The following is a 115,343-nucleotide window of genomic DNA, read 5'->3' as shown; positions in this document are numbered from 1 at the left end:
TATTTACTCAGCTTAGAGCAGAGTTTATCGGCCTGTGCCGCCACGGGTTGGCGGCCACATCATTTATGTGTGTTCGACGCAACTGGCAGTGAATTAGTACAAGAATCAGCGCCAGATGCCGTGATTGTGAGCCAAAAGGATGCCGCAGATTTTATCGATTTACCCCTGCTGGCATTGATGCCGCTCTATCAAAAATCCCACTCCTACGGCGAGTATGTGTTTGATTGGGCGTGGGCGCAGGCGTATGAGCGTCATAGTCTTGAATATTATCCTAAATTGTTAAATGCCATTCCGTTTACGCCGGTGCAGGGGCGGCGGTTGGGGCTGTCGCCAACGCTTTCGGCAGAGGAGGTCAAGCTGCTAAGTCGCGCCGTATTTACGTGTTTAAATGAGCAATTCGTAGATGTGGCTGCGCCAATGTCCTCGTGGCATAGCTTATTTGTTTCGTCTTCGCAGCAAGCGCTATTTGCAGAGGCATCTAATCACACCGTGCTTCGGCGTCTAAGCACTCAGTTCCATTGGCATAACCGTGGCTATGCGGATTTTGACGCCTTCTTAGCGGCGCTCACCTCCCGTAAGCGCAAGAATATTCTTAAGGAGCGCGCCCAACTCCAGCCCTATGGTTTGCAATATGAATTTGTCGCGGGAGCGGATATTAGCCGTCAGCAATGGCAGCATTTTATTGAATGTTATCAATTAACTTACCTTAAACGTTCTGGTCATAGAGGTTACTTAACACCGACGTTTTTTAGCATGATCGCCGAGCGGTTGGCCGAGCAAATTGTCTTGCTCGTGGTGAGTGATGCGAAAGGGCAGATGTTAGCGGGCGCGCTGTATTTTACTGGGCGCAACGAGCAGGGGCAGACATGCCTGTTTGGTCGTTACTGGGGCAGTATTGTTGAGCTTGAGGGATTGCACTTTGAGGCCTGTTATTATCAGGGCATTGAATACTGTATCGCCCATGGCATTGATATCTTTGATGCTGGCGCGCAGGGGGAGCATAAAGTGCTGCGCGGCTTCGAGCCTGTGGCACTCTACTCCTACCACAATATCGCCCACCCCGACTTTAAGCGAGCCATAGCACATTTTACCGAGGAGGAAGCTGCGCAAATGGAAGTGTATATGCAGCAGATGCGTGAGGTGTTGCCCTATAAAAAAGGCTAATAACCACCATAAACGTAAAGCGTCGCGTCAACAGATACGTTGGCGCGACGCGAATGGGTCTACATAAAAGAGCTATGTGCTAAGTACATATCACTCAAGAGTGAATATTTGATTAGCTCACAGCTAACCAGATCCCAACGCCAATCATAAGGCTGCCGGCAATTCGATTTAACCAACGAATATTATCGCCGCGACTTAAAAATATCCTCAGACTCTTACCGCCACTGGCGTAGGCGAGCATAGAGGTAAACTCTGTCACCATGATAATGCTAAGCAGGGCAAGGAGCTGCGGCGCGACCTCGCGCTCGGCATTAATAAACGGCGGTAATAGCGATACCATAAACGCCCAACCCTTAGGGTTGGCAATCGCGGTAATAAAACCCTGTGAAATCAACGTGAAGTTACTGGCTCTTGGGTTAGTGTCATCATCGCTAAGCATGGCCATCTTGCCACGAGCGCGCCACATCTGCACACCGATATACCCTAAGTAGATGCCGCCAACCCATTTAAATACCTGAAAAACCTCAGGATAGTTAAGCATGATGCTGGCCACACCCATGACCGCAGCGGTGGCGACCAAGGCGACCCCAACAAGCTCGCCGAGCATCATCCATAGGGTGCGGCGCACGCCTATACTCATTCCAAGCGTCATGGCGAGTGTCATACACATACCGGGGGTGATAGAAACAAAGAAGAAAGTCGGGATAAACACAGCGAGTAAGGCAAAATCTGGCATGGTCTAAAACGGTCTAATAGAAGAGTGAAGGAACGCTAGTGTAATGAAAATGACAGAGTTAGCCAATCGGCTAAATCGCACTCTGGTAAAATCGCTGACTCGATCCAGAGTCCTGTGAAATCTACCTGAATTATCAGGGCTATTTCAATCGTGTTTGAAGACGTTGTTCACTAACGTTAGCTTAGTTGGAGTTAAAACCGTGCAGTAAAATATGCAGAAAAACATCGGATTTGTTATGTCACTTGTGTTTTTGCCAGTCGATTGTTAGGGTTGCGTCATTATAACAAGTAGCAAATGTTGAAGTTAGATGACAGAAAAGCAAAAAATGTTGGCGGGTCAACCCTATAAAGCTTCGGATGAAACCTTATTAGCCGAAAGAATGCAGGCTAAACTAATGTGTCATCGGTTTAATCATGCGGATCCAACTCAGCTTGAGGCGCGCATGGCGTATTTGCGAGATTTGCTGGTCATCCCGAATTGCGGCCATATCGAACCTAACTTCTTTTGTGATTACGGTTATAACATTCACATCGGTAAGCAATTTTACGCTAACCATAACTTAACCATACTCGATGTTTGCCAAGTGACCATTGGCGACCATGTGATGTTTGGTCCCAATGTGTTGCTCTCTACCGCGACCCATCCCATCGAACCTAGCGCGCGCCTCACAACAGAATATGGTAAGCCTATTCATATTGGTCACCATGTGTGGCTCGGCGGTAATGTCTGCGTATTGCCCGGCGTGACTATTGGCGATAACTGCGTGATTGGCGCGGGGAGTGTGGTCAATAAAGATATTCCCGCTAACAGTGTGGCCGTTGGTAATCCCTGTAAAGTTATAAAACAAATTCACGAAACGGTTTAACTGCGACTTTGCGGTAAATCGAGTGTGGTAAATCATGCGCGATAAAACCTCTAGTCAGTTTTATATTACACTTGGCTTACGTTATTGCGCGTTGTCTCGTCTTTGGGTATCGAATCCTTGATGGTTAATTGATGCCAAGATAACGACAATTTTTTGAACAGAACTTTTTACTTGAATAGTCGTTTTATCTAAGTAATTCAGCGGTTAATAGCTTTAGCACTTTGCAGGGTTGATGACGGATTGAAGACATTGTTTACGCCATTTTTTCCACTACGACAGAGCAATACCGCGCTGTTATTGGCGGGTATCCTCTACTGGATTACGGGCGCTTTGGGGCAAACATTATTTAGTTTGCAGCCCGCGAATATCACCTTGATTTGGCTGCCATCGGGCGTGGCATTAGTCATGCTGTTGATGTGGGGACGTAAGGCATTAGCGCTAATCTTCCTTGGTAGTTTTATGCTGAATATCCAAGGGATGGTGCAGGAGGCATCGCTGATGCTCTCGATAGCCCATACGGCGATATCAGCCCTGATTGATATGCTCGCACCTGCTATGTCTATGTATTTGCTGCGACGTTTTTTACCTCTGGGCACCCGCAGTGCGAACGACTTGATGAAATTTGTGGTCGTGGCGGGCATAGTGCCTATTTTAGGTTCGAGTGCCTTACTATCGGGCAACTTAGTGCTGGGTGGCTATATTCAACCAAGTGAGTTTTGGAGTATGGGGCAAATGTTCTTTTTTGCCGATATTCTTGGGATAGTGTTGGTGTATCAGCTTTATGCGGGCTGGGTGGAACCTAATGCCCTGAAAATTGACCATAAACGGCACATTTTATTGCCACTGATTGGTTTACCGTTTTTTTGTTTGATAGGCGTAAGATTCGATTTAGGCTGGTTGTTTTATGTGATCCCGCCGCTGTTGGTTGTGCTCTCCTTTGAAGTGACACGCTTTTACCTCGCACTATTTAGCAGTGCCTCCATGCTGTTCATGATTTTAGCGACGGCGCAGGGTTATGGTCCGTTTATTAATCCCACGCCGTTTCAAACCAATGCGGAGATGATGGCCTTTGTGTTGTCATCGGCATTGACGATATTTGGCGTGTCATTACAGCGGGCACAGCTGCGTCGAACCGAGAGAGATAAGCAGACCGCGGTGCAAGAGGCGCTTTACGATCCGCTCTCTGGTTTGTTAAACCGCCGCGGCTTTATGCCACAGCTGGCGAATCTGGATACATCAACGACGTCTTATTCGGTCGCTATGTTGGATCTCGATAATTTTAAGATAATTAATGACACCTATGGTCACAGCGTGGGCGATAGGGTCATCCAGCTGTTGGCGCAGTTGATACACAATCACAGCCGCAGCCACGATATTGCTGCGCGCCTAGGCGGTGAAGAGTTTGCCCTTGTGCTTAGGGATATTGATGCAGCGCAGGTGCAGCCTGTACTTGAGCGTATTAGAAGATCCTTTGCAGAGATGTCGATAGCGGCCGAGGAGCACACGATTTACTGCACAGTGAGCATTGGCTGGGTGGAGTATCTGCAAGGGAGCGCTGGCGAGTCGTTGCTGCATTTGGCGGACAAGGCTTTGTATCAAGCCAAGGCAAAGGGCAAAAACACGATTGTAAAGTATCAAGCTTAAGCGCAATGCCAAGAGGTGTTGTTCGAATTGGTGATGCTCAAGCGGTTTATAGTCAAGGGGCAAGGGGCGATGCTCAAAATGCCGTGAGCGAAAGACAATAATCAAAAGGCCATCCGACAAGAGTGACAAACAAGGAGTGACAATAGGACATAAAAAACGGTACGCAGTGCGTACCGTTTTTGTTTCTTATGTATTAAAGGCTGCGATTACAGCACGCCGCGGCGCATTTGATCGCGTTCAATCGATTGGAACAGGGCGGTAAAGTTACCTTCACCAAAACCTAAGTTGTTCTTACGTTGAATGATTTCGATAAAGATCGGGCCGAACAGGTTCTTAGTGAAGATTTGCAGTAAATAGCCTGATTCGTCGCCATCCACCAGAATTTGGTGATGTTTAATACGCTCACGGTTTTCGGTCACTTGCGGGACTTTATCGAAAATGGTGTCGTAATATTCGGGAATAATATCCAAGCATTGGATCGAGCTACCTTCCATCGCATCCAAGGATTTTACGATATCACGGCTTCTAAAGGCTAAGTGTTGTACGCCAGGACCATTATATTCCTTCAGGTATTCATCGATTTGGTTCTTATCGTTGCCTTTACCTTCGTTAATTGGGATACAGAAACTGCCATCGGGTGAGCGCAGGGCGTAAGACACTAGTGCGGTTTGTACACCGCTGATGTCGAAGTAGCGCACTTCGGTAAAACCAAAGATGTTTTTGTAGAAGTTCGCCCAATGCTCCATGGTGCCTTTGTAGACGTTATTGGTTAAGTGATCGACTTCGACAAAGCCTTTCTCTTGGGTGATCACTGGCTCGCTTAAGTCTTCAAAGTCAGTTGCATAGATATTGTTGTCGGCACCGAAGGTGTCGATAAAATAAATTAAGCTGTCGCCAATACCATAAATCGCCGGATAGGGTAGATCCTTGGCAGAATCGGCGACGGCTTTGGCACCGCGCTCCACCGCCACACGGTGAGCAAAGCTGGCATCTTCTACACGCCAACCCATAGAGCTAATGGCAGGGCCGTGGGATTTAGCAAATTCTGCCGAAAACCCTTCGCGCTCATTGTTGAGCAGGAAGTTAATATCATTTTGTTTGTAGTACAAAATGTCTTTATTTTTGGCTTTTTTCAGCAGTGAAAAACCAAAGTCGATAAACACTTTGTGCATAAAATCGCTGTCGGGGCTGGCAAATTCGGTAAATTCGATACCGAGTAAGCCCAGTGGATTGAGTTCGCTTGCCATGATCTGTTCCTCTTGATTAATTCAACACGCAGTCACTCTTGTTGCCTTGTTCGCTGTGGTGACTTACGGCTAGTCGGCTTAATTAAGCCATTCACTCAAGCTGCGGTGCAGCGTTAGTTTTCTAGCCAGGAGCGGTTGTAGTCTTTACTCATGCAATTTTGCACATGTTCGGTTAATTTCAGTGGGGCGAAGGTGTCCACCATCACTGCATATTCATAGGTTTCTTTTTTGCCAATCGAGGCTTCGGTGCGGCCGGGTTGTGGGCCGTGTGCCACCCCTTTTTGATGTAGGGTGATGTAACCGGCTTCAATCCCTGTTCGACTCATAAAGTCGCCGTCGACGTAGTACAGCACTTCATCGCTATCAATATTATTGTGATAGTAAGGCGCAGGAATGGCACGCTCGTGGAAGTCGTAAGGACGCGGTACAAAGTTACACACCACAAAGTTGTGGGCGGTAAACACTAAGTGATCCGAAGGCGGTAAGTGAATTTTGCCGACTTTCGGCGCGTATTCTGTGATGTTAAATGCCCAAGGGTAAACACAGCCGTCCCAACCAACGAGATCAAAGGGATGCCACTCTAAGGTGGTCAGTTGGTACTTATCACCAAATTTACATACCAGCGGGAAGGCGCCACGTTCAACCATGGCATCTTGCAATACGGGCGCACGTAAGTCGCGCTCACAATAGGGGGCAGACTCGAGTAATTGACCGTATTCATTACGGAAATGTTTTGGCACTTCCACCATTGAAAAGGCTTCAATCACGAATAAGCGCACATTGCTGTAATCGTTAAATTTGAGCTGATGTGTGGTGCCGCGTGGGATCACTAAGTAGTCCCATTTTTTAATCTCTAGGGTGCCATATTCACTGTAGAGCGTACCTTCACCTTCGTGCACAAACACCACTTCATCGGCGTAGGCATTGCGGTAAAACTCCGGCGTGTCTTGAGTCACTTTTGCGGTATAGATGGCCACATCATTGTTATAAAAGATTTTGTTGCGGGCGCTAAAGAAGTTGCCTTCGCGATCGGCTGTGCGAGAGTCTAATTTGTAGTTTTGAACTAATGAATCTTCCCACTGTGCACCGTGACCGAGGCGGTAGGGTGCGACTTCCAATGCCTTAGTCGGCATATTGTGGTGATATTTATTCGAGTAAATATTGGAAAAACCATGGGTTGAAAACAGCTCCTCACGGTATAACTCGCCGTTTTCTTTCTCAAATGCGATATGGCGCTTATGGGGGACTTGGCCTTGTTTCACATAAAATGGCATGGTGATTCCTTCAAAGTTGCGCTGCAGGCTTGCCTACACCGCGAGTCGTTATGCTGCAAGTTGCATTAGTGTGATCTTCTTATCAATTTAGTTGCTTGAATGAACAAAAAAAAGAATAATAAATCTGTTGTCTCCATCTAAAAATTAGATGGTATTAACTGCTTTACGCTTCGTTGCGTTTACGTGACATGTTAATGAGAGCCTAGGAGTCCCCATGCGCATCGATATTGATGCTTTTAATGTGCTGCAAGTGCTGGTGGAAGAGGGCAGTTTTGCAAAGGCCGCCGAGCGTTTACATAAGGCGCAGTCTGCGGTCAGCTATCAGGTCAAAAAGCTGGAAGAGCACTTAGGTGTGCAACTTTTTAGTCGGGATCAATACCGCGCCGAACTGACGAGTGAAGGCCGGGTGATCTTGGCCGAGGGGCAAAGACTGTTACAACACCTTGCCAATATTGAACATCTTGCCAGTCGTTTCAGTGAAGGTTGGGAGCCGAAGCTTGAGTTAGTGATCGATGGCGCCTTGCCTATGGAGCCGATTATGACGGCACTTAAACGGATGGCAGAGCATCAAATTCCGACAAAAATCCAGCTCAATATGGAGTTTCTCGGTGGTGTGCAGCATAGATTCGAGCGTGATAATGCGGATCTGATGTTGGTTAAAGACTACCGCACCGGCCCCTATTATCACCCACAGCCACTTCCTGCGATAACCAGTGTGCTGGTGACGAGCGCTTCACATCCGCTGGCTCAGCAAAAACACATCAGTTTGCCCGAGTTACAGCAGCATGTTGAGCTGACCATCGAAGATTCCTCCCCCAATAAGACCTACCGGGATGAGCTGCAATTTGGCGGCGATAAAGTGTTCTATCTTTCTGGTTTTATTATGAAAAAAAACGCGTTATTAAAAGGACTCGGTTTTGGTTGGTTGCCAGATTTTCTGGTGCAGGAGGAGTTATTGAGTGGTGAGCTTGTGGAGGTCGACTTTGTCGGTGGCAGTCGCTATACCTTTACTCCCCAATTAGTCTCGACCCTTGAGCGCCCCTTGGGCCGTGCTGGCAAACTCTTTACCGAATTAATCCTAGAGGAATTTGCTAAAGCAGGGCAGTTTAACGGGGTGGGCTTAGGTTAATCATCTGCGACTTGTCATGTTTTGAAACAACTTACTGACGCAACCTTGGGATAAAAACGATCGCCTTTTGACATTTTATGTCATAAAGTGAATCCAATATCGTGGCACTGATGATTTCGACTCGCCACATTAATTGGACTAACAGAGTAAGGGGAATGGTATGTCTAGACGTTGCCATGAAGTGGACTATGAAATTATCGGTCACAGCATGCAGTTGGTTGAGGTGGAACTCGACCCGCAAGAGACTGTGATCGCCGAAGCCGGCGCGATGAATTATTTGGAGCAGGACATTAGCTTCGAGGCCAAAATGGGTGACGGCTCTGAGCCTGAATCTGGCTTTTTTGGCAAGTTGATGGGGGCGGGTAAACGTGTGCTGACGGGTGAAAGCATCTTTATGACGCACTTTACGAACCTCGGACATCAGAAACGGAAAGTGGCGTTTGCCGCGCCCTATCCAGGAACGATTTTGGCTATCGATCTTGCTCAATATGGCGGAGAGCTGATCTGCCAGAAAGATAGTTTTCTCGCCGCCGCCCTAGGGACTCGAGTGAGCATGAAGTTTAATCGCCGCCTAGGCACGGGCTTTTTCGGGGGGGAAGGCTTTATCCTGCAAAGCTTACAGGGTGATGGCATGGCGTTTATCCATGCGGGTGGCACTTTAATAAAGAAAGAACTCAAAGGCGAAACTTTACGTGTTGACACAGGTTGTTTGGTCGGTTTTACCCCAGGAATTGATTACGATATCGAGCGCGCTGGCTCGTTAAAATCGATGGTGTTTGGCGGAGAAGGGCTGTTTTTAGCGACGTTAAAAGGCCATGGCACTGTGTGGCTGCAGAGTCTACCGTTCTCGCGGATGGCGGATCGCATTATTGCTCACGCTCCTTCTGCTGGTGGTAGTGATAGAGGCGAAGGTTCTGTCCTCGGCGGGCTTGGTCGCATGCTCGATGGGCGTTAACCCTAAACGAAAATGCGCACACTTAACTGTTTAAGTGTGCGCAGTAAGCCGTTTGCACATTCAGATCAATAGGTGACCACATTGATGATATCGAGGATCTTACGGCTCTTTTCATCGAGCTTGATAATGGAACCTTCGACTTCAATGCTGATTCTGCCGTCTCTGTCGATGGGGACTACGACGCGGCCGCGGTCATAAATATCGTAATCTAGGATATCGCCACGACGCAGTTTTTTCTGCCATCCGGGAGGGAGAGGCTGACCTTTATCGGCTTTCTTTTGTAAGCCGGGTGGTAAGTCTTTGTCTCGCTTGTCGTGCTCATGCTCATTCTTTGCAAAAGCGGCCATTGGGGCGACCAAACTGAGTACGACTCCGCCAATCAGTGTTGCAGTTAATTTATTCATACTAGCTCCCTTAGGAATTACGTGGTTGTGGTCAATCTAGCTTAGCTTAGATGAACTTTAGCTGAATATGTGCCCTTAGCGGGCGAGCATAAGCACGGCTTGCCATTGTTCTTCGGTAACAGGTTGAATACTCAGCCTAGAACCTTTAGAGACTAAGTACATATCGGCCAGTTGCGGCAAACTTTTGATCAAACTTAAGGGGATGATTTCCTTGAATTGTTTGACGAAACGAATATCCACCCTTAACCAGCGTGGCTGCTGTGGATCGGATTTAGGATCAAAATATTTTGATTCAGGGTCAAAGGCCGAGCTGTCAGGATAGGCCTCCGTCACGACTTCGGCAATGCCGGCGATGCCGGGGACTTTGCAACTTGAGTGGTAAAAGAAGACTTGATCGCCAATTTGCATCGCATCTCGCATAAAGTTACGCGCTTGGTAGTTACGGATCCCAAACCAAGCTTCAGTTTGATTGGGGCAAGCCTTAAGATCGTCGATACTAAATTCGTCGGGTTCCGATTTCATCAGCCAGTAGTTCATCTTTTATCCTTCACAAAAACAGCCTGTCTCTTCGAGTTAATGCATTGAGTTTATCTTACTTTTTGTTTGCCTCACAGTTAACCGTACTCTGAGCAGATTATTGAGAGCGTTAAGTCAGCGTTCAGTTAACCCAGCTTACCCTGTTGTCACTATCGAGTCTGGTATGCCTTATGCACTGGTGCTATGACGCCGCGAATTGATGCAAAGTTGGCAACTTTAGATCCTAATCCAAGCTTTTTTCAATACCCGACTTTTATATGAGTGATGTTGAGACAGTGAGGTGTGCTATGGAAACTTCAGCAATGACCACAGACAGTGGCCTATACACTAAATACCTTAAAGATTTTACCGCAGGAGATGTGAGCCTGCACCGCGAACGCATGTTGGAATTTGTCAGCGATTTAACTACTCAGGGCTGGTTACTGGCAAATTTCACTTGGGATTATTGGTATAACAACAGTTACTTAGTCGATAAACCCGCTTATATCCGTGATGCCAGTGTCGCGCAATGCCGCCTGTTATTAACGGCTATGACTCGCCTCGAAGTGTTCAGCCCAGGGGTGTTAGAGAATATGCGCCGCCAAGGAGTGTTACTGGCGATTATGGAGCGTTTGCAGCGTTTAGAGGTGGTAACTTCCGATAAACAGGTAGCGTTTATTACCCGCTAATCAAGACGTTCGAGTAATAGAACATCCTTACTCTTTAGTCTAATACCGTGCTTTTTTACTTGTGACATGTTCCGAGGATTGGTTAGTTTGAATCCCGCTAACCATAATAAAAAAGCACGGAGGCCTTAATGTCTGTTTCAACGACTCAAGCAACAAATCAAGCCACTCATCCTCTCAAATACAGTGAGTTCCGGGGGCCTAATTCCCCAGAGCTCGTTGAGAAAACCATAGGACAGTACCTTAACTATATCGCTAACGTTTATCCCGAACAGTTAGCAGTTGTCGTGAATCATCAAGATATCCGCTGGAATTACCGCCAATACCTTGCACAAATTGATGCCTTGGCCACAGGTTTACTCAAACTGGGCATAGGTCCTGGGGATCGCGTGGGCATTTGGTCGCCCAATAATATTGAGTGGTGTCTAACTCAATTCGCTACCGCCAAAATTGGTGCCATCATGGTGTGTATCAACCCTGCTTATCGCCCCGAAGAATTACAATATGCCCTGACTAACGTGGGCTGTAGGGCGGTGATCTGCGCCGATAAATTCAAGTCCAGTAACTATTTACAGATGCTCTACGAGTTAGCGCCAGAGCTTAAGGTGTGCGCCGCAGGGCAATTACAGGCCAAGGCGTTGCCCGAGTTACAATTTGTGATCCGCATGGGGGCAGAGCAGTCTCCCGGCATGTTGAATTTTGATGATTTATTGGTTGAGGTGACGGCCGATGACAAGGCTGCGCTAGAGCTAATCGCCGAATCACTTAGCCCTTATGATGCCATTAATATTCAATTTACCTCTGGCACTACGGGTAGCCCAAAGGGTGCGACCTTATCGCACCATAACATATTGAATAATGGGTACTTAGTGGCCGAGGCGATGAAGTTTACCTGTGAAGATAAGCTCTGCATTCCTGTGCCTTTATATCATTGCTTTGGCATGGTGCTGGGGAGCTTAGTGTGCCTTGCTAAGGGCGCGGCGGCGGTTTTTCCTGGGGATTCCTTTGATCCGCTGACCACCCTAGAGGTGGTAGAGCGTGAGCGCTGCACCGCACTGCACGGCGTACCGACTATGTTTATTGCCGAGTTAGAGCACCCCGAATTTAAACGCTTTGACTTAAGCTCACTGCGTACCGGTGTTATGGCGGGAGCGACTTGCCCAGAAGAAGTGATGCGCCGGGTACAAAACCTGATGTATATGCAGGAAGTGTTAATTGGGTATGGGCAAACCGAGTGCAGCCCGCTGAACCACATTACTGAAATCGACTCACCGGTAGAGAAGCGTGTGCTTACCGTTGGCCGGGCTTTACCCCATACCGAAGTGAAAATCGTCGATGAATTTGGTGAAGTGCTGCCGATAAATACACCCGGTGAAGTCTGTAGCCGTGGGTATTGCATAATGCAGTGTTACTGGAATGATCCTGAAAAAACGGCGGCAACCATCGATAGTGAAGGCTGGTTGCATTCTGGCGATATTGGCCAAATGGATGAGCAAGGTTATGTGCAAATCGTTGGTCGTATTAAAGATATGATTATTCGCGGCGGCGAGAATATCTATCCCCGTGAAATTGAAGAGAAACTCTACACCCATAAAGATGTGCAAGATGCAGCAGTGTTTGGGGTACACAGTGATAAATACGGCGAGGAAGTGTGCGCGTGGATCAAGGTTCGCAGTGGTGCCACGATTTCAGAGGAGGATATTCGCCATTTCCTTACCGAAAAATTTGCCTACTTTAAAGTGCCTCGCTACATCAAGTTTGTGGAGCAATACCCCATGACTGTCACGGGCAAAATCCAGAAATTTAAAATGCGTGAGCTGATGTACCAAGAGTTATATGAAGATATTAATGCATAGGTCATGTTGACGTTTTGAGATGAAATCCTTTGGGCAGCGTTTAGCTGGCGTTTCTGCTGCGTTATCGTCCGCTTATGTAGAATAACTACACAGCACGGACTCTGCCTTGCATAAACGTTAGCCATATCGCTGTAAAAATCCCCCTAAAACGTCATCACGCCCAAGGGCACATAAGATAAATCAACCCAAGTTCGATGGCTTGGGTTGATGTTTAGGTCGAGATTCAAAATTATCGACGGTGGCGGCGAATTTGATTATCGAGCCAAGCCGCACTCTTAGTTAATTGTCGTTGACTTAGGCGCAGCCAACGTTTTGCCCAAGGATACTGGGTGCTCAAGAGGGTTAGTCCTATCAGGATAAACAGCAGTCCCGGTCCGGGTAAGAGTAAAAATATCCCTCCGACTAAGGTAAAACATGCACCAATCACGGTAATGACGGTTCGAGTCATCGCGGGATGCATAAAAGTCAACTTACTGTCTTTGAAATAAATTGGCATATCGCGTCCCCTCAGATTGACTTTATCAGCTGGACCTCATCTTCTACTTTTCGCCGCATGCATGACGACGGTGAGTATCGATGCTCGTTTCAGTCTACTCTTATCATTTCTGCTTAAGCTAGGTTCTCGTCGGCTTAATATGTAACAAATATTCACTGTACCTTGAAGCATCGCTGATTATACTGAAAAGAGTTTAACCGATGAGCATGTGATGAATTGTTTGTTTTTCAATCCATTAAAACAGATGATCCTTTGATGGAGGTGTTATGTTCCGCTGGTGCCTACTGATGCTCTGTTGCCTTTTCGCCACGGCCAATAGCGCATTTGCCGATACGCTTAAGCTCACCTCATTACTCTGGCCGCCTTATTCCGGTCAGCAACTGGCACAACAAGGGGCCAGTGTCGCGGTCGCTCAAGCCGCCTTCGAACGTATGGAACAGCAACTGGTCGTGGATTTTTACCCTTGGAGCCGGGCGATAAAATTGGCGGCTATGCCAAGCTCCGATTACATTGGCTATTTTCCAGAATATTATTTTGAAACGGACAAGTTTGTTTTTTCAAAACCGATAGGGATCAGTCCATTAGGCATTGTTGAGCAAAAATCACATCCCATCAGCTGGCACTACTTAGCCGATCTGAACCGCTATACCTTAGGGGTGGTGAAGGACTATGTGAATACCGACTCCCTAGATCTGATGATTGCTTCTGGTACACAGCCCGTCGAGGCCGTGATCTCCGATGAACAAAACATCAAGAAGGTGGCAGCCGGTCGCATCGATGGTGCAGTGATTGATGTCAACGTACTCTATTACTTGTTAAAGCAGCCTCATCTGCAGCCATTGGCGGATAAATTACAGGTGAATAAACAACTGCTTGCGAATAAACAGCTCTACGTCGCGTTTCGTAATACCGAGGAGGGGCGCCATTGGCGAGATGTTTTCGACCAAGGCTTAGCTCAGCTGGATATTGAGAGTATTATGGGGGAGTTGTTGTTTCAGGAGGAAGTGACACGCCACTAAAGTGAACTTGGCTTTGGCTTAATCTGTTGTCATAAATGTGTCGTGGTTCGCCATTAATATCGTCCTAAGGCTATGAGTCGATGCTCATTTCACTTTCTAGGATGATATGAATAACATTCCATTCGAGTTAGATACACTTTCACAACTCATTGATACTCATCATCTTAAACTCAAATATCAGATTCTTGCGGACATTCCATTTCGGCACCAACATTTTCCGCTCTACAGTGTCGAGTTAGGCCTTACCGAACGCCCTTGTCCGACGGTGTTATTCGTCGGCGGCGTGCATGGGGTGGAGCGGATTGGCTCTCAGGTGATTTTAGCTTTGCTTAACAGCCTGCTACAGCGCCTTGCTTGGGACAAACACTTACAAGCGTTATTAACGGACATCCGCTTAGCCTTTGTCCCTGTGGTGAATCCCGTCGGGTTACTGCTGGGGAGTCGCGGTAATGGAAATCAGGTCGACTTGATGCGCAATGCGCCAATCGAGTCCCGTGAAAAAGTATCTTTTATGGTTGGAGGGCAGCGGCTCTCCTCTAAGTTACCTTGGTTTCGTGGCCTTGGCGGCATGGAGCTTGAAACCGCAGGGCTGGTGGCCTATGTGCAACAATTGCTTAGACAAAGTACCAGTCTCATTTCCCTCGATGCGCATTCTGGCTTTGGTTTGACGGATCATATCTGGTTTCCCTATGCCCATACTCGCGCGTCCTTTGAAAATGCCCACTTCATTTATCACTTAAAGCAATTATTTGAGGCCAGCTATCCCCATCATGGCCATTATCGGCTTGCGCCCCAGAGCCAGTTTTATCGCACCCACGGTGATATTTGGGATTACTTGTACCGCCAGCATCATGCCCAAGATCCTCAAGCAAATATTCCGTTCTTACCTTTGACCTTAGAGATGGGCTCTTGGGCATGGATTAAGAAAAATCCAAGGCAAATATTTAATTTTGCGGGATTTTTTAATCCGCAAAAAACACACAGGCACCACAGGATTTTACGTCGGCACACAGTTCTGATGCAGTTCTTGATGGAGGCGGCGTACGCACGGGAGTTAGAAGGACTGACGCCCGAACATCTCACACGACTGGCACAGAGCGCGCAGCAGTTTTGGTATCGGGAGCATTTTTGATGACAACTTGGGTATTACTCAGGGGCTTAATGCGGGATCAACGCCATTGGAATGGCTTCGATCAAAGGTTGAGGCAACGGGGTTGCAGAGTTTTCACCCCAGACTTGCCCGGCAATGGGATCCTCACTCACCAAGCCAGCCCTTTAACTATCGCTGAATATGCCAGTTCGGTGTGGCAACAATTGGATGAGCAACTAGCGGGACAAGCCTTTTATCTGCTGGGCTTATCGATGGGCGGCATGCTCGCCATGGAAATGGCTAAGCAGCGCCCGGAGCAGATAAAGCACCTATTTGTATTAAATAGCAGCGCGGCTAACTTATCGCCATGGTATCAACGATTTAATGGATTGAATGCCCTGAGTGCTTGGCTCAATCGTTGCCGTGGTCGACAGCTTAATCCCATCGAATCGACGATTGTACGCTTAACCAGCTATCGCCATCGGCGCGATATTGCCTTGATTGAGCGTTGGAGCCGATATCGCCACGAGTCGACGCCATTTTTCAGCAATGCATGTCGTCAGTTGTGGGCGGCGTTTCGTTATCGCTGCCCAGCGTCTTTAACTGTGCCCGTCAGTATTTTATCGGGTGATCGTGATGCCTTAGTGAATATTCAAACCAGTAGGGCATTAGCACAACAGTTTAAGGTCGAGTTGGTTGTCTTGGCCTATTGTGGTCATGACATCACCATAGATGCGCCAGCTAAACTGGCGCATTATCTATTCGAAATCATAAGCCTAGAACAAGGGGAAGTGAGTGAGCGGTTTGTAGATTGTGGCGACTTGCTCGATGAGGAAACCGCCTTTCATGAGGCAAGGTTAGTGCAGTCACTGCCAAACTATTTATCAGCACTACCTACTGACGTAGAGTAGTGCTGAGTGATTTGCCTTACGCTTTAGCGACTATGATTACTACGCCTTCGCTACTGTGGTTATTACGCTTTCGCTACTATGGTTTGCCCGATCGGCGTCAGGCTTAATAGCGCCAGCTTGATATGTTGGATCCCAAAGGGGATACCAATAATCGTCACAAAGCAGGCAAGGGCATGGGCTAAATGACCTATGGCCAACCAAATCCCAAACAGCAAGAACCAAATAATATTGCCTACCATGCCAAAGGCGCCAGTGCCTAAATCTTCACGTCCGGTTAAATGGCGACGATTCATTTGTTCCTGCCCAAAGGGCCAGAAGGTCAATTCGCCAATCACAAAGCAGGCTCGGCCGAAGGGAATACCAATAATACTGATAAAACACAAAATCCCCGCGAGCCACCAGGCGAGTCCCATCACAAATCCACCAAGGACAAACCAAGCGATATTGAAAATTAACCGTAAAAGCGACATTGAATACTCCTTAACTCATTTTAAATCAGTGTTGGAATGATGTTGGCCAACACACAGGATCATTAATTGATACTTAAATGGTATAAGCGAGAATTGTGCCAAAATATTTTTCATTATTTATCAATAAGATGTTTATGTTGATGACTGTGTGACGTTGTAAAAAATGCTAGATTTTCGCGAAAATGCTTAATAATTACGGACGATGTAGACAAGCTCGCGGTACACTAACGGCCTTGTTTCCTTCGAGTGTATTCATGTTAGCCAATAGCCAGTTGAGTCAAAGCTTGCTCTCTAAGAGTCCAGTAGAGTCTTTTTCCTTTGCCGGGCGCGAGATATTTCTCAAGCGAGACGATTTATTGCATCCTGCGTTTAGTGGCAATAAAGCGCGTAAGTTTGCCTATTTTCTAGATCATGAGTTTACTGGTGTGACTAAGCTGATTGGTCATGGCTCCGCGCAGGCTAACTCGTTGTATTCTCTGTCGGCGCTCGCCAAGCTAAAGGGTTGGCAGTGCGATTTTTATGTGGATCATATTGCTAGCCATGTCCGCACGTTGCCGACTGGTAACTATGCCGCCGCTATTGCTAATGGTACGCGTGTCATTAATTTATCAAGCCTGATTGCAGCCAATCCTTCTCTTCATCGTGAGCCTAATAGGACTTGCCAAGATTATATTGAGCAGCAAGTCATGCCAGCTGAGCCTAAGGCTTTGTTTATTCCCGAGGGCGGGCGCTGCCAGTATGCGCAATATGGTGTCAGTCAGTTAGCCGCCGAAATAGCTGCTTGGGCCGAGTCTCAGCATATTTCCGATCTCAAGGTGTTTTTACCCGCAGGTACAGGTACGACGGCGCTTTTTTTAAATCAGTATTTTGTGCGTCAGCAATTGAATATTCGAGTGCTTACCTGCGCCGTTGTCGGCGGCGATGAATATTTAACGCAGCAGTTTTATGAGTTAAATCCCAACTCTGCTGAACATCCACAGATTTTGAATGTGGGGAAGAAATACCATTTTGGGAAACTCTATCCTGAGTTTTATGCCATGTGGCAACGACTCTGTGCCAGCGGTGTGCAATTTGAATTACTCTACGATCCCTTAGGCTTTATGGTGTTAGAGGATTATTTACGGCGCGAGCAACATGCCTCCATTCTCTATATTCATCAGGGTGGGCTATTAGGGAATCAAACCATGTTGCCAAGATACAGACGAAAATATGGTGAGGGCGATGCAGGATAGCGTTTAGCCAACTAACTTATTGCGCTTTAATATTTTGTGGGTGCGTGTGGCTATCTTTTCCAGATGTTTAAGATCTTTCAATCCCGGCGTATCGGTTGAATATTGCCAATAGCTTATTTCAGCATCCAACATTTCCAGCATTTTTTTAGAACAGCCTAAACACTCACCTTGGCACATTTGTGCTTCATCTAAGTTGAGCGGAATAACCTGTTTAATCTGGGTTATTAAGGTCAGCATAGCCGTTTTAGTATCGGGTTTTGACATAGAAAATACATTCACAAACTGAGTGAGTGATTATATTAGCAGTGACAAATACAGATTAATTTGATCTAGGTTCGCGGAATACACATTTGGTTCGGCACGTATCTGTGTGAGCTAGATACCGCCTGAACCAAACGAGTTCGTCATTCGACGTAAGGGGATAGCAAATCGTGATATTGGGCTATCTATTTAGGTCATTTAGGCTTCGGTATGGCGAGGAAAATGGGAACCGAATAAACCTAAACACCGTCTTGGGTACTCTCAGGAGTACACCATGAGACTTATTTATTTGCCGACAATAGCCATTTCATAAAGTTTAAGGCTTCGGTGCGCTTTGAAAAAGTCTGCTTGTTTTTACCTTGTCTATCGGTAAAAGCAATGGATGTTTTGTTAACTGAAATAGAGTCTACAGGAAAGTTCACTGTGATTTCATGTCCGTTAATTTTGTATGACATAGGCCACACTCCTTTTAATTCAATTCACCCTTGGGTGAGTAAGTTATAACAATAAAATATCCTTAGCATAATTGCGAAAGATGATACTAATGAGTCTTGAGGTTACCCATTCCATGATCATTAATCAAGAGATGCCTTATTGATAACTAATGCATATCAGCGATTATGTCAATGGAATATCTCAATTAGCCCAGTTGACCATAGTAAAGTGACAGTACTATGACATGGGTTTAATTAAATAGTTCACTGTTTTTGAGTCGATGCAGAAAATCACTAACTCATTATTTTTGTGGGACTTACTTGTAGTAGGCTTTCTTCGTGAGGATCGTTTTTGTCATTGCTTACGCGAATGGACAAATCGATATAAAAAGGATAACGACAAGATACTTCTCAAAACGGCGGGCAGTATAACAGCAAAATTCCAGCTGGCAAGTTTATTTTTTACTCAGCGGGAAATAAGTTTGTTGGTATTTTGTTGTAATTTTGCGTTTATCGGTTATTCACTCTGCCAGCTTATTTTAAATGTCAGCGAGATTAATAAATCAGCTCACCAATGGGATTCAATAATTTACTGAGCCCTTTGGTAAAATATAACGGCGCATCTAACACTGTGTAACAGAGGCAGCCTGACTGGGTTTTGGGTGAATGATGCGTGTTGCCATCTAAGATGATGAAATCGCCGGGAACATACTGCCCGTTGAGATCCGAAAATTCTCCTGCCAATAACAGGGTTAGTTCGTATCCCTTATGGGTATGCTGCGGGATCTCACCTAAGGCGTCGATATGCAATAGGCTGGCGCGGGTGTGGCTTTCATTCACATCGAAACGCATTCGGCTGACTTTACCAATCTGCTGCCACGGATGAGCGATATGTTGACGAAAGACTGTAGGGATCTCATAGCGCACATGCTTATGATTTAGGGAAACCGTCGCTTTGGCGAGATAGTCGTTTTCAGTTGGCGTTGCTTCTGGCAAGTCCATAATATGCGACAACATTTGCTGCCAGGCGTCATCTTGTGCGGTATCGGTTTCGCTGATAAAAGCAGGTTCAGTGGTTTGGCTCGGCGTTAAAAAGGCGAGTTCTGCCGCTTGTTCCGTAAAGCGGCTGACTTGCGATTGACACTCATGGCAAAGGGCACAATGGGCCGCAATGGCAATCGACATAGACAACGGCAGCTCGCCTTGTGCATGGGCTAATAGCAAATCGGTATGGGGATGATGTTTAATCATGTTGCGTCTCCAAAAAGCTTTTCAGCTTTTCTAACCCCAATCTGAGTCGCGATTTTATCGTACCAATCGGGACTTTTAAGGCATCGGCTAATTCTTGTTGCGTGAGTTCTTGCATATAGATCCCTTGAACCACTTGGCGTTGAGGTAGGGGCAGGGCATCTAAATGCGCGAGTAGCTTGGCGGTGAGTTTATGATCTGGGCCGCTTTCTTGACTGACGGCGACATCGTAAATAGGCCAAATATCATCCCCGAAGGCATCTTCACGATTATGTTGGATGCGCCTGAGCATGTCGAAACACTGGTTGCGCATAATGGTAAATACCCAGGTCGCCACCGAGCCTTTGTCGGCATTGTACAAATGGGCCTTGGTCCACACTAAGGTCATGGTTTCTTGCACTAGATCCATGGCCAGCCCTTGCTGATTTAAGCGTTGCAGACCAAATGCACGAATTTTGGGCATAAAATGGCTGAACAATTCCGCAAAGGCGGCTTTATCCCGTTGATTCGCGACTCTTAGAATGGCGCGCGCTAAAGGATCCGCATCTGTGACTGGCTCATCGGCTGTTGAAATAGTGCTATCGTTTTCCATAGCCATATCGATATGGGATGATAACTGTCTATCATAGCGATTTTGCGCTAAATGTGATTGAAAATTTTCCATTATTAGCTCTTTACTTAAGGTTCAATCCAGTCTGAACATCACAAAAGATGTTACGTCAGGGCCGACATTCGATAAGCATACAGAGCAATACGTGGTGCGCGGGAAGTTGGATCACTCAAGCTGATTGAATGACAGTATGTAATAAATCCTGTGTTAGTTGATGATCTAATGCATTGATACAAGCGTATTTCTCGGCAGCTTGAACCGGCAGAATTTCTAACCAGCGTTGGCACACCCAGGCGATATCTTCAAATTGTTCCACCTGATAATGTTGCAGGTGCTGCGGGAACTCCTTAAGAATGTTTTGCAGCATCTCACTCAAGTAACGCTCATCGTCTTCAATCGGTGCACTCGGCCAATTATCGATAAGTTTCACCTCGGCGCACTTTAATCCGTCCGACTCTATGCTGATATCGCCGAGTGTGAAGCGTTGTTTTCCTTGAATGCTTATTCCGAGCATACCATCAGGTAAGGTTTCAAAATCGATGATATGCACCAGCGTGCCGATGGGATAAATGGTTTTGCCATCCTCCGATGTCATACACAGGCCAAAGCCATCCGCCGATTTAAGGGATTCAGCGACTAAGCGTTTATACCTGGGTTCAAAAATGCGCAACTGAGTATATCCCTCTGGTAATAAACAGATTGGCAAAGGAAAAAGAGGTAATTTCATAGTGGCCTCAAGTGAACTTATGTCTATATCATTACGTACCATATACAGAATTTGATCAGTGTACCAAGCAATAACCGATTCATTTAAGGGGATGAGATGAAGTTAAATCCATTCGAGAAAAAGTTAGTCCAGCATCCGCTACGTTTTTGGTTGCAAAACCATATTGAAGCGCCATTACTGACTTCTATGATGCCCAAACCCCTTCCTTATATACGTCACGCACTCGAAATTGGTTGTGGTTTTGGTAACGGAATTCAGTTGATCCGCGACCATTTTGGGGCCGAGCAAGTCACGGCTGTCGATCTTGACCCTGAGATGGTCGCACCCGCTAAAGCGCGCTGGCATGATTCACCCAATGGGTTAAGCCAATTGGCATTCAGTGTTGCCGATGCTACTGCGTTGCCTTTTGCAAATGCCCAGTTTGATGTGGTGTTCAATTTTGCCGTGTTTCACCATATTCCCGATTGGCAAGCGGCGGTTGCCGAGGTGGCAAGGGTGCTAAAACCCAACGGTTACTTTGTGGTAGAGGATTTATACCGCGCTGCTATTTGCAATCCCTTGAGTCGACGGTTGTTTGAGCATCCGCAACAGAATCGATTTAACCATCAAGAATGGTTAGCAGGACTGCGCCAAGGGGGATTTGAGATCCTCTGCGAGAGAAATCTTCTCAATCTTTCGGGCATGGTGCTAGCTCAAAAACGCATGGCATAAAGGGAGGAATTGCAACGATAGATGCGCGATAGCCGTAAGCGAATCACGTATTTATCGGGACGCCTGCCGAACGATAAAGGATTGCCGAGTGATTGTAATTTTTAGATAAAATCGACTTATCGCATGGTTCTCATGGTGAGTTTACCGCTATAATTTAGCTTAATCCGTCACTGGTGAGGAAAGCTGTTCCTCCAAAGTAGAGAAGTCGCATTATGGCAAACGTGCTTGCAACCGTAGATCAACGAACCAAACTCGTCGGTGAAAATCGGCTCGAACTGCTGCTGTTTCGAATTAACTCTACCCAGTTATTTGCGATTAACGTCTTTAAAGTCAAAGAAGTCGTCAAGTTACCACCATTAAATTCTATGCCCGGCAGTCATCCCCATATTTTTGGGGTGGCGAATATTCGTGGCATGTCGATTCCCGTCATTGACCTGCGTTCGGCTATCGGTTTTAAACCTGTGCCTCCGGGAGATGATGCCAATATGATCATCACCGAATATAACCGCAGTGTGCAGGGCTTCTTAGTCGGTAAGGTCGAGCACATTATCAACATGACCTGGAGCGATATTATGCCGCCGCCTAAAACGGCTGGGCGAAATAATTACCTCACGGCCATCACCCGCATCGAATATCAAGGTCAGTCGCAACTGGTGTCGATCATCGATGTCGAGAAGGTACTTGCGGAAATCGTCCATTACGATATTCGTCTCTCCGAAGGGGTATTGGATGAGAGCCTGTTAGACAAGATGCCCGGTAAGAAGGTCTTGATTGTCGATGACTCGTCAACCGCAAGGCGCCAAGTGCGTGAGACCTTAGGCCAACTCGGGATTGAAATCATCGAAGCCTCCGATGGCTTGCAGGCATTGCATTTACTGCAAAAATGGCGCGATGAAGGCAAGAATGTCGCCCAAGAGCTGTTGATGATGATAACCGATGCCGAAATGCCGGAGATGGACGGCTACAAGCTGACCTACGAAGTGCGTAACGATAAGGCGATGGCGGATTTATTTATCACCTTAAACACTTCGCTCAGCGGTAGCTTTAACAATGCGATGGTTGAGAAGGTTGGCTGCGACAGGTTTATTTCTAAATTCCAGCCTGACTTGCTGGTGGAAGTGGTGCAAGACAGGTTAAAACAAGTTATTGGCAAATAACGCCACTGATTTAACCGATTGCTCAATTACAGGTTTGAAACCCATTGGCCGCCCTAGCAACCTGCGATTTGCGGCCTCGTTATTTTCAGCACTCGCTTTTAGTATTTCACTTGTGGCTCGTACTATTGGCTGTAACTTGGACTATTTGCTGTGATGTAGACGATTTACCGCGATACGGTTTATTGGCTGAGTTCGGCTTTAACATCGGCAAGGACTTGGCGCTTCATCTCTTTGGCTGCCGCGATATGGATCCGCGCAAGCCTAAGGGCATAGTTAAATCTCTGCCTACCGACTAATCGAATAAGCTCGGCAAAAAATACGGGATCTAAGCAAAATTGCTGGCTGTAGTAGTGAATCGCCGCGGGTAAAGAGGTGTAAGTCACCCCATCAAACTCAAAGCGAGTACTGTCTAACTGGCATTCGAGTTCAACCCCTTCAAGCTGTATCGGCCAGCCCGGAAAATTAATCCTGTCGCGGGAAATTTGATACATCATCCAAGCGCTTTTTTTAAAGCCTTCAAACACTTTGCAGGAAAACTCAGACTCGGCTAACTCTTCCTCCGTCCAATTAATCCCAATGGCTAAGTGCTTGGCATAAATGCTCATTAGGGCATCTTTAACCGCCACACGGCAGTCCCAGATAGAGGTTAAGGTGTGCTTTTTAGCAAGTTTTAAGCATTCGGCGCAGCAAGGAACGGCTAAAGCCGGGTGGGGCGCATGTGACTCTGCTTGATATTCCAATCGGTCTTTGCAGGGCTCGCCGCAAAACCAACAGAGGTGACGTTTATCGAAGGGTATGTCGATACAAGGGAAAGCGGACATCAAGAGCTAAATACCTCAGCCCTTGATGCCTTAAACATGCTGTTTTGGTTGATGGATTTAAACCTCTTCAACATCAACTAAATCTTTCGCCAGAACGATAGGATCTAACTCTAAGCAGTCTTCATCGCTCTGCCAATCAACACCAATCAACACGCCATCGTCGTTGAGATCCGATACCCAGTACTCGAGGAATTCTTCGAGGCTAATGGCCACCGCTTGGTAGTCTTTCCACTCTTCGGTGCAGTGAGATTTTGCCTGCGCTTCACTCGACCATAAAGGCATAACATCAGTATCTTCGAACTCGCCCGAGTCACAAACGACCCAGCCTTCGCCAGTTTCATCCATCAAACCCCAGAGTGTTTGATGTTCTTTTACGTTTTCGATAAAGCCAGCCAACGCCGCGTTGATTTCAGTCATGATAGGTCTCTTTGAAGTATGCTGTTAACTTGTCCATTATACGGCAACGGATAGATAGTCCAAGGGATTCTTTGCTAAGATTTTTTCGCTGTTGGTTAACTGAGCAATAAGTGAATTTATCTGGCGATTTCTGGTGATAAGCATTGTGTTAGCGGGCGCTATGGGTCAGGATGTGCCGAGCAGAGGCACCGATAATGATTACTGATTGTTGGTGAGTATCTGGCTCGATTTTCTGGGGGAGAAAATAGTTTCGTGGATGTTTGGCCGTTGCCCTGTTTGTTGGCCTATCAACACAGCGGCAACCTGTTTATGGCTTAATATCGTATCTCTCTTGGCTTGGGGTGATCCACCTCTTGCCTCGCTCAGCTAAGATACATTCTTAGCGCTGACTGTAGGAGTAATTGATTTGATCAAATTGAAAGGAATGCCCTATCTTGCCGCCAGCATCGCCGCGTGTGTGAGCTTAAGTGCGTGTTCGAGCGCGCCAACCTCCGGCGGTACGACTCAAACCGCGATCGCTGAGACGCAGGCCGCCGTGCAAGAAATGCCGCTCAGTGACACCATCGCCGCCCATGCTGCAGCGTTTCCGACCTGTGTGGCTAACCTACAGGAGCGCGCACGTACCGAAGGCTTATCCGAAGCCACTATCCAAGACACAGTCGCCAGTTTACAGTTTGTGCCTAAAGTGATTGAGCTTGACCAAGCTCAGCCCGAGTTTAGTCAAACCTTCAACAACTATTTTACTAAGCGGGCGACCGATTGGCGGGTGAATGAAGGCCGCCGTTTACTGCAAAAACACCGCGCGCTGCTCGATAAATTGGCGCAGGAATACGGTGTACCGCCACAATATATTCTGTCTTTCTGGGGACTAGAGACTAACTACGGTTCCTACAAAGGCAAAATGTCTGTGTTAGATTCCCTTGCGACCTTGGCCTGTGAGCCGCGTCGCAGTGGCTATTTTACGACTGAGCTGATGCAAGCGCTTAAGTTAAAAGAAAAATACGGCTTTGATAAGAGCACTATGGTGGGCTCTTGGGCCGGCGCCATGGGGCACACCCAGTTTATGCCCTCGGCCTATGCTAAATATGCCATCGATGGTGATGGTGACGGTAAGGCCGATTTGTGGAATAGCACCGAAGATGCACTCACCTCGGCGGCGAACTTTTTGCAGCACTTAGGCTGGCAACGCAATGAGCGTTGGGGGCGTGAAGTGGTATTGCCGCGCAATTTCAACTATGAAAACCTTGGCGCCAAACAGGCGCAGCCGCTATCCCAATGGGCGGCGCAATCTGTCGTGCAAAGTAATGGACTGCCTTTACCCGCTATCGATATGAAGGCGGCGCTGTATTTGCCCTCGGGTCATACTGGCCCCGCGTTTTTAGGCTATGAGAACTTCAATGTGATCATGCGTTGGAACCGCTCCGAATTTTACGCCATTACCGTTGGTCATTTGGCCGATAGAATTAATGGTGGCGAACCATTAAAAGTGGCGCCGCCCGAGCAACCACGTTTGAGTCGCGAGCAAATCAAACAGTTGCAAACCAAGCTGAATGAATCAGGCTTCGATGTCGGAAAGCCCGACGGCGTACTTGGGCGTAACTCTTCGGCGGGGATCCAAGCATTCCAGCGCAGTAAGAATATGATTGCCGACGGTTTCCCAAGCCCTGAAGTCTTCAGTGCTCTGGGGATTTCACTCTAAAGTCTTTAGGTTGTGTCGTACTGCCTGCGAATATTGCCGCAAGTGGCTTATGGTTCACTCAACCCTATGCCACTTTAGGCATGGGGCTTGCTGATCCGCAGCCGTTTAAGCTTTGGTGAGGTATCGCAGGGATAAAACAGTGGAGTGCAAAGGCCAGTTTTGTTAAGCTCGGCCGACATTTGAAATCGAAGCAAATCAAAGGATATTCGATGAGCATTAAAGACGATATGGTTGTGCAGTTTAACTACACTCTGCGCGACGAAAAAGGCGAAGTGATCGAGACAAACGAAGGTCGCGAGCCGATTGCTTACTTACACGGCCATGACAACATGATGCCAGGTGTTGAGAATGCGATTAATGGTAAAGCGATTGGTGAAAAGTTCACTGTTACTCTGCCATGCACTGAAACCTATGGTCAGCGTATCGAAGGTGAAGCGGCGCAGCAACGTGTGTCTGTGAAGCACCTGTTAGGCGCTAGCGTGTGGAAGCCAGGCATGACGGCTGTGGTTCATACTGATCAGGGTCAACGCCAAGTGACTATCGTCAAAGTGGGTAAGTTTATGGCGACTGTGGATGTTAACCATCCATTAGCGGGCCGTGACTTAACCTTCGATATCGAAGTGGTTGGCGCCCGTGATGCGACCGATGAAGAAATTGCCCACGGTCATGCCCACGGTGTCGGCGGTCACCACCACTAATCTGTGTGGTTTCTCCCATTAATACTCTGCAACAGCAGGTGTGCCCAGGAATAACGACCAGATAAGTAAACAAAAGCCCAAACCTAGGTTTGGGCTTTTTTGTGCGTAAATGCTTTGGTTTCAAACAAACTCTAGCAATGAAAGTCTCGCAATCAACATCGTGGTTTTTGTGCAAAGGATTCACCGCTAAACTTATGGCCACTTTTCGTGGCGATGCTTGAGCACAGGCTTTCCTGCGTTCAAGCCCAACAAGTGCACAGTTTAATGGGTATGCTTCATCGGTTTATCACTAAACATCATATCAAGACTCGCTTGGGTCTGTGGGTGGTAACCACTGCGGGCCGCTAAGTAAACGGTTTTTGCCCAGTCATAGTGCTCGCTGCTCGCCAGTTTTTGATACAAAGGCACAATCAGCCTGCGCCGGCCAATCTCGGTTAAATGTTGTTTCAATGCAGGTAGGACACTGTAATAACCGTTATCGAGGGCGAGGGCATACCAGGCAAAAGCGATTTCATTATTGTGGGTGCCTGTAAAATGAAAGGCCTTATCTAACTCGGCTAATTGCTGCTCTGTGAGATTTAGCCTTGGCATTTCATTAATAAAGCGTAGCCATTGATGCACAGTCCAGCCCTGAGTGTTTAGCGCGCGGGCCTCACGCTTGCCTTCTAACCACGCTTGGCGCTGGGCATCGATATCATCGAAGGCGTGTGAGTTGGGTGGCACTAAAAAGCTGGGTAAACCTTGTCCCTCTACCCAAGTATCCACTTCGGACTCGCTGACGATATTGGGATATTTTTGCAATAACTGCTGCGTGAGGTAATTGCGGAACTGCTCCGTGGTAATGCTTTGAAACGCAAAGTGATCGAAGTAGCTTTTCACAAAGGTGTCGAACCGTTCGCGGCCAAATTTTTGCTCGAGGAAGCGCAAAAATAATTGCCCTTTCACATAGGGGACGCCGCTAAAGGCATCGTCGGGATCGCGATCGCCTAAGTCAATATGCAGCACTGAATCGCCAGCGGGCAACTCAGCTAATTCGGCCAATAGTTCAGAGTAACCAATGGTTTGCTCCATCAGGGCGCGGTCGCGGCCATAGAGATCTTCCATAATTCGGTTTTCCACATAGGTGGTAAAACCTTCGTTAAGCCAGAGATCGCGCCAGGTGGCGTTAGTGACTAAATTCCCCGACCAAGAATGGGCCAGCTCGTGGGCGATTAAACTCACTAGGCTTTTATCTCCCGCGATGACTGTGGGGGTAATAAAGGATAATCGCGGATTTTCCATCCCGCCGAAGGGGAAACTCGGCGGAAGGATCAGCAAATCGTATCGGCCCCAACGGTAATCGCCGTAACGTTTGGCGGCGATGGCGATCATCTCCGGCGTATCGGCAAATTCTTTGCTGGCCTTGGCAAGCATTTCGGGCTCGGCCCAAATGCCTGAGGTGTCGTCTAAGGCGGCAAATTGCAGATGTCCCGCGGCAATGGCAATCAAATAGGCCGGAATCGCCTGCGGCATAGTGAATTGGGTTTGCGTCGAAGACACGTTCTTTCGGTCGGCGCTCATCACGACACTAATGCATTGCTTAGCGGTGACAGTGGCGCTATAGGTTTGGCGCACTGCGGGCGTATCTTGCAGCGGGATCCAGCTTCTGGCATGAATGGCTTGGCTCTGGCTAAACATAAATGGCCATTGCTTACCTTGGGTTTGCTCTGGAGTCAGCCATTGAATACCGGATGGATTCTTGGAGGTATGGTAATTAACTTTGACCTTAGCGACTCGCTCTTGAGGCAGATTGATGGTGAGCGCTGCGCCTTTGACCTTATCGGCTGTGCCTAAACTAAAGGGCACGGATTGCCATTGGCCGTTTGCATTTAACATGCTGACACTGTTAATCGTAAGGTCACGGGTATCGAGCACTAGTACTTTTCCGGCCTGATGCCAATCCAGTTCGAGAATCGCGTCCCCCGAGAGTTGCTGCTGCGCAAAATCTACGTTTAATGCCAATGCGATGTGATGAATGCTCACTTGCTGGTAGTTGGCAAAGGTCAGCTCATCGGTGACAGAGTGCATTTGGCTGGCGGTGACGCTGGCTAGGTTCGTATTCGGTAAGGTATTGGCCGCATTGGCATAATGTACTAATGGCAGCATCAAGAGTGCGCTGCTAATAAGGGTACGACGGGATAAAAACATATAACCACCCAGTGTTGTGATTCTTGTTATGGTGTAAATCGCACTAGCCGCGAGCGGGCTGGCATCGCTGATGCGGGATTTTACTCGAACTGCTCTGCTTTGGGGCAATTTAGCTGACACTAAAATGTAATTAAACTTTATCTAGACTGTGGGATTACCTTGCTAAAAAGCTGGGTTAAGCGTCTATGCCGAGCGGATAAGGACTTGACGTAAGCGGACTCTAATACTGCAGCTGTGTGGATTTGATGGTGATGGATAAACCTAAGCTTGCTCAACCTATGGCTGGTCTGTCATCAACCCTAATGCGAGTTTAAAAGTTCATCCTTGGCGAAATAACTTTGCTATCATGGCGCGTTTTAACAGTGACTATCACGAGAGCGGAATTGCGATGCTAGTGGAATTTTCTCAGGGTAAGTTAATTGCCACTGAATTTGAAGTGCAGATCCGGCTGAACATGGCCAATGTGGTGCTTCAAGCTGCGGCCGAAGACATCAGCCTTAGACAGGATCCGCCGATGATCATCGCCAATGGCGGCGGCGTGCGTTGGAGCATTAAATTAGATAACACAAATCAGCTCGACGCATTGCAAGCCCTCATTGGCATTGATTATCTGTAAAGCGCTCGCGGGGCGAGCATAATAACTTTTGATTTATAAGGGATTTGTCAGTATGACACTTGAACGTATTGTGATTGAGCCTCAAGTTGAGGCGACGGCGGCGGTGATTTGGTTACACGGTTTAGGGGACTCGGGCGCCGGGTTTGCACCTGTGGTTCCGGCGTTAGGATTGCCTGCGGGGCATAGCATTCGCTTTATCTTCCCCCATGCGCCAGAGCAAGCGGTGACCATTAACGGCGGCTACATTATGCGCGCTTGGTATGACATCAAGAGCATGGATTTGCACGATAGAGCCGATATGCAGGGCGTGATGGCCTCGGAGCAGAGTGTGCAATCCTTGATTGACGAACAAATCGCGGCTGGTATTCCGAGTGAACGCATCGTCTTGGCAGGTTTTAGCCAAGGCGGGGTGATGAGCCTATTTACGGGGTTACGTTATCCTCAAAAACTCGCTGGCATTATGGCGCTTTCCTGTTATTTACCGACGGGTGATGTATTACCCAGCCAATTAAGTGTTGCCAATGCGAAAACGCTTATTTTACATCAGCACGGTGAACAGGATGATGTGGTGCCATTATCCGCAGGTTTATTAGCGAAGAATGCGCTAGAGGCGGGTGGATATTCAGTGCAATGGCAAACCTATCCTATGCCACATTCGGTCATCCCTGTGCAATTAAAAGCAATAAGCACTTGGTTACAACAGTGTTTTGAAATGTAGAAAAATCTAAATGCTGATAAAAACATCATGCGGTAAAAAGTGTTTTTACTGTTTGATGTTTTTTATTCAGAACAATAAGATGTTTTGTCATTAATTGCTAACTTGCTTAAATTTAACGAGTTAAATTTAATATTCTGGTATTTTTCAGTCATTGAAACAAAAAGTAAAAATCAGCCGTTTAGCTTATTTTTTATTTGAAACAAATTTGTCTTAAATCCTCCTTGTGATTCCACATTAAAGTCACGTTTATTAATAAAAATGACACAATTCGTCTTTATTCTTTGCTATTATGCGTGACGCGAATTGGATGGACTTCGCGACAATCTATCTATGATAAAATAATTAAAATCAAGGGGTTGATGTAATGACAAATAAGCTTATTAAAGGACTAATTGCGACTGCAGTGCTGGCTGCGCTAGCAGGTTGTAATAGTGATGATGATAATACTAAAGTACCAACAACCTGTGCCGAAGCGGGCAGTGCTTGTAAAACTTTTACCGTATTGCACACCAATGATAACCATGGCCGTTTCTGGGAAAACAGTGATGGCGAATATGGTATGGCAGCGCGTAAAGCGTTAATTGATCAAATTCGTGCTGAAGTCAGCAAGAATGGCGGCCAAACATTATTATTGTCTGGCGGTGATATAAACACTGGCGTACCAGAATCTGATTTACAGGATGCGATTCCTGACTTTACTGGTATGAACAAAATTGGTTACGACGCAATGGCAGTCGGTAACCATGAATTCGATAACCCATTATCTGTTTTAGATATGCAGCGTCGTTTAGCCGAATTCCCAATGCTGGCGGCGAACATTTACCGTAAAAATGCTGAGGGTGGTCAAGGTGAACGTTATTTCGAGCCTTACAAAGTGTTCGTTATTAACGGTCTTAAAGTGGCTGTGATTGGTTTAACCACCGAAGACACTGCAAAAATCGGTAACCCAGAATTTATCAGCGATTTAATTTTCACCGATCCTAAAGTGGAAGTGGCGAAAGTTATCAAAGAAATTAAAGACGCCAAAGCGGCTGATATTATCTTCGCAACGACCCACATGGGTCACTATGCCGATGGCCAAAACGGTAGCAACGCCCCAGGCGACGTAGCTATGGCTCGTGCGTTGAATAAAGGCGACTTACAAGTTGTGATTGGTGGTCACTCACAAAATCCAGTGTGTATGGAACCGGGTACTGACAATAAGTCTTATGCCGACTTCAAACCTGGTGATGACTGCGCGCCAGATCAACAAAACGGCACTTGGATCATGCAAGCCCACGAATGGGGTAAGTATGTTGGCCGTGCAGATTTCCAATACTTCAACGGTGAACTGCATTTAGCGAGCTACAAGCTGATCCCAGTTAACATGCGTAAACTGGACGAAGCAGGTAAGAAAACCACAGAACTGGCTGGCACTAAGATTGAGCCAGATGCTGAGTTAAAAGAGCTGCTGTCTTACTACCAAGAAAAAGGCCAAGCTAAGTTAGACGAAGTGATTGCGACTACCGATGCGCTGCTCGATGGTGAACGTGCAAACGTACGTAACAAGCAAACCAACTTAGGCCGCATGTTAGCCATGGCACAAAGCGGTAAAGTGTCTGCTGACTTTGGTGTAATGAACTCAGGTGGTGTGCGCGCTTCTATCCAAGCGGGTGACATTACTTACCGTGACGTACTGACGGTTCAACCTTTCGGCAACATGGTCACCCTGAACGAAATGACGGGTACTGAAGTTGCGGCTTACTTAGGCGCTGTGGGCAGTATCCAAATCGGTTCAGGTGGTTATGCGCAGATCACTGGCGTGAAAATGACCATCGACTGTGCGGCTAAGACGGCTAATATCAGCGAAATCAACGGCAAAGAGTTCAGTGCGACAGCAAGCTATAAGTTCACTGTACCTAGCTTTAACGCTGCAGGTGGTGACGGTTATCCAAAACTGGCTAGCCCAATCCAAACCGGTTATGTAGATGCGGACTTACTCTATTCATTCCTGAAAGAGAAACAAGCTATCGTAGCTGCTGACTACAACCCAGTGGGTGACATTGTTTACGAAAACTCAAACAGTGTTGAAGGCTGTCAGCTGTAATCGCATGCGATAAATTATCGTAAAAAAATGCCACTCATTTGAGTGGCATTTTTATTGGTATTCTAAAATCACCTCCTCTGGAGGTGGTGATCGTTCATGTGGGGATTTGCCCGTAGAATACCCATGCTAAATGCTGCCTTTGTTTGTTACCAGCAAATGAAGGAGTAAATAGCATGAGCAGATACGAGTCTTCATCACACGAATTTTACCGTTGTTAGTATCACTTAGTGTGGGCACCTAAGTACAGATACAAGATTCTGAAAGAAAACTTGGGTAAGGAGCTTTACTGAAGTATTTATGTATATTGCAATATGAAGAGATTTACGGTGGTAGAACTAAATGTGCAAATGGACCATGTGGACTTGGTTGTAAGGACTCCACCAAGTCTAAGCGTATCGGAATTGATGGTTTTTGTTAAAGGTCGAACAGTGATCAGGCTGTTTGCAAAATTTCCTTATTTAAGAAAGCAAAGGCTTTGGGGGAATCACTATTGGCAGAGGGGCTATTTTGTTGACTCAGTAGGAGCCAATGAGGATATCATCAGAAGATATGTAAGGTATCAGGATAAAGTCGCTAAAGAGAAAGCCAAGAGGCAAATTCAGTTAGATTGGAATATTAGTTTGTTAGCCCCATTCTAGGGGGCTGTATCAAAGGCACCTGCTATGCAGGTGGATTTATACTGTCTTTAAAGCAATTTAGTGATGTTTCTGAACGCTAGAATGCCGTCTTGCTATAACGTGCTCTGTTGCGCCAAATTCCGTTCGCACTCCATACCGCGCCAAGACTAAAGAGCATCACGCCGCCCATGATGATTGTCAGCCTTATCCAAGGCGCATCGTGGGCGATACGCATTTGTACCGCATCGATCGCGGTTGTGCCCCAAACGACTACCACACTGATGAATAATATCGCTTGCAGTAGTCGAATGACGACAGGGTGTTTGATAAGTAAACCCATAGGCGCGAATGCAAATAGGCCAGTTAATACAAGCTGGTCATAGCGTAGAAAATGCGCGCTTAACAGCCAAAAGGCGACAATAATCCAGCTCACTCTCCACCACATAGTTTTCCTCTCTATCTTTCTATATTGACGAGGTCTAATGTAATGGGTTTTAAAGGACTATTCTATTTGCTTGTTCACAAAATTAGGATAAGACAAATAAAAAAGCCCAACTGAGTTGGGCTTTTTAGTAGATATAGATGCATTCGAAAGTGAGGATTACTCTACTTTATGCACTTGTTCATCGAAGTTACTGGCGACTTTACCGGCTTGAGTATTGTTGAATACGGTTTCGTTAAATTCGCCTTCAGATTTGGCAATCACCACAGTCGCGACGCAATCGCCTGTTACGTTAACCGCGGTGCGCACCATATCCAGCAGTCGGTCAACCCCGATAATGAGGGCAATACCTTCAACGGGCAGACCAACTTGGTTAAGCACCATAGCTAACATGATCAAGCCTACGCCCGGAACCCCAGCAGTACCGATTGACGCTAAGGTCGCGGTGACAACAACGGCAGCATAATCGGTAATGGTTAACTCAATACCAAAGACTTGGGCGATAAATACAGTAGCGACACCTTGCATAATCGCCGTGCCATCCATGTTAATGGTGGCACCTAATGGCAGGGTGAAAGAGGCAATTTTATTATCAACACCGAGTCTGTGCTCAGACGCCTCAATCGTAATCGGTAAGGTGGCGTTTGAGCTTGCGGTTGAAAAGGCAAACAACTGCACATCACGCATCTTACGAATAAAGATCAGCGGATTTAAGCCTGAGAATAACTTAAGCAGGGTCGGGTAGACGATAAAGGCGTGGATGAGTAACACCACCAACACGACAAAGAAATACTTGACCACACTTTCGAATGTTCCCAAACCTAGCGTTAAAGCCAGTTTTGCCATCAGTGCAAACACCCCGTAAGGCGCAAGCTGCATGATCAGCGTAACGACCCGCATGATCACTTCATTTAAATCTTCAAATAACGCGGCAACACGTTTCCCACGTTCGCCAATATGCGCAATCGCAAAGCCAAAAATCACCGCAAAGATAATAATCTGCAGCATATTGCCTTCGCTCATGGCTTGCATCGGATTCGTTGGCACTATATTGATTAGGACGCTCGAAAGACTAGGCGCTTCTTTGGCTGTGTACTCCATTTTTTCGGAAGCGAGCGAAGCATTACCTGGATGAACTAATACCGCGCTGACAATGGCGAGAATTAAAGCAATCGCTGTTGTGAATAAATAAAAGGCTAATGTTTTGCCGCCTAAACGACCTAATTTTGAAGGTTCACTCAGTGAGCAAGTGCCACAAACTAATGAAATAAATACCAGTGGAACCACTAGCATTTTCAAACTTGAGATAAAGATAGTGCCGATAACATGTAAGAAACCTTCAGTAATATAGTCTTTTACGATATCGCTTTCTGGAAAGACATTGCGGAGTATGAGACCTAAAGCAATACCTGTTGCCATACCGAACAGAATTTTGCTTGTAAGGCCGAATTTCTTTTGTAATAAGGTTGCCATGGGGGTTCCTGTGTGTTTTTTATACATTCTAATATTGGCGACGACAAGCCTAGCAAGAAAATGCAGAAGTTTAAATGAGTTCCGATGTTAAACTGGCTGCAAAATATGAGAAATAAAATAAGAGAGTATTGGAAAAGTTAGGTGAAAATTGTGTAATGTTAGCCTATAAGTTAAAAGCGTCAATCTTAGTATTATCATCAGAGTAACAGGGAGCCTGACAATGAAGTCAGCGTATAAGGTTTTTCTCGCAGGATTATGTTCACTTTTCTTGGTCGCATGTGGCGGCGGAGGCAGTATCTCCGACGATGGCACTGGCACCACACCATCAGATAAATATGTCATTAAATTGGGGCTGACTAATTCAAGTGGGCAATCAATAACGGAAGTTTCGAATGCTGCTCCAGGAAAGCTGACTGCAACCTTGACGAAAAATTCATCAGCTTTAAGTGGCGCAAGAGTTGTTTTTAGTCTAGAGGGTCAAGGAGTGTTAACCCCTGATAGTGGGGTAACTAATACTGAGGGTAAGGTTTCCATTGATGTCTTGCCTGGTAATATACTTGGTTCTGGCAAAATTACAGCAACTTATACTCCAACAGGGGGGAGTGCTGTTACATCAGATGTTTCCTTTAATACTAAAGGTGATGGTGGAGCATCAACAGGCGGTGCGCAGGTATCCTTGATAATGGTGAGTGACCTTGAGTCAAAAACTCCCATATCAACAATAACGTCACTTTCACCTGGTTATCTTATTGCTAATGTGACGGGTATTTCCAAGCAAACCATAGTTCAATTTTCCAGTACTCGCGGTGAATTACCTATAGATACAGCCATTACTGAACAAGGCGTTGCATATGTTCAAATTTTGGCCAGCTCTCAGCCTGGTGCAGGTAGTGCAACAGCAACATTGCTTTCGGGAGAAAAATCTGAACCTTTAGTATTTAGTATTGGTGCGACGAATGTATTTATGGGAAGTGGTTCTCCGTTCCAGAACGGTGTAGCTTCTGTTGAACCTTCAATTGTTTCAGCTGGTGGAACTTCAAGTGTTTCTGTATCTATTCAGGATGATTCTGGTAATCCATTTACTGATCCTGTAGAAGTTCAATTCACCTCTGTTTGTGCTTTAAAGGCAAATGCTGAAGCAGAATTAAGTACACCTGTTGTTGCCGTTAATGGCGTTGCAACGAGTACTTACCTAGCAAAAGGTTGTGTGGGGGATGACACTATAAATATTAGTGCCAATGTCGGTGGAAAATCTCTAACGGCCAAGGCAATTGTGAATGTTTTACCGGCCAGCGTAGGGAGTATTTTTTTCTTAGAAGCATTGCCTGAGGTCATTAAACTCAAAGGAACTGGTGGTGCAGAAGCTTCTACTGTAAAGTTCAAGGTAATGGATAAAAATGGCATTGCAGTTAGTAACCAACGGGTCAATTTTTCATTAAACACTAAAGTTGGTAATATCATCCTTGATCCAGAGTTTGCGACAACCAACAGTCAAGGTATCGTTCAAACAGTCGTTAATTCGGGTTCTGTGTCTACAAGCGTTAGGGTCACTGCAACAGTTGACGGCAGTTCTCCTGCAATATCTAGCCAATCAAACCAATTAGTTATTTCTACTGGGTTACCTGATCAAGATAGCTTCTCTTTGTCTGCATCGAATCTCAGTCCAGAAGGTTGGGATTATGACGGTGTTGAAGTTGATGTCACTGCTCGCTTAGCGGATGCTTTTAACAACCCTGTCCCCGATGGTACAGCTGTTACTTTTACTACCGAAGGTGGCGTAATAGAATCGTCATGTTTGACGGTAAATGGTGCTTGTTCAGTTAAATGGACAAGCCAGAATCCTCGTCCTACAGGTGACACCTTGGCTATGCAAGGTAAGGAACCTTCTTTAGATGCAGGGTTAGGCCAACCTTATGGTGGTCGTGTGACAATTTTAGCGACAGCTATAGGTGAAGAGTCATTCCCTGATACCAATAGTAATGGTCGTTTTGATGCATCTGAAGTTGATAGCTTTTTAAATAAAAAGGATGTATCAGGTAATCCGTATGATTTAAGCGAAGCTTTTGTTGACCATAATGAAGACCACATTTTTAACCCAAGTGTTGCCGGTGGTGAAGCTGGGGGAGATGCAGAGGTCTTTACTGATTTCAATAGCAATGGTGTATATGACCAAGCGGATGGATTATATAATGGGAGCTTGTGTCAGTTAGATGTAAATGGAACACCTCATTCCGGTTGTTCAGCATCGAGTAAGTCAGTAAACGTAAGAGCTTCGCTTATTTTGGTTATGTCTGGTAGTGAAGCGATGTCATCCAGCCCTGTTATTGTTGATAGCTGCATCGATGATAAATCCAAGGCCGATGTGTGCGATGGTCTAAATGATAATAATACAATTGATATCATTGGAAAGAGTATCGGTGGGGTTTCACTCATTATTGGTGATCTGCATAATCAGCCACTACCTGCTGGAACTATCATTACGTTTACAGCAACAGCAGGAAGTTTAGCTAGCAAAGGTAGCATAACAGTGGTTTCCTCCAATGATAATGCATCGGCATCATACTCAGTCACAATAAAAGGAGCTGAGCAGCCCGATGCAGGAACGTTGAGAATTGAAGCTGTGACACCTAAGGGACTTATTACTCCTATAGCGACTATTCCTGTTGTTATTCATTAAAAGCTTGATGGTATTTGCATGTAAAAAATAAGGTGCCAATGGCACCTTATTTTTTACCTTCAGATTTTACGCTCCAATCACATTAGCGTTGGAATGGATACACACTTCCCAATTTCATGATTTGGGTGAGCTCATCTAATGCGGTGCGTGATTCAATCACTAATTGCGGATCGGCTAAATCTTGAGTCGATAAACGGTCGCGGTAGTGCTTATCCACCCAGGTATTTAAACGCGTGAATAAAGCATCGTTAAGTAAAGTGTGTTGATTCACAGCAGCCACTTCTCGCTCATTCATGGCAACCCGTAAACGCAAGCAGGCGGGGCCGCCACCGTTTTGCATACTTTGTTTCACATCGAAATACAGCACTTGCTTGATTGGCGTATTTAACGTGAGTAGTTCATTTAAATACGCATAAACAGCAGGGTTCTCTTGGCAGTCTGTTGGGGCAATGATGGCCATTTCGCCCGAGGGGAGGGTGATTATCTGGGTATTGAATAGATAACTCTTTACCGCATTGTTAATTGCCACTTTGGCGGTTGGAACCTCGATAAAGAATAATTCGGTATCGAGTTTTCGTCTTATTTCATCCAATTTAGCCTGTGTATTTAAGAATGCCTGCTCATGGTAAAACAGCACATTTTGGTTACCCACGGCGATCACATCATTGTGGAATACCCCTTGGTCAATGACATTGGGATTTTGTTGAATAAAGACGCAGTTATCTTCCTCAAGTTGATGCAATCTTGCTATCGCCATCGACGCTTCGAGGGTTTGTCTTGCGGGATATTTTTGCGGTCTTGGCGCATTGGGATTAGTGGCTTCTTGGCCGTAAACAAACAGCTCGACCCCAGCATGACCATATTCTTGACACAGGCGAGTATGATTCGCGGCGCCCTCATCACCGAAGCTATTATGCTCAGGTAAATGATTATGGTGATGAAAATAGTGGGGATCGTTGAAAGTTGCTGTTAAGATGCGCCCCGTTGTGATGGGCTCGATACTGCGATGCAACTTATCGACTAAGTTGGCAGGGGTAAAATGCAGTTTACCGTCACGGGTGTCGGCACTGGGCGACACGGTTGCGGCATTTGCCGTCCACATACTCGAAGCACTGCAACAGGCATTAAGCAGCGCAGGCGCGGTTTTAGCGGCTTGTTGTAAAACTTGGGCATCACTGCCAGAAAAACCAATTCGGCGCAGTGTATTAAGATCTGGGCGCTCTTGTGGCGCTAACATGCCTTGGATCATCCCTAAATCAGCGAGTGCTTTGGCTTTTTGCAAACCTTGTTTAGCGGCGGCTTTAGGATTTGAGACTAAAGCGGCGTTGTTGAGTGAGGCCACATTGCCAAAAGACAAACCGGCATAATTGTGGGTTGGCCCAACGAGTCCGTCGAAATTCGCTTCAAAGTGCTTCATTGCTTATCCTTGTGATAGGGAAGGTTATTATTTATTCAAATGGTCCCTGAAGCGACCCAGTATACTGAAGGTTTTTGTGGGCACAAGCGCACGGTTTTGTGCTCAAAGCGACTTTTTCACGATAAATGCATAACTATTTCTTGCTTGCTGGCAAATAATGAAATATTAGTTTTTAATTACGCAATATTATTTTTTTACATTTTTTCAACTTTGATTAAAAAGTGACTCGCTGGTACATATAAAAGAGGGATTAGCTTGAAACTCTCAATGCAACCCTCTATATATGGAGCCAATTTCCACCTTCTTGAGATTTTTTGGCGCAAATCAAACTATGGGTAAATCGCTAGTTATTGTCGAATCACCGGCCAAAGCTAAGACTATTAATAAATATCTTGGCAAAGAATTCATCGTTAAATCGAGCGTGGGGCATATCCGTGACCTACCAACCTCTTCTTCATCTGACGGCAATGAAAAGGTGAAATCCGCCGCCGAAGTGAAGAAGATGTCGCCAGAAGAAAAGGCGCGATATAAAAAGGTGAAAGACCACCAGGCGCTGGTGTCGCGTATGGGCGTTAACCCTGAAAAGGGCTGGGCGGCTAAATATCAAATCCTACCGGGTAAAGAGAAAGTCGTTAAAGAGCTGCAAGCCTTAGCCGATTCTGCTGACCAAATCTATCTCGCAACGGACTTAGACCGTGAAGGGGAAGCCATCGCCTGGCACTTGCAAGAGGTGATTGGTGGCGATCCTTCGCGGTATCAACGTGTTGTTTTTAACGAGATCACCAAAACTGCGATTCAAGAAGCCTTTAGTAAACCTTCTGCTCTTGATACCAATATGGTCAATGCCCAACAGGCACGACGCTTTTTAGACCGTGTCGTCGGCTTTATGGTGTCACCACTGTTGTGGAAGAAGGTTGCCCGCGGATTATCTGCAGGACGAGTACAATCCGTGGCAGTGCGTCTTGTGGTGGAGCGTGAAAGCGAAATCAAAGCCTTTGTACCCGAAGAGTTTTGGGATGTGCATGCACAGCTCAATACGCCTGCGAGCGAAGCGCTGCGCATGGAAGTGGTTAAGTACCTAGACTCAGCCTTTGAGCCAACAAACGAGCAACAAGCGTTAGCCGCCGTTCAAGCCTTATCTTCAGCCAGCTTTAAAGTTATTGCTCGTGAAGATAAAGCGACCCAGAGTAAACCTTCGGCTCCTTTTATTACCTCGACTCTGCAACAAGCGGCCAGTACTCGCTTAGGCTTTGGGGTGAAGAAAACCATGATGATGGCACAGCGCTTGTACGAAGCGGGTCACATCACTTATATGCGTACCGATTCGACAAACTTAAGCCAAGAAGCGTTAGACAGCGTGCGTGAGATGATCGGCAAGGAATACGGCGCCAAGTATTTACCTGCCGAACCGATTCGCTACGGCTCTAAGGAAGGCGCGCAAGAGGCACACGAAGCGATTCGTCCATCAAACGTGAAGGTCGAAGCGGCTGCATTAACTGATATGGAACGTGATGCACAGCGTCTTTACGAGCTTATTTGGCGTCAGTTTGTCTCTTGTCAGATGACACCTGCCCAATACGATGCGACCAAACTCACGGTCAAGGCGGGTGACTATGAACTGAAAGCTACGGGACGTATCCTGCGCTTTGACGGTTGGACTCGTGTGCAAACCGCATTGAAAAAGAAAAATGAAGAAGACAATACCTTGCCCTCGGTGAACGAAGGTGATCTGTTGTCTCTGGTCGAATTAGAGCCTAAGCAACACTTTACTAAGCCGCCCGCCAGATACAGCGAAGCGTCATTGGTAAAAGAATTAGAGAAGCGTGGTATCGGTCGTCCTTCAACCTACGCCACGATTATTTCGACGATTCAAGAGCGGGGTTATGTCAAAGTTGAAAACCGCCGTTTCTACGCTGAGAAAATGGGCGAGATTGTCAGTGAACGTTTAGTCGGTAGTTTTGCCGAGCTGATGAGCTACGACTTTACCGCCAGCATGGAACAGACCCTCGACGATGTTGCCAGTGGTGAGCTGGATTGGAAAAAAGTCCTCGATGGTTTCTATGCCGACTTCACTAAACAACTAGAGAAGGCGGAATTGGCGCCAGAAGAAGGCGGTATGCGCCTTAATCAAATGGTGATGACCAATATTAAGTGTCCGACTTGCGGTCGCCCAATGGGGATCCGTACCGGCACAACTGGGGTGTTCCTGGGTTGTTCGGGTTACGAGTTGCCACCGAAAGAACGCTGCAAAACCACCATGAACCTAACGCCAGGTATAGAAGCGATTAGCGACAGTGAAGATGCCGAAACCGATGCGCTACGCGCCAAGCATCGTTGTGGCATTTGCGGTACGGCGATGGACAGCTACCTTATCGACGAAAAGCGTAAGCTGCACGTTTGCGGTAATAACCCCATCTGTGAGGGTTATGAAGTCGAAGAAGGCCAATTTAAGATCAAAGGTTACGAAGGTCCATTAATCGAATGTGACCGCTGTGGCCATGATATGGAGCTGAAAAACGGCCGTTTTGGTAAGTATTTTGGTTGTACTAACGAGGAATGTAAGAATACTCGTAAGTTACTGAAAAACGGTGAGGCAGCGCCACCAAAAGAAGATCCTATTTATCTGCCAGAGCTGAAATGCAGCAAGTCTGATGCGCATTTTGTGCTGCGTGACGGTGCGGCGGGGATTTTCTTGGCTGCCAGTACTTTCCCTAAATCTCGGGAAACCCGTGCGCCACTGGTTGAAGAGTTAGTGAAATATCGCGAGCTTTTATGGCCTAAATACCAGTATCTTGCCGATGCCCCTATCGCCGATGATGAAGGGAATAAAGCGGCGGTGAAGTTTAGCCGTAAGACCAAAGAGCAATATGTGGCGACCGAAGTTGACGGTAAAGCGACGGGATGGTCGGCTCATTATGTGAATGGTAAATGGGTAACTGAATCGACAGCGAAGAAAGCTAAGAAGTAACCTAATTGAATAGGATTTAAGTTCCTTTTCTTCGCGGTATAAGCAAATGGGCTCACCTAAGAGCCCATTTTGTTATCTAGAGTTAAATAGCCGATGACAACAATGGCGGTGGTTTACCGATAACCGATAAAAATTATCACGCATAAAAAAGCCAAGTCACAGACTTGGCTTTTTTATCGAAACGTCCCTAATTGAGCAATGCGATATCACCATTTCTTCTTGGGTTGAAACAGCATATCGATATCATCTTCTTCATTTTTGGGTCTAGGCGCACTCGGGGCAGAAAGCTTTTGTGCGCCCATAATCTCATCTAACAGCATTTTGGCTTCATCGACCTTGCGGGCAATAAAAGGATCATTAGGCGTTTGCGCTTTAATGGCATGTAAGGTCGCTAAGGCTTTGGTGACCATTTGTTTAGATGAGCCATATTGCTTCATAAAGCTCGCGGCACGGGCACGAGACAGCATGGAATCGACGTTAATTCGCAGTTGTAAACTATCAATACGATTCTCTTCTTGGGCAAACACATTGGGATCGACACGACCCTTATTATGCTCTGCACGTAAAATGGCTTTCAGTTTTTTGAGTGTCTGTACTAATACTAAGATCTGCTTGTCATTATCCGGCAATCTAAAGTTTTCGATGGGGGGCATCTGTGGCGTGTTAGATTGCAATGTCTCGATTTGTGATTTGAGATCGGTAAGACGACGTTGAAAATCCGATTGCTGTTGACTCGTACTTAATGTGGTGGCGATTTCTAACGCTTCTTGCACGCGGCGGTAGAGCACTAAGATGATGTGTGTGCTACAAGGTATCATCCCAGTGTTGGATAATACGGTTTCAGTTTCATCAATAATTGCGCGTTGACGGGCAAATTCTATGCGACGTTCAGCCTCAGCACGTTCTTTTTGTTGTTGTATAACGTTAATTCCGATAACAAGCAGTAAAAGTGCACCGATGAGGATCAGAACCAAGGTGAATGTCATAGCTGTTCCATTATTTATCTAATTAGGGTAATGCTACAATAAATCAATAAACTAGCATAGATATCTTAGCCTAGGTTATCATTTCTGTCGTATGAAACTTAAGACTTGTGCTCTATATTCCTATTTGCTTTAATTTTTACTATATACTATAACGATTGATTATAGCTGATACTGAGTTGCGCCATTTTCGCCAATCCAATTCAGCCTGTTTGAGACAAGGACATAAGATGAAACTGCAACAGCTCAGGTATATTGCTGAGGTCGTCAAACACAACCTTAACGTATCGGCCACAGCGGAAAATTTATATACCTCACAACCTGGGATCAGTAAGCAAGTTCGCATGTTGGAAGATGAGTTGGGTATCCAGATTTTTGGACGCAGTGGTAAGCATCTGACCCATGTGACACCCGCAGGACAACAGGTGATTAATATCGCCAACGATATCTTAGGCAAAGTCGAAAGCATTAAAAAAGTTTCCGAAGAATACACTAAACCCGATCAAGGCGAGTTGAATATAGCCACCACGGATACGCAGGCGCGTTACGCCTTACCCCATATTATTCGCCAATTCATCGACCGCTATCCTAAAGTCAACCTGCATATGCACCAAGGCACGCCATCGCAGATCAGCGAACAAGCGGCACGTGGTGATGCTGACTTTGCGATTGCCACCGAAGCGATGCACTTGTATTCCGACTTAATCATGTTGCCTTGTTACCACTGGAATCGCTCGGTTGTGGTCCCCAAAGATCACCCATTGGCAACCCGTACCCATATCAGCATCGAAGATTTAGCCCGTTTCCCATTAGTCACTTATGTGTTTGGTTTTGACCGCGCATCGGAGATTGAAAAAGCCTTTAACCGCGCCAACCTCGAGCCGCGGGTGGTCTTTAGTGCAACCAGCGCCGATGTGCTCAAAACCTATGTACGTTTAGGCTTAGGGGTTGGGGTGATTGCGTCTATGGCGATAGATCCTAATATCGATAAAGACTTAGTTGCCATTGATGCGGGCCATTTATTTGCCCACAGTACGACTAAGATCGGTTTTAGAAAGGGCAGCTTCTTACGAAGTTATATGTATGATTTTATTCAACACTTTGCGCCGCATTTAACCCGTGATGTGGTTGAAAAGGCGGTGGCATTACGCGATCAGCAACTCATTGATGAAATGTTTGCCGATAAAAATCTGCCAATGCGTTGATTCAATAGTGAGAGATAATAAAAAATGCCGCAATAAATGCGGCATTTTTTATGCGAAATTGACAGCGGTCATACTCGAATTAGGTTAAATCCACTTTATCCATTTCAAGCTGGCCTAAGGCAATGACGGCTTGTGTACGATTACGGACACCCAGCTTTCTAAAAATCGCGGTGGCGTGGGCTTTGATGGTGGCTTCAGACACACCTAAGTCATAGGCGATTTGCTTATTGAGCAAGCCCTCGGCGAACATCTGCAGTACTTTATATTGCTGCGGCGTCAGATCGGAAAGTTTATTCGCCATTTTATCCGTATCATCATCTTCAATCGGGATGATTTCAGCGCCCGCAGGTAACCAGATATCCCCAAATAATACGGCGGTGAGCGCTTCTTTTAAGGTTTCCATCGAGGCCGATTTAGGAATAAAACCACTGCCGCCATAATGGATAGCACGGCTAATAGTATTGATATCCTCATGGGCCGAAATCACCACCACTGGCAGTTCAGGGTAGTGGGAGCGCAGGTGGATAAGCGTCGAATAGCCATGGGAGCCAGGCATTTGCAGATCCAGCAAAACCAAATCGTAATTCACAGTTTGTGAATCTAACACTGACTGCAACGCATCGGCACTGTCGGCCTCATACCATTGGGTGTGCTCAAAAGCGCTACTGAGGGCTTGACGTAGTGCATTTCGAAACAATGGATGGTCATCGGCAATAATTATATTTAAGTTTTCTAGCTTCATGGCTTTGTTGGTTATGTTCGTGGCACGTGAAGATTAAACCCAATGTAACAGAAAAGTAATCGAGGATCCTATTGCTTTATGCAGTAAGATTGACAAAATTTTTATATGTTTCTGGTTGTTATACTTTTGTCTATCAAAAGTGTGCGGGATATTCACATAAAAACAAGCCCTAAAACCAAGGGGTTTAAGGGCGAGAGTGCGTTATCTTGGCTGGCTAAATCTTATTCAGCGGTCCACACCTGGGTTGGGTGGCGTTGTTCGTCAACCGCAACAAAGGTGAATACGCCGCGGATCGCATGCTCGCGATGATCTTGATACATGTCTTCGACGAAAATATTCACTTCCACCTTTAACGAGGTATTACCCACATGGATCACGCGGGCGATGAGTTCGGCTAAGGTGCCGGCTGGAATAGGTTTTTTAAAGTCGATTCTATCGGAGCTGACGGTCACTAAGGTTTTACGGCAAAAGCGAGTCGCGGCAATAAAGGCGGTTTCATCCATCCAAGCTAACGCTTCGCCACCGAATAAGGTGTTGTGGTGATTGGTGATAGACGGGAATACCGCCTTGATCACCCGCGCTTCGGATTGATTGATCCGCTGTTCGATGGCGTCAGAAAAGGCAGGGCGGCTAGAGTCGAGCGAGTTTGGCATACGGCAACCTGAGGTTATGCATTTTTAAAGAGGCGCAATTATAGTGAGTTTTCAATTTGAATGGTAGAAAACGCCTATATCGTTAGGTTTTAAGACTGCACGAAAAGTAAAAAGGCTTCCAGTGGAAGCCTTTTGCTGTGGGTCATCGACTTATTTGCCGAGAAACTCACGTCTATCGCGAGAAGCTTTAGCCAGATCGCGCAGTAATTTCTCCGAGTCATCCCAATGCAGGCAAGCATCTGTGATGCTTTGGCCGTAACACAGAGGTTGACCTTCAACCACTTTTTGATTGCCTTCCTGTAAGAAACTTTCGGCCATCACCCCGGCAATTGCCGTGCTGCCCGCGCGCATTTGCGCCATGATATTGTCGGCAACAACTAACTGCTTCAGGTGATTCTTTTCACTATTGCCGTGGCTAAAATCAACCACCATACGCGGCGTTACATTGACGGACTCAAGTTTTAATCTTGCTTCTTCAATGTCTTGCTCAAAGTAATTCGGTTTTTTACCTCCACGTAAAATGATGTGGCCGTAAGGATTACCATGGGTACGATAGACAGACATGGCACCGTCTTTATCCGGTGAATAGAAGATATGCGGCACTTTTGCTGCGCGCACCGCATCGACGGCGATATTAATATTGCCATCGGTACCGTTTTTAAATCCCACGGGGCAGGAGAGCGCCGAGGCCATTTCGCGGTGGACTTGGCTTTCGGTAGTGCGGGCACCGATAGCGCCCCAAGTGATTAGGTCGGCAATATATTGACCATTCACCATGTCTAAAAATTCGGTGGCAATCGGTAACTTCAGCTCAGTAATTTGCTGCAATAACTCGCGTGCAATACGTAACCCTTTATTTGGCTCGAAGCTGCCGTCTAAATCAGGATCGGAGATTAACCCTTTCCAACCAACAATAGTGCGTGGCTTTTCAAAATACACGCGCATTAAAATGCAGAGATCGTCCTTCAACTCTTGGTGCAATACGGCTAAACGGCGAGCGTAGTCGAGGGCGGCTTGAGTATCATGGATGGAGCAGGGACCAATGATCACTAATAGGCGTTGATCTTCGCCCATAATAATGGCTTCGACTTCACGACGTTGCTGAACGAGATAATCGGCTGCATCTTGGGTTAACGGGTACTCAGATGCCAGTTGTGCAGGTGAGATGACTTTAGCTAATAAGGAAGTGCGTAATTCGTCTGTTTTAATGGTCATTCAAAATACCGAGCTTGCGTGCGGCGCTTTTCGCCAGATTGCCTCGGATTATAACGAATCGAACAGCATTGCACAGTGCCAATTGTGTTAATTGTCGGCAACTGTGCAATGAATTTGATTTAAGTTAGACCTATTTAGCCTAAATCGAGGGACTCGATTGCCTCGTTCGAAATCATCAAGATTAGAACATATGGCGTTCTAAGCCTGTCACATCCAAAATCTTAGTGGCGATTTCTTCGACCGAGTGGTTGGTGGTGTCGATATAAGGAATACGTTCACGTTTAAACATCATCTCGACTTCTTTTACCTCTAAACGACACTGCTTTAAGGACGAGTAGCGGCTGTTTTCCATGCGGCTTTGGCGGATTTCATGTAAACGCACCGGATCGATGGTTAAGCCGAACAACTTCTTCTTATTGCGTTTTAACGCTTCGGGCAGTTTCAGGTTATCCATATCATCTTCGGTGAACGGATAGTTGGCCGCCTTAATGCCAAACTGCATCGATAAATAGAGGCTGGACGGGGTTTTACCGCAGCGAGACACGCCCAGCAGGATTAAATCGGCCTGATCCATGTGTTTCATGGTTTGGCCATCGTCATTGTCCATCGCAAAATTGATGGCATCGATACGGGCTTCGTAGCCGTGATTGGCTTTCCCGTGGGTGCGATGTAGCACCGGAGAGGCGCTAACGCCTAAATGTTGTTCAAGTGGTGCAACGAAGGTATTTAAAAAATCGTAATCGAGACCTTCACTCGAATAAATAATGTCCCGAATTTCAGGTTTTACGATCGAATGGAACACTAACGGCCTTTCACCTGTTGTAATAAAACAATCATTAATTTGTCGTTTAACGTTTTCGGCTTTTGCCAATGTTTCAACAAATGGAATTGTAAGTGACTCAAATTCTAATGGAAATTGCGAGAGTACTGCATGCCCAAAAACCTCAGCTGTGATCGCTGTCCCGTCGGAGATGTAAAATACCTTTGGTGCCATACTGACCTCTTGTAGTAATAAAATTACAAATAAAATTATAGATTTACGCTGCTTCGGCGGGAGTGTAAAATGCCGCTGCCCTCGTGTGAAGGGGCCACTGAAATAAACTTGCGGAGATAGAACTGTGCAGCAATACGTACTCTGGTATCAGGAATTAGGCATGGGTGACGTCAACTTGGTTGGCGGTAAAAATGCTTCTCTTGGCGAGATGATCAGCAATCTAGCTAATGCCGGTGTTCAAGTACCTGGCGGATTTGCGACTACTTCTTATGCGTTCAATGAGTTCCTTGAACAAAGTGGAGTAAACCAGAAGATTTATGACATCCTAGCAACATTGGATGTAGATGATGTCAATGCACTGGCACAAGTAGGTGCACAGATCAGACAATGGGTTATCGATACCCCGTTCCAACCAGCTCTAGAGCAAGCTATTCGTGAAGCTTACGACAAACTTGCCGCTGAAACGAGCGATGCATCATTCGCGGTGCGTTCTTCTGCTACCGCAGAAGACATGCCAGATGCTTCTTTTGCTGGTCAGCAAGAAACCTTCTTAAACGTGAAAGGATTTGACTCAGTACTCGTGGCGATTAAGCACGTGTTCGCGTCACTCTTTAACGACCGTGCAATTTCATACCGTGTTCACCAAGGTTATGAGCACCACGGTGTTGCCCTGTCTGCCGGCGTACAACGCATGGTTCGTTCAGACAAAGCGGCATCAGGTGTGATGTTCACCATGGACACTGAATCAGGCAACAACGATGTAGTGTTTATCACTTCATCTTTCGGTCTGGGTGAAATGGTTGTTCAAGGTGCGGTAAACCCTGACGAATTCTATGTTCACAAACCTATCCTCACTCAAGGCCATAAAGCCGTTGTTCGCCGTAATATCGGTAGCAAGCTCATCCAGATGGTGTATTCCGATGATGCTTCTCACGGCAAACAAGTGAAAATTGAAGACGTTGCTGCTGAAAAACGTCGTCAATTCTCCATCAACGACGCCGAAGTGATGGAACTGGCTAAACAAGCTATGGTTATCGAAAAACACTACGGTCGTCCAATGGATATCGAGTGGGCAAAAGACGGTAACGATGGCAAACTCTATATCGTTCAAGCGCGTCCAGAAACGGTTCGCAGCCGTGAAGACGTACAATTAATTGAACGTTACCACTTAAAGAGCCGTGGCGCGGTGATCTCTGAAGGTCGCGCTATCGGTCATAAAGTCGGTTCAGGTGTGGCTAAGGTATTAACCTCTATCGCTGACATGGATCAAATCCAACCTGGCGATGTGTTAGTGACGGACATGACTGACCCAGATTGGGAACCTATCATGAAGCGCGCCAGCGCCATCGTGACTAACCGTGGCGGCCGTACCTGTCACGCGGCGATTATTGCCCGTGAATTAGGCGTACCCGCGGTAGTCGGTTGTGGTGACGTGACCGACCGTATCAAGAATGGTCAGTTAGTGACTGTTTCTTGCGCCGAAGGTGACACAGGTTACATCTACGAAGGTAAGCAAGAGTTCGAAGTGGTGTCTAACCGCGTTGACGCTCTGCCTGCATTGCCGATGAAAATCATGATGAACGTGGGTAACCCAGATCGCGCCTTCGACTTCGCTCGTTTACCAAACGAAGGTGTGGGTCTAGCGCGTTTAGAATTCATCATCAACCGCATGATCGGTATTCACCCGAAAGCGCTGCTTGAATTCAACCAACAAGACGCTGCGCTGCAGGAAGAAATCAACGAGATGATCGCAGGTTACGACTCTCCAGTTGAGTTCTACATTGCCCGCTTAGTCGAAGGTATCGCCTCAATCGGTTCTGCTTTCTATCCGAAGAAAGTGATCGTGCGTATGTCAGACTTTAAGTCTAACGAATACGCGAACTTAGTAGGTGGTGACCGTTACGAGCCAGAGGAAGAAAACCCAATGTTGGGCTTCCGTGGTGCAAGCCGTTATATCTCTGAATCATTCCGCGATTGTTTCGCGTTAGAATGTGAAGCGATTAAGCGCGTGCGTAACGAAATGGGTCTGAAAAACGTTGAAGTGATGATCCCATTCGTCCGTACCGTGAAAGAAGCCGAGCAAGTGATTGAACTGCTGAAAGAGCAGGGCTTAGAGCGTGGTAAAGATGGTCTACGCGTCATCATGATGTGTGAAGTACCGTCAAACGCGCTGTTAGCGGACCAATTCCTTGAGCACTTCGATGGTTTCTCTATCGGCTCAAACGACTTAACTCAGCTATCACTCGGTCTTGACCGTGACTCAGGCATCATCAGCCACCTGTTCGATGAGCGTAACGAAGCCGTTAAGATCCTGCTGTCTATGGCCATTAAAGCGGCTAAGGCGAAGGGCGCTTACATCGGTATCTGTGGTCAAGGACCTTCAGATCACGCCGATTTCGCGGCTTGGTTAGTTGAGCAAGGCATCGATACCGTATCGTTAAACCCTGATACAGTGATTGATACTTGGTTATATTTAGCCGAAGCGCACGGTTGATCTCGGTTGTAATTTTATAAAGGTGTTAAAAAAGCCGCTTTTTAGCGGCTTTTTTTTGTTTATAATGGGCCGCATAACAATAATTGACTGAAGCCGCTCATGTTACCTCTGTTATCACACCAACAAACGTTAGAACCTGTCTATCTGGCCTATCTTGATGCCTTAGCGCAAAGTGGCTACGCCGGTGATATCGATAAGCGCTACAGCGCGCGCCTCGTGCAGGCTACGGATAACTCCGTATACCAATTTTTGCCGCAGGCAGTGCTTTATCCTAAGCATCAAAAAGATATTCAAATTGCCTTGTCGCTGGCGGCAAAAGCAGAATTTGCGGGTGTGACTTTTAGTGCCAGAGGCGGTGGTACGGGCACCAATGGCCAATCGCTGACCCACGGCTTGATCCTCGATGTGTCACGCTACATGAATCGCGTATTGGAAGTGAACCCTGAGCAGGGCTGGGTGCGCGTCGAAGCGGGTGTAGTCAAAGATGCGCTAAACGATGCGCTGCGTCCCCACGGTTATTTCTTCAGTCCCGATCTTTCAACCTCAAACCGTGCCACCATTGGCGGCATGATTAATACCGATGCCTCGGGCGCGGGATCCTTAGTTTACGGTAAAACCTCTGATCATGTGCTAGCGCTACGCAGCATATTGATTGATGGCAGTGTGTTTGACACGCGTCCCCTTGACGCGGGTCTGTTATGTAACCCCGATAACGTGAGCGATAATCCGCTCGGGCAAAAACTGATTTCGGCAATTGCCGAGGTGTGCCGCGAGAAGCGTGCGCTGATCGAACAACAATTCCCTAAGCTCAATCGTTTCTTAACCGGATATGACTTAAAGAATGTCTGGAACAACGGCTTAACCCAGTTCGATCTCTCGCGTATTTTAACGGGGTCTGAAGGCACGCTGGCGGTGATCACCGAGGCGAAACTCAACATTACGCCACTGCCGAGTGAACGGGCGATGGTGAACATTAAGTACGATTCCTTCCAGTCTGCACTGCGCCATGCCCCTTCCTTAGTGGCGGCGCGGGCCACTGTGGTCGAAACCGTGGACTCAAAAGTGCTTAACCTTGCCCGTGAGGACATTGTTTGGCATTCGGTTTCAGACCTTATTCAAGAAGTGCCGGGCAAAGTGATCGATGGCCTCAATATGGTCGAGTTTGCAGGCGATGCCGTTGAGGTGAGTGAGAAGCTTGCGGCACTCGAAGCCGTGCTGACCGAACAAATCAGCCGTGGTGAGTGTGGTGTGGTCGGTTATCAAGTAACTCAAGATAAGGCCAGCATTGAGAAAATCTACGGCATGCGTAAAAAAGCCGTGGGCCTACTCGGTGCCACCAAGGGACGTCGCAAACCCATTGCGTTTGCCGAAGATACAGCGGTGCCGCCCGAAATGCTCGCCGATTATATTATGGAGTTCCGTGCGCTACTCGATAGTCACAATTTGCAATACGGCATGTTTGGCCATGTGGATGCGGGCGTTTTGCACGTGCGGCCCGCGCTGGATATGTGCGATGTCGAAGATGAAAAGCTGCTGAGGGTGATTTCTGATCAAGTCGCGGCGCTGACACTCAAATATGGCGGCCTGATGTGGGGCGAGCACGGTAAGGGCGTGCGCGGCGAATATGGTCCATCGGTATTTGGTGACGAGCTTTATGGCGTGCTGCAAGACATTAAAGGCCTGTTTGACCCTGATAATCGGCTCAACCCAGGTAAGTTAGTGGCGCCCAAGCAAGCGGGTGGCCTGTGTTTTGATGTGGACAGTACTAAGCGCGGCAAGTTTGACCGGCAAATTCCGGTCGAAGTGCGCGATGCCTATCCCGATGTGATGAACTGTAACGGTAACGGCCTGTGCTTTAACTACAGCAGTTTCTCACCTATGTGTCCGTCATTTAAAGTGACGGGGGACAGAGTTCAGTCGCCTAAAGGTCGCGCGGGCTTAATGCGTGAGTGGCTGCGTTTGCTCGAATCTGAAGGCGTCGATGTCAATGCGCTAGCCAGAGCCAAACCCTTAGGCATTTTGCAGCGCATGCAAAATACCATCAATGCGAAGCGCGATTATGATTATTCCCACGAAGTGATGGAATCACTGAAGGGTTGTTTAGCCTGTAAGGCCTGCTCGAGCCAATGTCCTGTGAAAGTGGATGTGCCTAAATTTAGGGCGCAGTTCTTTAATATTTACTATCAACGTTACCTGCGTCCGGCTAAGGATTATCTGGTGGCGGGCATCGAGGACAGTTTGCCTCTTATGGCGGCGGCGCCAAGGCTGACCAATTTTGCCTCGCAGAATCCGCTCAGCCAATGGGTGATCAAAAAAGCCATCGGTTATGTCGATGCGCCTGCGCTGTCGGTGCCGACATTGAAACAACGGCTCGATGGTCATGCGAGTCGCGGTTATGATCTGGCGGCATTACAGGCTATCCTCGCCGATGATCGGGCAAAATTTGTGTTAGTGGTGCAAGATCCCTTTAACAGTTTCTATGATGCTGGCTTGGTGTATCGTTTTATCCAACTGATTGAAACATTAGGATTAAAGCCCGTTTTATTACCCTTTAAACCCAATGGTAAACCTACTCATATCAAGGGCTTCTTGGATAAATTTGCTAAAACGGCGCAGTCGAGTGCAGATTTCTTAAACCAAGTGCATAAGTTAGGCATGCCTATGGTGGGCATCGATCCCGCTTTAGTGCTCTGTTATCGCGATGAATATAAAGAAATCTTAGGGGCGAATCGCGGCGCGTTTGAGGTTAAACTGGCTAACGAATGGCTCCTTAGCATACTGCAGGATATTCCAGCTAAAGCCATGCAAGATAAACAATTTACTTGGTTTAGCCATTGTACTGAGTCTACGGCTAAACCCAATACCGCCAATGAGTGGAGCAAAATCTTCACTCACTTTGGCGCTAAATTAACGGCGGTGAATCTGGGTTGTTGCGGCATGGCGGGTACTTACGGCCATGAGGCTGAGAATCTTGAGCGTTCTAAGACCTTGTTTGATATGTCGTGGAAAGACACTTTGAGCAAGATAGACGCGTCGCAGGTGCTAGTCTCTGGCTACTCTTGTCGCAGCCAAGTGAAACGTTTCGCTGGTTATAAGCCAAAACATCCATTAGAGGCTTTATTGGATCTCGTTAAGGCTTAACGCAATTTTGCCTTAGGGATTGGATAATCCCTAAGGCAATGCCACACTAAACCAGTCGTCAGGCTGGTTTTTTTATTGAGGGACGCTATGGAAAAGCACACGGACAATGTTATCGACACGCTACAGGAATTCATCAACAGGCCAACGCCGGAGGACATCGTCATACCGCCAACGGCGCTGTGTAGTGAAGTTGCGCTATTTCGTATCCAGCTTTCCGGTGACTGGTTATATCAAAACAGCCCATTACCGACCAAGTTTGCAAAGTTATTTGCCAGTATTTTACATGGCATCGATGGCGAGCATTTTCTGATCACACCTGTCGAGAAGGTGCGAGTTGAGGTGGAAGATGCGCCATTGGTGATTGTCGATTATGTTAAGAATGACATAGCACCTAGTTTGATGCTCAAAAGCAGTATCGGGACTGAACATCAGATTGCCGATCTCAAACGACTAAAGCTTACCGACTTTGGGATTTATCTGCCCCTAGAGCGCGGTCTATGGGGAAAATTAAGCCGCGCCTGTTACTATAATTTTGTGAATGAATTCAATTTATCCGACGACCAAGGGGCGGATGCATAAAGATTTTGATTGCAATTACTTGGGCAAGCTGACTAGTTTATTAGAGGTTAAGTGGTAGTATTAAAACTGACTTCGGCGAATATCCTTTTGCTTGTTGTCTGTGTTGATGGGTCTAAATGGTGTTTTCGGAGGTGCTGTTTGAACCGCTATGAAAGCTTAGGCTATCTTGTTTCCCACTTGAATATTGAGCTGCAAAATGAGCTCGATATACAGCTGAAACGCTATCAGCTCGACATTAAGTTGTGGCCGGTGTTGTTTGCGCTTTGGCAGGAGGAGGGGATTACTCAGACCGAGCTGTCTAAGCGTTGCGATGTAGCCAACTATACCATGACCCGTCTGCTCGATCAGTTGCAGGTTCAGGGATTGATCACCCGTCACCAAGAGCTCGATAACCGCCGAGCTTTCCAGATTTTCCTCACCGATGAGGCTAAGGCGCTGGAGCAGGATTTGATCCGTGAGGCCGAGCGCGTCAATGAGAAATACCTGTCCAATCTCAGTGAGGATGAGCGCCAGCAGTTTATGCGCTTACTCAATAAGATAAACCGCTTACCTTCACTCACAGAGCTGTAAGCTCTGCCCTTAGACAATGCTGTTTAACCGTCCCCACGCATTCGCTAACGGCGATTAAACTGCTATCACAATGTTTGTTTTCTCAGCGTATTGGTTTGTTACTAATACTCCGGCCTATTACTCATTCTTGTTTTAACCAGCAGTACAAATTGCTACCCGAGTATTGTTGCAAAAATGTTTCACTGGACGCCATCTTGTTGCACTGGAAGCTTGCATTCCAACACAAAAACCATTGCTCAGATTGGTTTGTCGACTGAGCAATTACAAGGTGATTTTTCAGGGAACATGAAATGAAACAACTCTTTAAGCGCAGCCGTATTGCTGCGACCTGTCTTATGGCAATGGGGCTCGCGACCAGTTACGCCACACTGGCGGATGATAGCGCGTTCGTGGATGCACAGTCTGGTGCGGTGCAATTTACCTTAATTACCGGTGAGGTGGTCACAGCAGTCGTGCGTGCTGATGGCTCACTCGGCGGGATCCGTTTGCTCGGTGAACATGGGGCCGAGGTGATCACCAGTATTTTTCAAAATGCGAATGGCCAATATCTTATTACACCCAAAGCCCAACCTCTGGTGACATCCCAAGCCGTCGATTTAGAGCTCTTTAACATCACTAAATTACATGCAGCGGGCTATGACGATGCTTCCACCGATAAGCTGCCCGTGATTATCGAATACCAAGATGGCACGCTGGCGGGCTCTGCGGTACCGAATCCGATTGAAGGGGCGACATTAACCGATGAAATTGAGCTTATCGACAGCGCCGCCTTTGGTGTGAGTAAGTCGAAAGCGGCCAAGGTATGGGAAACCCTCAGCACGGATGCTTCGGTGAAATCTGTATGGTTAGATGCCGTGGTGCATGCCGATAAAGAGGTGCCAAATGGCGTGAATGCCTTGGCAAACTTAACCCCAACCGTGCCGTTAACCGGCGCCTATGGCAATTTAGCCAAGCACTTCAATGGTCAAGGTGTCACTGTTGCAGTACTTGATACTGGTTATGATCTTGATCATCACGATTTAGCGGAGCAAGTGCTTGTCAGCAAAGATTTTACCTATTCCAGTAATGGGATAGACGATCTCAATGGCCACGGCACTCATACTGCGGCCACCATTGCAGGCACAGGTGTCGAATCTAATGGTCGCTGGGCGGGCATGGCGCCAGGAGCTAAGTTGCTGGTGGGCAAGGTACTGACAAATGCGGGCTCAGGCTCTACTACTGGGATCTTGAGTGGTATGCAGTGGGCCGTGGCCCAAGGCGCCGATGTGGTCAGCATGTCTTTAGGTGGCAGTGGTACTAGCTGTACTGGGCCGCTTGTCGATATGGTCGAAGCCTTGAGTGACAAAGCCTTGTTTGTGGTGTCGGCGGGCAATAGTTTTACCCGCGAGACGGTGGGGATCCCAGGATGTGCCCCGAGTGCGTTAACTGTGGGAGCCGTTGACCGCGATAATCACACTGCATCTTTCTCATCCCGTGGACCCTCTCCTGATGGTCATTCTGCAAAACCCGATATCGCCTCCCAAGGTGTGGATGTCGTGTCGGCAGCTTCTGGGGGATTTGGCTCGACGGCCTATCGCGCTCTGTCGGGTACCTCCATGTCGGCGCCCCATGTGTCAGGCGGCGCGGCGATTGTGATGCAAGCCAGACCCGAATTGAGTCCGCGGCAAGTGAAAGAAGTGTTGACCTCTTCGGTATTACCGAACGATTCACACGTGCTTGAGCAGGGAGCTGGGCCTATGGATGTGAATCGCGCAATCGCTCAAAGCATTATCGCGCCGCCCAATATGGAGCTTGGCTCCTTTGCCTATGATCAGGATATTGGCGTTACAGAAAAAACCATTAGTTTGCGCAACTTATCCGACAAGGACATCAATCTTAAGCTGAAAATGAGCTTGATAGGTGAAGATGGTAAAACCCGTATGCCAGCCACACTAGCGGGATTAAGCCTTAACAGTATTACCGTCCCTGCTAAGGGGAGTGCTGAGATCCCAGTGTGGATAGACTCGAGTGTGGCACTGCGTAGTGGCGCCTATGGCACTATCACTGGGCGCATCGAAGGTACAACAACGGGTAAATCCGATGAACGGGTCACTGTACCTGTGTCGTTTTGGATTGAGCCGCCGCAGGTAAACTTGAGCTTAAGTGTGACCGATATGCGTGGTCATCCTGCCACCTCGCCATCAAAAGTGTATTTGATGAATGAGGAAGATGATTGGGGACAAGCCGTAAGCTTAACCAATGGCCAAGCGAGTGTGAAAGTACCTGAGGGTAACTATTCAATCGTCGCTAATGTTATGACCTATGACAATAATTTTACTTCAAATGGTTTAGTGGAATCGGCGACACAAATGGCGGTGCTTAATCGCAAGTTAAGCCAAGATACCCACCTTGAGTTTGATGCCCGTAATGCTGAAAAACTGCAGTTTAAAGCCAGCAAGCCGTTAGCGACGCAAGGTTTCTCCTTTGGATTTACCTACGCATTGGATGATAACAAGCTAGCAAAATTGGCGGCGATGGACTTTGCACCTGACTATGTGAAGGATATGTACACTTGGTCACAGGGGCACGATGACAGATTCCGCTCCTTCGTGACGACTCGTGCTATTGCCCCCGAAGCTGTGCTGACGATGCAAAATGGGGAAGTGCTGGAGTATAACAAGCAAGGTTTGGCAATGTCCTTCAATGGCCAAGGCAGTGCAGAAGTAGTATTTGTGGGCGATGGCGGTTACAGCACGGATTGGACTCAGTTCGATCTTAAGGGACGCATTGCACTCATAGGTAATCCCTATTATTTGACCTCCACCATGGTGAACAATGCCCTGAAAAATGGTGCGATAGGGGTGATTTTCTATCGTCCGGGTCTTAAGGGCCGTTACAAGGGAACGATTGGTGGCACGCCGCGCATTCCTGCTGTAGGGATCAGTTCAGAGCAAGGTGAAGCTCTATTGGCGCAGGTCGAAGCGGGCAACAATCTGGTGAGTTGGTCAGGGATTGCCGCAGAGCGTACACCCTATGCTTATTCCATTAACCATATCACCGACGGGCGTATCGATGGTGGGCAAGTGGTGCTGCAAGAGCACAAGATGCAGAAAATCAGTGCAGCCTATCATTCACAAAATGATGAGCGCCCTGTGTTTGTGGATGTGATGGGGATGACCAATAGTACGGGCGAGTTCTATTCCACGGGCAGCACCCAAATGGTGATGACACCGATTGTCCGTGACGAATACTACACGGCAACCAGTAAAAATATGTGGACCAACATCGTTATGCCCGGCTCTGCGATGACGGCCGAAGGCGCTTACTTCGATGGTCCACGTATGATGACCGAGGGTACAGTTGAGAGCACCTCTTGGCTTAAAGGACCCAAGGCGGGTAGTTTGCTCACTAATGGTGGCGCGATTGCCTATCGCGACACTAATACTATCGATTTAAGTATTGTGCGATTCGGTGATGCGGCAGGGCATGATGGCACAGGTGGCTACAATTCACAGTCTCTCTATGGACTGAAAGTGAATGGCCAGAACACTTATCTCGACAGTGGGCTGCTGACGCTTCCTGACTCGAATGCTCAAGTAGAGCTCGAAATTCGCTCCTATGCTCGTGGTGTCGGTAGCAGCTCGCCGATTAAAGATAACTTAGGCTCTTTCTACCAGGGGATTTACCACTTCAGCACGGACTCGAGTAAGCAAGGTGTTCAGGCGGTATTGGTACCTAAAATCGATATCCCAGTCGCGATTGATAACACTGTGGCTGCGGGTGAAGCGGTTACCGTCAAGCTTGCGGGTGTGATGGATGGCATGGGGCAAGTTGACTTGGCTGATGTCAGCTTAGAGTACGGTTATGGCCAAGAGTGTTCGTTGGCAGCAGTCTCTGTATCGATTTACTGCCCCGTAGCGAGTAAATTTGCAGAAAGTGCATGGAAAACGGCAGAAGTCAAAATGGTCGATGGTCAGTGGGTTGCGACCATTCCTAATGATACTGCCGCGGGTAATTTTGTGCATTTACGTGTACAAATGAACGATGGCAGTAGCACTGCGCAGCAGACTATGATGCGGGTTTATATGCTGAAGTAATATGCCAGAGTAGTTTGGATAACACCGCTATTGTTTAGGCAATAGCGGTTTTTTATTACTGAATGTTTAACACGGCTTAGAAAGGGAAGAGCACGGCGAGCAGCACTAAACTGGAACCCAGCAGTAACCCCTGTTGCAGCAGACGTTGGCCTTGAACAAGGCTGTTTTTACCTTGTTTTAAGCTGGTAATAAGTTGATTGTGTTTATAAATCCGGCAAGTCAGCTCATCGGTTTGGGGATCGATAAACAGCTTGAAACTGCATTGATGGCCATCATTGAGCTGAATTTTATGCACGCTGTTCGGGCCAAAGTTAAACTTGCGCGATACCATCTGCCCATTCACGAACACACGTTCAATTCCAAACCAATCACTGGCCTGTAGCTCAACCGAGTCCTGATTTAACTCGTACTTAAAACTGACCATATGCAATCCCTTCACTGACAGACGAGTGATTAATTCAAGCAGAGGCACATAGGCTTTTCCACTACAGAAAAGTGAATTTTACGTGGCATTTTGGTATCTGATTGGTATTAAGAGGAATTTATTTTTAGATGAATATGCAGGGGGAGGGAAGAGATAGGCGGACAACCGTCGTTGTCCGCCGAAAGCAGTGTTAAGCTTTTGCTGCTTGATAAATGGCACGGGCCATTTCGTCTGCAACCGCCGCAGTGGTGCGGTTTTCAGCGTCGGCTTTAGTGAAAATCTTCAGCAATGTATTGTAGATTTCTCTGACCTTAGCTTCTGATTTCGCTGCGTCATAGTCTTTTTCAAATGACACGTTGATGATACCGCCAGCGTTAATCACATAGTCTGGTGCATACAGAATGCCCATTTCTTTTAACTGCTCGCCATGGCGAACTTCGGCTAATTGGTTGTTGGCGCAACCGGCAACAATCTTAGCTTTAAGCTGTGGCAAGGTCACATCGTTTAAGGTGGCACCTAATGCACATGGCGCATAGACATCAACGTCTTGGGCATAGATATCCTGTGGGGCAACGACGATGGCGCCAAAGTCGGTAGCCACTTTATCGAGTGAAGCTTGGTGAATGTCGGTGACGATAAGTTCTGCACCTTCTTCATGCAGATGTTTACACAGGTAATAACCCACATGGCCCACACCTTGAACGGCAATCTTAAGGCCTTTTAAGCTGTCTAAACCGAGTTTGTGTTTAACGGCAGCTTTGATCCCTAAATAGGTGCCTAATGCGGTAAAGGGGGATGGATCGCCGCTCTTGCCTTCAAGACCCGCCATGTATGGGGTTTCTTGATGGGCGATCATGATATCCGCTGTAGTGGTACCCACGTCTTCTGCTGAATAGTAACGTCCACCCAGGCTATTGATAAAACGGCCAAATGCACGGAAGAGGGCTTCGCGATCAGGGCGCTTAGGATCGGCAATAATCACTGACTTACCACCACCCATGGTTAAACCTGCGAGGGCGTTTTTGTACGTCATACCGCGGGAGAGGCGTAATACGTCTGTCAGGGCTTCATCGTCGGATTGGTAGTTCCACATCCGGCAGCCACCCACAGCAGGACCTAAGTTGGTGTTATGGATGGCAACGATGGCTTTTAAGCCACTCTCTTTATCATGACAGAATACGACCTGTTCATGTTCATCAAAGGATACATGATTAAATACAGCCACGTGAAGTTCTCCGCTATACACAATAAAACGTCGATGGAATCACTTCCCATCGACAGCTCTTTATATTTATTGCAGAACCATAGCATTTAGCGATACTCTCAACCATGCATAATGACCGAATAAATAGATTATTTGTGGCAATCTAGCTTTCCACTTTACGTAAACGTAAGGTTTTTAGTGTGAAACCAGTTTTTACTGGGATAATCTCAGACATTAGAACGATTCGCGTGCTGTCCCAAGAATGAGAGCCGCGTAATAACAATAAGATAGGACGGAAGTATGACTGAACAAGCTGTCGACCAGGCTCAACCAACAATCTCTCCAGAAGAAATGGAGAAACTGCGCCAAGAGTGGGTCAGAACTCAATTCCAAAAAGCGAACCGTTTTTTAGCAGAAAAAGGGGTGATCCCAAGTAAAGTGTTAGCCGACGAAAGCCGTTATCTGGCGCCTTATTTAGCGATTTGGAAAATGGAATCTAAGCGTCCTTCGGCCAAAACCTATTGGGTGATGTCTGGCGATTTACCGTCGGATTTTGTCGATGTTAAAGTCGCGAAAACGGCGCGTGATGCGCTTCGTCATTTCTCTATGATGTGGCAGATGCAGGCCGAAAACCTGATCCGCTCAGGCGCAGTTCAACGTGATGCGACGCAGGCAAAATTTGCGCAGTTATTAGTATCACGTGCTGAGAGCTTGTATCGTATGCACAATGACGAAAAGCTTTGGAATACCAACGCTTAATCTTGTGTTAGCGCAAAAACTAAAGGCACTCAGTTGAGTGCCTTTATTGTTTTGGCTGACGCTAATCAGTCGACCTAACGCAATAGTGCGCTAAGGCTTAAGCTTCATCGTCACTTAAATAATACAAGCCTTGATTGATTAGCTTAAGCAGTAGTTCTTGCACTTCGGCATGCTCACACAGCGCCATGGCGCTGTCGCTATCAAAGCTGACACGATCGCTTAACTGGGTTAACACGGCTTCTGGCGTATTGGGCAGCTCATAAATTTCGCCATTGATGAATAAGCGAGATTGAGTGTCGTTTTCTAAACGCAGCACTTTTAAGCCACCGATACGATTAACGCCGGCGCCTTGCTCGAAGGCATCCTGCAGATCGTCGGCGTTATAGGCTTCTTCACCCTCACAGATATCCAGTTCAAAGCGGTTTTGACTCAACAGTTTACCCAGCACCACTTGGTAGCTTGTTGGATCTTGGGCGAGCTGACTTAGCAGCGACATGATCCCGAGCTGATGATCTTGACTGATCACGCCAGGATTTGCAGGCTCAGTCGCCGAGGTAAAACGCTGCTGACCTAAGTTATTGTCGAGCAAGTAATCGGCAACTTCACTGGCGAGCTCCTGTTGGCTCGGCGCACGGTAACCAATTGAATAGCTTAAGGCTAAGGTTAAGGTTTCACCGCAGTGTGGGTAGCCAGGCGGAATATATAGCACGTCGCCTTTTTCTAATACCACGTCGATGATTGGCTCGAAGTCTTCCACCAGTGGCGAGTTCGGGTTGCCGCCACGGCGTTGTTGCGGCGTATTAGCTCCCACAGTCCAGCGACGCTCGCCTTCACCTTGGATGATAAACACATCGTAGTTATCAACGTGTGGACCGACACCGCCACTCGGGGTCGCGAAGGACACCATCAAATCATCGAATCGCCAGTCGGGCAGAAAACGAAACGCTTCCACTAACGGCTGAGAGTCCGGATACCAGTGGTTTACGGCTTGCACCAGTAATTGCCAGTGGGTTTCACCGTAATTGTCGTAATCCTCGAACGGACCTTGGATCACTTCCCAGTTGTCTTTTTGAGTGACCACAATGCGCGAGGTGATTTCTTCTTCACAGGCAAGGCCTGCAAGCTCATCGGCGCTGATCGGATCTTCAAAGTCAGGGAAAGCACCCTTGATGACTACAGGTTTTTGTTGCCAGTGTTCCTTGAGGAATTGGGCGATATCGAGATTGAGTGTATACATAGTGTCAAAAAAGGCGACTACAACGAATGTAACCGCCTTAATCCTTATTTGTGGCTGATAAACAATATCAGCTCGCGAATGTTTGCTCTTGCTACTTTGTGAGCAAACCCCGCAGAGCTAAAAATATTAGTTAAGCTCGTCGACGAAGGCTTCAGCACGGCCAATGTAGTTGGCTGGCGTCATCTTCTTCAGCTCTGCTTTCACTTCTTCAGGCAGGGCTAAACCGTCGATGAATACCGCTAATTGCTGGGCATCAATACGCTTACCGCGAGTCAGTTCTTTTAACTTCTCGTATGGCTTTTCAATACCATAGCGACGCATAACGGTTTGTACTGGCTCGGCTAAGACTTCCCAGTTTTGGTCGAGTTCGGCACGTAAATGATCTTCGTTCACTTGTAACTTGCTGATGCCTTTTAAGGTGGCTTGGTAGGCGATCAGCGAGTGGGCAATACCTACACCTAAGTTACGCAGTACGGTTGAGTCAGTTAAGTCACGTTGCCATCTTGAAACCGGCAGCTTAGACGCTAAGTGTTGCATCAGTGCGTTAGCAATCCCGAGGTTACCCTCTGAGTTTTCAAAGTCGATTGGGTTGACTTTGTGTGGCATGGTTGATGAACCAATTTCACCGGCAACGGTACGTTGCTTGAAGTGACCAAGGGCAATATAACCCCAAACGTCACGGTCGAAGTCAATCAGGATAGTGTTGAAACGCGCGATGGCATCAAACAGTTCGGCGATGTAATCGTGTGGCTCGATTTGCGTGGTGTAAGCGTTCCAGTGCAGGCCTAAGCTGGTGACAAAACGCTCAGACAGTGCATGCCAGTTCACTTCTGGGTAAGCAGATAAGTGGGCGTTGTAGTTACCCACGGCGCCGTTAATTTTACCCATGACTTCAACAGCTGCGATCTGCTTGATTTGACGCTCTAAACGCACCGCAACGTTCGCCATTTCTTTACCTAAAGTCGAAGGTGAAGCGGGTTGACCGTGAGTGCGTGACATCAATGGCACTGAGCGGTATTCAACGGCCAGTTTTTTGATGGCGCTGAGCAGTTCATTGCAGTATGGCAGAACCACTTGCTCACGGGCTTCGGTCAACATTAAGCCGTGGCTTAGGTTGTTGATGTCTTCAGAGGTACAGGCGAAGTGAACAAATTCACCCACAGCGGCGAGTTCAGCGTTGTCTGCGATTTTTTCTTTGATGAAGTATTCAACCGCTTTTACGTCGTGGTTGGTGGTGCTTTCAATGGCTTTCACGCGTAGCGCATCTTGCTCGCTGAAATTGTCTTTAATTGCATCTAAAACCGCGATAGCAGATTCGCTCAGCGGCGGCACTTCAGTGATTTCTGGGCAATCGGCGAGTAATTTTAACCAGTTGATTTCAACTTGAACACGGTACTTAGTAAGACCGAACTCGCTGAAAATCCCTCGCAATGACGCTGTTTTACTACCGTAACGGCCGTCTACCGGAGAGATAGCAGTTAGTGCGGAAAGATCCATGTGAAGCTCCTTGATGAAAACTTATTTTATTATAGGGTAAGACTTTTCTTGGCTGTGTCTATGATGGCTTTACGGGCGAAGACTAAGTGTCGACGTTTACCGCCCAGTTGTCGCCATAACACGGCGCTGCGCATGGCTGCGAGCAGCAGGGCGCGAATTTTGTGTTGTACCAGTGGACGTTGCAGGCACAGTGGGTTGCCTGAGATCTGAATCTTAGGTCCAAGATTACTGATAATGTCGCTATAAATACTGGCCAGATTGGCAATGACTTGCTCGTCGGTGATCGCAAAATGATGTAGCTGACGATTCACTTGATTGATGCGCTCGGCGAGCATGGCTAACCCGCTGTTCGAGCGAGTTAATTTACGTTCAAGTGCCAAAATGCCGACCAGATAGCGGGTGATTTCCACATCCTTTTGACTGCTGTCACCCAGTTGGTTTAACACCAACTGATAACCTTTGTGCAGGGCTGCCTTGTCTTGATAGACATCGGCGACGCTTTCAGGGTTGGTCACTAAAATGGTGTTTAAACTGGCCGCCAGCTCATCAGTGTCACTCTCACCATGACGGGCTAAATGCTGAACTTGCGCAATGGCCTGCAGTATTCCTGCAAAGGCCATGGTGCGATTATGGAGCTGCTCGTTCACGGCTTATCCTCGGATCAGTTGATCGATAATCCCGCCACCTAGGCACACTTCGCCATCGTAGAATACCGCTGATTGGCCAGGCGTCACGGCGGCAACAGGCTCGTCAAACACCACCTTGAGGGTATTGTCATCAAGATAGGTGAGGGTGCAGGGGATATCCTGCTGGCGGTAACGGGTTTTCACCACAATCTGGCTGCCTTCGGCGGGGCCTTTGCGGTCGACCCAATGCAATTGATTGACGAACATGCCATTTGACATTAAACGTGGGTGATGCCCTCCTTGGCCAACCACTAAGACATTACGTTTTAAATCTTTATCCACCACGTACCAAGGATCGTCATTGCTGTTTTTCATGCCGCCAATACCCAGACCCTTACGTTGGCCTAAGGTGTGGTACATCAAGCCTTGGTGCTTACCAATCACTTCGCCTTCAGCGGTTTCGATATTGCCAGGTTGCGCCGGTAAGTAATTGCCTAAGAATTCAGTGAATTTACGTTCACCGATAAAGCAAATGCCGGTGCTGTCCTTCTTATCATGGGTAATTAAGCCCATTTTTTTAGCGATTTCACGCACTTCGTGCTTTTCGAGTTCACCGACGGGGAACAAGCTGCGCGCAACTTGTTCATGGCTTAAGGTATACAGGAAGTAGCTCTGATCCTTATTGTTATCGACTCCGCGCAGCATTTGCGTGGTGCCATCGGCATTATCACGACGGCGCACATAGTGGCCCATGGCGATGTAGTCGGCATCGAGGATATCGTCGGCAAAGTCTAAAAAGGCTTTAAATTTGATTTCTTTGTTGCACATGATGTCGGGGTTAGGGGTACGACCCGCCTTGTATTCGGCAAGGAAGTACTCAAACACATTGTCCCAATATTCGGCGGCAAAGTTGACTGTGTGCAGTTTGATCCCAAGCTTGTCGCAAACGGCTTGAGCATCCTTTAAATCTTCGGCGGCCGCGCAATACTCGTCGTTGTCATCTTCTTCCCAGTTCTTCATGAAAAGGCCTTCAACCTGATAGCCTTGCTGCATAAGCAAATAGGCTGAAACAGATGAATCAACACCGCCGGACATGCCGACAATGACTTTTTTTCCTGTATGAGTGGGTTCGATTGATGTCATAGATCCTAAAAACCATTGAGTATATGTATTGGTTAGCCGCGAGAATGACTCAGCTTAGTGGTCACTCTCACGTTAAAATCTGCGTCTTCGCTTAGACTGTGTTTGATGGCAGACAAGCGGGCGATTCATCGAGCGAGTGTTTGCTAAAACAGCGCTTAAATGCCGTGTTGAATCGCGAATTTACGCGGGGGCGTATTCTATCACGCCTTGTCGCTTGGGGCTATCTTTGACATCCCGTCAGACGCTGACTATTGAGTAATTCGAGGGAATAGGTTTGCCCCTGTTGCTGCTGATGGCGGTAATCCTTTAGACAATCGAGCACTAATGGGCTGCGAAGCTGTTGCGTTTTGGCCTCGATCTGCTCAAAGCTCAGCCAATGGGCGGCATCAATATCCGCATCCTGTGGTTGAGGGGGGAGCAGTGCATCGACTTGTACGAAAAAGGTAAAGCGCACAAAAGCGAGCGCGTCACTGGCACTAAACTGATAAATCCCCACTAAACCTTGGGGCTCAAGATTTAGCCCCGTTTCTTCAAGCACTTCACGTTTACAGGCCTGGGTCAGACTCTCGTTAGCCTCTAAATGACCGGCGGGTTGGTTAAAGCGCTGCTCGCCATCAATCCACTCTTCCACTAACAGATACTTATCTTCGGTAGGAGCGTGGATAATACAGGCCACAGTCACATTGGGTTTGTATCTGAGTTTTTCTGCCACGCTAATCACCTTTTTATCTGTTGGCTGGGCACAATGACATCCTGTTTATTGCATTCGCAGTGTTGTTAAATCATCCAGCCTTTTGAGTCACTTGGATGCATTTATGTTCACCCGTGGCTAAATCATCTAGACTCCATTGGCCTATTTTATAACGAATGAGTCTTAAGGTTGGAAAACCAATATGGGCCGTCATCCGCCGAACTTGGCGATTACGCCCTTCATGGATTTGAACTTCCAGCCAAGTGGTAGGGATGTTTTTTCGCTCACGGATCGGCGGATTACGCGGCCAAACATTCGGCGTCGCCATGATGCTGACCTTAGCGGGGAGTGTCATACCATCTTTTAATTCAACCCCTTGGCGCAATTTTGCTAAATCTGCTTCCGTGGGTTCTCCCTCGACTTGCACCCAATAGGTTTTAAAGGTTTTCTTTTTTGGCTCAGTGAGTTTGGCCTGAAATTGACCATCGTTGGTGAGAAGTAACAAGCCTTCACTGTCACGATCCAATCGCCCTGCGGCGTACACTTCCGGAATAGGGATGTAATCCTTTAAGGTTTTACGGCCTTGCTCATCGGTAAATTGGCATAGGACATCGAACGGCTTATTAAATAAGACGATCATCGGCTCGCCTTGGGGTTTTGTGCGTGCAGCCAAAGAACGCTGTTGCGGGCGAGACTTGGCGCCGCTGCGATCACCACTGTTTCGCTTGGCACTGTGTCTCTCAGAATTTGCCCCTTGCTGTAAACTTGGCTTGGCATTCTTGGCGAAGGTATGGGGTTTCTTGGCGCTATTGCGGTTATCCGCCGGATTGGCGCGCCCTGTAGCGGGGCGTTTGCCGCTGGCGCGTGGGCTGGATGCGGTTGCTGGCGTGCTGTTTTTGTTCATGCTGTGGCTAATAGTCGCTGTAAGCTGACGACCGAACTTAAAAGTTTGAGGACGTGTATCAATAATCTGTACACAGTGTACTTGGCATTCGCCGTTAGTGGAATTTGAATATTACTGCGAATGCTCTATGATGTCGGCCTGAAAATGTGATCTACGCCTAAATGTTTGTTAGGTATTAATGAGTCGATTTACCCACGTTGGCGAACGCAAAGAGGATGTTGCCGCGGGTTTTGAGGTAACAGAGGCGTTCACGATTGCCTCGATAGAGAATTCCGCCGTGCCAATGTTTGTTCGTCATGATATAAAATTATTATAAAAATATTAAATTTTACAATAATGTAGGATGTAACATGAAAGATAACTCACCAACAATTATTTATACCGAAACCGATGAAGCACCAGCTCTGGCAACGCTTTCTCTGTTACCTATCATCAAAACCTTTACCGATGCGGCGGGTGTTGCGGTTGAAACCCGTGATATTTCTTTATCGGGCCGTGTGATTGCTAATTTCCCTGAAAAACTGACTGACGCGCAAAAGATTGGCGATCACTTAGCTGAGCTGGGTGAATTAGCGAACCAACCTGAAGCTAACATCATCAAACTGCCAAACATCAGTGCCTCAATTCCGCAGTTAAAAGCTTGTATTTTAGAGCTGCAACAGAAAGGTTACAACATTCCCAATTATCCTGACGAGCCAAAGACTGACGAAGAAAAGTCTATCAAAGCCCGTTACGACAAGATCAAAGGCAGTGCGGTAAACCCAGTACTGCGTGAAGGTAACTCTGATCGCCGCGCGCCGCTGTCAGTGAAAAACTTCGCTAAGAAAAACCCACACTCAATGGGTAAGTGGACCAAAGAGTCTCAATCACACGTTGCTCACATGAGTGGAGGTGACTTCTACGGTAGCGAGCAGTCAGTGACGCTGGCTAACGCAGACACAGTTAACATCGTACTGTCGCAAAAAGACGGTCAAGAAGTGGTATTGAAATCTGGCCTGAAACTGCTAGCTGGTGAGATCATCGACGCGTCAGTGATGAGCAAAAAAGCCCTAGTTAGCTTCTTTGAGCGTGAAATCGCCAATGCCAAGGCCGAAAACGTGTTGTTATCACTGCACCTTAAAGCCACCATGATGAAAGTGTCCGATCCCATTATGTTCGGTCACGCAGTCAAAGTATTCTTCAAACCTGTGTTTGATAAACATGCGTCATTATTTGCTGAGTTAGGCGTTGATGTGAACAACGGCTTTGGCGATGTATATGCCAAAATCGCTAGTTTACCTGCCGATGTCCGTGCACAAATTGAAGCGGATATCGCCGCCGTTTATGCTGAGCGCCCAGCGCTGGCGATGGTGGATTCTGACAAAGGCATCACCAACTTACACGTGCCAAGCGACATCATTATCGATGCTTCTATGCCTGCGGCCATTCGTTCATCAGGCCAAATGTGGGGTCCTGATGGCAAGTTGCACGATACTAAAGCGCTGATCCCAGACCGTTGCTACGCGGGTGTGTATCAAGAAACTATCGCTTTCTGTAAAGAACACGGTGCCTTCGATCCTAGCACTATGGGCAGCGTGCCAAACGTTGGTCTGATGGCGCAAAAAGCCGAAGAATACGGTAGCCACGATAAAACCTTCGAAATCCCAGCGGATGGCGTGGTTAACGTGATTGATGCCAGTGGCAAAGTGTTAATGAGCCACAACGTCGAAGCGGGCGATATTTGGAGAATGTGCCAAGTTAAAGACGCTCCAATTCGCGACTGGGTGAAATTAGCCGTACGCCGTGCACGCTTAAGCAATACTCCTGCGGTATTCTGGTTAGATGCGAATCGCGCCCACGATGCGCAGCTGATCGCTAAAGTGAAGCAATATCTACCTGAGCATGATACTGACGGTTTAGACATCAGCATCATGTCACCAGAAGAAGCGACTCGTTTCTCATTAGTGCGCATTAAAGAAGGTAAAGATACTATTTCTGTTACCGGTAACGTACTGCGTGACTACCTGACTGACTTGTTCCCAATCCTCGAATTGGGTACCAGTGCTAAGATGCTGTCTATCGTGCCATTAATGAATGGCGGTGGCCTGTTCGAAACGGGTGCGGGCGGTAGTGCGCCTAAACACGTACAACAGGTTGAGAAAGAAGGTCACTTACGTTGGGACTCATTAGGTGAATTCCTAGCTTTAGCGGCTTCTTTAGAGCATTTAAGCCAAACTGTGGGTAATCCTAAGGCACAAGTACTGGCGGATACCTTAGATCAAGCCATCGGTCAGTTCTTAGATAGCAACAAGTCGCCATCAAGACGCGTTGGTGAGCTGGATAACCGTGGTAGCCATTTCTATCTGGCGATGTACTGGGCACAAGCGTTAGCTGCTCAAACCAAAGACGAGCAGTTACAAGCTCACTTTATTCCATTAGCGCACGCGTTAAGCGCAAATGAGCAAGTGATTGTTGCTGAGCTAAACAATGCGCAAGGTGCGCCTGTGGATTTAGGCGGTTACTATCGTTTAGACGCGGCAAAAGCTGAAAAAGCCATGCGCCCAAGCGAGACACTGAACAAGCTATTAATTGCTTAACGATTTATCGTTAACCTAGCATTAATACTGAAAAGGCCTGCATTGCAGGCCTTTTTTATCACATTCAATCTTCAAGAAAGCTATTAATCGCCCAATAAAAAGGCAGGGATATAATCCCTGCCTTTTAGATCATTGGCCTCACCAAACGTTATTTTGTTGGTGAAATGGCTGAAGCGTGCATTCCTTTTGGACCCTGTTCTACTTCGAATTGAACTGGTTGGCCTGCTTTTAGAGTTCTATAGCCTTCCATTTCAATGGTAGAATAGTGTGCAAAAACGTCCTCGCCACCTTGATCAGGGCAAATAAACCCGAATCCTTTGGCGTTGTTGAACCATTTAACAGTTCCGCTTGCCATACTTCCACTTCCTTCTGTTGTCTACTTACCAGTAAGATAGTAAAACCTGTATAGACGGGATTGTTTCACCGTCTGAGCTACAGAATGTAAGGAGTAAAAGCGGAAGTCAAGCTAAAATTAACAAAGAGGTAACAACTAATTAATTTGAAGATAGCAATTGGAAGAGGCCAACACGAGAGGCTAGTATTAAAAAATGGGTAAGACAGGAAACATAGAACACGTTGAAGAGCGTGTGGAATCTGAGTTAATGCCACCTTCGATGTATAAGGTGATCCTCAATAATGACGATTACACTCCAATGGATTTTGTGATCGAAGTGCTGCAAATCTTCTTTCGCAAGAATGAGCAGGAAGCCACAGATATCATGTTGACTATTCATCACCAGGGAAAGGGTATCTGCGGGATTTTCCCCTACGGCATTGCAGAAACTAAGGTGATACAAGTAAATCAATTTGCAAGACAAAACCAACATCCGTTACTGTGTTCGTTAGAGAAGGCTTAACCGCGCTTACTCTGTTGTCAGTTGTTAATTTTGGGGGTGCTTATGCTGAACAAAGATCTGGAAGTCACCTTAAATCTGGCGTTTCAGCAAGCCAGAGAGGCACGTCACGAGTATATGACAGTTGAACATCTGTTATTGGCTCTGATCGACAACCCTGCGGCTCAAGAAGCGCTAATCGCCTGTGGAGCGAATTTAGATAAACTCAGAGATGAAGTAGCAAGCTTTATCCAACAAACCACCCCAATCATTGCAGATATGGATGATGATAAAGAGACCCAGCCAACGCTTGGGTTTCAGCGGGTGCTGCAACGCGCCGTTTTCCATGTGCAGTCTTCGGGCCGCAATGAAGTCACTGGTGCCAATGTGCTGGTGGCCATTTTTAGTGAGCAGGAATCCCAAGCTGTGTATCTGCTGCGTCGCAGTGATATCAGCCGTTTAGATGTGGTGAACTATATTTCCCATGGCTTTTCAAAAAATGAGGACAGCGACGCCCATCAAGATCACGAACGCATCGAAGATCAAACCGAAGCGGGTGAAGAGCGCAGCATGTTGTCGCAGTTTGCGAGCAATTTAAACCAGCTTGCAAAACAAGGGATTATCGACCCACTCATCGGCCGCGATCAAGAAATTGAACGGGCAATTCAGACCCTATGCCGTCGCCGTAAAAATAATCCGCTATTGGTGGGTGAGGCCGGTGTGGGTAAAACCGCGATTGCTGAAGGCTTAGCCTATCGAATCGTTAATAATCAAGTGCCAGAGGTGATGTCACAGGCGACGGTTTATTCCCTCGACTTAGGCTCCTTGCTTGCTGGCACTAAATACCGTGGCGATTTTGAAAAACGTTTCAAGAGTCTGCTTAAGGAGCTTAGCGCCGATAAGCACGCCATTTTATTTATCGATGAAATTCACACCATCATTGGTGCGGGCGCCGCATCGGGTGGGGTGATGGATGCGTCGAACCTGCTTAAGCCGTTATTATCGAGCGGTAATTTGCGTTGCATGGGCTCGACCACCTTCCAAGAATATCAAAGCATTTTTGAGAAGGACCGCGCATTGGCGCGTCGTTTCCAAAAGGTCGATATCAATGAGCCTTCAGTAGCCGAAACCACGAAGATTCTGATGGGGCTCAAGGCCAAGTACGAAGAGTACCATGGCGTGCGTTATACCCAAGCGGCGATTAACAGCGCGGCTGAGCTGTCGGCAAAACACATTAATGACCGGCATTTACCCGATAAAGCCATCGATGTGATCGATGAGGCGGGGGCGCGCATGGCCATGTTGCCACAGAGCAAGCGGAAGAAAACCATCGGTCAGGCCGAGATTGAAACCATAGTGGCGAAGATTGCCCGTATTCCAGAAAAGTCTGTCTCTGCCACCGACAAAGATTTACTGCGTAATCTTGAGCGCAATCTCAAGATGGTGGTCTTTGGTCAAGATAAGGCGATTGAGTCATTAAGCTCGGCGATTCGCTTATCACGTAGTGGATTAGGTACCGATAAAAAGCCTGTGGGCAGCTTCTTATTTGCAGGCCCAACAGGGGTTGGTAAGACAGAAGTCACCAATCAGTTAGCCAGTTGCCTTGGCATGAAACTGGTGCGTTTCGATATGTCTGAGTACATGGAAAGCCATACAGTTTCTCGCTTAATTGGTGCGCCTCCAGGTTATGTGGGCTACGATCAAGGTGGTTTATTGACCGATGCTGTGATTAAGAATCCCCATTGCGTGGTGCTGCTCGATGAAATTGAGAAGGCTCACCCCGATGTGTATAACCTGTTGCTGCAAGTCATGGATCACGGCACCTTGACCGATAACAACGGTCGCAAGGCGGACTTTAGGCATGTCACCTTAGTGATGACGACAAACGCTGGGGTTCAGGAAACGATCCGTAAGTCCATTGGCTTTACTCAGCAGGATCATACCCAAGATGCCCTGTCGGAAATCAATCGGGTCTTTTCGCCTGAGTTCCGTAACCGCTTAGATTCCATCATTTGGTTCAACCATCTAGACATGACCATCATTGCCAAAGTGGTGGATAAATTCTTGGTGGAATTGCAGGCGCAATTGGATGCGAAGCATGTGGTGCTTGAAGTCAGTGATGAAGCCAGAACCCTACTCGCCGAGAAAGGCTATGATAAGAGCATGGGCGCGCGGCCAATGGCCCGAGTGGTGACAGAGCTAATCAAACGTCCGTTGGCGGATGAAATCCTCTTCGGTGAGCTTGAGCATGGCGGTATCGCCCATGTCGATGCGAAGGAAGGGGAAATCGTTATCCACACCGAACGGCATGAGAAGAGTACTAGCAAAGCGTAAATGCTTTGAAAACCAATAAAAATGGCTGCAATTGCAGCCATTTTTCTGATCTTTCGCCAACAAAAAAACCCGGCCTCGCCGGGTTTTTCAACTAAGGGGTACTATTAGCGTGCGCGGAAGACAATACGACCTTTGGTCAGATCATAAGGAGTCAACTGAACGGTAACTTTGTCACCAGTCAGGATGCGGATGTAGTTTTTGCGCATTTTGCCAGAAATGTGGGCTATCACCACATGACCATTTTCAAGCTCTACGCGGAACATTGTGTTTGGCAAGGTTTCAAGGATAGTGCCTTGCATTTCAATGTTGTCTTCTTTCGCCATTAATTAGTTATCCCATTAGCCTTCGAATATAAAAAACGGGCGTATCATGCCGCAAATTCACCTTGCTGTAAAGGGGAAGTGCCTAGCAAACTTGGGAATACTCCCAGCCTTGGGGGGTTAAAATCTGGTAAGGGCGGTATAAGCGCTTGTAGGACATTTTTCGATTGGCATCAATTTGATATCCGAGATACAGAAATTCTTTGTCCTGTAATTTTGCTAAGCGGCACTGGAGTAAAATCAGCAGTGAGCCAAGTGAGCGGCGTTCTTCGTCGGGGTCAAAATAACTGTAAATGGCCGACAAACTATTGGGGAGTGTATCTGTGACAGCAACCGCTAAAAGTCGATTACCATCATAGACTTCGATAAAGGTTGGCGGTAGCCAATGGCAAAATAAGAACTGCTCATACTGCGATTTACTCGGGGGATACATGGGGCCATCGAAGTGGCGCTCACGGATGTATTTTTCATACAGGGCATATTGAGCCTCGGTATGCTCAGAGGTAATACGCCAAGTTAAATCGCGGTTATGGGCTAAGGTGCGTTTTTGCCGTTTAGAAGGCATAAACTCATTAATCGGCAGACGAATCGGCTGACAGGCACTGCAACGTGGGCAGCGCGGTTTATAGATGGCGCTGCCACTGCGGCGAAAACCTATGGCTAGTAGGCGATCAAATAAAATTGGGTCGAGGGTTTCCTCTTGGATCACTAACAGCTGCTCCTGCTGTCCATCCAGATAACTGCAGGGAAAGATTTGGCTGATCCCAATGGCGATGGGCGTGTTACTCGCGTTAGAGTTCAAGTGTGACCTCACTCGGTATCCAAGCCGCAGGATTGACTGGCTTATCCCTAAACTGAGTTAAGAGCTGAATAAAATCAGCGCGTTTCACCGGTTTGGCCCCTAAGCTCTCAAGGTGGGTATTCATCACCTGAGCGTCAATCAGTTTAAAATTCATTGTGATAAGATGCTGTTGCAACACCGCCATGGCCGCCTTTGATGCGTTGGTTTCGCGGTGGAACATGGACTCCCCACAAAAGACTTGGCCGATGGCAATGCCATAAAGGCCGCCAATTAAACGCTCGCCTTGCCAGACTTCGACGGAATGGGCATGGCCATAATGGTGTAACTCGCGATAAGCCATTTGAATTTCATGGGTTATCCAAGTGCCGGCTTGTTTACGCCGAGGTTGAGCACAACCCGCCATGACATCGGTAAAGGCATGGTTGATGGTGAAACGCCAAGGCTGTTTTTTTAAATATTTTCGTAAACTGGTGCTGATATTCACTTGGCCAGGAATAAAAATGGCGCGGGGATCCGGTGACCACCACAAAATGGGATCGTCGGCGTTAAACCAAGGAAAAATACCATGATAATAGGCGGTCAATAAACGTTCAGGGCGAAGGTCACCGCCTATCGCCAATAAACCGTTTGGATCGGTTAGGGCGAGTTCGGGCGAAGGAAAAGCTTCAAATTCGTGATTCAGAAAAGACAGTGAGTTCACAATTGCGTATGATTCAGTAATAGACCCTTATATTAAGTTAGCGGAAATTCGGATATGTGGAAACCTACACTAGCGAGCTTTATGTTTATTTGTGCTTTAGTGATTTCTCCCGTGCAAGCAGGCTACGATCGTAATCAGGCAGTGCCGGTCGAAAAAGTCCTCTATGGCGATATCAACTCGGTACGAAATATCACCGAAACTCAATTGATTGAAGACAGAAACCAAGGTTGGAAAACCTTTGGTGGCGCCTTAGCGGGTGGGGTGATTGGGCATCAATTTGGTGGCGGCTCAGGCCAAGATATCGCGACAGTCTTGGGGGCGTTGATTGGTGCTGGTGTTGGTAATCGCTATGGCAGTGGCACTACGGTGCAATCACTTAAGCTAGTGGAGCTGATGATCACTCAGGAAGATGGCACGCAAGTCATGGTGATCCAAGATTATGATCCCGGCATGGTGTTCAATGCGGGAGATAGGGTACGTGTGGTGTACCTGCAAGGTGGGGTTCGCGTTGATTTAGCCATGTGATAAAGTACAAACTTAAGCGTAACTGCCTATAATCAATACAAAAGTGTAAACGGTGATAGAATGACACGGACAGAATTAACCCAATATTTAGCCGATTTTTTGCGCGTATCGGCCTTTAAAGATTACGCCCCGAATGGGTTACAGGTTGAAGGGAAAGCAGAGATCCGCACCATAGTGACAGGTGTGACGGCATGCCAAGCGTTAATCGATGAAGCGATCCGCCTCAAAGCCGATGCGATTTTGGTTCACCATGGCTTTTTCTGGAAGAGTGAACCTGAGGTGATCACCGGCATGAAGCAGCGCCGGATCAAAGCCTTACTCGCCCATGATATCAACTTGTTCGGCTATCACTTGCCCTTAGATGCTCATCCTATGCTGGGTAACAATGCCACACTTGGCCGTAAACTTGGGATCCTTGATGCCGAAGCGGTTGAAGATGTGGCGCAGGGGCTCGTGTGGCGTGGCAAACTGGATTTACCCGTCAGTGCCAGTGAATTTGCCGCGACCTTAGGTGAAGTGCTTGGCAGAGCGCCACTGCATATTGGTGAAAGTTCGGATGAAATCCAGCACTTAGCTTGGTGTACCGGCGGCGCTCAGGATTATATCGATATTGCCGCAAGCCTTGGGGTCGATGCGTTTATCAGTGGCGAAGTGTCCGAGCGGACGTTCCACAGTGCGGTGGAGCAGGGTATCCACTATTATGCTGCGGGTCACCATGCGACCGAGCGTTTTGGCATTGAGGCGCTGGGGCGTCATCTCGCCCGCGAATTTAATTTAGTGCACCATTTTGTGGATATCGCTAACCCTGTCTAATGGCGTTGCCTTATCGACATCGAGTAAATGAAAGGCGAGCCATGCTCGCCTTTGTCTTATATAAATTAACCCTAATTTTAAATCAGCCTCAGTTTAAATAAGCCTCAGTTTAAATCAGCCCAAGGGTCGACAGAATAAAAATGCCCAAGGTGCAGGTGAGCAGTGAGCAAACAGTGGTAAGGGCGATAATATTGGCGGCTAGGGTGGCATTTCCCCCCATGGCCCGCGCCATCACATAACTTGCCGCTGCCGTGGGCGCGGCGCTCATCAAAAACACTAAGGCCAGTTCCACACCGCGATAGCCAAGCATCAAGGCTCCTAGGGTGATAAATAGTGGAGCAAAGATCAGTTTTAACGCGGTCGAGAACCAAGTGGAATACTTTTCATGTCTGAGCGAGCCAATATCCAGTGAGCCGCCAGTGCACAGCAGTGCTAAGGGGAGCGTCATATTGGCAAAGTATTGTCCGGCATCGAGGACCATTTTCGGTACGGGGATCGCCAGCAGGTAAAACAGCATGCCGAGCATAATGGCAATGATCAGCGGGTTTTTAGTGATGGTTTTAATGATCACCGCAAAGGCGCGGCGGCTCGACTCCTCTCCCCGTGGGCTTAAACAAATCACGGCTTGGATATTGTAGAGCAGCGTCATGGACGCCACGTAAACGGCCGCTAAGGCAACGCCCGATTCACCGTAGGCATTAGAGACATAGGCTAAGCCGATAATGGCGGTATTGGCTCTAAATCCCCCTTGAATGATGACGCCTTGATCTTTCGGCTCGGGGAAAAATCGTTTCGTTGCGTAGGTCGAGAGAATAAAAAACAGTAAGTTGGCTAATAAGCCATAACCGATTAACGGCGCACTGGCGGCAAGATCGTGATGCGAGCTGATGATGCTGAGAAATAACAGTGCGGGCAGGGTGACATTAAAAACCAGCTTAGAGGCGACATCAATAAAGTGCTCATCAATCACTTGGGCGCGTTTAAGCATCACGCCTAAGGCTAACATTAAACAGATGGGACCGGTTATTGAAGCAGAAAACAACAACTGCTCAATGATATTGCCCATAACTTCTCCTCGAAAATTCCATAGTGCGTTGCCGTTGAAACCGTGCGGCTTAACGATTACAAAAGTGATTACAACAGCGATTACAACTCAAGCATAACTACTTAGTGATTGCCGCCTCGCGATTAACGCTTAGCCACAGGCGCGATAGTGTCGCACAGTGAGTCGCTTGTCGAGAGCAGATCAACTTACACTTCCAGAAAAGCGTAACGGGATGTTTTTACCAACAAATAAGGCCGCATTAAATGCGGCCTTATATCAATTTTGCAGTAGCTTGACTCGTGTTTAGCCTCGCTTACTTCACACGCATGCCAGGTTGTGCGCCTTCGTGGGGTTCTAAAATCCACAAATCGCTACCACCTGGGCCTGCTGCCAGTACCATGCCTTCTGACATACCAAAACGCATCTTACGTGGCGCAAGGTTGGCGACCATCACTGTCAACTTACCTTCGAGATCTTCTGGCGAGTAGGCCGATTTAATGCCTGCAAATACCTGACGGGTCTCGCCGCCGATATCCAATTGCAGTTTTAACAGTTTGTCGGCTTCGGCCACATGCTCGGCTTTGACGATACGCGCAATACGCAGATCGATTTTAGCGAAATCTTCAAAGTTGATGGTGTCGCTAATTGGATCGGTCGCCAATGGGCCCTTAGGTGCTTCTGGCTCGCTCGTGGCTTGCAGGTTTTCTTTAGAGTCGGCAACCATAGCGTTAACCTTTTCTAATTCAACACGTTGCATCATGGCTTTGAATGGTGCAATTTCGTGTCCAGCCATATCTTGGTTTAGCGCATCCCAAGTTAAGGTCTGTTGGAAGAAGGCTTCAACATCCAACGCTAAACGTGGCAACACAGGTTTTAAGTAAGTGACCAGAATGCGGAACAGGTTCAGGGCATTCGAGCACACTTGGTGCGCCGTTTCCTGTTGATCGTCTTGCTTCACTAACTGCCAAGGTGCTGCGTCGGCGACAAAACCGTTGGCGATATCGGCTAGCGCCATGATTTCGCGCATCGCTTTACCGTATTCGCGGGTTTCATAGAACTCGGCGATTTGTTCTTGCTTAGCTAAAAACGCATCTGTGAGTGTGGTGTCGGCAATCTTGGCCAACTTGCCATCGAAACGCTTAGTGATAAAACCCGCAGTGCGAGACGCAAGATTCACCAGCTTACCCACTAAGTCGGAGTTTACGCGTTGTACGAAGTCTTCTAAATTCAGGTCGAGATCGTCGATACGGCTACTCAGTTTGGCGGCGTAGTAGTAGCGTAAGTATTCAGGATCTAAGTGGTCTAAATAGGTGCGCGCCTTAATAAAGGTGCCCTTAGATTTAGACATTTTAGCGCCGTTCACTGTCACATAACCGTGGGCGTAGACGCTGTTAGGCTGACGGTAGCCAGAGCCATGGAGCATGGCTGGCCAGAACAGGCTGTGGAAGTAAACGATATCTTTACCGATAAAGTGGTAAACTTCGGCCTTAGAATCCTTTGCCCAAAATTCGTCAAAGCTCAGCTCGGGGCGTTTGTCACAGAGGTTTTTGAATGAGCCCATATAGCCAATAGGCGCATCTAACCATACGTAGAAGTATTTGCCCGGTGCATCTGGGATCTCAAAGCCAAAGTAAGGCGCATCGCGGGTTATATCCCATTGCTGCAGTCCCTGTTCGAACCATTCGTCGAGTTTGTTGGCCATTTCGGTTTGCAGTGCACCCGAGCGAGTCCACTCTTTAAGCATGTCTTCGAAGGCGGGTAAGTCGAAGAAGAAGTGCTCAGTGTCCTTCATCACAGGTGTCGCACCCGATACTGCCGATTTAGGGTTAATCAGCTCAGTTGGGCTGTAAGTTGCGCCACAAGCATCACAGTTGTCGCCGTATTGATCCGGTGACTTACACTTAGGGCAGGTGCCTTTTACGAAGCGGTCTGGCAGGAACATCGACTTTTCAGGGTCAAATAATTGCGAAATACTCTTGCTCTTGATATAGCCATTAGCGCGCAGTTTTAAGTAAATATCGCTCGCCAGCACGCGGTTTTCTTCACTGTGGGTGCTGTGATAATTATCGAAGGCGATACTAAAATCGGCGAAATCCTGCTGATGCTCTTTGTTGACTTGAGCGATCATTTCTTCAGGCGCCATGCCTAATTGCTGGGCCTTGAGCATAATCGGTGTGCCGTGGGCGTCATCGGCACAAATATAGTGGCACTCATGTCCACGAAGCTTTTGATAACGCGACCAGATATCCGTCTGGATGTATTCCAGCATGTGACCTAAATGAATCGGTCCGTTCGCGTAGGGAAGTGCGCTGGTCACGAGAATTTTACGTTGTGAAGTTGCCATCTTGTCTCAAATATCGTGGTGGGCCAAAAATAATGGTAGAGATACTAACCGATTACAGGATGATTTTCATCAAAACCTGAGTCGATTGGGTTAAATCTGCGCTAATGTTTTTGTCATTATCTGGTACACTTGGGCAAATTTATTGGTGGGGGTAATTCTTTTGTCTTCAACTCAAACTGATTATCGTTTAAGTGACGATCTTCTCGGGCCCGTTCTGGCCATTCTCGATGCATATATCGACCCGTATTTAGCGAAGGGGTTAGTGAGCGCAGGATGCGTGAATAAATTGGCGATTGAAGGTAAGCGTTTGCAGCTTGGCTTAGTCTATCCATACCCCTGTATGACCCAATACCGTGATACTGTTATGGCACTCACCAACAAACTCGCGGTGCTGGATGCCATCGACGAAGTTGAGTGCGAAATCGATTTCCAACCAAAAGTATATTCGGCGATTGCCTCTATTGCACCCATTGCCAATGTGAAGCAAGTGATTGCTGTCGCATCAGGCAAAGGCGGTGTAGGTAAATCGACCACGGCGGTTAACCTTGCCTTAGCTCTTGCAGCAGAAGGTGCCCAGGTCGGTATTTTAGATGCCGATATTTATGGTCCTTCCGTCCCATTAATGCTCGGGATCCCCAACTTCAGACCCGTTTCCCTCGATGGTAAACACATGAGCGCCGCCAGTGCCCATGGCATTGCTGCCCAGTCGATTGGTTTTATGTTAAGTGGTGATGAAGCCGCAGTATGGCGTGGTCCTATGGCGGCGGGCGCGCTTGCGCAGCTGCTCAATGAAACCCAGTGGCCTGAACTCGATTATCTGGTGGTCGACATGCCGCCGGGGACGGGTGACATTCAATTAACCCTGTCACAAAAAGTGCCAGTGAGTGGCGCTGTGATTGTGACTACCCCGCAGGACATCGCACTGGCCGATGCCAAGAAAGGCATCACCATGTTCCAGAAGGTGAATATCCCGGTCCTTGGGATTGTTGAGAATATGAGTTTCCATTTATGCCCCGAGTGTGGTCATAAAGAACACCCATTTGGTACGCACGGTGGCAGTAAAATGGCCGAGCGTTATCAAGTTCCACTGCTAGGCGCTTTACCGCTGCACATCAATATCCGTGAAGCCATGGATGTGGGGGCGCCGACGGTTGTTGCCGAGCCTGACAGTGAAGTGGCGGCACTTTATCGGGAAATTGCCCGTAAAGTGGGCGCCGAATTGGCTCTCAAACAGAGTCAAAAAACAGTTTCTATTAGCGTATCAGATGACGAGTAAGGTTTAAGGGTATGAATTCTCAGCAGTGTGTCATTATTGCAATTGCTGGCGCGTCAGCATCGGGCAAGAGTTTAATTGCCAAGACGATTTTTGACGAACTTCGCCGCGATTTAGGCACAGATCAGATTGGGGTAATTAACGAAGACGCGTACTACCGCGATCAGAGTCATTTATCCATGGATGAACGTGTGTTAACCAACTACGACCATCCTAAGGCGTTAGACCATCAGCTGCTATGCACGCACTTGCAGTTGCTCAAGTCTGGCGAAGCTGTTGATATTCCTTGCTATAGCTATACCGAACATACGCGTATGGCCGAAACCGTGAAAATGACACCGAAAAAAGTGATCATTTTAGAAGGCATCCTGCTGTTAACAGACCCTAAATTACGTGAATTGATGGATGCGAGCGTGTTTATGGATACGCCGCTGGACATTTGCTTCCTGCGCCGTTTAACCCGCGACGTGGCCGAGCGTGGCCGTACGATGGAATCGGTGATTTCACAGTACAAGAAGACAGTGCGTCCTATGTTTCTACAATTTATTGAACCTTCAAAACAATACGCTGATATTATCGTGCCTCGCGGCGGTAAAAACCGTATCGCGACCGATATTTTGAAGACTCGTATTCAACATCTACTGGCAAAATAACGACTAAAACTCAGGGAGTAAAAGGCAAGATGCGCTTAACCGATATCGAAATTGAACAGGCCCTTGATAACGGCTCGATTGTGATTGAACCTCGCCCAAGCAACGATGCGATTTCTGGTGTGAGTGTCGATGTGCGATTAGGGGGGCAATTTCGCGTCTTTAAAGATCATACCGCGCCTTTTATCGACCTGAGTGGTCCGAGTACGGAAGTGCAGGCGGCGCTTGATCGGGTAATGAGCGAAATCATCGAAATCCCTGACGGTGAAGCTTTCTTCCTGCATCCCGGTGAATTGGCGCTCGCCGTGACCTATGAGAGCGTGACGCTGCCTGCCGATATCGTCGGTTGGCTCGATGGCCGCTCTTCACTGGCGCGTTTAGGTCTGATGGTGCACGTCACTGCGCACCGGATTGACCCGGGGTGGCAGGGTAAAATCGTGCTCGAGTTTTATAACAGTGGTAAGTTGCCTTTAGCGCTGCGTCCACGGATGACCATTGGCGCATTAAACTTTGAACGTTTAAGCGGCCCAGTGGCGCGTCCTTATAACAAGCGTAAAAACGCGAAATATAAAGATCAGCAAGATGCGGTCGCCAGCCGTATAAGTCAGGACTAATACCCTTGATTTGGGTTAATGGGGTACCACAGGCAAGCATTGCTCCTATGGACAGAGGGCTTGCCTATGGTGATGGCCTATTTGCCACGATGCGGACCGATGCGTATGGCATTTTGTTTTTTGAGCAGCACCAAGCCCGTCTAACAGCGGGCGCTGCGCGGCTAGGGTTCGACTGGCAAATGAGTCAAGCCCTAAGCCAACAACTCGATACTCTCGCCAAGCAATACCCACAGCACTGTATTAAATTGATGCTCACGCGGGGCGTGGGTGGCCGTGGCTATGCGCCGCCGGAGCTGGTTCAAGTTACTGAAGTCGTCTCAGTTCATCCTATTCCTGCCCAATATGCTTTGTGGCAGCAACAGGGCATTCGCCTTGCGACATCAGCGGTCCAATTAGGCCATCAACCTTTATTGGCGGGAATAAAGCACCTTAATCGCCTCGAGCAAGTGTTGATCAAATCCCAGCCCTTACCACAGGGTTTTGATGATTGGTTGGTGCTGGATTGCACTGGGCAGGTGATTGAGTCTTCGATGGCCAATATCTTTTTTGTCAAAGGCAATCAAGTGATTACCCCATCGTTGGCGCACTGCGGCGTCGCGGGTGTGATGCGCGAGCAAGTTATGTTAGCCTTACTTGCACAGCAGATGAATATCGATTGTTTGCCGTTTGGCGCCGAGCGTTTAGTGGAGTTTGACTCGGCATTTATCACTAACAGCGTCTTAGGCGTAGTGGATGTGCTGGCGATTGACTCGCACACTTTTACTCCTTCTCCTTTGACAGCAGATCTTAGACAAACACTTTCACTCTCACTATGAAAAAAATCATTCTGATCGCAAGTTCTACTTTGTTGACCTTGCTGACCTTAGCTTGTTTGGTTGGTTATTGGGGCTATCGAACGATTATTGATTACAGCCAAACCCCCTTAGTGTTAACCGAAGCCAAAGAATTAACCATTGCCCGTGGCACCAGCGTGCACCAATTAGCGCAGCAGTTAGAAACCGATGGTGTTATCCAAGACAAATGGAAACTCAAATGGTTACTGAAATTGCGCCCAGAGCTGGCGAAGATCCGTACCGGTCTCTACGAGATGTCACCTTCGCAGACGATTGCCGACTTACTCAACGATTTAGCGAATGGTAAGGTGAAAACCTTTAGCCTGACCTTAGTCGAAGGCAAAACCATTGCCGAGTGGGAACAACAACTTGCGAGTGCGCCGCACTTACAGTTGTCCCCCGAGGTCTTTAGTGCGGTATTGATGGAGCAGGGCGACGATTCGGCGCTGCCTGAGGGTAAATTCTTCCCCGATACTTACCATTACACCGCCGATAGCGATGCTAAGGCGCTACTCACCCAAAGTTACAAGATGATGGAGCAGGAGCTGGCCAAAGCATGGGCGGAGCGTGTGCCCGGTTTACCACTTAAATCCCCCTACCAGATGCTGATCTTGGCATCGATTGTTGAGAAAGAAACAGGCCAAGCCTTCGAGCGTGATCAAATCGCTGGTGTGTTTATCAATCGACTCAATCTGGGGATGAAGCTGCAAACCGATCCGACGGTCATTTATGGTATGGGCGATAGATTTAAAGGCAATATCACCCGTAAAGATCTCGTCGAAGAGACCCCCTTTAACACCTATCGGATTTTCGGTTTACCGCCAACGCCGATTGCTGCGCCAAGTAAGGCGTCATTGCAGGCGGTGTCTAAACCTGCCAAGGTCAGTTATTTGTATTTTGTGTCGCGCAACGATGGCACCCATGTGTTTTCCACCACCTTGGAAGAGCATAACCGTGCCGTCGATATTTATCAGAGAAAGAAAAAATGACCCAAGCATCCGCCAAATTCATCGTTGTTGAAGGACTGGAAGGCGCAGGCAAATCGAGTGCGATTGCCCTTATTCGCGATTTTATTGAAAAACATACCGGCCTGGCACCCGTGTGCACCCGCGAGCCAGGCGGTACGCCGCTGGCCGAGCGCATTCGTGACTTAGTCAAAATTGCTGACCCAAGCGATCCTCTGTGTGATGAGTCTGAGTGTTTATTGATCTACGCCGCCAGAGCCCAGCTCGTCGCCAATGTGATCAAACCCGCGCTGGCAGAAGGTAAGTGGGTGTTAGGGGATAGACACAATCTTTCATCCTTAGCTTACCAAGGCGGTGGCCGCGGTTTAATGCCTTTAGTCGAAGCCGTGAGTAACGCGACACTCAAAGGCTTTAAACCTGATTTAACCCTCTATCTTGACCTTGATCCTAAGCTTGGATTGCAGCGCGCAGCAAAGCGGGGCGAGCTTGATAGAATCGAGCAACAAGCCATCGACTTTTTTGAGCGGGCGCGCGCAACTTACCTCAAGCTTGCCAGCGAAGATGAGCAGATTGTCGTCATCGATGCCAGCCAAACCATGGCCGAAGTGCATAAAGATATTCTGGCCGTGTTACAGGCGATGGCATGGTAACGCAAAGCGGCTTTGATGTATTAACCCTGCCTTGGCTCGATGTGCCAAGACAGGCGTTTTTAACCCAGTTACAAACCCAAAAAGTCCCCCACGCGCAACTCGTGGGTATCGATTCCGCCTATGGCGGTGAACTTTTGAGTGTGTTTATGGCGCGCGCCGCCATGTGTTCACAACCCACTCCTGCGGGCGGATGCGGTTTTTGTAAGTCCTGCCAGCTATTTGATGCGGGTAATCACCCCGATTTTTATCAAATTGAGGCCGATGGTCATCAAATTAAAGTCGACCAAATCCGTGAGCTGTGTACCCGCCTGAGTGCAACCGCCCAGCAGAGTGGTCGGCGCGTCGCCATCATTCACCACAGCGAGCGCCTAAACTCAGCCTCAGCCAATGCGTTACTCAAGACACTTGAAGAGCCGGGCAAAGACACCTTACTGCTATTACATTCCGATACGCCCGCGCGTTTAATGGCAACGATTAGCAGCCGTTGCCAGCGGCTTCCCTTTGTGGCGCCGTCTAAGATGTTGATCAAAAACTGGTTAATTCAGCACTGTCAGATCCAAGAGGATGTGACTTGGTGTTTGAGTGTGGTCGGCGGCCCATTAAAGTTGGCCGAAAGTTTGCTTACAGATGGAGCACAACCGAGTCGCTATCAAACTTTGTTAGGTTTTCGCAAAGATTGGGCGCAAAGTTTGTCGTCAGGCCATCTGTGTGCTAGTTTGTTAACGATAAGTGAACAACAAATCATTGATGCTCTTAAGGTTTTATACTTACTCCTGAGACAAATTTTACTGAAGTACGGCGACCAAGATGCGTTTGTGCAAGCGCAAATAGGGAACTTGGCGGCGAAAATCATGGGAATGTGTCATAGCTTAAGTGCAATGCCGAGTGTCAATTATTTAGGCTTGTGTCAAAGTTATGTCTTAGAATATAGAGAAATAACAAATAAGTAACATGCCATGGTCGATCTTGTCGTCAATTTTGATACCTTACATCAGCTTTACCGCGCCTATATGCCGTTTATTAAACCGGCAGGGCTGTTTGTCGCCACTGGGGAAACTCATTACCTCGGTGAGACGTTAACCATCGCCTATCGTTTACCCGGCGCGACCACCTCAAACGAGTTTCGTGGCGTGGTTGTGTGGATTAATCCGCTGGGTGCGTCGGGCGGCCGTCCCGTGGGGATTGGGATTAAAATCGTTTCAGATCCCGACAGCCATAAACACCATATCGAAAAATTATTATCCCGTGAGCTTGCTTCGGGCGACTTAACCTGCACTATGTAACTTTTATCGTGGTCAGCTAGGGCCTACACTGAGTATTTAGGGCTGAGTGAAGCCTTAGCGGAATTTGACCTCGATCCCATCGCTGAGTATCCTTGTGCTCCTTTTTTGTTTCTCTGTGTGGAAATTGCTGTGCTTATCGATTCACATTGCCATCTCGATCGCCTGAAAGCGGCGCCCGATCAACAAACCTTAGAACTCATCCTCGCCAACGCTAAGGCGCGCGGTGTCGACTATATGCTCTGTGTCAATGTGCGCCAGCAGGGATTCGAGTCGATGCGTGACAAGGTTGCTGCTTTCGAGCAAGTGTTTTTGTCTTCGGGCGTGCATCCGCTAGATGTGAAAGACGGCCTCGATGTTGAGCAAATTCGCCGCTTTGCGATGGTTCCGAAAGTGGTAGCCATTGGTGAAACCGGCTTAGATTATTTTTATGCCGATGAGACCAAAGCCCTGCAACAACAGTGTTTTGAGCAACAAATTGCCTTAGCGGTTGAAGTCAATAAGCCGCTGATTGTGCATACCCGCGATGCCCGTGAAGACACCATCAATATGCTCAAAGCGGGGCAGGCGGACAAAGTCGGTGGCGTGTTGCATTGCTTTACGGAAAACTGGGAAATGGCCAAGGCGGCGATTGACTTAGGTTTTTATATTTCCGTTTCTGGCATTGTGACCTTTAAAAATGCCGGTGAGTTAAGAACCGTGATCCGTAAAGTGCCGAAAGAGCGTTTATTGGTGGAAACCGATTCGCCTTATCTTGCGCCTATTCCACACCGTGGACAGGAGAATCAACCCGCCTATGTGCGTGATGTGGCCGAGTTTGTGGCAGAGCTGCGCGGAGAGCGTTACGAGGAGCTTGCCGAGTACACCAGTGAGAACTTCTTTAACTTGTTTAAGGATGCGGCCCGTTTAATCGGCCGATAAGAGGTGTAACTCTTGCTTGCGCCTTGTGAGTAAAGTGGCAGTCAGTAAAGCTCGCTCTATAAAGCTAAAACCCAAAAGCTTAACTCATTAGGCGTAAGCCCATAAAAAAAGGCCCAAAACGATTCCAGCTGTTTGGGCCTAGGGGAATGGCTCGTTGAAGAGCCGTGCGCTACAGATGAAAGCGCCATGCAGTGCGCTTTACAATAGACTCAGTGTAGTTGAGTTTAGTGTGAGTGACACTTTCTCTATTCCCTTTTTTAGGTTATTTCTCGCTAAAAAATCGCCGATTTATAACCGTTATGCCTGTGGTGGTAGCAATAGGACTTTATCTTTTACTAAGTCTCTGGGCAGGCTGTTTTTTAATTTATTGCCTAAATGTTTAGCCATGCCTAAAGGCGCACCGCCATAACAGACAATCACTTCGCCTTGAGCTTTGCCCGCCGTATCGAGGGGAATATCTCGTCCCATCAAATATTCTTTCGCCTGCTCATCGCTTACTTCGACGACTTTCGCGCCATTTTTTGCCCCAGCTTTAAGCGCTTTACCCGCAAGTGCGATAATGGCTTCATGGCGGACTTTAAAGCCATGCTTACTGTGGTCGGCAAGCTTCACCCCAATCCGCTGAAAGCGCATTTTGCCAATAAAGTCTCTAAATTCATGGGGGAAGAGCCAAAACTCATCGTCGCGCACCATAATGAGATCATCGGGCAGTTCGATACCCAGATCATCGGCAAAATAGGCTTGAATGGCTTTGGCTTGTTTGGCACTCGCCTCCGTAAAGGGGAAATTCTTTTGTAATTTAGGCTCAGGTTGCAGACGGGGCACGGAGCGAGTTTTAGTCAGCTTAGCGACAAAAAAGCCTTCACTGTCGTAAATTTGCGGCCAAACGTGCAAAAAGCCTTCTGGCGTAGTGGCTTTTTCAGCGCCATCAAACAATTGGCTTAAGGACTCAAATTGCACCGCATCGCCATAGGTTTGCTGTAAATATTCGCACACGCCTTGGTTTTCGTGCCGATTAAGGGTGCAAGTGGAATACACCAAACTGCCACCCGGTTTTAACGCCAAAAAGGCGGATTCGATTAACGCCTTTTGGGTTTCGCTAATTTCGATTACTTCATCAAGGGACCAAGATTTTAACGCGTCCGCATCTTTACGAACTGTGCCTTCACCGCCGCAGGGAGCATCAATCAATACCGCATCAAAACTTTCATACAGATACTCGCCAAATACCCGTCCATCAAAGTGGGTCAGGGCACAGTGACTGGCACCCATGCGTAGCACATTGGCATGGAGCACTTTGACACGGCTGGCGGAATATTCATTGGCGACTAATAAGCCTTGATTATTCATTAATGCCGCCATTTGAGTGGTCTTAGAGCCGGGCGCAGAGGCTAAATCTAATACACATTGCCAATCCGCATTTGGGGTAAATAGCGCTGTGGGGGGCAACATGGAGCTGGCTTCTTGGATATAGAACAATCCCTGAATATGCTCTAGGGCGTTGCCGAGCTGCTCTTCTTCATCGTAGCTTATCCAGAAGCCATCCTCACACCATGGAATGGGCGCAAAGGTCCATCCTTTGGGCTGCATTAACTGCTTAAAGTCTTCACTGCTGATCTTTAAGGTATTGACGCGAATCGAGCGGCGTAGTGGTCTCGAACAGGCCGCGATAAAGTCATCCATTGAGAGATGGGCGGGCAGTTCTTGGGCAATAGTATTGATAAAATTTTGATTTAATTGAACCATAACGGGATTAGGCTGTGTATCAACTGCGGCAAGTATATCATAATCCCTTACTGGGCTGGGATTTTCTCCCTTGGCTTTTGCCATCCAAAACGAGTCATTAAAGCAACATAAAGACAAAGCATGAATAAGAATAAGGAAGGGGTAGAGTGCTAAATCGGGTGTGGTTAGTGTTTTTCCTCACATCGCTGCTGGCGATGGCGGTACAGTTGTTTAATGGGCATATCGACGTACTTGCCAACGCGGTAGAGGCCCTGTTTGCCAGCGCTAAACTCGCCGCTGAAATTGCCTTAGGCTTAGTGGGCGTTTTGTCCCTGTGGATGGGATTAATGCGAATCGGTGAAAAGGCTGGGGTTGTTGGGGCGATTGCCTTTGTGTTTGAGCCGCTGCTGCGCCGCTTGATGCCCGAAGTGCCCAAGGGACACCCCGCATTTGGCAGTATGACGATGAACTTAACGGCCAACGTATTTGGGCTAGATAATGCTGCCACGCCATTGGGGCTTAAGGCTATGCAGGATTTGCAGAGTCTAAATCCGGTCAAAACCGTTGCGACCAATGCACAAATTCTATTTTTAGTGCTCAATACTTCCTCGGTGACCTTAGTTCCTGTCACTGTGTTTTTGTACCGTGCCCAACAGGGCGCCGCCGCACCTGCGGACATTTTTTTACCGATACTCCTCGCCACATCTGCCTCAACCTTAGCGGGGCTTCTGATTGTTGCCTTTGTGCAGCGGCTTTCACTGTTCAATGCCGTGGTGCTCGGATATGGTGCAGTACTGCTGTCGGCATTAGTTGCCAGTGGCTTTTATTTGATGACCTTAACGGCAGACGCGATTGGCACAGTGTCGACCGCCTTGGGCAACGGGGTATTGCTGCTGTTAGTTTTTAGTTTTGTGCTGGTGGCTGGCGTGCGAAAAGTGGCGATTTATGATGAGTTTATCGAAGGCGCCAAGGCTGGATTTAACCAATCGATTCAACTTATTCCGTATCTGTTAGCCATGCTGCTGGCGATTGGCTTACTCAGGGCATCGGGCGCGTTGGATTACCTGCTGCAACTGATTGCCAGTGGGGTGAGTCTTTTCGGGTTTGATACCCGCTTTGTCGATGCGATGCCAACCGCATTAATGAAACCTTTTAGCGGTTCGGGTGCGCGGGCGATGATGCTCGAAACCATGGCGCACCATGGTGTTGACTCCTTTGCGGGGCGCTTGGCAGCGATTTTCCAAGGGAGTACTGAAACGACTTTCTATGTGCTGGCAGTTTATTTTGGCTCCGTTGGGATCCGTCACGGGCGTCATGCGCTCGCCTGTGGTTTAACGGCCGACTTTGCAGGGATCTGCGCCGCGATTGCGGTTTGTTATTGGTTCTATGGCTAAGGATGCAATTGAGAAGAGCTGATTGACAGCGATAGTAGACCGTTGCTTTAGCGGATAAAAATCAGGCGCATTAGAGTTTATCTAATGCGCCTGATTTTTAAGTGATATCGAATTCAATCAAGTTTGCCAAACTACAGATAAGGCTTGATTTTATTGGGCCGGAGCCCATTCTTGCCATTCGCTCTGGGCTTTGTGTTGCAACTTAATCACAGCACTTTGGCTCAAGCGATTGCCCGCTTGCGTCGTTTCCTTGGTGGCGACATTAATGCCGCCCGCCAATAGGGTTTCGAGCGAGCCAGCTTCAATTTGCGCACCAGAGAAAATCCCCACATCGACTTTAATGCCTGAAGCGTCCCAGAACTGACTGCTCTGATTCACTAAGTGACTGTACTGCGGCTCAATATGCGCTTGCATTAGCACACTGTTACCTTGAGACGACAGACTATAACCATCGATTTGGCCGACTTTAATACCACGGAAGAAGATAGGCGTGCCGACTTTCATCGAGCCAAGGTTGCTATCCTCTAAGGTAAACTTAAGCGCATCTTCGGCCACGTTGGCATAGCTGCTCTCAACCAATTTGGCTTGGAAGTGGGTGGCTTTTTGGTTGCTCTTACCCGGTAACACGCCAATATAAGGTCCAGTAATTAAGGTTTCTGGCGCTTTGATCCCCGCTAGGGAGATTTGCGCGTCAACCATATGGTACTCAGTATCACTGCGGCTGAAGTGCTCGGCATAGTCGCCATAGAGATAAGCCGTTGCAGTGAGGGTAGTTAAGTCGGCATTGAGCTTAACTTGCGTCACTTCACCTACTTGATGGCCTTGGTAACGAATGGCTGCTTTGGCGGCCAATTTCGCCGAGGCGGGTAAGGTGAGTTTGATGGCTTGAGCCTGGGCTAAGGCGAGCTGTTTACTTTCGTATAGTTTAAGTGCCGCATTCGGTTCAGCCGTTGAACTATCCAACAAACCTAAGCTGATGCTGCCCTTTAACGCACCTTGTAGTGGTGCGACGGCGACATCAATACCCGCAAGACTGGCACTGACATCCACGGCACTGTTGCGCCAAAACACTTTAGGTTTTTGTACTAAGGGTTGGAACTGCTTATCGATAGCGATCTTAATCGCAAAGTCTTCAGTTTTACTCTGCCAGTTGACCGACTCAACACTGCCGATTTGCATTTTTTTATAGTAAATCGGTGAGCCTTGGCTGACATCGGCGCCATCGACACTGGTGAGGGTAAAGTACAGACGTTGCTGCCGAGCAAAGAATTGTTTTGCTTCATCTATCGAACTAAAGAGTGGCAGGCGAGTATTCGCCGCTAGTGGTGTGTCGCTGCTTCCTGGGATAAGACTTACAGCCCCTTTGGTGAGGGTAGCCATATCACGGGTTTTCACCGACACCCCATCGAGTGAGGCATCGATGCTTAGCGCCGACTCGGGGATAAAATAGCTATCACTGCGAACTAAGCTAGCAAACTCAGGTTGCAGCTCGAGTTGATATTCAACGGCCGACAGATCTTTAGTTAATTTCACCGCCAGCACCTGACCGATAGGCAGCTGCTTGTAACGTACTTCAGCGCCAGCAGTGAGGCCCATATTTTCAGTCGAGGTGATGGTGAGCAGACGTTTCTTGGCCTTCAGTAGATCGGGCGCCGACTCTTGCAGGGCAAAACTACTAGGCAGCGCAGTATTGGCATTGGTGCCGGGTAAAAAGTTAATCACGCTGCCCGTGAGTAAGCGTTCGGGGTTTTTGATCCCAGAGAGCGAAATATCCGCGCCTTCAAGCCAAAACAGCCCGTCACTGGTTAACAGGTTAGCGTATTCAGGCTCAAATTTTGCCACCGCAGTCACGCCGGTTGCGGTGAGTTGTTTGCTCTGCAGGGTGCCAATGGTGATGCCGCGATACACAATGCGAGTGCCTTTATCAATCGCGTTGCCATCGTTCATGGTCAGGCTCACTTCAATTCCGCCAAGGGCGCTAGTTTCGGATTCATAGAGGGCAAAACTGTCGCCATTTTGCGCCGCAGGCGCTTTATCATCGGAGCTGAAACTCACGCCGCCAGCTAGAATCGAAGCAAGGCTCTCAGTGTTGACTTTAATGCCCGCTAAACTGGCGTCGACTTTCACGCCGGACACGTTCCAAAAGTGAGAGTTTTTCTTCACTAAACGCGCATATTGCTCTTGGATAAAGGCGCTGATAATGACTCTGGTGTTGCCGTCTAAACGGTAGCTGACCACGCTGCCGACGGGGATCTGACGAAAGAACACAGGCGAGCCTACGTCCAACGAGCCGAGTTTATCGGCCGTCAGTTCAATCATCACCCCTTCAGTACCGATTTGCATCGGTGGTGGTTGACGCTCGGCCTCAAAGAAGGTGGCGGCATTGCCTTTACCGGGCTGAATTGCGATATAGTTGCCCGAAAACAGCGCATCTAAGCCTTCAACACCTGTGATGCTAGCTTTTGGAGTGACTAACCAAAAGAGGGTCTCTTTATTTAAGAAAGGCTTAGCGCGATAGTCCATCATGACTTTGACGTTTACGCCCTTAAGATCCTCATCGATACCAATGTCTTTCACCTTACCGACGGTAAGACCTTGATATTTTACTAGGGTTTTACCCACGTCGATCCCCGTGGCACTGGGGAAGTGGATCTGAATTTCAATGCCCGATTCTTTGATGCTCTTAATGCCCAGCCATGCGCCGAGTGCGAGCGCCACAATTGGGAGCAGCCAAATCGGCGAAAAGAGTTTTTTCTTCACAACTTTTGGCGATTCAATTTGTGTCATCTTGAGGTTCCAATCGATCCCAGAGTAAACGAGTGTCTAAAACTTTTGCGGCAAGTTGAGTCAGTAAAATCACCAATGCAAACGCCGTGGCCGCAGGTGCAGGCTTTGCATCGAGTAATTGCCCCATATTGACGAGGGCAACGGTTAGGGAAATCACAAACAAATCGAGCATCGACCAGCGGCCAATCCACTCAATCACATGAAATCCCACCATGAGTTTCTTTTTTGAAATCGGCAAATTAAAGCTAATGGCACAGAGGTATGTGGCTAAACCGATAATCTTCACCCAAGGCACTAAAATACTGGCAATAAACACGATAATGGCGATGGGCAACATATCCGAATGCACTAAATGGATAATGCCAGAGAAAATCGTATCGTGGCGCACTTGCCCCTGATTGGTGAGCATAGTAATAGGGTATAGGTTAGCGGGAACCAACAAAATGGCGGCGGTGATCAGCAGCGCCCAACTTTTTTGTAAGCTGCTGTAATCGCGCACCTGTAACTCGGCTTCACAGCGGCTGCAATGAGTGCTTTCACTGCTATTGAGCTGCCGGCACACTCGGCACAGACACAGGCCTAAATCTTTCCCCTGTTGTTTCATCTTAGCGGCGCCCCTGCATCAGTAGACTCCACATATGCTCAATATCGTATTCCCGCTGTAAGAACAGGGTGACTAAAAAAAGCATAGTGAAGCAAAAGGTGCCCATTCCGAAGTAAATATCAGAAAAATCAGATAATTGAAATGAAGAAACCAGAAAGCTAATCACATAAATCTCCAGCATAGTCAGCTGGGATAGCAGCCCTTGAAGTTTTAATAACTGTTTGAGGCTGCGACGCCAAAAGGGGCTGCCAAGTCCCCATTTGACAATCAAAATCTGGCTGAGGATCGATAGGATCAATAAACCCGGGCCAATCACGGCGGCGGCGAGCACGGCTAGTCCCACGACCCAATAACCTTGGTCGAACACCGCAAAGGCGCCCTGAAACACTGTTGTGGTGCGAATACTGCCCAAAAAGTGGATTTCGAGTACAGGGAAAAAATTGGCGGGGAAATAGAACACCAGCGCGGTAATGCACAGCGCCAACATGCCGTTTACAGAGCAGTATGGTGTGTCATAAAGTGCGGTACTGCAGCGCGGGCATAACGCCCTAACACCCGTAGGTAGGGCGCGCTTTCGAATGGCCAAGTCGCAGGAACGACAGAGGATTACAGAGTTTTCTGCTGTATTTTCATGCATATAAAAATATTAAATTAGCCCCAAAGCCATTGAGATTGCGCAAATAATCTGTAAACGAGCAGATTATCCAATGAGACATCAAACAGCTTGACCCATCTCGACAACGAAAAGCGCACTCATAATATCAGAATAATCAGAACACTTGCATCACTAGTTCACTTTATGTCATCCTGATTACTGTATATAAAAACAGTGCGAGGGCAGTCATGGCAGTTATTACACAGTTTGTCGTGGTAAGAGAAGGGGTGGAGAAGATGACATTCATATCGAAAAAGGAGGCTGACGCCTACGATAAGATGCTCGACATCGCCGACAACCTCATTCCATTTATTCAAAAAGCGCAGCTCGGAATTGATGAAACCGTGAGCGAACAGCTCGCATTCTATTTTGCTAACAATAAAGATGAGCTGACAAACTTGCTTAAAGGCGTAGTTCAAGTTAATAGTACGCCATCAAAACAAAATGCAGCGAAGAAAGCGCCTAAGAAGGACGACGCTGCCGAATAATTTTTTAGGAAGTCTATGAAACCGCAATTTTATGAGTCACTGAATCGTCAAGCGCTGGCCTTACTCGAGGGCGAGGATGATTTAGTGGCTGCCATGGCTAACTTTTCTGCCTTGCTGAACGATAACCTGACCGAACTCAACTGGGTAGGTTTTTACGTGATGCGTGGTGACCAACTGGTGTTGGGTCCTTTCCAAGGTAAAGTGGCCTGTACCCGTATTCCTATGGGTAAGGGCGTGTGTGGTACCTCCGCGCAAACCAATCAGACGCAGCGTGTCGCCGATGTGCATCAATTTGATGGTCACATTGCCTGCGATTCGGCCAGTAATTCTGAAATTGTTATCCCAGTCCGCGCCGATGGTAAGGTCGTGGCCGTGCTGGATATCGATAGCCCTATTTTTGACCGCTTCGATGAAGAAGACCAAAAGGGCTTGGAATTATTGGTAAAAAGCTTCGAAAACTGCCTATTTGCTTAATTTGCGTACAATAACGCATAATTCATAGTCGCAATCGGTGGCGTGCGCCTTATAATAGCGCATGCACTGATAAGGCTTATTTTGAGCACAGCTGAAATAAGCCTGATAGGTTCAGCCGTGAAAAATTGTTAACTTATATTTTTTAACTTTAGTTAACTCGGCGAGAATGCTAATTTGTACTTTGGCTCATATGTGGGCTTAACCAAGATAAACGACTCGTAAGAAGCTGATTTTTATCACCTCGGATTCGATGTCCCTTTTTAACTGTGGAAGTAATGATGGAATCAACAGATAAGTTGACCGACACCAACGCAATTTTGGCGTATTTGTATGAAACATTTCCTTTGTGCTTTATTGCTGAAGGTGAAACTAAGCCATTAAAAATCGGATTGTTTCAAGATTTGGCTGAAAGGTTGGCTGATGATTCTAAAGTCAGTAAAACTCAACTGCGAGTTGCCTTAAGACGCTACACCAGCAGCTGGCGCTACCTGAAATCGGTAAAAGCCGGTGCACAGCGTGTAGACCTCGACGGTCAACCATGCGGTGAGTTAGAGCAAGAGCATATCGATCATGCTCAAGCTATGTTGAAAGAAAGCCAAGATAAAGCCAAAGCTAAGCGTGCTGCTCAAGCACCTAAAGCGGCACCTGCTGGCAAAGCGCCTGCGAAAAAAGCCCCTAAGAAAGTGGCTGTACCTGCACGTAAGACTGAGCGCCCAGCAAAAGCAGCCCCTAAGGCTGAGCCTGCGGTTAACTTAGTGCAAGCGCAATTGACCGATCTAACCAAGAAGCAACGTGTCAATGTTAAGTTAGGTATGACGCCAGTAGCCGGCGTGATCACCGACATTAACAAAGAGGACATTCATGTTCAGCTGGATAGCGGCTTAACGGTAAAAGTGAAAGCGGAACATATCCTGCTGTAATTATTTAATCAAACGGAGTAACTTGTTGATGCGAAAACTCACTTTGGCTACATCCATTGCCACTGTTTTTGTCGGATTCTCGGCTTGGGCTGTACCACCCACGATTCAAATCAGCGAGTTACCCACTCTCAAGCAGGAAGCGCAGCATAAAGTGGCGAGTAAGCGAGTGACGGATTTATACACTCGTTCCCACTATCACAGATTCGCCTTAGACGATGCGTTTTCGGCGCAGATCTTCGACCGTTACCTGCAACAACTCGATTACCGTCGTAATGTGCTGACGCAAGCCGATGTTGACAGTTTTAAGCCTTATACCAATCAATTCGATGATATGTTGAGTTCGGGCGATCTTGACCCTGCCTACAAGATGTTTGATTTAGTGCAAAAGCGTCGTTACGAAGGTTTTGTGTACGCGCTTTCTCTGCTCGATAAAGAGATGGATTTCACCGTGCCAGGTGATGCCTACGAGTACGACAGAGAAGACGCGGCTTGGCCAAAAGATCAAGCCGAAATCAACGAGCTGTGGCGCCAACGTGTTAAATACGATGCGTTGAATCTGAAACTCACAGGCAAGAAATGGCCTGAGATCGTCGATATTCTGCAAAAGCGTTATAACAACGCCATCAAGCGTCTGACCCAGACCAATAGCGAAGATGTGTTCCAAGCGGTGATGAATGCATTTTCTCGCAGCATCGAGCCACACACTAGCTATTTATCGCCTCGTAATGCTGAGCGTTTCCAAATGGAAATGAACTTAAGCCTCGAAGGGATTGGTGCGCAGTTACAGCTCGAAGACGATTACACTGTCATCAAGAGTTTGATTGCAGGTGGTCCTGCGGCCAGCAGTGAAAAACTGTCACCGGAAGATAAGATCGTCGGTGTCGGCCAAGAAGGCGGTGAGATTGTTGATGTGATCGGCTGGCGATTAGACGATGTGGTCGATCTGATCAAAGGGCCTAAAGGCAGTAAAGTCGTATTACAGATTTTACCTAAGAAGGGCGGCTCTAACGCTAAGCCGTTTAATCTGACCTTAGTGCGCGACAAAATTCGTTTAGAAGACCGTGCCGCGACCTCAAAGATCATCGAGCCAAAAGACGGTGAATACGCCAACCGTAAAGTGGGTGTGATTCAAATTCCTGGTTTCTACATGAACTTATCCCAGGACGTCGAAAAGGAATTGGTGAAGTTAAACGAAGCCAAGGTTGAAGGTGTCGTCATCGACTTACGTGGTAATGGCGGCGGTGCGTTGACCGAAGCCGTGTTACTGACGGGACTCTTTATCGATATGGGCCCTGTGGTGCAAGTGCGTGACGCCGATGGTCGAGTGTCTGCCCACCGTGATAACGATGGCAAGACGACCTATGCTGGTCCGTTAACTATTATGGTTGACCGTTACAGTGCATCAGCTTCGGAAATTTTTGCCGCTGCGTTGCAAGATTACGACCGTGCGTTGATTGTCGGTGAGTCAAGCTTTGGTAAAGGCACAGTGCAGCAGCATAAGAGCCTTGGTCGAATCTACGATATGTACGAGAAGCCGATTGGACATGTGCAGTATACGATTCAAAAGTTCTACCGTATCAACGGTGGCAGTACTCAGCTCAAGGGCGTAACCCCTAACATTGCTTACCCAAGTGCGTTAGAGCCGGGTGAATACGGCGAAGCGGAAGAGAAGAATGCTTTACCTTGGGACAAAGTGCCGATGGCGCAATACGGCACCCTAAACGACATCACTCCTGAGTTAGTGGCGAGTTTAGAGAAGAAACACCTTGCCCGTATTCAGAACGATGTTGAGTTTAACTATATCAATCAAGATATTGCCGACTTTAAAAAGCATCATAAAGAGAAAACTGTCTCCTTAGTTGAAAGTGAGCGCATTGCCTCACGTGAAGCCGATGAGAAGAAAGTCCTCGATAGAACCAACGAGCGTCGTGTTGCCCATGGTTTAGCCGCGGTTAAATCGATGGAAGACATTAAAGATAAAGACGATGTTGAAGCACCGGATGCCTTCTTAGACGAAACGGCCTATATCACCTTAGATATGGCGGATGCAAAAAAGCTGGCTAACGCTGGCACTAAATAGGCGGTTATCGCGCCTGTTTACCTTATCTTAAAACGCGCTTATGGCGCGTTTTTCTTATTTAGAACAGTGTTAAAGGGAACGACATGACACAAGCTCAAGCAAAATACCTTAAAGATTATCAAGCTCCCCAGTTCACGATCGAAACCATTGATTTAGATTTTAATCTCGATGGTAAAAACACTCTGGTTAAAGCCGTTAGCAAAGTTAAACGCACTTCTTCCCACACCAATCCCTTAGTGCTGGATGGTGAAAGTTTGACCTTAGTGAGTGTGGCCATTGATGGACAAGCGGTGACGTACCACGCAAGTGAAGGGCAGTTGTCAATCGAGACATCGCTGAATGAATTTGAGTTGACCATCATCACCCAACTGGATCCCGAGGCTAACTCAAGCCTCGAAGGGCTCTATATGTCCGATGGCGCCTACTGTACTCAGTGCGAAGCCGAAGGCTTTAGACGTATCACTTATTTTCTCGACCGCCCCGATGTATTAGCCAAATACACAGTGCGAATCGAAGCCGATAAGCTGGCGTTTCCGTTCCTGCTCAGCAACGGTAACTTGATTGAGAAAGGCGAGCTTGATGGTGGGCGCCATTACGTGCGCTGGCAAGATCCTTTCCCAAAACCCGCTTATCTGTTTGCCTTAGTCGCTGGCGATTTCGATCTGCTACAGGATGAGTTTATCACCCGCAGTCATCGCAAAGTGGTACTGCAGGTGTTTGTCGATAAAGGTAATTTACATAAAGCGCACCATGCGATGGCGTCCCTGAAAAAGTCTATGGCCTGGGATGAATCCCGTTTTGACTTAGAATACGACTTAGATATCTACATGATAGTCGCGGTCGATTTTTTCAATATGGGGGCGATGGAAAACAAAGGCTTAAATATCTTCAACACCAAGTATGTGTTGGCTGATACCTTGACCGCAACCGACGAGGATTACCACGGCATTGAATCTGTGGTCGGCCATGAGTATTTCCACAACTGGACGGGTAACCGTGTGACTTGCCGTGACTGGTTCCAATTAAGCCTCAAGGAAGGCTTAACAGTGTTTCGCGATCAGGAATTTAGTTCGGATCTAGGTTCGCGTGCCGTGAACCGAATTCACGCAATTAAAGTTATCAAAAACCAGCAGTTTGCTGAAGACTCAGGCCCAATGGCGCACCCGATCCGCCCCGAGTCTGTGATTGAGATGAATAACTTTTATACCGTCACTGTGTATAACAAGGGCTCCGAAGTCATTCGCATGATGCACACCCTGTTGGGTGAAGCCCATTTCCAAGCGGGGATGAAGTTATACTTCAAACGTCACGATGGCCAAGCCGTGACTTGCGATGATTTTGTCGCGGCGATGGAAGATGCCAGTGGTATCGATTTGACGCAATTCCGTCTCTGGTATAGCCAAGCTGGCACCCCAATTGTCACCGCAAGTGACAGTTTTGATGCCGAGACAGGGACTTACCAGTTAACCCTCAAGCAAACCTTAGCAGGTTGTGCTTCACCCTTGCATATTCCCTTTAGCTTAGAGTTGTTAGATGAGAAAGGGCAATCACTAGTCAACCAAGTGCTTGATTTTACTCAGTCAGAGCAAGTGTTTAGCTTTGAAGGTATGCAGCATAAACCCGTTGCCTCCTTACTACAGGATTTCTCTGCACCGGTTAAATTGCATTATCCCTTTGAAATTGACCAACTGGTGCATTTGATGCGCTTTGCCTCGAGTGAAGTGGCGCGTTGGGAGGCGTCGGTTGCGCTCGTGAGCCAAGCGATTTGGCAAAATGTGGCGCATTTACAGCAACATCACACCATGACCTTAGATGAGCGTGTGAAGGACAGTTTCAAAGGCGCCTTACTCGATGAGCAGTTAGATCAGGCGCTGATGGCTGAAATGTTAGCCATACCATCGGCCTCTGCCTTGATTGAGCAAACCTACACGGTCGATTTAGATGCCTTAGCCTTAGCCCGTGAATTTGTGCTCACAGAGCTTGCCGCCTATTGTGAAGATGAGTTAACGGCGCTGTATCGCTCATTGGTAAACCGTGATTGCACAAAAGCGCGCGCGTTGAAAAATCAATGCCTTAACTGGTTGAGCCGAGTTAGTAGCGAGGCCGAAAGCTTTGTGGTTGAGCAGTTTGAGAAGGCCGCCAATATGACCGACTCACTCGGTGCATTAAGTGCGGCGAATGTCGGCTCGTTACCTTGCCGCGCACATTTGATGGCAATGTTTGAAGCCCGCTGGCGCGATACGCCGCTGGTGATGGACAAATGGTTTATGTTGCAGGCGACCCATGATGAGGAAGGGGTGATTGATAGCTTGCGTCAATTACAGCAACACGCGAGCTTTAGCATGAGCAATCCTAACCGCGTGCGTTCACTGATTGGCAGTTTCGCAGCAGGGAATATTTATCAATTCCACCGTGCCGATGGCAAAGGTTATGAGTTTTTAACTGAATGCCTTATCAGCTTAAATAAACTCAACCCGCAGGTTGCGGCGCGTATGGTGACGCCACTGATTCAATTCAGTAAGTTTGATGCGGCGCGTCAAGCCAAGATCAAGGCTTGTTTAACACGATTGTTGGCGTTGCCAGAACTGTCGAAAGATTTATTTGAGAAAGTATCTAAGGCATTAGCACAGTAGCTATGAAGAGGGCAGCATTATGCTGCCCTCATTCTTCCAAGCAGTAATTGAGCAGTTAGGGCTAAATTGAAGGCCATGCACCCTAGTTATACTATTTAACGAGTTAAGTTAAATCTAAGGTATGACGCTTTATACTATTGAATATGATGGCCTTTTGACGAGGGTATTAGCGTGTTACGTTGTCCCTGTGGGGCAGGTAATTCAAGGCAATAGCTCTGTTTCTACGACATGCTGTTTGTTGGTCCAACAGCTGTAATTGGCCCTTCGTAAATTCCTACTACCAGCTTATGCAGATTATTTGAGTTTTAATATGGAATTGTATTTTAAGCTAAACCTAAGCTATCGAGAGTTTTTGCCTTACTACCAAGGCCTTGCCGATAAGGTTGAAGTGCGTGAACGTCAGGGGCGGATCCTCTGGATTAATGGCCGACATTTTAGACGTTTTTTAACCGATAATGGTATTCATGGACAGTTCAAACTGGTGCTCGATGATAAAGGGCAATTTGTGTCGTTGGAGCAGTTAGCCTAATAAATTGTTGATTTTAACTTAGAGTAATTACTTTAAACGGTCGACTAATTACAATCACAGAAATATGATATTTTCTTTGTAATTATGTTAATGAAATATAAAGTCTTTTATCTGCTTTTTCCCACGCTTTTTAATCTGCTGCTTTTCTAATTTAAATCCCATTGCCGTAGTAGATGACATAAATGTGTCTACGTGCTTAATTCTTTAGAAAATTTTCTCTAACTGTGCCTTGCTCATGGGGATTAATTGCTGTAACAATGATGTTACCTGTGAGCTAACAAGATGTTGGTTGTAATTCCAAGAACAAAGAATCCAGCAGGGTACGGAGAGCTAAAATGAAAATTGTTAAAAAAAGTTTTAACAAGTCGGCGCTTGCTTTGGGGGTGGCGTCGGCATTGAGTTTATTGATGGTGTCGAATGTTAATGCGGTTGCGTTCGATTGGGGGGAGATACAAGGGACTTTTGACTCGACTTGGACTGCGGGTGCCAGTTGGCGTGTTGGGGAGCGCGATTGGGACGGACAAATTGGTAAGGTAAACCAGCCGCAGTTTGATTGGTCAAATTACTCCGCATTTGGCAATACCAAGTACACTTCTGCTGAGATTTGGGCACAGCCAGGTTCTTACTCTAGCAACAACGATTTGAGTAATTTACTTTATTCTCAAGGTGATACTACATCCGAAATCGTTAAAGGATTGCACGAGTTATCCCTTAAGTACGAGAACTATGGTCTGTTCGTTCGTGGTATGTATTTCTACGATCGTAAGCTAAACGATGGTAACTACGACTACAATGACCCGTTAACCGGGAAAGAATACGATCCTTGCCGCGACAGCAAAGCTTCTGAAGTGCAATGTAAGGACATCCGTCTGCTGGATGCCTTCGTATACGCGAATTTTGATTTAAACGATGGTGCCAACCCGCTTTCTATCCGCGTAGGTAACCAAGTGGTTTCTTGGGGGGAAAGTACGCTGATCGCCCACGGTATTGGTGAAATCAACCCCGTCGATTTGAACATCCTGAACGCGCCTGGCGCGGAACTTAAAGAAGCTTTCCGTCCTCAGGGTATGGTGTGGGCCTCATTGGGGATCACCGAAAATTTATCGGTAGAAGGTTTCTATCAATATGACTGGGAACCTGTATGGATCCCAACCCCTGGCTCGATTTTTGCGACTAACGATTTCGCTGGTTACGGTGGTTACAACCAGAACGCGCAATTAGGCTTTAACGCCAACCCAGATATCAATTTAGACTTCTTGACGCAGGAATATCAGAAACTCGCTGGCATGATCGCCAGTGGTCAAACGATTCCTACACAGCAATTGGTGGCGATGGCACTGGCTTATCCAACGAAAGTGACGTTAGTGCAAGATGAGCAAGCGCCAAGCAACGGTGGCCAATATGGTATCAAGCTAGGTTATTACGCCCCTGAGTTAGGCGATACCGAGTTTGGTTTCTACTTTATGAACTACCATAGCCGTCGTCCACTGATCAGCGGTACCGCCGCCGACTTTAGCACTGGCGCACTGTTGTCAGATCTTGCTGTACTGGGTCAAAACGCGGGTGATATTAACCGCGAATTGCTGCTCAGCTTAAAGAGCTTCTCTAAGGCGCAAATTGTTTATCCTGAAGACATTAAACTCTATGGCTTCAGCTTTAACACCTCACTGGGTGATACCTCTGTCGGCGCTGAAATCGCTCACCGTCAAGACGAACCGCTGCAAATCGATGACGTAGAACTACTGTTCGCGGGTATGCCACAACAGTTAGCCAACGCGGGTATTCGCCCCGATTTTGACGGCATTTCACAGATTGATGGCGTACAGCCTGGTGAAACCGTTGACGGTTTTATCCGCCTAGATACCACTCAAGCGCAAGTTACCTTTACTCACTTGTTCGGTCCTACCTTGGGATTGGATAACCTGACGATGTTGGCGGAAGTCGGTGGGGTATGGATCCATGACATGCCAGGTTTTGATGAATTGCGCCTCAATGGCCCAGGTACCGCACGTTCTGGCGGCAACCCAGATATGCCTGGCATCATTCAAGCGTTGCACAATGGTCCTGAAACCAACCCATTCCCAACGGATTTCGCGTGGGGATACCGTCTGGTGGCTAAAGCGGACTTTAACAACTTGTTTGCGGGCGTGAACATGTCTCCTCGGTTGATTTTCTCACACGATGTCGACGGTATTACGCCTGATCCTATGTTCCTCTTTACCGAAGGACGTAAGTCAGTGGCCTTAGGTGTTAATTTTGAATACCAAAACCGTTGGGGGGCAGACTTATCCTACAACAACTTCTTTGGCGGTGTAGGAACAACCAACGCGATGTCAGATCGTGATTATATTTCTTTCAATATCAAGTATTCGATCTAAAGGACTATAACAATGAAGAAACTGTCGATATTGGCAAGCGCCGTGATGATGGCCCTTGTAGCACCTGTAGCGATGGCAAAGGTTTCTGAAGCCGACGCCGCTAAATTGGGTAACGAATTAACGCCATTAGGCGCAGAAAAAGCCGGCAATGCCGATGGCTCTATTCCCGCTTGGGATGGCGGTATTACTAAGCCTGTTGCTGGATACACTAAGGGTATGCATCACCCCGATCCTTTCCCTGAGGATAAAATTGAATTCACTATTACCAATGCCAACAAAGCCCAATACAAGGATTTTTTGACCCCGGGTCAAATGAAACTGTTTGAGCTTTACCCAGATACTTACAAGATGAATGTGTACAAAACGCGCCGCAGCGCGTCAGTGCCACAATTTGTCTATGATGCGACCAAAGCCAACGCCACTCGCGCAGAACTGGTTGCACAGGGTAATGGTATTGCGGGTGCATCGATTGGTATTCCATTCCCTATCCCTGCCAATGGCTTAGAAGCGATTTGGAACCATATTCTGCGCTTCCGTGGTGTGGATGTGGAAACTTCACGTAGCCAAGCGGCACCGACGGCCGATGGTAGTTACACCTTAGTGGAAACCGCTGAAGAAATTCGTTTTGAATATTCTCGCCCTGAAATCACCCTTGATCAGTTAAAGGCCAGCAACACGCTGTTCTACTTTAAACAAGTGGTGACTCAGCCAGCTCGCTTAGCAGGTACGGCACTGTTAGTGAAAGAAACCATGGACCAAGAGGCGCTGCCGCGCCAAGCATGGACCTATAACACAGGTCAGCGCCGCGTTCGTAAAGCACCCAACGTTGCCTTCGATACACCGGGTACCGTATCCGATGGTCTGCGCACCACAGACGATTTCGACATGTTTAACGGCTCACCCGTGCGCTATAACTGGGAGCTTGTGGGCAAGAAGGAAATCTATATTCCTTACAACGACTACAAATTGCACTCAGACAAGCTGAAATATGACCAGATTTTAAAACCCGGTCATATCAATCCTGAATTTGTTCGTTGGGAAAAACACCGCGTATGGGAAGTGAAGGCGACCTTAAAAGACGGTATGCGCCACATCTACAAAACCCGTGTGATGTATCTTGACGAAGACTCATGGCAAGTCTCGATTGCCGATCTGTATGACAACCGTGATGAACTCTACCGTGTGGCGGTTGCCCACGGCTTGAACTACTACGAAGTCCCAACCCAGTGGGATACCTTAGAAGTGTTCCACGACCTACAGTCCCGTCGTTATTTGGCCATGGGCTTAGACAACCAGAGTGGGATGTATAACTTCGATGCCAAGTTGAGTGAAGCAAACTTCACCCCAGACGCGCTGCGTCGCGAAGGTATCCGTTAATCTGCCACGGTATAAAGGGGCGCTAAGCGCCCCTCATTAGTTTAAGGAAGTTTGTATGTCGTTTCGCATCCTTCAATGCGCCGCTGCAATCAGTGTTGGTTGTTTATTTTCTTCCCCTTCATTTTCTGCGGTGTCTGAGACTTTCCCGCAAATTCAGCCCTTAGCGGCATCTTCTTTAGTGTTAGATATTGCCCATGCGGGACAGCGTTTAGTCGCCGTTGGTGAGCGTGGCCATGTGCTTGTGCTCAATGATACTTGGCAACAGGTGCCGACACCGACCTCGGCGCAGCTGACAAAAGTGTTCTTTTTAAATGAAAAACTCGGTTGGGCAGTCGGGCACGATGCCACTATTTTACACACCCAAGATGGCGGCCAGACATGGTCGTTACAAATGCAGTCGAGCGAAATTGAAAAGCCTTTCCTCGATGTGCTGTTTCTCAATGAGCAGGACGGCATGGCGATAGGGGCGTACGGACTGTTTTATCGAACCCATGATGGCGGCAAAACATGGGCAGAAGAATTCCACGAAGAGTTGCTGGCCGAAGAAGACGTGTCCTATTTGGCTGAGTTAAAGAATAGCGACCAAGCCGCTTATCTGACCGAGCGCGCCTCGTTACTGCCGCATTTTAACCGGATGATAATGCTTAATGATGGTCGTTTGTTACTGGTCGGAGAGCTTGGGCTTGTGGCGGTATCGGCCGATAAGGGCCAAACCTTTACCCGTACTGGGTTTGATTACGACGGCTCTATGTTCAATGCCATTCAATTGCAGGATGCGGTCTATGTGATGGGACTGAGGGGACACGTATTTAAGGCGGATTTGAGCCTTGGCCAATGGGATGAGATTGAAATGCCCGTGCAGTCATCCATTAATGGCGCTTTGGTGAGCTCAGACACTAGCCTGTACCTAGTGGGGAATGCTGGCGTTGTTATTCAGCTAAATCAGGATGATAGTGCGAGTATTGTCACGCGCCGCCAGGGGGAAAACTTAGTTTCGATTGCCAAAGATAACCAAGGGAATGTGTGGTTATCGGGTAGCCAAGGGCTACTCACTCTAAAGCCATAAATGATAAAACAACAATAACAGGGCCGATAAGATGTTAGAAAAACTGGTCAACGGATTTGAGTCATTTTTATTCCGCAACCGTGCTTGGGTGGTGAGCATTTTTATTTTGCTGACGGTTTTTTTGGGATACCAAGCTAGCCAATTAAAAATGGATGCGGCATTCATTAAAAATATTCCGCTTAATCATAGCTATATGCAAACCTACCTCAAACACCAAAAAGATTTTGGGGGCGCGAATAGCATTATGGTGGCGGTGGAAGACACCAGCGGCAATATTTTTAACCCTAACTTTTTCGACACCCTTAAAAACGTTCACGATCAGCTGTTTTTTATTCCCGGTGTTGACCGCTCGCAGGTGAAATCCTTATTTTCACCTTCGACCCGTTTTACCGAAGTCGTGGAAGATGGTTTCGCGGGTGGCCCTGTGATCCCCGCCGATTTTACGACCACCGAAGCGGGTTTGAATACGGTGCGCGATAACATTGAAAAAGCAGGCATTGTGGGGCGGTTGATCGCCAACGACTATAGTGCCGCCATGGTGTCGGCTCAGTTGATGGACTTTGATCCGCAAACGGGTAAGCCCTTAGATACCATCGCTTTTGCCGCTCAGCTGGAAAAGGAACTTCGCGGCAAGTATGAAACCGATAAGGTGAAAATCCACATTATCGGTTTTGCTAAGATGGCGGGTGATGTGGCCGATGGCGCCAAAGGCGTATTGCTGTTCTTCGTGATTGCCATTTTGATCACGGCGGTAATGGTTTATCTGTTTTCAAAGTCACTTATCCTGACCCTATTGCCATTAGTTTGTAGCTTAACGGCGGTGATCTGGCAGCTGGGTTTACTGACGGTCATCGGTTTTGGCTTAGATCCCATGTCAATTTTGGTGCCATTCCTCGTCTTTGCTATTGGGGTGAGTCACGGGGTGCAGATGATCAACGCGGTCAGACGCCGGGTGATGGACGGACAAACCACTAAGGCGGCTTCGGCTTCTGCGTTTCGTAGCTTATTGGTGCCTGGTGGGGTAGCACTACTTTCTGATACGGTTGGTTTTATCACACTGTTATCCATTGATATCGGTATCATCCGTGAGCTGGCCATTTCGGCATCACTCGGGGTGGGTGTGATTATTTTCACTAACCTTATCCTTCTGCCTTTAGTGATTTCTTTCACTGAACTTAAGGTTGCACCACAGGGCGCGCCGACCTCGGATGAAGTGCGAGCTGAGGCCATTTGGCGCTACCTTGCCAAATTTGCTACGCCGAAATACGCGGTAGTGGTAATTGTGGCAACCATTGCCTTGTATTTTGCGGGTTTGCAACAGGCTAATCAGATGAAAATTGGCGATCTGCAGGGCGGAGCGCCAGCTTTACACCAAGATTCACGCTACAACTTGGATACCTTCTTTATTACAGACCACTTTTCTATCACCACAGATGTGATGACAGTGATTGTAGAAGCGAGTCCAGAGGCCTGTACTTACCACGATATGTTGACGCAAATTGATGAGTTTGAATGGTTAGTGCGTAATACCCCTGGTGTTGAATCGACAGTGAGCTTGGCTTCGGTGGCGAAAAAAGTGAATGCGGGCTTTAACGAAGGCAACCCAAGATGGGAAGTCTTACCGCGCACCACTGCCAGTTTAGTGCAAGCAATTGGCCAGATCCCAACGACATCGGGCTTGTTAAATGGTGATTGCTCTGTGATGTCTGTGTATCTATTTATGCAGGATCATAAGGCAGAAACTATTGAAACGGTTGTCGCTAAGGTGAAAGCGGTCGCGGCCAAAATGGACAATGACAAGCTGCAATTTAAGCTGGCGTCTGGTCCTGTTGGGGTGATGGCGGCGACTAACGAAGCGGTGGCGGAAGCCCAATTACCTATGATGATTTATGTGTATGGCGCGGTATTTGTGCTTTGCCTTATCAGCTTTAAGTCATTAAAAGCGACAGTCGCGGTGATTATTCCGCTCTATGTGGTCTCCACACTGGCGCAGGCACTGATGACTCAACTTAATATTGGCTTAGCAGTCAGTACCTTACCCGTAATTGCGCTGGGGGTGGGTATCGGTGTTGACTACGGTATTTATATCCTGTCGACCATGTCATCTAAGTTGTCGAATGGGATGCCAGTACAGCAAGCCTACTATGAAGCGTTAGTCGAGCGGGGCAGTGCGGTGATCTTCACTGGCCTGACATTAGCGATTGGGGTGAGTACTTGGTTTTTCTCGGCGCTTAAGTTCCAAATGGACATGGGGATCCTGCTCACCTTCATGTTTGTGGTAAATATGTTGGGTGCCATAATTATCCTGCCAGCACTGGCAGCGGTATTCTGGCGGCAAGCTAAGTAGATACAAACAATGGGGAGTTTTTGACTCCCCATTGTCTTTGAATATAAACGCTGTTTTTTTGATTTTTTGCTCACCTGTTATCACATCTTTACGCTCTGGCTGGAATTACAGAGGATGTACCACTAAAATTTTCCTCGAAATACAGAGGATTTAGTAATAAACTTCGCGCGACGATCTGGATCACACTAATTTTCTGAGATCGTTAAGCCGAAGCATCCAAATAATGAAAAAAAGCGCTGCCATAGACGCTTAAGGAAACAGCAACATGGCCTTGAAAGATGCAATGCCTTCAGTACTACTTGAAAATGTAGTCAGTTTAATTCACGCTAAAGTCCCTAATTCACAAGCCAAGCAAGTTGAACAGTTCGCGACCTGCCTTTATGCCCACATGTCGAAAGACGACCTCAATGCGCGTAACGACAGCGACCTGTATGGTGCGGTTCTCAGTTTATGGAATGCACTAAACAAAACCCCGAAAGGGGAGACTCACCTCAGAGTATTCAATCCAAGTCAGTCAAAGCACGGCTGGCAATCAACTCATTCGATCATTGAAGTTATCCAACCTGACATGCCATTCCTGGTAGATTCAGTTGGTATGGCATTGAATCGTATGGGTATTACGGCTCATATGATGTTACACACTCCGCTGGCGATTGAGCGTTCAGCCCAGGACGTAACCAAAGTCACTTACCTGAATCAAAGCCCTGACAGCACTGAACACGTTGCCGTTTTCCTGATTGAAATCGACCGTCAAAGCAGCAGTGTGGATATCAAAGCCCTTGAGCGCGAAATCCAATCTGTGCTGGGTGATGTGGCTGCATCAGTCAACGACTGGAGCGCGATGTCAGCTAAGTTGAGTGAGACCATTAAAGAGTTACCTAAGCGTCCATTCCCCGGTGAGAAGCAAGAGTTAGAAGAAGCAATTAACTTCTTAACTTATCTTAATAATCATCACTTTACCTTACTGGGTTACCGTCAATACGATTTAAAACGCGTTGAAGGCGACGTCGAACTAGTGCCAAATATGGCCTCTAGTTTAGGCTTAATGAATAAGCACCATAAGACTCAGCCAGAGCAAGGTTTGTTATTATCAAGCTTCTCTGACAGTGCCCGTAAAGAAGCCTTAGACCACAGTTTACTGATCCTGACCAAGAGCAGCGCCAAGAGCCGCGTGCACCGTCCTGCCTATGTGGACTATATCGGTATCAAACGCTTTGACAAGAAAGGCAATGTGGTCGGTGAAGATAGATTCATCGGTTTGTACGCTTCAAATGTGTATAACCGCAGCCCACGTGAGATCCCTCTGCTGAACGAAAAAGTCCAGCGCGTATTAGACCGTTCAGGTTTAACCCCACGTTCTCACGACTATAAAGCCCTGTTGAACATTCTCGAAAACCTGCCGCGCGATGAGCTAATCCAAGCCAATGTGGATGATTTAGCACACACGGCGCACGGTGTGCTCGAGATGCAAGACAGGGACAAACTGAAACTCTTTGTTCGCAAAGATGGTTTCGGTCGTTTCTTATCCTGTTTAGTGTACGTTTCAAAAGATCGTTACAACACTAAACTTCGCCAAGATACCCAACGTATTCTGGCTCAGCATTTCAACAGCAAAGAAGATGTAGAGTTTACGACGTATTTCTCCGAGTCAACCCTGGCCCGTACTCACTACATAGTCAAAGTTGATAACAATAATATGGATGTAGATGTGGCTGCCATTGAAAACAATTTAATTGAAGCGGCACGCTCGTGGGAAGATAAGTTAAACACCGCGCTAAACACTGCCTTAGGTGAAGAAGCCGGTACTCATCTGATGAAGCGTTACGCTAACGCCTTCGAACAAAGCTATAAAGAAGACGTATTACCAAGCTCTGCCGTTGTGGATATGCAACAACTTGAAGCGCTGGATGACGAACACAAGTTAGGCATGTTGTTCTATCAACCGCAGGAAGCGGCGTTGAACGACAACAAAGTGCGTTTAAAACTGTTCCATAAAGATGAGCCAATCCATCTTTCTGACGTACTGCCGATGCTGGAAAACTTTGGTCTGCGCGTGATCAACGAGCGTCCCTATGAAGTGACGACTTCAGACGGTTCTACCTTCTGGATCTTAGACTTCTTAATGACGGTTAAAGTCACTAATACTGACAATATCGCCGACAGCCAAGACAGATTCCAAACTGCACTCTCTCAAGTGTGGCAAAAGAAATTAGAAGATGACGGTTTTAACCGCATCATTCTGGCGTCAGGTTTAACTGGTCGTGAAGTGTCAGTACTGCGTGCTTACGCTAAGTACATGCGTCAAATCGATGCAACATTCAGCCAAGCTTACATCGAAGAAACCTTCGGCCGTTACCCACAAATCGCTGATTTGTTGGTGAAAATGTTTATCCGTAAGTTCAATCCAAAACTGAAGACCCGTACTCTGGGCAAGTTTATGGAGCAGATCAACCTACGTTTAGACGAAGTATCGAGCCTAGATGATGACCGTATTATCCGTCGTTACCTCGATCTGATTAATGCAACGCTGCGTACTAACTTCTACCAATTGGATGCCAAAGGCGAATCTAAGAGTTATATCTCGTTTAAGTTCATGCCTTCGTTAATTCCAGAAATGCCGCGTCCGCTGCCGAAATTCGAAATTTTCGTTTATTCGCCACGGGTTGAAGGTGTGCATTTACGCTACGGTAAAGTGGCTCGTGGTGGTCTGCGTTGGTCTGACCGTCGTGAAGACTTCCGTACCGAAGTGCTTGGCTTAGTAAAAGCACAACAAGTGAAGAACACTGTAATCGTACCTGTGGGCGCGAAAGGTGGTTTCGTTTGTAAACAACTGCCTACTGAAGGTGGCCGCGAAGCCTTCTTCACCGAAGGTCAAGAATGTTACCGCATCTTTATCCGTGCGCTGCTCGATATCACAGATAACATCGTTAACGGCGAAATCGTTCACCCGGTAGATGTGGTCCGTCACGATGAAGATGACCCATATTTAGTGGTCGCGGCAGACAAAGGTACTGCAACCTTCTCGGATATCGCTAACGCCATTTCGCAGGAATACAACTTCTGGTTAGGCGATGCGTTCGCGTCGGGCGGTAGTAACGGTTACGACCATAAGAAAATGGGTATCACGGCCAGAGGTGGTTGGGAATCGGTTAAGCGTCACTTCCGCGAAGTGGGTATCGATTGTCAAACCACAGACTTTACCTGTTTAGGTATTGGTGACATGGCGGGTGACGTATTCGGTAACGGTATGTTGTTGTCTAAGCACACAAAACTTGTGGCTGCGTTCAACCACATGCATATCTTTGTCGACCCGAATCCAGACACCGCTGCCAGCTATGAAGAACGTGCCCGTTTATTCGCGCTGCCACGTTCAACCTGGGAAGACTACAACAGCAAGCTGATTTCTAAAGGCGGCGGTATCTTCCTGCGTTCGTCTAAGTCCATTCCATTGTCTGCTGAAATGAAGCAAATGCTGGAAACGGAAAAGACCTCGATGACCCCGACTGAGCTGATGAAAGAACTGCTGAAAATGCCAGTGGATCTGATTTGGAACGGTGGTATCGGTACTTATGTTAAGTCATCACGCGAGACCCATGCAGAAGTAGGCGACCGCGCTAACGATGCACTGCGTGTCAATGGCCGCGAGCTGCGCGCCAAGATCGTGGGCGAGGGTGGTAACTTAGGTTGTACTCAGTTAGGTCGTATCGAATACGCGGCTAACGGCGGTCGTATCAACACTGACTTCGTGGATAACGTGGGTGGTGTGGACTGTTCTGACAACGAAGTTAACATCAAAATTCTGTTAAACGCGTTAGTGGCGGAGGGTGAACTGACACTCAAGCAACGTAACCGTTTACTGGAAGAGATGACTGAAGAAGTCGGCCAAATTGTACTGCAGGATTGTAAAGATCAAACCCGTACGATTTCGGTCACCCAAGTCCGCGGTGCTGAGCAGTTAAAAGAGCAAATTCGCTTTATCCAGTATCTGGAAAAAGAAGGCAAGTTAGACCGCGCCTTAGAATTCTTACCATCGGAAGAAGAGCTGGCAGAACGTTTAGCCAATGGCCGCGCCTTAACGCGTCCTGAGCTATCGGTACTGGTGGCGTACGCTAAGATGGTACTGAAAGAGCAGTTACTGACTCAAGAAATCACCGAAGACACACTGTTGAGCCAACTGTTGATTGCTTACTTCCCGAAACAACTTCAGGAACTGTACAGCCACAGAATGGTAACGCACCCACTGCGCGGTGAAATCATTGCCACGTCACTGGCCAACGAATTGGTCAACGACATGGGTCTGAACTTTGTTCAACGTATGCAAGATGAGACTGGTGCCTCAGTTGCAGACGCGGCAATTTGTTACACTATGGCTCGCGAAGTGTTTGGTTTAGCTGAATTAACTAAAGCGATCACTGACTTAAACGGTATTGTTCCTGCTGTGGTTCAGGGCGAAATGCTGCATCAATTACGTCGCAACATGCGCCGTGCATGCCGCTGGTTCCTGCGTCACCGCAACCGTACTTGGAGCATCGAGCAAACTGTAGCCTTCTTCAAACCCGTATTTGAACAAATCAAAGCGAATGTTCATTCCTACTTGGTAGAAGAAGAAGCGGCGGGTATCCAAGCTGAGATCAACGCTCTTATCAAAGAGAATGTGCCTCAGGAAGTGGCGACCGTCGTGGCTAACATGAGCACACTGTTCTCGGCGCTGGATATTGCACAAATTGCCCAAGCCGAAGAGAAAACTGTTGAGCTCGTTGCCGAGACATATTTCAAACTCGGTGCCCGCGTTGAGTTGCACTGGTTCCTAGAGCAGATCAGTGCACAACCCGTGGCAAACCATTGGCAAGCACTGGCTCGTGCCGCCTTTAGGGAAGAGTTGGATTGGCAACAACGTGCGTTGACGTCAGTGGTCTTAAGAACATGCAGTGCAACCTGTGACGCCCAGAGCGTTATTTCTCAGTGGATTGATACCAATCAAGCCCTACTGGAAAGATGGTTCCATATGCTCGCTGACTTCAAAACGTCGCAAAGCCATGAGTTTGCTAAGTTCTCTGTCGCCCTGCGTGAACTGAACCTTCTGATCCTTCATTGCGAAGGCCATAAGTAAACTTTTATAACAATCAGAAGCCCTGGCGATCGCCGGGGCTTTTTTTAGGTCGAGGAAAATACATGTTTTATAAAATCGCACAGAAAGTCATGTTTCAGATGGATCCTGAGCGAGCGCATAATCTAGCCATAGGCAGCCTGAAAATGACAGGCAACAGCCCATTGAATGCGTTTTATGCCCAGAATATTGCGCCAGCGCCCGTCAGCTTTATGGGACTGACTTTTCCAAACCCTGTCGGTCTTGCCGCGGGTATGGATAAAGATGGCGAATCGATCGATGCCTTTCATGCGATGGGATTTGGTCATGTAGAAGTGGGTACAGTGACCCCAAGACCACAACCCGGTAATGATTTACCCCGTTTATTTAGATTAAAACCCGCAAAGGCGATCATCAATCGCATGGGCTTTAATAACAAAGGTGTCGATAATCTGGTCAAAAATTTGATCGCAAAGAAAACCGATATCATGGTTGGGGTCAATATTGGTAAAAATAAAGACACTCCAGTAGAGCAGGGAAAAGACGATTATTTGATCTGCATGGATAAAGTTTATCCCTATGCAGCCTATATTGCGGTGAATATTTCATCACCGAATACCCCCGGATTACGATCGCTGCAATATGGCGATCTATTAGATGAATTATTAAGCGCATTAAAAACCAAGCAACTTGAGTTGGCCGAGAAACATAAAAAATATGTGCCAATTGCCCTTAAAATTGCGCCCGATTTAACCACGGAAGAAATCGAAAATATTGCGCAATCCTTGATTAAAAACAAGTTTGATGGCGCGATTGCGACAAACACAACGTTAACCCGTGACGGTGTAAGCGGCCTTGCGAATGCCAATGAAAGTGGTGGGTTAAGTGGTAAGCCATTGACTGAGCTTTCAACTAAAGTGATCAAACAATTAGCCACTTGTTTAAATGGCCAGATCCCGATCATTGGTGTGGGCGGTATTAACAGTGCCGAAGATGCGTTAGCTAAATTTGATGCCGGCGCGACTATGGTGCAGATTTACTCAGGTTTTATTTACCAGGGTCCAAAGTTAATTAAAGAAATTGTAGAAGCTTATCGCTTAAAATAATGATCTTTAGATCAAGATAGGATCTAAAATAAGATCTTTAATAATAACTGCGATCTAAAACGATCATTAGATCGCAGTTAAGATCTTAAAACAGATCCACTAAGTAATTGTTAACTAATCTGTATTTTATTATTTTTATTTTGATATTGAATAAAATATCTACTATGATGTGCGAGTGTTCAAATAGTAGGTAAACGTTATGTTATTATTGCCACAAAAGGATTGGCACTGGAAATATAACGATTCGTATGGTGTATTAGGCGTTTCGTTAGGTGCCGAGATAGAGTTTCTGACGGCTTATAAAGCAAAATCATTAATTCCTGATGCCTTATCAAGCATGGAATTTAATATTGCGCACGCCAAATTCTATATGAGCTTGCTCGACAAGTTGCCAAAAACCTTATCCCTTACCGATGCTGCGATAGTGCAAATAGCCCTAAATGCGACAGCCGCGCATTTTATGCTGACACCGCAAATGCCAAAATCATGGTTTTTTGATTGCAGTGATGTGTGCGTATTTAGCGATGTAGGCAAAGTCTTTGAGCTTAAATGCCAAAAACAACGGGCATTAGTCTTAGTCATCGAAAATACCCTACAATCCGCGTTAGTGATGTTATTATCGCCAGAATGTGTGTTATCCGGCGCGAAAACTATGACGCAATTTGAAACCATTAAGGTAATGCACAATCGCTTACACCCACTAAGGGTACAGCGCCATGTTGTCGCGGCATAAATGACGGTCTAGCCAAGTCTTGGTCGTCATTATTTATTTCGAGCTATTGCCAACATAGCATGGTATTTTTCATTATTTCCGCACGGTTTTCCGCTTATCTGACACTATTCATTTACCCTATAAATAGACATGATTTACTGAAAGGTCAATTTAGAATATCGACAGCGTTATACTTCCTCGTTAATCCAAATCGTAGGCTTTAGTAATACTTGTCGTCCCGACATTTTGAACTCAAGATATGTGGGTAAACATAGATAAGAGCGCTCTCGGATTACTTTCCATTTATCTTAGAAATGTGTTAATAAACTATTGGGTTGAGGATAGACAATAAGTTTAGGAACAGGTGATTCATTCGATTGGTAAACCTTAAGATAAGTCGACCAGTTGAATATATCTTCAAATTTCTTTGTCGATACTTTAGTGAATAATGGGCTTTGTTTGCCTATATCGCTAAGGAAACAAAGCCCTGTCAATTTCAGTTACTATTTAATGCACTATTTTAATGTGCTATTGCTCGGTGAAGGAGCGGCCATAGTAGCTGTCGAGCAGTAGCTGTTTTAGCTCACTGATTAAAGGATAACGAGGATTGGCGCCAGTACATTGATCATCGAAGGCATCCTCGGCGAGCTCGTCTAGTTTGGCGAGGAAGTCGGCTTCGTTAACTCCCG

General features: G+C 47.3%; 97 protein-coding genes and 1 pseudogene (2 of these 98 running past the window's edge). 56 read left to right on the top strand and 42 right to left on the bottom strand.

Annotated features, from left to right (window positions below; all coding sequences use genetic code 11):
• On the top strand, window positions 1–1,164 hold the 3' portion of the coding sequence (locus tag K0H59_RS12550; protein ID WP_088211563.1) for a GNAT family N-acetyltransferase. 102 nt of this gene lie to the left of the window's left edge; the window shows 1,164 of its 1,266 coding nt (coding positions 103–1,266); the start codon falls outside the window, past its left edge; it ends in the stop codon at window positions 1,162–1,164.
• Window positions 1,165–1,276: 112 nt separating this feature from the next.
• Here K0H59_RS12550 and K0H59_RS12545 read toward each other — a convergent pair whose 3' ends face one another.
• A complete protein-coding gene (locus K0H59_RS12545) occupies window positions 1,277–1,900 on the bottom strand; it encodes a LysE family translocator (RefSeq protein WP_011626464.1) in 624 nt (207 codons plus the stop codon).
• A gap of 307 nt (window positions 1,901–2,207) precedes the next feature.
• Here K0H59_RS12545 and K0H59_RS12540 point away from each other — a divergent pair, with 307 nt between their 5' ends.
• Window positions 2,208–2,765 (top strand): sugar O-acetyltransferase, encoded by a 558-nt coding sequence (locus K0H59_RS12540; protein ID WP_220053313.1) that lies wholly within the window; start codon window positions 2,208–2,210, stop codon window positions 2,763–2,765.
• A 240-nt stretch (window positions 2,766–3,005) separates the two neighbouring features.
• Window positions 3,006–4,409 carry a diguanylate cyclase gene (locus tag K0H59_RS12535; protein WP_220053312.1) on the top strand — a complete coding sequence of 468 codons (1,404 nt, stop codon included), beginning with the start codon at window positions 3,006–3,008 and terminating at the stop codon, window positions 4,407–4,409.
• Window positions 4,410–4,615: 206 nt separating this feature from the next.
• Here the strand turns inward: K0H59_RS12535 and hppD are convergent, their stop codons facing one another.
• Together hppD and K0H59_RS12525 are read right to left on the bottom strand one after the other, a co-directional pair.
• Window positions 4,616–5,656, bottom strand: a complete 1,041-nt coding sequence (hppD, locus tag K0H59_RS12530; RefSeq protein ID WP_011623053.1) for a 4-hydroxyphenylpyruvate dioxygenase — start codon at window positions 5,654–5,656, stop codon at window positions 4,616–4,618.
• Between the two features lie 113 nt (window positions 5,657–5,769).
• On the bottom strand, window positions 5,770–6,930 hold the full coding sequence (locus K0H59_RS12525) for a homogentisate 1,2-dioxygenase (RefSeq protein WP_220053311.1): 1,161 nt from the start codon (window positions 6,928–6,930) through the stop codon (window positions 5,770–5,772).
• A 214-nt stretch (window positions 6,931–7,144) separates the two neighbouring features.
• Here K0H59_RS12525 and K0H59_RS12520 point away from each other — a divergent pair, with 214 nt between their 5' ends.
• Window positions 7,145–8,059, top strand: a complete 915-nt coding sequence (locus K0H59_RS12520) for a LysR family transcriptional regulator (RefSeq protein ID WP_088211568.1) — start codon at window positions 7,145–7,147, stop codon at window positions 8,057–8,059.
• A gap of 160 nt (window positions 8,060–8,219) precedes the next feature.
• On the top strand, window positions 8,220–9,014 hold the full coding sequence (locus tag K0H59_RS12515) for a TIGR00266 family protein (protein ID WP_220053310.1): 795 nt from the start codon (window positions 8,220–8,222) through the stop codon (window positions 9,012–9,014).
• A gap of 65 nt (window positions 9,015–9,079) precedes the next feature.
• Here the strand turns inward: K0H59_RS12515 and K0H59_RS12510 are convergent, their stop codons facing one another.
• Entirely contained in the window at window positions 9,080–9,418 is a 339-nt protein-coding gene (locus K0H59_RS12510) for a hypothetical protein (protein ID WP_011717400.1), read from the bottom strand.
• A 75-nt stretch (window positions 9,419–9,493) separates the two neighbouring features.
• Window positions 9,494–9,955, bottom strand: a complete 462-nt coding sequence (locus tag K0H59_RS12505) for an EVE domain-containing protein (protein WP_220053309.1) — start codon at window positions 9,953–9,955, stop codon at window positions 9,494–9,496.
• A gap of 287 nt (window positions 9,956–10,242) precedes the next feature.
• On the opposite strand from K0H59_RS12505, the gene K0H59_RS12500 reads away from it, so the two are divergent.
• Entirely contained in the window at window positions 10,243–10,623 is a 381-nt protein-coding gene (locus K0H59_RS12500; protein ID WP_011717398.1) for a DUF6508 domain-containing protein, read from the top strand.
• A 128-nt stretch (window positions 10,624–10,751) separates the two neighbouring features.
• The gene (locus K0H59_RS12495; RefSeq protein WP_220053308.1) at window positions 10,752–12,476 is read left to right on the top strand and encodes an AMP-binding protein; all 1,725 of its coding nucleotides are present in this window, start codon (window positions 10,752–10,754) and stop codon (window positions 12,474–12,476) included.
• Between the two features lie 229 nt (window positions 12,477–12,705).
• On the opposite strand, the gene K0H59_RS12490 is transcribed toward K0H59_RS12495, so the two are convergent.
• A complete protein-coding gene (locus K0H59_RS12490) occupies window positions 12,706–12,972 on the bottom strand; it encodes a PGPGW domain-containing protein (protein WP_220053307.1) in 267 nt (88 codons plus the stop codon).
• 266 nt (window positions 12,973–13,238) lie between these two features.
• Between K0H59_RS12490 and K0H59_RS12485 the strand changes: the two genes are divergently transcribed.
• From K0H59_RS12485 to K0H59_RS12475, 3 genes are all read left to right on the top strand, one after another.
• Entirely contained in the window at window positions 13,239–13,991 is a 753-nt protein-coding gene (locus K0H59_RS12485; protein WP_220053306.1) for an ABC transporter substrate-binding protein, read from the top strand.
• 106 nt (window positions 13,992–14,097) lie between these two features.
• On the top strand, window positions 14,098–15,123 hold the full coding sequence (locus K0H59_RS12480; RefSeq protein WP_220053305.1) for a M14 family metallopeptidase: 1,026 nt from the start codon (window positions 14,098–14,100) through the stop codon (window positions 15,121–15,123).
• Entirely contained in the window at window positions 15,123–15,992 is an 870-nt protein-coding gene (locus K0H59_RS12475) for an alpha/beta fold hydrolase (RefSeq protein ID WP_220053304.1), read from the top strand. Before K0H59_RS12480 ends, K0H59_RS12475 begins: the two co-directional genes overlap by 1 nt.
• 62 nt (window positions 15,993–16,054) lie before the next feature.
• Here the strand turns inward: K0H59_RS12475 and K0H59_RS12470 are convergent, their stop codons facing one another.
• The gene (locus K0H59_RS12470; RefSeq protein ID WP_011626453.1) at window positions 16,055–16,462 is read right to left on the bottom strand and encodes a YccF domain-containing protein; all 408 of its coding nucleotides are present in this window, start codon (window positions 16,460–16,462) and stop codon (window positions 16,055–16,057) included.
• Window positions 16,463–16,746: 284 nt separating this feature from the next.
• On the opposite strand from K0H59_RS12470, the gene K0H59_RS12465 reads away from it, so the two are divergent.
• On the top strand, window positions 16,747–17,694 hold the full coding sequence (locus K0H59_RS12465; protein WP_088211700.1) for a pyridoxal-phosphate dependent enzyme: 948 nt from the start codon (window positions 16,747–16,749) through the stop codon (window positions 17,692–17,694).
• A gap of 3 nt (window positions 17,695–17,697) precedes the next feature.
• Here K0H59_RS12465 and K0H59_RS12460 read toward each other — a convergent pair whose 3' ends face one another.
• From K0H59_RS12460 to K0H59_RS12440, 5 genes are all read right to left on the bottom strand, one after another.
• Window positions 17,698–17,958 (bottom strand): hypothetical protein, encoded by a 261-nt coding sequence (locus tag K0H59_RS12460; RefSeq protein ID WP_011717391.1) that lies wholly within the window; start codon window positions 17,956–17,958, stop codon window positions 17,698–17,700.
• Between the two features lie 278 nt (window positions 17,959–18,236).
• A complete protein-coding gene (locus K0H59_RS12455) occupies window positions 18,237–18,410 on the bottom strand; it encodes a hypothetical protein (protein WP_023265706.1) in 174 nt (57 codons plus the stop codon).
• Window positions 18,411–18,944: 534 nt separating this feature from the next.
• Window positions 18,945–19,640, bottom strand: coding sequence for a ChrR family anti-sigma-E factor (locus tag K0H59_RS12450; RefSeq protein ID WP_088211577.1), 696 nt, complete (start codon window positions 19,638–19,640; stop codon window positions 18,945–18,947).
• Window positions 19,633–20,301: a sigma-70 family RNA polymerase sigma factor gene (locus K0H59_RS12445; RefSeq protein WP_220053303.1), complete on the bottom strand. Its 669-nt coding sequence runs from the start codon at window positions 20,299–20,301 to the stop codon at window positions 19,633–19,635. The genes K0H59_RS12450 and K0H59_RS12445 overlap by 8 nt, the downstream gene beginning before the upstream one ends.
• Before the next feature lie 115 nt (window positions 20,302–20,416).
• Window positions 20,417–20,974, bottom strand: coding sequence for an LON peptidase substrate-binding domain-containing protein (locus K0H59_RS12440; protein WP_088211578.1), 558 nt, complete (start codon window positions 20,972–20,974; stop codon window positions 20,417–20,419).
• Between the two features lie 96 nt (window positions 20,975–21,070).
• Between K0H59_RS12440 and K0H59_RS12435 the strand changes: the two genes are divergently transcribed.
• Both K0H59_RS12435 and K0H59_RS12430 read left to right on the top strand, forming a co-directional pair.
• Window positions 21,071–21,685: a class I SAM-dependent methyltransferase gene (locus K0H59_RS12435; RefSeq protein ID WP_088211579.1), complete on the top strand. Its 615-nt coding sequence runs from the start codon at window positions 21,071–21,073 to the stop codon at window positions 21,683–21,685.
• A gap of 212 nt (window positions 21,686–21,897) precedes the next feature.
• The gene (locus K0H59_RS12430; RefSeq protein WP_088211580.1) at window positions 21,898–22,842 is read left to right on the top strand and encodes a chemotaxis protein CheV; all 945 of its coding nucleotides are present in this window, start codon (window positions 21,898–21,900) and stop codon (window positions 22,840–22,842) included.
• 179 nt (window positions 22,843–23,021) lie between these two features.
• Here K0H59_RS12430 and K0H59_RS12425 read toward each other — a convergent pair whose 3' ends face one another.
• Together K0H59_RS12425 and K0H59_RS12420 are read right to left on the bottom strand one after the other, a co-directional pair.
• Complete coding sequence (locus K0H59_RS12425) at window positions 23,022–23,663, bottom strand: hypothetical protein (protein ID WP_088211581.1); 642 nt, start codon at window positions 23,661–23,663, stop codon at window positions 23,022–23,024.
• Between the two features lie 57 nt (window positions 23,664–23,720).
• A complete protein-coding gene (locus K0H59_RS12420; RefSeq protein ID WP_011072081.1) occupies window positions 23,721–24,080 on the bottom strand; it encodes a DUF2750 domain-containing protein in 360 nt (119 codons plus the stop codon).
• A 406-nt stretch (window positions 24,081–24,486) separates the two neighbouring features.
• Between K0H59_RS12420 and K0H59_RS12415 the strand changes: the two genes are divergently transcribed.
• Complete coding sequence (locus tag K0H59_RS12415; RefSeq protein WP_258405841.1) at window positions 24,487–25,779, top strand: lytic murein transglycosylase; 1,293 nt, start codon at window positions 24,487–24,489, stop codon at window positions 25,777–25,779.
• A 209-nt stretch (window positions 25,780–25,988) separates the two neighbouring features.
• Entirely contained in the window at window positions 25,989–26,477 is a 489-nt protein-coding gene (locus K0H59_RS12410) for a peptidylprolyl isomerase (RefSeq protein WP_011623029.1), read from the top strand.
• 261 nt (window positions 26,478–26,738) lie between these two features.
• Here the strand turns inward: K0H59_RS12410 and K0H59_RS12405 are convergent, their stop codons facing one another.
• A complete protein-coding gene (locus K0H59_RS12405) occupies window positions 26,739–28,664 on the bottom strand; it encodes a M1 family metallopeptidase (protein ID WP_220053302.1) in 1,926 nt (641 codons plus the stop codon).
• A gap of 388 nt (window positions 28,665–29,052) precedes the next feature.
• Between K0H59_RS12405 and K0H59_RS12400 the strand changes: the two genes are divergently transcribed.
• The 4 genes and pseudogenes from K0H59_RS12400 (at window position 29,053) to tnpA (ending at window position 32,722) form a co-directional block, all read left to right on the top strand.
• The gene (locus K0H59_RS12400) at window positions 29,053–29,280 is read left to right on the top strand and encodes a DUF3389 domain-containing protein (RefSeq protein ID WP_220053301.1); all 228 of its coding nucleotides are present in this window, start codon (window positions 29,053–29,055) and stop codon (window positions 29,278–29,280) included.
• Between the two features lie 52 nt (window positions 29,281–29,332).
• On the top strand, window positions 29,333–29,998 hold the full coding sequence (locus K0H59_RS12395) for an alpha/beta hydrolase (protein ID WP_220053300.1): 666 nt from the start codon (window positions 29,333–29,335) through the stop codon (window positions 29,996–29,998).
• 364 nt (window positions 29,999–30,362) lie between these two features.
• Window positions 30,363–32,084 (top strand): bifunctional UDP-sugar hydrolase/5'-nucleotidase UshA, encoded by a 1,722-nt coding sequence (ushA, locus tag K0H59_RS12390; protein ID WP_220053299.1) that lies wholly within the window; start codon window positions 30,363–30,365, stop codon window positions 32,082–32,084.
• Between the two features lie 227 nt (window positions 32,085–32,311).
• Window positions 32,312–32,722: pseudogene (gene tnpA / locus K0H59_RS12385) on the top strand (IS200/IS605 family transposase).
• Between the two features lie 76 nt (window positions 32,723–32,798).
• Here tnpA and K0H59_RS12380 read toward each other — a convergent pair.
• Together K0H59_RS12380 and K0H59_RS12375 are read right to left on the bottom strand one after the other, a co-directional pair.
• Window positions 32,799–33,146: a hypothetical protein gene (locus tag K0H59_RS12380; protein WP_220053298.1), complete on the bottom strand. Its 348-nt coding sequence runs from the start codon at window positions 33,144–33,146 to the stop codon at window positions 32,799–32,801.
• A 156-nt stretch (window positions 33,147–33,302) separates the two neighbouring features.
• Window positions 33,303–34,616 (bottom strand): dicarboxylate/amino acid:cation symporter, encoded by a 1,314-nt coding sequence (locus tag K0H59_RS12375; protein ID WP_011716748.1) that lies wholly within the window; start codon window positions 34,614–34,616, stop codon window positions 33,303–33,305.
• A 220-nt stretch (window positions 34,617–34,836) separates the two neighbouring features.
• On the opposite strand from K0H59_RS12375, the gene K0H59_RS12370 reads away from it, so the two are divergent.
• On the top strand, window positions 34,837–37,293 hold the full coding sequence (locus K0H59_RS12370; protein WP_220053297.1) for a hypothetical protein: 2,457 nt from the start codon (window positions 34,837–34,839) through the stop codon (window positions 37,291–37,293).
• Between the two features lie 82 nt (window positions 37,294–37,375).
• Here the strand turns inward: K0H59_RS12370 and astB are convergent, their stop codons facing one another.
• Window positions 37,376–38,710, bottom strand: a complete 1,335-nt coding sequence (gene astB / locus K0H59_RS12365) for an N-succinylarginine dihydrolase (protein WP_220053296.1) — start codon at window positions 38,708–38,710, stop codon at window positions 37,376–37,378.
• Window positions 38,711–39,041: 331 nt separating this feature from the next.
• Here astB and topA point away from each other — a divergent pair, with 331 nt between their 5' ends.
• The gene (gene topA, locus K0H59_RS12360) at window positions 39,042–41,678 is read left to right on the top strand and encodes a type I DNA topoisomerase (RefSeq protein WP_220053295.1); all 2,637 of its coding nucleotides are present in this window, start codon (window positions 39,042–39,044) and stop codon (window positions 41,676–41,678) included.
• A 206-nt stretch (window positions 41,679–41,884) separates the two neighbouring features.
• On the opposite strand, the gene zomB is transcribed toward topA, so the two are convergent.
• The gene (gene zomB, locus K0H59_RS12355) at window positions 41,885–42,664 is read right to left on the bottom strand and encodes a flagellar motor control protein ZomB (protein WP_088211589.1); all 780 of its coding nucleotides are present in this window, start codon (window positions 42,662–42,664) and stop codon (window positions 41,885–41,887) included.
• Window positions 42,665–42,891: 227 nt separating this feature from the next.
• On the opposite strand from zomB, the gene cysB reads away from it, so the two are divergent.
• A complete protein-coding gene (gene cysB, locus K0H59_RS12350) occupies window positions 42,892–43,866 on the top strand; it encodes an HTH-type transcriptional regulator CysB (protein ID WP_011622367.1) in 975 nt (324 codons plus the stop codon).
• Between the two features lie 79 nt (window positions 43,867–43,945).
• Here cysB and K0H59_RS12345 read toward each other — a convergent pair whose 3' ends face one another.
• From K0H59_RS12345 to K0H59_RS12330, 4 genes are all read right to left on the bottom strand, one after another.
• Window positions 43,946–44,608, bottom strand: coding sequence for a response regulator transcription factor (locus K0H59_RS12345; protein WP_011716753.1), 663 nt, complete (start codon window positions 44,606–44,608; stop codon window positions 43,946–43,948).
• A 221-nt stretch (window positions 44,609–44,829) separates the two neighbouring features.
• Window positions 44,830–45,261 carry an acyl-CoA thioesterase gene (locus tag K0H59_RS12340; protein WP_011622369.1) on the bottom strand — a complete coding sequence of 144 codons (432 nt, stop codon included), beginning with the start codon at window positions 45,259–45,261 and terminating at the stop codon, window positions 44,830–44,832.
• Window positions 45,262–45,411: 150 nt separating this feature from the next.
• Window positions 45,412–46,476 carry a 3-deoxy-7-phosphoheptulonate synthase gene (locus K0H59_RS12335; protein ID WP_220053294.1) on the bottom strand — a complete coding sequence of 355 codons (1,065 nt, stop codon included), beginning with the start codon at window positions 46,474–46,476 and terminating at the stop codon, window positions 45,412–45,414.
• Between the two features lie 181 nt (window positions 46,477–46,657).
• Entirely contained in the window at window positions 46,658–47,470 is an 813-nt protein-coding gene (locus tag K0H59_RS12330; RefSeq protein ID WP_011622371.1) for a pyruvate, water dikinase regulatory protein, read from the bottom strand.
• Window positions 47,471–47,594: 124 nt separating this feature from the next.
• Between K0H59_RS12330 and ppsA the strand changes: the two genes are divergently transcribed.
• The 5 genes from ppsA to K0H59_RS12305 all read left to right on the top strand — a co-directional run bounded on the left by ppsA (window position 47,595) and on the right by K0H59_RS12305 (window position 58,330).
• Entirely contained in the window at window positions 47,595–49,964 is a 2,370-nt protein-coding gene (gene ppsA / locus K0H59_RS12325; protein ID WP_011716755.1) for a phosphoenolpyruvate synthase, read from the top strand.
• 99 nt (window positions 49,965–50,063) lie between these two features.
• Window positions 50,064–53,105 (top strand): FAD-binding and (Fe-S)-binding domain-containing protein, encoded by a 3,042-nt coding sequence (locus K0H59_RS12320; RefSeq protein ID WP_220053293.1) that lies wholly within the window; start codon window positions 50,064–50,066, stop codon window positions 53,103–53,105.
• An 87-nt stretch (window positions 53,106–53,192) separates the two neighbouring features.
• Window positions 53,193–53,684, top strand: coding sequence for a DUF1285 domain-containing protein (locus K0H59_RS12315; protein ID WP_220053292.1), 492 nt, complete (start codon window positions 53,193–53,195; stop codon window positions 53,682–53,684).
• A 138-nt stretch (window positions 53,685–53,822) separates the two neighbouring features.
• On the top strand, window positions 53,823–54,254 hold the full coding sequence (locus K0H59_RS12310) for a MarR family winged helix-turn-helix transcriptional regulator (RefSeq protein WP_088211594.1): 432 nt from the start codon (window positions 53,823–53,825) through the stop codon (window positions 54,252–54,254).
• 290 nt (window positions 54,255–54,544) lie between these two features.
• On the top strand, window positions 54,545–58,330 hold the full coding sequence (locus K0H59_RS12305) for a S8 family serine peptidase (RefSeq protein WP_220053291.1): 3,786 nt from the start codon (window positions 54,545–54,547) through the stop codon (window positions 58,328–58,330).
• 76 nt (window positions 58,331–58,406) lie between these two features.
• Here the strand turns inward: K0H59_RS12305 and K0H59_RS12300 are convergent, their stop codons facing one another.
• Together K0H59_RS12300 and K0H59_RS12295 are read right to left on the bottom strand one after the other, a co-directional pair.
• Window positions 58,407–58,754 carry a hypothetical protein gene (locus K0H59_RS12300; RefSeq protein ID WP_220055600.1) on the bottom strand — a complete coding sequence of 116 codons (348 nt, stop codon included), beginning with the start codon at window positions 58,752–58,754 and terminating at the stop codon, window positions 58,407–58,409.
• A gap of 190 nt (window positions 58,755–58,944) precedes the next feature.
• Window positions 58,945–59,979, bottom strand: coding sequence for a Glu/Leu/Phe/Val dehydrogenase dimerization domain-containing protein (locus K0H59_RS12295; RefSeq protein ID WP_011716761.1), 1,035 nt, complete (start codon window positions 59,977–59,979; stop codon window positions 58,945–58,947).
• Window positions 59,980–60,258: 279 nt separating this feature from the next.
• Here K0H59_RS12295 and K0H59_RS12290 point away from each other — a divergent pair, with 279 nt between their 5' ends.
• Window positions 60,259–60,717 (top strand): DUF4826 family protein, encoded by a 459-nt coding sequence (locus K0H59_RS12290; RefSeq protein ID WP_220053290.1) that lies wholly within the window; start codon window positions 60,259–60,261, stop codon window positions 60,715–60,717.
• A gap of 97 nt (window positions 60,718–60,814) precedes the next feature.
• On the opposite strand, the gene K0H59_RS12285 is transcribed toward K0H59_RS12290, so the two are convergent.
• From K0H59_RS12285 to K0H59_RS12260, 6 genes are all read right to left on the bottom strand, one after another.
• Entirely contained in the window at window positions 60,815–61,954 is a 1,140-nt protein-coding gene (locus K0H59_RS12285) for a cupin domain-containing protein (protein WP_220053289.1), read from the bottom strand.
• 126 nt (window positions 61,955–62,080) lie between these two features.
• Entirely contained in the window at window positions 62,081–63,451 is a 1,371-nt protein-coding gene (purB, locus tag K0H59_RS12280) for an adenylosuccinate lyase (RefSeq protein WP_011716764.1), read from the bottom strand.
• A 29-nt stretch (window positions 63,452–63,480) separates the two neighbouring features.
• Window positions 63,481–64,098, bottom strand: a complete 618-nt coding sequence (hflD, locus tag K0H59_RS12275) for a high frequency lysogenization protein HflD (RefSeq protein WP_220053288.1) — start codon at window positions 64,096–64,098, stop codon at window positions 63,481–63,483.
• Between the two features lie 3 nt (window positions 64,099–64,101).
• Window positions 64,102–65,220, bottom strand: coding sequence for a tRNA 2-thiouridine(34) synthase MnmA (mnmA, locus tag K0H59_RS12270; protein WP_055648406.1), 1,119 nt, complete (start codon window positions 65,218–65,220; stop codon window positions 64,102–64,104).
• A 220-nt stretch (window positions 65,221–65,440) separates the two neighbouring features.
• The gene (locus K0H59_RS12265) at window positions 65,441–65,932 is read right to left on the bottom strand and encodes an NUDIX hydrolase (protein ID WP_220053287.1); all 492 of its coding nucleotides are present in this window, start codon (window positions 65,930–65,932) and stop codon (window positions 65,441–65,443) included.
• A 70-nt stretch (window positions 65,933–66,002) separates the two neighbouring features.
• Entirely contained in the window at window positions 66,003–66,815 is an 813-nt protein-coding gene (locus tag K0H59_RS12260; RefSeq protein WP_220053286.1) for an rRNA large subunit pseudouridine synthase E, read from the bottom strand.
• Window positions 66,816–67,165: 350 nt separating this feature from the next.
• On the opposite strand from K0H59_RS12260, the gene K0H59_RS12255 reads away from it, so the two are divergent.
• Window positions 67,166–69,391 (top strand): NADP-dependent isocitrate dehydrogenase, encoded by a 2,226-nt coding sequence (locus K0H59_RS12255; protein ID WP_220053285.1) that lies wholly within the window; start codon window positions 67,166–67,168, stop codon window positions 69,389–69,391.
• A 148-nt stretch (window positions 69,392–69,539) separates the two neighbouring features.
• On the opposite strand, the gene cspD is transcribed toward K0H59_RS12255, so the two are convergent.
• Window positions 69,540–69,746, bottom strand: a complete 207-nt coding sequence (gene cspD / locus K0H59_RS12250; RefSeq protein ID WP_011072576.1) for a cold shock domain-containing protein CspD — start codon at window positions 69,744–69,746, stop codon at window positions 69,540–69,542.
• Between the two features lie 193 nt (window positions 69,747–69,939).
• Here cspD and clpS point away from each other — a divergent pair, with 193 nt between their 5' ends.
• Both clpS and clpA read left to right on the top strand, forming a co-directional pair.
• Window positions 69,940–70,248, top strand: a complete 309-nt coding sequence (gene clpS, locus K0H59_RS12245; RefSeq protein ID WP_011622425.1) for an ATP-dependent Clp protease adapter ClpS — start codon at window positions 69,940–69,942, stop codon at window positions 70,246–70,248.
• A 42-nt stretch (window positions 70,249–70,290) separates the two neighbouring features.
• Window positions 70,291–72,558 carry an ATP-dependent Clp protease ATP-binding subunit ClpA gene (clpA, locus tag K0H59_RS12240; RefSeq protein WP_220053284.1) on the top strand — a complete coding sequence of 756 codons (2,268 nt, stop codon included), beginning with the start codon at window positions 70,291–70,293 and terminating at the stop codon, window positions 72,556–72,558.
• A 104-nt stretch (window positions 72,559–72,662) separates the two neighbouring features.
• Here the strand turns inward: clpA and infA are convergent, their stop codons facing one another.
• The 3 genes from infA to aat all read right to left on the bottom strand — a co-directional run bounded on the left by infA (window position 72,663) and on the right by aat (window position 74,380).
• Complete coding sequence (infA, locus tag K0H59_RS12235) at window positions 72,663–72,881, bottom strand: translation initiation factor IF-1 (RefSeq protein WP_006081934.1); 219 nt, start codon at window positions 72,879–72,881, stop codon at window positions 72,663–72,665.
• Between the two features lie 82 nt (window positions 72,882–72,963).
• A complete protein-coding gene (locus tag K0H59_RS12230; RefSeq protein ID WP_220053283.1) occupies window positions 72,964–73,680 on the bottom strand; it encodes an arginyltransferase in 717 nt (238 codons plus the stop codon).
• The gene (gene aat, locus K0H59_RS12225; RefSeq protein ID WP_220053282.1) at window positions 73,670–74,380 is read right to left on the bottom strand and encodes a leucyl/phenylalanyl-tRNA--protein transferase; all 711 of its coding nucleotides are present in this window, start codon (window positions 74,378–74,380) and stop codon (window positions 73,670–73,672) included. Before aat ends, K0H59_RS12230 begins: the two co-directional genes overlap by 11 nt.
• Before the next feature lie 54 nt (window positions 74,381–74,434).
• On the opposite strand from aat, the gene K0H59_RS12220 reads away from it, so the two are divergent.
• Window positions 74,435–74,905 (top strand): glycine zipper 2TM domain-containing protein, encoded by a 471-nt coding sequence (locus K0H59_RS12220; protein WP_069455124.1) that lies wholly within the window; start codon window positions 74,435–74,437, stop codon window positions 74,903–74,905.
• A 60-nt stretch (window positions 74,906–74,965) separates the two neighbouring features.
• A complete protein-coding gene (locus K0H59_RS12215) occupies window positions 74,966–75,718 on the top strand; it encodes a Nif3-like dinuclear metal center hexameric protein (protein WP_220053281.1) in 753 nt (250 codons plus the stop codon).
• Between the two features lie 109 nt (window positions 75,719–75,827).
• Here the strand turns inward: K0H59_RS12215 and K0H59_RS12210 are convergent, their stop codons facing one another.
• Window positions 75,828–76,784, bottom strand: a complete 957-nt coding sequence (locus tag K0H59_RS12210) for an AEC family transporter (protein ID WP_220053280.1) — start codon at window positions 76,782–76,784, stop codon at window positions 75,828–75,830.
• A 292-nt stretch (window positions 76,785–77,076) separates the two neighbouring features.
• The gene (gene metG, locus K0H59_RS12205) at window positions 77,077–79,107 is read right to left on the bottom strand and encodes a methionine--tRNA ligase (RefSeq protein ID WP_220053279.1); all 2,031 of its coding nucleotides are present in this window, start codon (window positions 79,105–79,107) and stop codon (window positions 77,077–77,079) included.
• A 160-nt stretch (window positions 79,108–79,267) separates the two neighbouring features.
• On the opposite strand from metG, the gene apbC reads away from it, so the two are divergent.
• The 9 genes from apbC to K0H59_RS12160 all read left to right on the top strand — a co-directional run bounded on the left by apbC (window position 79,268) and on the right by K0H59_RS12160 (window position 86,293).
• A complete protein-coding gene (gene apbC / locus K0H59_RS12200; protein ID WP_037419322.1) occupies window positions 79,268–80,383 on the top strand; it encodes an iron-sulfur cluster carrier protein ApbC in 1,116 nt (371 codons plus the stop codon).
• Between the two features lie 11 nt (window positions 80,384–80,394).
• Window positions 80,395–81,033: a uridine kinase gene (udk, locus tag K0H59_RS12195; RefSeq protein WP_011072566.1), complete on the top strand. Its 639-nt coding sequence runs from the start codon at window positions 80,395–80,397 to the stop codon at window positions 81,031–81,033.
• A 29-nt stretch (window positions 81,034–81,062) separates the two neighbouring features.
• Complete coding sequence (gene dcd, locus K0H59_RS12190; RefSeq protein WP_011622434.1) at window positions 81,063–81,644, top strand: dCTP deaminase; 582 nt, start codon at window positions 81,063–81,065, stop codon at window positions 81,642–81,644.
• A 5-nt stretch (window positions 81,645–81,649) separates the two neighbouring features.
• Complete coding sequence (gene pabC / locus K0H59_RS12185) at window positions 81,650–82,459, top strand: aminodeoxychorismate lyase (RefSeq protein WP_220053278.1); 810 nt, start codon at window positions 81,650–81,652, stop codon at window positions 82,457–82,459.
• Window positions 82,456–83,466: an endolytic transglycosylase MltG gene (gene mltG, locus K0H59_RS12180; protein ID WP_220053277.1), complete on the top strand. Its 1,011-nt coding sequence runs from the start codon at window positions 82,456–82,458 to the stop codon at window positions 83,464–83,466. The genes pabC and mltG overlap by 4 nt, the downstream gene beginning before the upstream one ends.
• A complete protein-coding gene (tmk, locus tag K0H59_RS12175; protein ID WP_011622437.1) occupies window positions 83,463–84,092 on the top strand; it encodes a dTMP kinase in 630 nt (209 codons plus the stop codon). Before mltG ends, tmk begins: the two co-directional genes overlap by 4 nt.
• Entirely contained in the window at window positions 84,086–85,042 is a 957-nt protein-coding gene (gene holB, locus K0H59_RS12170) for a DNA polymerase III subunit delta' (protein ID WP_220053276.1), read from the top strand. The genes tmk and holB overlap by 7 nt, the downstream gene beginning before the upstream one ends.
• A 6-nt stretch (window positions 85,043–85,048) precedes the next feature.
• Window positions 85,049–85,375: a PilZ domain-containing protein gene (locus tag K0H59_RS12165; protein WP_011622439.1), complete on the top strand. Its 327-nt coding sequence runs from the start codon at window positions 85,049–85,051 to the stop codon at window positions 85,373–85,375.
• A 129-nt stretch (window positions 85,376–85,504) separates the two neighbouring features.
• A complete protein-coding gene (locus K0H59_RS12160; protein ID WP_088211611.1) occupies window positions 85,505–86,293 on the top strand; it encodes a TatD family hydrolase in 789 nt (262 codons plus the stop codon).
• Between the two features lie 297 nt (window positions 86,294–86,590).
• Here the strand turns inward: K0H59_RS12160 and rsmF are convergent, their stop codons facing one another.
• Window positions 86,591–88,039: a 16S rRNA (cytosine(1407)-C(5))-methyltransferase RsmF gene (rsmF, locus tag K0H59_RS12155; RefSeq protein WP_220055599.1), complete on the bottom strand. Its 1,449-nt coding sequence runs from the start codon at window positions 88,037–88,039 to the stop codon at window positions 86,591–86,593.
• A 146-nt stretch (window positions 88,040–88,185) separates the two neighbouring features.
• Here rsmF and K0H59_RS12150 point away from each other — a divergent pair, with 146 nt between their 5' ends.
• Window positions 88,186–89,412, top strand: a complete 1,227-nt coding sequence (locus tag K0H59_RS12150; RefSeq protein WP_220053275.1) for a nucleoside recognition domain-containing protein — start codon at window positions 88,186–88,188, stop codon at window positions 89,410–89,412.
• A 150-nt stretch (window positions 89,413–89,562) separates the two neighbouring features.
• Here the strand turns inward: K0H59_RS12150 and K0H59_RS12145 are convergent, their stop codons facing one another.
• Genes K0H59_RS12145 through K0H59_RS12135 form a run of 3 tightly spaced genes read right to left on the bottom strand, consistent with a single transcriptional unit; the run spans window position 89,563 to window position 93,440 of the window.
• Complete coding sequence (locus tag K0H59_RS12145; protein WP_220053274.1) at window positions 89,563–92,199, bottom strand: PqiB family protein; 2,637 nt, start codon at window positions 92,197–92,199, stop codon at window positions 89,563–89,565.
• Window positions 92,186–92,803, bottom strand: coding sequence for a paraquat-inducible protein A (locus K0H59_RS12140; RefSeq protein WP_220053273.1), 618 nt, complete (start codon window positions 92,801–92,803; stop codon window positions 92,186–92,188). The genes K0H59_RS12145 and K0H59_RS12140 overlap by 14 nt, the downstream gene beginning before the upstream one ends.
• Window position 92,804: 1 nt before the next feature.
• Window positions 92,805–93,440 (bottom strand): paraquat-inducible protein A, encoded by a 636-nt coding sequence (locus tag K0H59_RS12135; RefSeq protein WP_011716786.1) that lies wholly within the window; start codon window positions 93,438–93,440, stop codon window positions 92,805–92,807.
• 206 nt (window positions 93,441–93,646) lie between these two features.
• Between K0H59_RS12135 and K0H59_RS12130 the strand changes: the two genes are divergently transcribed.
• The 13 genes from K0H59_RS12130 (at window position 93,647) to K0H59_RS12070 (ending at window position 114,675) form a co-directional block, all read left to right on the top strand.
• A complete protein-coding gene (locus K0H59_RS12130; protein WP_088211616.1) occupies window positions 93,647–93,946 on the top strand; it encodes a YebG family protein in 300 nt (99 codons plus the stop codon).
• Window positions 93,947–93,961: 15 nt separating this feature from the next.
• Window positions 93,962–94,420, top strand: a complete 459-nt coding sequence (locus K0H59_RS12125) for a GAF domain-containing protein (protein WP_088211617.1) — start codon at window positions 93,962–93,964, stop codon at window positions 94,418–94,420.
• A gap of 278 nt (window positions 94,421–94,698) precedes the next feature.
• Entirely contained in the window at window positions 94,699–95,340 is a 642-nt protein-coding gene (proQ, locus tag K0H59_RS12120) for an RNA chaperone ProQ (protein WP_086017251.1), read from the top strand.
• A gap of 28 nt (window positions 95,341–95,368) precedes the next feature.
• The gene (prc, locus tag K0H59_RS12115; RefSeq protein WP_220053272.1) at window positions 95,369–97,420 is read left to right on the top strand and encodes a carboxy terminal-processing peptidase; all 2,052 of its coding nucleotides are present in this window, start codon (window positions 95,369–95,371) and stop codon (window positions 97,418–97,420) included.
• Between the two features lie 83 nt (window positions 97,421–97,503).
• Complete coding sequence (pepN, locus tag K0H59_RS12110) at window positions 97,504–100,053, top strand: aminopeptidase N (RefSeq protein WP_088211619.1); 2,550 nt, start codon at window positions 97,504–97,506, stop codon at window positions 100,051–100,053.
• 310 nt (window positions 100,054–100,363) lie between these two features.
• Window positions 100,364–100,582, top strand: a complete 219-nt coding sequence (locus tag K0H59_RS12105) for a DUF2835 domain-containing protein (RefSeq protein ID WP_011716791.1) — start codon at window positions 100,364–100,366, stop codon at window positions 100,580–100,582.
• Between the two features lie 335 nt (window positions 100,583–100,917).
• Window positions 100,918–102,960, top strand: coding sequence for a DUF1302 domain-containing protein (locus tag K0H59_RS12100; protein ID WP_220053271.1), 2,043 nt, complete (start codon window positions 100,918–100,920; stop codon window positions 102,958–102,960).
• 12 nt (window positions 102,961–102,972) lie between these two features.
• Window positions 102,973–104,337 carry a DUF1329 domain-containing protein gene (locus K0H59_RS12095; RefSeq protein ID WP_011622453.1) on the top strand — a complete coding sequence of 455 codons (1,365 nt, stop codon included), beginning with the start codon at window positions 102,973–102,975 and terminating at the stop codon, window positions 104,335–104,337.
• Window positions 104,338–104,392: 55 nt separating this feature from the next.
• Window positions 104,393–105,403, top strand: a complete 1,011-nt coding sequence (locus K0H59_RS12090) for a YCF48-related protein (protein ID WP_220053270.1) — start codon at window positions 104,393–104,395, stop codon at window positions 105,401–105,403.
• Between the two features lie 31 nt (window positions 105,404–105,434).
• Window positions 105,435–107,750, top strand: a complete 2,316-nt coding sequence (locus K0H59_RS12085; RefSeq protein WP_220053269.1) for an RND family transporter — start codon at window positions 105,435–105,437, stop codon at window positions 107,748–107,750.
• A gap of 265 nt (window positions 107,751–108,015) precedes the next feature.
• Window positions 108,016–112,860: an NAD-glutamate dehydrogenase gene (locus tag K0H59_RS12080; protein ID WP_088211623.1), complete on the top strand. Its 4,845-nt coding sequence runs from the start codon at window positions 108,016–108,018 to the stop codon at window positions 112,858–112,860.
• Between the two features lie 62 nt (window positions 112,861–112,922).
• Window positions 112,923–113,942, top strand: a complete 1,020-nt coding sequence (pyrD, locus tag K0H59_RS12075; RefSeq protein ID WP_011622457.1) for a quinone-dependent dihydroorotate dehydrogenase — start codon at window positions 112,923–112,925, stop codon at window positions 113,940–113,942.
• Window positions 113,943–114,141: 199 nt separating this feature from the next.
• Entirely contained in the window at window positions 114,142–114,675 is a 534-nt protein-coding gene (locus K0H59_RS12070) for a cell division protein ZapC (protein WP_011716798.1), read from the top strand.
• Between the two features lie 507 nt (window positions 114,676–115,182).
• Here the strand turns inward: K0H59_RS12070 and adhE are convergent.
• A protein-coding gene (adhE, locus tag K0H59_RS12065; RefSeq protein WP_220053268.1) for a bifunctional acetaldehyde-CoA/alcohol dehydrogenase crosses the window boundary here: on the bottom strand, window positions 115,183–115,343 show its final stretch. It continues 2,440 nt past the right edge of the window; the window shows 161 of its 2,601 coding nt (coding positions 2,441–2,601); its start codon lies off the right edge, out of view; the stop codon is at window positions 115,183–115,185.

The organism is Shewanella sp. FJAT-51649 (assembly GCF_019457435.1).
GTDB classification, from domain to species: domain Bacteria; phylum Pseudomonadota; class Gammaproteobacteria; order Enterobacterales; family Shewanellaceae; genus Shewanella; species Shewanella mangrovisoli.
This window is presented reverse-complemented; position numbering and strand designations above follow the sequence as displayed.

What these genes read in the sequence shown, in the direction of transcription:
- K0H59_RS12480 (WP_220053305.1), top strand. Translation starts at nt 14,098, where the DNA reads ATGAATAACATTCCATTCGAGTTAGATACACTTTCACAACTCATTGAT.
- K0H59_RS12425 (WP_088211581.1), bottom strand. Translation starts at nt 23,663, where the DNA reads ATGTCCGCTTTCCCTTGTATCGACATACCCTTCGATAAACGTCACCTC.
- K0H59_RS12545 (WP_011626464.1), bottom strand. Translation starts at nt 1,900, where the DNA reads ATGCCAGATTTTGCCTTACTCGCTGTGTTTATCCCGACTTTCTTCTTT.
- K0H59_RS12460 (WP_011717391.1), bottom strand. Translation starts at nt 17,958, where the DNA reads ATGTCAAAACCCGATACTAAAACGGCTATGCTGACCTTAATAACCCAG.
- K0H59_RS12300 (WP_220055600.1), bottom strand. Translation starts at nt 58,754, where the DNA reads ATGGTCAGTTTTAAGTACGAGTTAAATCAGGACTCGGTTGAGCTACAG.
- K0H59_RS12330 (WP_011622371.1), bottom strand. Translation starts at nt 47,470, where the DNA reads ATGGCACCAAAGGTATTTTACATCTCCGACGGGACAGCGATCACAGCT.
- K0H59_RS12090 (WP_220053270.1), top strand. Translation starts at nt 104,393, where the DNA reads ATGTCGTTTCGCATCCTTCAATGCGCCGCTGCAATCAGTGTTGGTTGT.
- K0H59_RS12070 (WP_011716798.1), top strand. Translation starts at nt 114,142, where the DNA reads ATGTTATTATTGCCACAAAAGGATTGGCACTGGAAATATAACGATTCG.
- K0H59_RS12440 (WP_088211578.1), bottom strand. Translation starts at nt 20,974, where the DNA reads ATGAAATTACCTCTTTTTCCTTTGCCAATCTGTTTATTACCAGAGGGA.
- K0H59_RS12430 (WP_088211580.1), top strand. Translation starts at nt 21,898, where the DNA reads ATGGCAAACGTGCTTGCAACCGTAGATCAACGAACCAAACTCGTCGGT.
- K0H59_RS12515 (WP_220053310.1), top strand. Translation starts at nt 8,220, where the DNA reads ATGTCTAGACGTTGCCATGAAGTGGACTATGAAATTATCGGTCACAGC.
- purB (WP_011716764.1), bottom strand. Translation starts at nt 63,451, where the DNA reads ATGGATCTTTCCGCACTAACTGCTATCTCTCCGGTAGACGGCCGTTAC.
- K0H59_RS12285 (WP_220053289.1), bottom strand. Translation starts at nt 61,954, where the DNA reads ATGTATACACTCAATCTCGATATCGCCCAATTCCTCAAGGAACACTGG.
- prc (WP_220053272.1), top strand. Translation starts at nt 95,369, where the DNA reads ATGCGAAAACTCACTTTGGCTACATCCATTGCCACTGTTTTTGTCGGA.
- K0H59_RS12400 (WP_220053301.1), top strand. Translation starts at nt 29,053, where the DNA reads ATGCTAGTGGAATTTTCTCAGGGTAAGTTAATTGCCACTGAATTTGAA.
- K0H59_RS12210 (WP_220053280.1), bottom strand. Translation starts at nt 76,784, where the DNA reads ATGGGCAATATCATTGAGCAGTTGTTGTTTTCTGCTTCAATAACCGGT.
- rsmF (WP_220055599.1), bottom strand. Translation starts at nt 88,039, where the DNA reads ATGGTTCAATTAAATCAAAATTTTATCAATACTATTGCCCAAGAACTG.
- infA (WP_006081934.1), bottom strand. Translation starts at nt 72,881, where the DNA reads ATGGCGAAAGAAGACAACATTGAAATGCAAGGCACTATCCTTGAAACC.
- cspD (WP_011072576.1), bottom strand. Translation starts at nt 69,746, where the DNA reads ATGGCAAGCGGAACTGTTAAATGGTTCAACAACGCCAAAGGATTCGGG.
- K0H59_RS12100 (WP_220053271.1), top strand. Translation starts at nt 100,918, where the DNA reads ATGAAAATTGTTAAAAAAAGTTTTAACAAGTCGGCGCTTGCTTTGGGG.
- K0H59_RS12495 (WP_220053308.1), top strand. Translation starts at nt 10,752, where the DNA reads ATGTCTGTTTCAACGACTCAAGCAACAAATCAAGCCACTCATCCTCTC.
- astB (WP_220053296.1), bottom strand. Translation starts at nt 38,710, where the DNA reads ATGAAGCACTTTGAAGCGAATTTCGACGGACTCGTTGGGCCAACCCAC.
- K0H59_RS12105 (WP_011716791.1), top strand. Translation starts at nt 100,364, where the DNA reads ATGGAATTGTATTTTAAGCTAAACCTAAGCTATCGAGAGTTTTTGCCT.
- mnmA (WP_055648406.1), bottom strand. Translation starts at nt 65,220, where the DNA reads ATGACATCAATCGAACCCACTCATACAGGAAAAAAAGTCATTGTCGGC.
- K0H59_RS12305 (WP_220053291.1), top strand. Translation starts at nt 54,545, where the DNA reads ATGAAACAACTCTTTAAGCGCAGCCGTATTGCTGCGACCTGTCTTATG.
- udk (WP_011072566.1), top strand. Translation starts at nt 80,395, where the DNA reads ATGAATTCTCAGCAGTGTGTCATTATTGCAATTGCTGGCGCGTCAGCA.
- metG (WP_220053279.1), bottom strand. Translation starts at nt 79,107, where the DNA reads ATGGCAACTTCACAACGTAAAATTCTCGTGACCAGCGCACTTCCCTAC.
- K0H59_RS12165 (WP_011622439.1), top strand. Translation starts at nt 85,049, where the DNA reads ATGGTCGATCTTGTCGTCAATTTTGATACCTTACATCAGCTTTACCGC.
- K0H59_RS12145 (WP_220053274.1), bottom strand. Translation starts at nt 92,199, where the DNA reads ATGACACAAATTGAATCGCCAAAAGTTGTGAAGAAAAAACTCTTTTCG.
- K0H59_RS12525 (WP_220053311.1), bottom strand. Translation starts at nt 6,930, where the DNA reads ATGCCATTTTATGTGAAACAAGGCCAAGTCCCCCATAAGCGCCATATC.
- pepN (WP_088211619.1), top strand. Translation starts at nt 97,504, where the DNA reads ATGACACAAGCTCAAGCAAAATACCTTAAAGATTATCAAGCTCCCCAG.
- clpS (WP_011622425.1), top strand. Translation starts at nt 69,940, where the DNA reads ATGGGTAAGACAGGAAACATAGAACACGTTGAAGAGCGTGTGGAATCT.
- zomB (WP_088211589.1), bottom strand. Translation starts at nt 42,664, where the DNA reads ATGACATTCACCTTGGTTCTGATCCTCATCGGTGCACTTTTACTGCTT.
- K0H59_RS12095 (WP_011622453.1), top strand. Translation starts at nt 102,973, where the DNA reads ATGAAGAAACTGTCGATATTGGCAAGCGCCGTGATGATGGCCCTTGTA.
- K0H59_RS12340 (WP_011622369.1), bottom strand. Translation starts at nt 45,261, where the DNA reads ATGCCAAACTCGCTCGACTCTAGCCGCCCTGCCTTTTCTGACGCCATC.
- K0H59_RS12410 (WP_011623029.1), top strand. Translation starts at nt 25,989, where the DNA reads ATGAGCATTAAAGACGATATGGTTGTGCAGTTTAACTACACTCTGCGC.
- ushA (WP_220053299.1), top strand. Translation starts at nt 30,363, where the DNA reads ATGACAAATAAGCTTATTAAAGGACTAATTGCGACTGCAGTGCTGGCT.
- K0H59_RS12220 (WP_069455124.1), top strand. Translation starts at nt 74,435, where the DNA reads ATGTGGAAACCTACACTAGCGAGCTTTATGTTTATTTGTGCTTTAGTG.
- K0H59_RS12445 (WP_220053303.1), bottom strand. Translation starts at nt 20,301, where the DNA reads ATGGAAAATTTTCAATCACATTTAGCGCAAAATCGCTATGATAGACAG.
- K0H59_RS12260 (WP_220053286.1), bottom strand. Translation starts at nt 66,815, where the DNA reads ATGAACAAAAACAGCACGCCAGCAACCGCATCCAGCCCACGCGCCAGC.
- clpA (WP_220053284.1), top strand. Translation starts at nt 70,291, where the DNA reads ATGCTGAACAAAGATCTGGAAGTCACCTTAAATCTGGCGTTTCAGCAA.
- K0H59_RS12490 (WP_220053307.1), bottom strand. Translation starts at nt 12,972, where the DNA reads ATGCCAATTTATTTCAAAGACAGTAAGTTGACTTTTATGCATCCCGCG.
- K0H59_RS12485 (WP_220053306.1), top strand. Translation starts at nt 13,239, where the DNA reads ATGTTCCGCTGGTGCCTACTGATGCTCTGTTGCCTTTTCGCCACGGCC.
- K0H59_RS12290 (WP_220053290.1), top strand. Translation starts at nt 60,259, where the DNA reads ATGACTGAACAAGCTGTCGACCAGGCTCAACCAACAATCTCTCCAGAA.
- K0H59_RS12130 (WP_088211616.1), top strand. Translation starts at nt 93,647, where the DNA reads ATGGCAGTTATTACACAGTTTGTCGTGGTAAGAGAAGGGGTGGAGAAG.
- K0H59_RS12255 (WP_220053285.1), top strand. Translation starts at nt 67,166, where the DNA reads ATGAAAGATAACTCACCAACAATTATTTATACCGAAACCGATGAAGCA.
- pyrD (WP_011622457.1), top strand. Translation starts at nt 112,923, where the DNA reads ATGTTTTATAAAATCGCACAGAAAGTCATGTTTCAGATGGATCCTGAG.
- K0H59_RS12540 (WP_220053313.1), top strand. Translation starts at nt 2,208, where the DNA reads ATGACAGAAAAGCAAAAAATGTTGGCGGGTCAACCCTATAAAGCTTCG.
- K0H59_RS12380 (WP_220053298.1), bottom strand. Translation starts at nt 33,146, where the DNA reads ATGTGGTGGAGAGTGAGCTGGATTATTGTCGCCTTTTGGCTGTTAAGC.
- K0H59_RS12510 (WP_011717400.1), bottom strand. Translation starts at nt 9,418, where the DNA reads ATGAATAAATTAACTGCAACACTGATTGGCGGAGTCGTACTCAGTTTG.
- holB (WP_220053276.1), top strand. Translation starts at nt 84,086, where the DNA reads ATGGTAACGCAAAGCGGCTTTGATGTATTAACCCTGCCTTGGCTCGAT.
- hppD (WP_011623053.1), bottom strand. Translation starts at nt 5,656, where the DNA reads ATGGCAAGCGAACTCAATCCACTGGGCTTACTCGGTATCGAATTTACC.
- K0H59_RS12470 (WP_011626453.1), bottom strand. Translation starts at nt 16,462, where the DNA reads ATGTCGCTTTTACGGTTAATTTTCAATATCGCTTGGTTTGTCCTTGGT.
- K0H59_RS12125 (WP_088211617.1), top strand. Translation starts at nt 93,962, where the DNA reads ATGAAACCGCAATTTTATGAGTCACTGAATCGTCAAGCGCTGGCCTTA.
- K0H59_RS12375 (WP_011716748.1), bottom strand. Translation starts at nt 34,616, where the DNA reads ATGGCAACCTTATTACAAAAGAAATTCGGCCTTACAAGCAAAATTCTG.
- K0H59_RS12435 (WP_088211579.1), top strand. Translation starts at nt 21,071, where the DNA reads ATGAAGTTAAATCCATTCGAGAAAAAGTTAGTCCAGCATCCGCTACGT.
- K0H59_RS12505 (WP_220053309.1), bottom strand. Translation starts at nt 9,955, where the DNA reads ATGAACTACTGGCTGATGAAATCGGAACCCGACGAATTTAGTATCGAC.
- K0H59_RS12370 (WP_220053297.1), top strand. Translation starts at nt 34,837, where the DNA reads ATGAAGTCAGCGTATAAGGTTTTTCTCGCAGGATTATGTTCACTTTTC.
- K0H59_RS12500 (WP_011717398.1), top strand. Translation starts at nt 10,243, where the DNA reads ATGGAAACTTCAGCAATGACCACAGACAGTGGCCTATACACTAAATAC.
- K0H59_RS12520 (WP_088211568.1), top strand. Translation starts at nt 7,145, where the DNA reads ATGCGCATCGATATTGATGCTTTTAATGTGCTGCAAGTGCTGGTGGAA.
- K0H59_RS12420 (WP_011072081.1), bottom strand. Translation starts at nt 24,080, where the DNA reads ATGACTGAAATCAACGCGGCGTTGGCTGGCTTTATCGAAAACGTAAAA.
- K0H59_RS12335 (WP_220053294.1), bottom strand. Translation starts at nt 46,476, where the DNA reads ATGACCATTAAAACAGACGAATTACGCACTTCCTTATTAGCTAAAGTC.
- dcd (WP_011622434.1), top strand. Translation starts at nt 81,063, where the DNA reads ATGCGCTTAACCGATATCGAAATTGAACAGGCCCTTGATAACGGCTCG.
- topA (WP_220053295.1), top strand. Translation starts at nt 39,042, where the DNA reads ATGGGTAAATCGCTAGTTATTGTCGAATCACCGGCCAAAGCTAAGACT.
- tmk (WP_011622437.1), top strand. Translation starts at nt 83,463, where the DNA reads ATGACCCAAGCATCCGCCAAATTCATCGTTGTTGAAGGACTGGAAGGC.
- K0H59_RS12135 (WP_011716786.1), bottom strand. Translation starts at nt 93,440, where the DNA reads ATGCATGAAAATACAGCAGAAAACTCTGTAATCCTCTGTCGTTCCTGC.
- K0H59_RS12405 (WP_220053302.1), bottom strand. Translation starts at nt 28,664, where the DNA reads ATGTTTTTATCCCGTCGTACCCTTATTAGCAGCGCACTCTTGATGCTG.
- K0H59_RS12450 (WP_088211577.1), bottom strand. Translation starts at nt 19,640, where the DNA reads ATGATTAAACATCATCCCCATACCGATTTGCTATTAGCCCATGCACAA.
- mltG (WP_220053277.1), top strand. Translation starts at nt 82,456, where the DNA reads ATGAAAAAAATCATTCTGATCGCAAGTTCTACTTTGTTGACCTTGCTG.
- K0H59_RS12215 (WP_220053281.1), top strand. Translation starts at nt 74,966, where the DNA reads ATGACACGGACAGAATTAACCCAATATTTAGCCGATTTTTTGCGCGTA.
- K0H59_RS12140 (WP_220053273.1), bottom strand. Translation starts at nt 92,803, where the DNA reads ATGAAACAACAGGGGAAAGATTTAGGCCTGTGTCTGTGCCGAGTGTGC.
- K0H59_RS12395 (WP_220053300.1), top strand. Translation starts at nt 29,333, where the DNA reads ATGACACTTGAACGTATTGTGATTGAGCCTCAAGTTGAGGCGACGGCG.
- K0H59_RS12080 (WP_088211623.1), top strand. Translation starts at nt 108,016, where the DNA reads ATGGCCTTGAAAGATGCAATGCCTTCAGTACTACTTGAAAATGTAGTC.
- cysB (WP_011622367.1), top strand. Translation starts at nt 42,892, where the DNA reads ATGAAACTGCAACAGCTCAGGTATATTGCTGAGGTCGTCAAACACAAC.
- K0H59_RS12345 (WP_011716753.1), bottom strand. Translation starts at nt 44,608, where the DNA reads ATGAAGCTAGAAAACTTAAATATAATTATTGCCGATGACCATCCATTG.
- proQ (WP_086017251.1), top strand. Translation starts at nt 94,699, where the DNA reads ATGGAATCAACAGATAAGTTGACCGACACCAACGCAATTTTGGCGTAT.
- K0H59_RS12455 (WP_023265706.1), bottom strand. Translation starts at nt 18,410, where the DNA reads ATGTCATACAAAATTAACGGACATGAAATCACAGTGAACTTTCCTGTA.
- K0H59_RS12085 (WP_220053269.1), top strand. Translation starts at nt 105,435, where the DNA reads ATGTTAGAAAAACTGGTCAACGGATTTGAGTCATTTTTATTCCGCAAC.
- K0H59_RS12475 (WP_220053304.1), top strand. Translation starts at nt 15,123, where the DNA reads ATGACAACTTGGGTATTACTCAGGGGCTTAATGCGGGATCAACGCCAT.
- K0H59_RS12315 (WP_220053292.1), top strand. Translation starts at nt 53,193, where the DNA reads ATGGAAAAGCACACGGACAATGTTATCGACACGCTACAGGAATTCATC.
- K0H59_RS12320 (WP_220053293.1), top strand. Translation starts at nt 50,064, where the DNA reads ATGTTACCTCTGTTATCACACCAACAAACGTTAGAACCTGTCTATCTG.